This window comes from Sphingobacterium puteale (genome assembly GCF_050986225.1).
In the GTDB taxonomy this organism is placed as follows: domain Bacteria; phylum Bacteroidota; class Bacteroidia; order Sphingobacteriales; family Sphingobacteriaceae; genus Sphingobacterium; species Sphingobacterium puteale.
Map to the genome: position 1 here is coordinate 4,152,342 of NZ_CP158959.1, position 115,343 is coordinate 4,267,684.

107 protein-coding genes, 2 pseudogenes and 1 riboswitch (2 of these 110 cut by a window edge) are annotated in these 115,343 nt (G+C 39.7%); of the genes and pseudogenes, 52 read left to right on the top strand and 57 right to left on the bottom strand.

Annotated features, from left to right (window positions below; genetic code table 11):
* The 8 genes from ABTV71_RS17650 to ABTV71_RS17685 form a co-directional block, all read right to left on the bottom strand.
* Positions 1–243 carry the 5' portion of a nucleotidyl transferase AbiEii/AbiGii toxin family protein gene (locus ABTV71_RS17650; RefSeq protein ID WP_433903718.1) on the bottom strand. The gene continues 132 nt to the left of window position 1, outside the view, so only the first 243 of its 375 coding nucleotides appear in the window; it begins with the start codon at positions 241–243; its stop codon lies beyond the left edge, outside the window.
* Positions 244–354: 111 nt separating this feature from the next.
* Positions 355–1,470 (bottom strand): thioredoxin-like domain-containing protein, encoded by a 1,116-nt coding sequence (locus tag ABTV71_RS17655; RefSeq protein WP_433900502.1) that lies wholly within the window; start codon positions 1,468–1,470, stop codon positions 355–357.
* A 23-nt stretch (positions 1,471–1,493) separates the two neighbouring features.
* On the bottom strand, positions 1,494–3,035 hold the full coding sequence (locus ABTV71_RS17660) for a PKD-like family lipoprotein (RefSeq protein ID WP_433900503.1): 1,542 nt from the start codon (positions 3,033–3,035) through the stop codon (positions 1,494–1,496).
* Between the two features lie 52 nt (positions 3,036–3,087).
* A complete protein-coding gene (locus ABTV71_RS17665) occupies positions 3,088–3,942 on the bottom strand; it encodes a DUF4843 domain-containing protein (protein ID WP_433900504.1) in 855 nt (284 codons plus the stop codon).
* Positions 3,943–3,955: 13 nt separating this feature from the next.
* Positions 3,956–5,428, bottom strand: coding sequence for a RagB/SusD family nutrient uptake outer membrane protein (locus ABTV71_RS17670; protein ID WP_433900505.1), 1,473 nt, complete (start codon positions 5,426–5,428; stop codon positions 3,956–3,958).
* A gap of 18 nt (positions 5,429–5,446) precedes the next feature.
* Entirely contained in the window at positions 5,447–8,764 is a 3,318-nt protein-coding gene (locus ABTV71_RS17675; RefSeq protein ID WP_433900506.1) for a SusC/RagA family TonB-linked outer membrane protein, read from the bottom strand.
* 198 nt (positions 8,765–8,962) lie between these two features.
* Complete coding sequence (locus tag ABTV71_RS17680) at positions 8,963–10,120, bottom strand: FecR family protein (protein ID WP_433900507.1); 1,158 nt, start codon at positions 10,118–10,120, stop codon at positions 8,963–8,965.
* An 88-nt stretch (positions 10,121–10,208) separates the two neighbouring features.
* Positions 10,209–10,799 carry an RNA polymerase sigma factor gene (locus tag ABTV71_RS17685; protein ID WP_121126585.1) on the bottom strand — a complete coding sequence of 197 codons (591 nt, stop codon included), beginning with the start codon at positions 10,797–10,799 and terminating at the stop codon, positions 10,209–10,211.
* A 518-nt stretch (positions 10,800–11,317) separates the two neighbouring features.
* Between ABTV71_RS17685 and ABTV71_RS17690 the strand changes: the two genes are divergently transcribed.
* Positions 11,318–11,635 (top strand): NUDIX domain-containing protein, encoded by a 318-nt coding sequence (locus tag ABTV71_RS17690; protein ID WP_433900508.1) that lies wholly within the window; start codon positions 11,318–11,320, stop codon positions 11,633–11,635.
* 221 nt (positions 11,636–11,856) lie between these two features.
* Here ABTV71_RS17690 and ABTV71_RS17695 read toward each other — a convergent pair whose 3' ends face one another.
* Both ABTV71_RS17695 and ABTV71_RS17700 read right to left on the bottom strand, forming a co-directional pair.
* Entirely contained in the window at positions 11,857–13,404 is a 1,548-nt protein-coding gene (locus tag ABTV71_RS17695; RefSeq protein ID WP_433900509.1) for a carbohydrate-binding domain-containing protein, read from the bottom strand.
* Positions 13,405–13,718: 314 nt separating this feature from the next.
* A pseudogene (locus tag ABTV71_RS17700) lies at positions 13,719–13,787 on the bottom strand (helix-turn-helix domain-containing protein); the annotation flags it as partial.
* A gap of 167 nt (positions 13,788–13,954) precedes the next feature.
* Here ABTV71_RS17700 and ABTV71_RS17705 point away from each other — a divergent pair.
* From ABTV71_RS17705 to ABTV71_RS17715, 3 genes are all read left to right on the top strand, one after another.
* Complete coding sequence (locus ABTV71_RS17705; protein ID WP_433900510.1) at positions 13,955–14,353, top strand: hypothetical protein; 399 nt, start codon at positions 13,955–13,957, stop codon at positions 14,351–14,353.
* 346 nt (positions 14,354–14,699) lie between these two features.
* Positions 14,700–15,749, top strand: a complete 1,050-nt coding sequence (locus ABTV71_RS17710) for a sensor histidine kinase (protein ID WP_433900511.1) — start codon at positions 14,700–14,702, stop codon at positions 15,747–15,749.
* Positions 15,750–15,752: 3 nt separating this feature from the next.
* Complete coding sequence (locus tag ABTV71_RS17715; RefSeq protein ID WP_433900513.1) at positions 15,753–16,502, top strand: LytR/AlgR family response regulator transcription factor; 750 nt, start codon at positions 15,753–15,755, stop codon at positions 16,500–16,502.
* A 548-nt stretch (positions 16,503–17,050) separates the two neighbouring features.
* Here ABTV71_RS17715 and ABTV71_RS17720 read toward each other — a convergent pair.
* The 9 genes from ABTV71_RS17720 to ABTV71_RS17760 form a co-directional block, all read right to left on the bottom strand.
* Entirely contained in the window at positions 17,051–18,292 is a 1,242-nt protein-coding gene (locus ABTV71_RS17720; RefSeq protein WP_433900514.1) for a right-handed parallel beta-helix repeat-containing protein, read from the bottom strand.
* Positions 18,293–18,352: 60 nt separating this feature from the next.
* Positions 18,353–19,762: an alpha-L-fucosidase gene (locus ABTV71_RS17725; protein WP_433900515.1), complete on the bottom strand. Its 1,410-nt coding sequence runs from the start codon at positions 19,760–19,762 to the stop codon at positions 18,353–18,355.
* A 1-nt stretch (position 19,763) separates the two neighbouring features.
* On the bottom strand, positions 19,764–20,999 hold the full coding sequence (locus ABTV71_RS17730; protein WP_433903719.1) for a glycoside hydrolase family 88 protein: 1,236 nt from the start codon (positions 20,997–20,999) through the stop codon (positions 19,764–19,766).
* A gap of 116 nt (positions 21,000–21,115) precedes the next feature.
* Positions 21,116–22,042, bottom strand: a complete 927-nt coding sequence (locus ABTV71_RS17735; protein ID WP_433900517.1) for a DUF5017 domain-containing protein — start codon at positions 22,040–22,042, stop codon at positions 21,116–21,118.
* Between the two features lie 23 nt (positions 22,043–22,065).
* Positions 22,066–23,643, bottom strand: a complete 1,578-nt coding sequence (locus ABTV71_RS17740) for a RagB/SusD family nutrient uptake outer membrane protein (RefSeq protein WP_433900518.1) — start codon at positions 23,641–23,643, stop codon at positions 22,066–22,068.
* A gap of 4 nt (positions 23,644–23,647) precedes the next feature.
* On the bottom strand, positions 23,648–26,776 hold the full coding sequence (locus ABTV71_RS17745) for a SusC/RagA family TonB-linked outer membrane protein (protein WP_433900519.1): 3,129 nt from the start codon (positions 26,774–26,776) through the stop codon (positions 23,648–23,650).
* A 156-nt stretch (positions 26,777–26,932) separates the two neighbouring features.
* Positions 26,933–30,919 (bottom strand): hybrid sensor histidine kinase/response regulator transcription factor, encoded by a 3,987-nt coding sequence (locus ABTV71_RS17750; RefSeq protein ID WP_433900520.1) that lies wholly within the window; start codon positions 30,917–30,919, stop codon positions 26,933–26,935.
* 60 nt (positions 30,920–30,979) lie between these two features.
* Positions 30,980–31,135, bottom strand: a complete 156-nt coding sequence (locus ABTV71_RS17755) for a carbon starvation CstA family protein (RefSeq protein ID WP_433900521.1) — start codon at positions 31,133–31,135, stop codon at positions 30,980–30,982.
* A gap of 265 nt (positions 31,136–31,400) precedes the next feature.
* Complete coding sequence (locus ABTV71_RS17760) at positions 31,401–33,746, bottom strand: TonB-dependent receptor (protein WP_433900522.1); 2,346 nt, start codon at positions 33,744–33,746, stop codon at positions 31,401–31,403.
* A 151-nt stretch (positions 33,747–33,897) separates the two neighbouring features.
* On the opposite strand from ABTV71_RS17760, the gene ABTV71_RS17765 reads away from it, so the two are divergent.
* Positions 33,898–34,992: a hypothetical protein gene (locus ABTV71_RS17765; RefSeq protein WP_433900523.1), complete on the top strand. Its 1,095-nt coding sequence runs from the start codon at positions 33,898–33,900 to the stop codon at positions 34,990–34,992.
* Between the two features lie 441 nt (positions 34,993–35,433).
* Here the strand turns inward: ABTV71_RS17765 and ABTV71_RS17770 are convergent, their stop codons facing one another.
* On the bottom strand, positions 35,434–36,792 hold the full coding sequence (locus ABTV71_RS17770) for a hypothetical protein (protein ID WP_433900524.1): 1,359 nt from the start codon (positions 36,790–36,792) through the stop codon (positions 35,434–35,436).
* Positions 36,793–37,108: 316 nt separating this feature from the next.
* Here ABTV71_RS17770 and ABTV71_RS17775 point away from each other — a divergent pair, with 316 nt between their 5' ends.
* The 10 genes and pseudogenes from ABTV71_RS17775 to ABTV71_RS17820 all read left to right on the top strand — a co-directional run bounded on the left by ABTV71_RS17775 (position 37,109) and on the right by ABTV71_RS17820 (position 42,096).
* Complete coding sequence (locus ABTV71_RS17775) at positions 37,109–37,318, top strand: hypothetical protein (RefSeq protein ID WP_433900525.1); 210 nt, start codon at positions 37,109–37,111, stop codon at positions 37,316–37,318.
* Positions 37,319–37,457: 139 nt separating this feature from the next.
* Positions 37,458–37,559: pseudogene (locus ABTV71_RS17780) on the top strand (ATP-binding protein); the annotation flags it as partial.
* Between the two features lie 285 nt (positions 37,560–37,844).
* Positions 37,845–38,099, top strand: coding sequence for a hypothetical protein (locus tag ABTV71_RS17785; RefSeq protein WP_121126551.1), 255 nt, complete (start codon positions 37,845–37,847; stop codon positions 38,097–38,099).
* Between the two features lie 54 nt (positions 38,100–38,153).
* The gene (locus tag ABTV71_RS17790) at positions 38,154–38,531 is read left to right on the top strand and encodes a hypothetical protein (protein WP_433900526.1); all 378 of its coding nucleotides are present in this window, start codon (positions 38,154–38,156) and stop codon (positions 38,529–38,531) included.
* On the top strand, positions 38,528–39,055 hold the full coding sequence (locus ABTV71_RS17795; protein ID WP_433900527.1) for a hypothetical protein: 528 nt from the start codon (positions 38,528–38,530) through the stop codon (positions 39,053–39,055). The genes ABTV71_RS17790 and ABTV71_RS17795 overlap by 4 nt, the downstream gene beginning before the upstream one ends.
* A gap of 169 nt (positions 39,056–39,224) precedes the next feature.
* On the top strand, positions 39,225–39,764 hold the full coding sequence (locus ABTV71_RS17800) for a hypothetical protein (protein ID WP_433900528.1): 540 nt from the start codon (positions 39,225–39,227) through the stop codon (positions 39,762–39,764).
* A gap of 47 nt (positions 39,765–39,811) precedes the next feature.
* A complete protein-coding gene (locus ABTV71_RS17805; protein ID WP_433900529.1) occupies positions 39,812–40,105 on the top strand; it encodes a hypothetical protein in 294 nt (97 codons plus the stop codon).
* Positions 40,106–40,137: 32 nt separating this feature from the next.
* Complete coding sequence (locus tag ABTV71_RS17810) at positions 40,138–40,506, top strand: hypothetical protein (protein ID WP_433900530.1); 369 nt, start codon at positions 40,138–40,140, stop codon at positions 40,504–40,506.
* Positions 40,507–40,517: 11 nt separating this feature from the next.
* Positions 40,518–40,811, top strand: coding sequence for a hypothetical protein (locus ABTV71_RS17815; protein WP_433900531.1), 294 nt, complete (start codon positions 40,518–40,520; stop codon positions 40,809–40,811).
* Positions 40,812–41,319: 508 nt separating this feature from the next.
* Positions 41,320–42,096 (top strand): type 1 glutamine amidotransferase domain-containing protein, encoded by a 777-nt coding sequence (locus tag ABTV71_RS17820; RefSeq protein WP_433900532.1) that lies wholly within the window; start codon positions 41,320–41,322, stop codon positions 42,094–42,096.
* Between the two features lie 187 nt (positions 42,097–42,283).
* On the opposite strand, the gene ABTV71_RS17825 is transcribed toward ABTV71_RS17820, so the two are convergent.
* The 13 genes from ABTV71_RS17825 to dinB form a co-directional block, all read right to left on the bottom strand.
* Entirely contained in the window at positions 42,284–42,670 is a 387-nt protein-coding gene (locus tag ABTV71_RS17825) for a Rid family hydrolase (RefSeq protein ID WP_433900533.1), read from the bottom strand.
* A 375-nt stretch (positions 42,671–43,045) separates the two neighbouring features.
* Complete coding sequence (locus tag ABTV71_RS17830) at positions 43,046–43,306, bottom strand: hypothetical protein (protein WP_433900534.1); 261 nt, start codon at positions 43,304–43,306, stop codon at positions 43,046–43,048.
* A gap of 320 nt (positions 43,307–43,626) precedes the next feature.
* Positions 43,627–45,468, bottom strand: a complete 1,842-nt coding sequence (locus ABTV71_RS17835) for a carbon starvation CstA family protein (protein WP_433900535.1) — start codon at positions 45,466–45,468, stop codon at positions 43,627–43,629.
* A gap of 29 nt (positions 45,469–45,497) precedes the next feature.
* On the bottom strand, positions 45,498–47,147 hold the full coding sequence (locus ABTV71_RS17840; RefSeq protein ID WP_433900536.1) for an FAD-dependent oxidoreductase: 1,650 nt from the start codon (positions 47,145–47,147) through the stop codon (positions 45,498–45,500).
* 6 nt (positions 47,148–47,153) lie between these two features.
* Complete coding sequence (locus ABTV71_RS17845) at positions 47,154–49,157, bottom strand: FAD-dependent oxidoreductase (RefSeq protein WP_433900537.1); 2,004 nt, start codon at positions 49,155–49,157, stop codon at positions 47,154–47,156.
* Between the two features lie 8 nt (positions 49,158–49,165).
* On the bottom strand, positions 49,166–50,857 hold the full coding sequence (locus ABTV71_RS17850; protein WP_433900538.1) for a RagB/SusD family nutrient uptake outer membrane protein: 1,692 nt from the start codon (positions 50,855–50,857) through the stop codon (positions 49,166–49,168).
* Between the two features lie 11 nt (positions 50,858–50,868).
* Positions 50,869–53,910, bottom strand: a complete 3,042-nt coding sequence (locus ABTV71_RS17855) for a SusC/RagA family TonB-linked outer membrane protein (RefSeq protein WP_433900539.1) — start codon at positions 53,908–53,910, stop codon at positions 50,869–50,871.
* 68 nt (positions 53,911–53,978) lie between these two features.
* Positions 53,979–55,061: a FecR family protein gene (locus ABTV71_RS17860; RefSeq protein ID WP_433900540.1), complete on the bottom strand. Its 1,083-nt coding sequence runs from the start codon at positions 55,059–55,061 to the stop codon at positions 53,979–53,981.
* A gap of 87 nt (positions 55,062–55,148) precedes the next feature.
* A complete protein-coding gene (locus tag ABTV71_RS17865; RefSeq protein WP_433900541.1) occupies positions 55,149–55,742 on the bottom strand; it encodes an RNA polymerase sigma factor in 594 nt (197 codons plus the stop codon).
* A gap of 164 nt (positions 55,743–55,906) precedes the next feature.
* Positions 55,907–56,200: a hypothetical protein gene (locus ABTV71_RS17870; RefSeq protein WP_433900542.1), complete on the bottom strand. Its 294-nt coding sequence runs from the start codon at positions 56,198–56,200 to the stop codon at positions 55,907–55,909.
* A gap of 16 nt (positions 56,201–56,216) precedes the next feature.
* A complete protein-coding gene (locus tag ABTV71_RS17875; protein ID WP_433900543.1) occupies positions 56,217–56,807 on the bottom strand; it encodes a DMP19 family protein in 591 nt (196 codons plus the stop codon).
* 228 nt (positions 56,808–57,035) lie between these two features.
* Entirely contained in the window at positions 57,036–59,972 is a 2,937-nt protein-coding gene (locus tag ABTV71_RS17880; RefSeq protein WP_433900544.1) for a DNA polymerase III subunit alpha, read from the bottom strand.
* On the bottom strand, positions 59,953–61,134 hold the full coding sequence (dinB, locus tag ABTV71_RS17885; RefSeq protein WP_433900545.1) for a DNA polymerase IV: 1,182 nt from the start codon (positions 61,132–61,134) through the stop codon (positions 59,953–59,955). Before dinB ends, ABTV71_RS17880 begins: the two co-directional genes overlap by 20 nt.
* A gap of 452 nt (positions 61,135–61,586) precedes the next feature.
* Here dinB and ABTV71_RS17890 point away from each other — a divergent pair, with 452 nt between their 5' ends.
* The 8 genes from ABTV71_RS17890 (at position 61,587) to ABTV71_RS17925 (ending at position 67,362) form a co-directional block, all read left to right on the top strand.
* Positions 61,587–61,886 carry a transposase gene (locus ABTV71_RS17890; protein ID WP_070566721.1) on the top strand — a complete coding sequence of 100 codons (300 nt, stop codon included), beginning with the start codon at positions 61,587–61,589 and terminating at the stop codon, positions 61,884–61,886.
* 11 nt (positions 61,887–61,897) lie between these two features.
* Positions 61,898–62,764, top strand: a complete 867-nt coding sequence (locus tag ABTV71_RS17895) for an IS3 family transposase (protein ID WP_433903699.1) — start codon at positions 61,898–61,900, stop codon at positions 62,762–62,764.
* A gap of 553 nt (positions 62,765–63,317) precedes the next feature.
* Positions 63,318–64,187, top strand: coding sequence for an SMI1/KNR4 family protein (locus ABTV71_RS17900; RefSeq protein WP_433900546.1), 870 nt, complete (start codon positions 63,318–63,320; stop codon positions 64,185–64,187).
* A gap of 461 nt (positions 64,188–64,648) precedes the next feature.
* Entirely contained in the window at positions 64,649–65,185 is a 537-nt protein-coding gene (locus ABTV71_RS17905) for a hypothetical protein (RefSeq protein ID WP_433900547.1), read from the top strand.
* A 150-nt stretch (positions 65,186–65,335) separates the two neighbouring features.
* Complete coding sequence (locus ABTV71_RS17910; protein WP_433900548.1) at positions 65,336–65,860, top strand: hypothetical protein; 525 nt, start codon at positions 65,336–65,338, stop codon at positions 65,858–65,860.
* Positions 65,861–65,871: 11 nt separating this feature from the next.
* Entirely contained in the window at positions 65,872–66,369 is a 498-nt protein-coding gene (locus tag ABTV71_RS17915; protein ID WP_433900549.1) for a hypothetical protein, read from the top strand.
* Between the two features lie 36 nt (positions 66,370–66,405).
* Positions 66,406–66,636: a hypothetical protein gene (locus tag ABTV71_RS17920; RefSeq protein WP_147430570.1), complete on the top strand. Its 231-nt coding sequence runs from the start codon at positions 66,406–66,408 to the stop codon at positions 66,634–66,636.
* A gap of 315 nt (positions 66,637–66,951) precedes the next feature.
* Positions 66,952–67,362, top strand: coding sequence for a DUF6157 family protein (locus ABTV71_RS17925; RefSeq protein WP_433900550.1), 411 nt, complete (start codon positions 66,952–66,954; stop codon positions 67,360–67,362).
* A 269-nt stretch (positions 67,363–67,631) separates the two neighbouring features.
* On the opposite strand, the gene ABTV71_RS17930 is transcribed toward ABTV71_RS17925, so the two are convergent.
* The 4 genes from ABTV71_RS17930 to ABTV71_RS17945 form a co-directional block, all read right to left on the bottom strand.
* On the bottom strand, positions 67,632–68,471 hold the full coding sequence (locus ABTV71_RS17930; protein ID WP_433900551.1) for a hypothetical protein: 840 nt from the start codon (positions 68,469–68,471) through the stop codon (positions 67,632–67,634).
* 10 nt (positions 68,472–68,481) lie between these two features.
* Positions 68,482–69,009, bottom strand: a complete 528-nt coding sequence (locus tag ABTV71_RS17935; protein ID WP_433900552.1) for a hypothetical protein — start codon at positions 69,007–69,009, stop codon at positions 68,482–68,484.
* Positions 69,010–69,166: 157 nt separating this feature from the next.
* Positions 69,167–69,985: a hypothetical protein gene (locus ABTV71_RS17940; RefSeq protein ID WP_433900553.1), complete on the bottom strand. Its 819-nt coding sequence runs from the start codon at positions 69,983–69,985 to the stop codon at positions 69,167–69,169.
* Between the two features lie 14 nt (positions 69,986–69,999).
* Positions 70,000–70,818 carry a hypothetical protein gene (locus ABTV71_RS17945; protein WP_433900554.1) on the bottom strand — a complete coding sequence of 273 codons (819 nt, stop codon included), beginning with the start codon at positions 70,816–70,818 and terminating at the stop codon, positions 70,000–70,002.
* Positions 70,819–71,349: 531 nt separating this feature from the next.
* On the opposite strand from ABTV71_RS17945, the gene ABTV71_RS17950 reads away from it, so the two are divergent.
* The 4 genes from ABTV71_RS17950 (at position 71,350) to ABTV71_RS17965 (ending at position 74,512) form a co-directional block, all read left to right on the top strand.
* On the top strand, positions 71,350–71,844 hold the full coding sequence (locus tag ABTV71_RS17950; RefSeq protein WP_433900555.1) for a GNAT family N-acetyltransferase: 495 nt from the start codon (positions 71,350–71,352) through the stop codon (positions 71,842–71,844).
* Between the two features lie 105 nt (positions 71,845–71,949).
* Positions 71,950–72,044: riboswitch (TPP riboswitch) on the bottom strand.
* 263 nt (positions 72,045–72,307) lie between these two features.
* Positions 72,308–73,111: a (deoxy)nucleoside triphosphate pyrophosphohydrolase gene (locus ABTV71_RS17955; RefSeq protein ID WP_433900556.1), complete on the top strand. Its 804-nt coding sequence runs from the start codon at positions 72,308–72,310 to the stop codon at positions 73,109–73,111.
* A gap of 510 nt (positions 73,112–73,621) precedes the next feature.
* Complete coding sequence (locus ABTV71_RS17960) at positions 73,622–73,807, top strand: hypothetical protein (protein ID WP_433900557.1); 186 nt, start codon at positions 73,622–73,624, stop codon at positions 73,805–73,807.
* A 507-nt stretch (positions 73,808–74,314) separates the two neighbouring features.
* Positions 74,315–74,512, top strand: a complete 198-nt coding sequence (locus ABTV71_RS17965) for a hypothetical protein (RefSeq protein ID WP_433900558.1) — start codon at positions 74,315–74,317, stop codon at positions 74,510–74,512.
* Between the two features lie 85 nt (positions 74,513–74,597).
* Here the strand turns inward: ABTV71_RS17965 and ABTV71_RS17970 are convergent, their stop codons facing one another.
* Genes ABTV71_RS17970 through ABTV71_RS17985 form a run of 4 tightly spaced genes read right to left on the bottom strand, consistent with a single transcriptional unit; the run spans position 74,598 to position 76,200 of the window.
* Positions 74,598–74,996: a hypothetical protein gene (locus ABTV71_RS17970; RefSeq protein WP_433900559.1), complete on the bottom strand. Its 399-nt coding sequence runs from the start codon at positions 74,994–74,996 to the stop codon at positions 74,598–74,600.
* Positions 74,997–75,046: 50 nt separating this feature from the next.
* A complete protein-coding gene (gene xth, locus ABTV71_RS17975) occupies positions 75,047–75,823 on the bottom strand; it encodes an exodeoxyribonuclease III (RefSeq protein WP_433900560.1) in 777 nt (258 codons plus the stop codon).
* Positions 75,820–76,086, bottom strand: a complete 267-nt coding sequence (locus ABTV71_RS17980) for a hypothetical protein (RefSeq protein WP_121127438.1) — start codon at positions 76,084–76,086, stop codon at positions 75,820–75,822. The genes xth and ABTV71_RS17980 overlap by 4 nt, the downstream gene beginning before the upstream one ends.
* An 18-nt stretch (positions 76,087–76,104) precedes the next feature.
* Positions 76,105–76,200 (bottom strand): DUF3606 domain-containing protein, encoded by a 96-nt coding sequence (locus ABTV71_RS17985; RefSeq protein ID WP_121127452.1) that lies wholly within the window; start codon positions 76,198–76,200, stop codon positions 76,105–76,107.
* A gap of 413 nt (positions 76,201–76,613) precedes the next feature.
* Here ABTV71_RS17985 and ABTV71_RS17990 point away from each other — a divergent pair, with 413 nt between their 5' ends.
* The gene (locus ABTV71_RS17990) at positions 76,614–76,871 is read left to right on the top strand and encodes a hypothetical protein (protein WP_433900561.1); all 258 of its coding nucleotides are present in this window, start codon (positions 76,614–76,616) and stop codon (positions 76,869–76,871) included.
* A 733-nt stretch (positions 76,872–77,604) separates the two neighbouring features.
* Positions 77,605–78,162, top strand: a complete 558-nt coding sequence (locus ABTV71_RS17995; RefSeq protein ID WP_433900562.1) for a hypothetical protein — start codon at positions 77,605–77,607, stop codon at positions 78,160–78,162.
* A 276-nt stretch (positions 78,163–78,438) separates the two neighbouring features.
* Here the strand turns inward: ABTV71_RS17995 and pgl are convergent, their stop codons facing one another.
* The 5 genes from pgl to ABTV71_RS18020 all read right to left on the bottom strand — a co-directional run bounded on the left by pgl (position 78,439) and on the right by ABTV71_RS18020 (position 83,884).
* A complete protein-coding gene (pgl, locus tag ABTV71_RS18000; protein ID WP_433900563.1) occupies positions 78,439–79,149 on the bottom strand; it encodes a 6-phosphogluconolactonase in 711 nt (236 codons plus the stop codon).
* Between the two features lie 17 nt (positions 79,150–79,166).
* Positions 79,167–80,648: a glucose-6-phosphate dehydrogenase gene (gene zwf, locus ABTV71_RS18005; RefSeq protein ID WP_121127441.1), complete on the bottom strand. Its 1,482-nt coding sequence runs from the start codon at positions 80,646–80,648 to the stop codon at positions 79,167–79,169.
* A gap of 9 nt (positions 80,649–80,657) precedes the next feature.
* A complete protein-coding gene (gndA, locus tag ABTV71_RS18010) occupies positions 80,658–82,076 on the bottom strand; it encodes an NADP-dependent phosphogluconate dehydrogenase (RefSeq protein ID WP_433900564.1) in 1,419 nt (472 codons plus the stop codon).
* Between the two features lie 291 nt (positions 82,077–82,367).
* Positions 82,368–82,946 carry a helix-turn-helix domain-containing protein gene (locus ABTV71_RS18015; protein ID WP_433900565.1) on the bottom strand — a complete coding sequence of 193 codons (579 nt, stop codon included), beginning with the start codon at positions 82,944–82,946 and terminating at the stop codon, positions 82,368–82,370.
* A gap of 146 nt (positions 82,947–83,092) precedes the next feature.
* Complete coding sequence (locus ABTV71_RS18020; protein WP_121127444.1) at positions 83,093–83,884, bottom strand: CPBP family intramembrane glutamic endopeptidase; 792 nt, start codon at positions 83,882–83,884, stop codon at positions 83,093–83,095.
* A gap of 704 nt (positions 83,885–84,588) precedes the next feature.
* Here ABTV71_RS18020 and ABTV71_RS18025 point away from each other — a divergent pair.
* Together ABTV71_RS18025 and ABTV71_RS18030 are read left to right on the top strand one after the other, a co-directional pair.
* Positions 84,589–84,765, top strand: a complete 177-nt coding sequence (locus tag ABTV71_RS18025) for a DinB family protein (protein ID WP_433900566.1) — start codon at positions 84,589–84,591, stop codon at positions 84,763–84,765.
* A gap of 562 nt (positions 84,766–85,327) precedes the next feature.
* Positions 85,328–85,549, top strand: a complete 222-nt coding sequence (locus ABTV71_RS18030) for a hypothetical protein (RefSeq protein ID WP_121127446.1) — start codon at positions 85,328–85,330, stop codon at positions 85,547–85,549.
* A gap of 136 nt (positions 85,550–85,685) precedes the next feature.
* On the opposite strand, the gene ABTV71_RS18035 is transcribed toward ABTV71_RS18030, so the two are convergent.
* Positions 85,686–85,895 (bottom strand): PD-(D/E)XK nuclease family transposase, encoded by a 210-nt coding sequence (locus tag ABTV71_RS18035; protein ID WP_433900567.1) that lies wholly within the window; start codon positions 85,893–85,895, stop codon positions 85,686–85,688.
* 159 nt (positions 85,896–86,054) lie between these two features.
* Between ABTV71_RS18035 and ABTV71_RS18040 the strand changes: the two genes are divergently transcribed.
* From ABTV71_RS18040 to ABTV71_RS18050, 3 genes are all read left to right on the top strand, one after another.
* Positions 86,055–86,687 carry a hypothetical protein gene (locus ABTV71_RS18040; protein WP_121127448.1) on the top strand — a complete coding sequence of 211 codons (633 nt, stop codon included), beginning with the start codon at positions 86,055–86,057 and terminating at the stop codon, positions 86,685–86,687.
* Between the two features lie 97 nt (positions 86,688–86,784).
* On the top strand, positions 86,785–87,711 hold the full coding sequence (locus tag ABTV71_RS18045) for a hypothetical protein (RefSeq protein WP_121127449.1): 927 nt from the start codon (positions 86,785–86,787) through the stop codon (positions 87,709–87,711).
* Positions 87,712–87,789: 78 nt separating this feature from the next.
* On the top strand, positions 87,790–88,161 hold the full coding sequence (locus tag ABTV71_RS18050) for a luciferase family protein (RefSeq protein ID WP_245971506.1): 372 nt from the start codon (positions 87,790–87,792) through the stop codon (positions 88,159–88,161).
* A gap of 432 nt (positions 88,162–88,593) precedes the next feature.
* On the opposite strand, the gene ABTV71_RS18055 is transcribed toward ABTV71_RS18050, so the two are convergent.
* The 3 genes from ABTV71_RS18055 to ABTV71_RS18065 form a co-directional block, all read right to left on the bottom strand.
* Positions 88,594–88,995, bottom strand: a complete 402-nt coding sequence (locus ABTV71_RS18055; protein WP_433900568.1) for an NUDIX hydrolase — start codon at positions 88,993–88,995, stop codon at positions 88,594–88,596.
* Positions 88,996–89,178: 183 nt separating this feature from the next.
* Complete coding sequence (locus ABTV71_RS18060; protein WP_433900569.1) at positions 89,179–90,033, bottom strand: hypothetical protein; 855 nt, start codon at positions 90,031–90,033, stop codon at positions 89,179–89,181.
* Positions 90,034–90,130: 97 nt separating this feature from the next.
* The gene (locus tag ABTV71_RS18065) at positions 90,131–91,000 is read right to left on the bottom strand and encodes a helix-turn-helix domain-containing protein (protein ID WP_433900570.1); all 870 of its coding nucleotides are present in this window, start codon (positions 90,998–91,000) and stop codon (positions 90,131–90,133) included.
* A 309-nt stretch (positions 91,001–91,309) separates the two neighbouring features.
* Between ABTV71_RS18065 and ABTV71_RS18070 the strand changes: the two genes are divergently transcribed.
* From ABTV71_RS18070 to ABTV71_RS18130, 13 genes are all read left to right on the top strand, one after another.
* Positions 91,310–91,675 (top strand): hypothetical protein, encoded by a 366-nt coding sequence (locus ABTV71_RS18070; protein WP_433900571.1) that lies wholly within the window; start codon positions 91,310–91,312, stop codon positions 91,673–91,675.
* 600 nt (positions 91,676–92,275) lie between these two features.
* Positions 92,276–93,040 carry a response regulator transcription factor gene (locus ABTV71_RS18075; protein WP_433900572.1) on the top strand — a complete coding sequence of 255 codons (765 nt, stop codon included), beginning with the start codon at positions 92,276–92,278 and terminating at the stop codon, positions 93,038–93,040.
* Positions 93,041–93,176: 136 nt separating this feature from the next.
* A complete protein-coding gene (locus ABTV71_RS18080; protein WP_433900573.1) occupies positions 93,177–93,998 on the top strand; it encodes a helix-turn-helix domain-containing protein in 822 nt (273 codons plus the stop codon).
* A 44-nt stretch (positions 93,999–94,042) separates the two neighbouring features.
* Positions 94,043–94,765: an SDR family NAD(P)-dependent oxidoreductase gene (locus tag ABTV71_RS18085; RefSeq protein WP_433900574.1), complete on the top strand. Its 723-nt coding sequence runs from the start codon at positions 94,043–94,045 to the stop codon at positions 94,763–94,765.
* Positions 94,766–95,263: 498 nt separating this feature from the next.
* Positions 95,264–96,550: an epoxide hydrolase family protein gene (locus ABTV71_RS18090; protein WP_433900575.1), complete on the top strand. Its 1,287-nt coding sequence runs from the start codon at positions 95,264–95,266 to the stop codon at positions 96,548–96,550.
* A 158-nt stretch (positions 96,551–96,708) separates the two neighbouring features.
* Positions 96,709–97,170 carry a protein-disulfide reductase DsbD N-terminal domain-containing protein gene (locus ABTV71_RS18095; protein WP_121127058.1) on the top strand — a complete coding sequence of 154 codons (462 nt, stop codon included), beginning with the start codon at positions 96,709–96,711 and terminating at the stop codon, positions 97,168–97,170.
* A gap of 57 nt (positions 97,171–97,227) precedes the next feature.
* Positions 97,228–98,001, top strand: a complete 774-nt coding sequence (locus tag ABTV71_RS18100) for a DUF1223 domain-containing protein (protein WP_433900576.1) — start codon at positions 97,228–97,230, stop codon at positions 97,999–98,001.
* A gap of 126 nt (positions 98,002–98,127) precedes the next feature.
* Entirely contained in the window at positions 98,128–99,159 is a 1,032-nt protein-coding gene (locus ABTV71_RS18105) for a heme-binding domain-containing protein (protein WP_433900577.1), read from the top strand.
* Positions 99,125–99,559 carry a hypothetical protein gene (locus tag ABTV71_RS18110; protein ID WP_433900578.1) on the top strand — a complete coding sequence of 145 codons (435 nt, stop codon included), beginning with the start codon at positions 99,125–99,127 and terminating at the stop codon, positions 99,557–99,559. Before ABTV71_RS18105 ends, ABTV71_RS18110 begins: the two co-directional genes overlap by 35 nt.
* A 42-nt stretch (positions 99,560–99,601) precedes the next feature.
* Entirely contained in the window at positions 99,602–100,636 is a 1,035-nt protein-coding gene (locus ABTV71_RS18115; protein ID WP_433900579.1) for an alpha/beta fold hydrolase, read from the top strand.
* A 68-nt stretch (positions 100,637–100,704) separates the two neighbouring features.
* Complete coding sequence (locus tag ABTV71_RS18120; RefSeq protein WP_121127053.1) at positions 100,705–101,103, top strand: DoxX family protein; 399 nt, start codon at positions 100,705–100,707, stop codon at positions 101,101–101,103.
* Between the two features lie 77 nt (positions 101,104–101,180).
* Positions 101,181–102,212: a sensor histidine kinase gene (locus ABTV71_RS18125; protein WP_121127052.1), complete on the top strand. Its 1,032-nt coding sequence runs from the start codon at positions 101,181–101,183 to the stop codon at positions 102,210–102,212.
* On the top strand, positions 102,193–102,957 hold the full coding sequence (locus ABTV71_RS18130) for a LytR/AlgR family response regulator transcription factor (RefSeq protein WP_433900580.1): 765 nt from the start codon (positions 102,193–102,195) through the stop codon (positions 102,955–102,957). Before ABTV71_RS18125 ends, ABTV71_RS18130 begins: the two co-directional genes overlap by 20 nt.
* 794 nt (positions 102,958–103,751) lie before the next feature.
* On the opposite strand, the gene ABTV71_RS18135 is transcribed toward ABTV71_RS18130, so the two are convergent.
* The 7 genes from ABTV71_RS18135 to ABTV71_RS18165 all read right to left on the bottom strand — a co-directional run bounded on the left by ABTV71_RS18135 (position 103,752) and on the right by ABTV71_RS18165 (position 111,074).
* Positions 103,752–104,699, bottom strand: a complete 948-nt coding sequence (locus ABTV71_RS18135) for an alpha/beta fold hydrolase (protein WP_433900581.1) — start codon at positions 104,697–104,699, stop codon at positions 103,752–103,754.
* 145 nt (positions 104,700–104,844) lie between these two features.
* Positions 104,845–105,795, bottom strand: a complete 951-nt coding sequence (locus tag ABTV71_RS18140) for a helix-turn-helix domain-containing protein (protein ID WP_433900582.1) — start codon at positions 105,793–105,795, stop codon at positions 104,845–104,847.
* A 94-nt stretch (positions 105,796–105,889) separates the two neighbouring features.
* Entirely contained in the window at positions 105,890–106,726 is an 837-nt protein-coding gene (locus ABTV71_RS18145; RefSeq protein ID WP_433900583.1) for an SDR family NAD(P)-dependent oxidoreductase, read from the bottom strand.
* Between the two features lie 220 nt (positions 106,727–106,946).
* A complete protein-coding gene (locus ABTV71_RS18150) occupies positions 106,947–107,798 on the bottom strand; it encodes a helix-turn-helix domain-containing protein (RefSeq protein ID WP_121127047.1) in 852 nt (283 codons plus the stop codon).
* 546 nt (positions 107,799–108,344) lie between these two features.
* Positions 108,345–108,842, bottom strand: a complete 498-nt coding sequence (locus ABTV71_RS18155) for a hypothetical protein (protein ID WP_433900584.1) — start codon at positions 108,840–108,842, stop codon at positions 108,345–108,347.
* A 380-nt stretch (positions 108,843–109,222) separates the two neighbouring features.
* Positions 109,223–109,351, bottom strand: coding sequence for a hypothetical protein (locus ABTV71_RS18160; RefSeq protein WP_262707666.1), 129 nt, complete (start codon positions 109,349–109,351; stop codon positions 109,223–109,225).
* 670 nt (positions 109,352–110,021) lie between these two features.
* A complete protein-coding gene (locus ABTV71_RS18165) occupies positions 110,022–111,074 on the bottom strand; it encodes a DUF5694 domain-containing protein (RefSeq protein ID WP_433900585.1) in 1,053 nt (350 codons plus the stop codon).
* 847 nt (positions 111,075–111,921) lie between these two features.
* Here ABTV71_RS18165 and ABTV71_RS18170 point away from each other — a divergent pair.
* From ABTV71_RS18170 to lpdA, 5 genes are all read left to right on the top strand, one after another.
* Entirely contained in the window at positions 111,922–112,485 is a 564-nt protein-coding gene (locus ABTV71_RS18170; RefSeq protein ID WP_121127044.1) for a Crp/Fnr family transcriptional regulator, read from the top strand.
* Positions 112,486–112,576: 91 nt separating this feature from the next.
* The gene (locus tag ABTV71_RS18175; RefSeq protein ID WP_433900586.1) at positions 112,577–113,353 is read left to right on the top strand and encodes a type 1 glutamine amidotransferase domain-containing protein; all 777 of its coding nucleotides are present in this window, start codon (positions 112,577–112,579) and stop codon (positions 113,351–113,353) included.
* A 22-nt stretch (positions 113,354–113,375) separates the two neighbouring features.
* Complete coding sequence (locus ABTV71_RS18180) at positions 113,376–114,230, top strand: SDR family NAD(P)-dependent oxidoreductase (protein ID WP_433900587.1); 855 nt, start codon at positions 113,376–113,378, stop codon at positions 114,228–114,230.
* Between the two features lie 356 nt (positions 114,231–114,586).
* Entirely contained in the window at positions 114,587–115,183 is a 597-nt protein-coding gene (locus ABTV71_RS18185) for a TetR/AcrR family transcriptional regulator (protein ID WP_433900488.1), read from the top strand.
* 70 nt (positions 115,184–115,253) lie between these two features.
* Positions 115,254–115,343 carry the beginning of a dihydrolipoyl dehydrogenase gene (lpdA, locus tag ABTV71_RS18190; protein ID WP_433900588.1) on the top strand. It continues 1,314 nt past the right edge of the window, so 90 of the gene's 1,404 nt are visible here — the first part of the coding sequence; the start codon lies at positions 115,254–115,256; its stop codon lies beyond the right edge, outside the window.

Here is a 115,343-nt window from a genome sequence, read left to right on the forward strand (position 1 = left end):
GTGAGAAAACGGATATCGCTCTTCATGTAATGCAACCATTTGTGAAATCGAATACTTATCTAATAACTCGTGTAAATCCCAAAAATCTTTCTTGCGTCCGCCTCGCTGAATCACATCGATCTTCATGGCAATAATTTCTTCGATTGAGGCTAAACGAATATTATCTTCTTCGATGAATTCTCGAATGAACGGGTCTGTATAGAAAACGTCCAATTTAACGCTGTTGTTTTTATCATTTCCAATCGTTTAAAATGATGATATCTGTAAAAAGCTTCCTTCTGTTTAACCAAAAGGAAGCTTTTTTACTTAATTTTCTGTCAAATTGATATAAGCCGGAAATTGGCTATTGAAATGTTATTTCAAAAGACTTTGTACTTTATTGAAAAGTGTTTCACCCCGTAGGTTTGTTGCTACAATCTTCCCCTGGCTGTCAATCAGCACGTTTTGGGGAATAGCCCGAACACCATAGAGTGCTGCAGCAGGCTCTTTCCAACCTTTGAGGCTTGAGACATGGTACCAGGGCATCCCATCCTTGCTGATCGCCTCCGTCCATCGTGTCTTGTCATCGTCGAGCGAAACACTCAGCACTGTAAATCCTTGCTTTTTAAATGCCTCATAGGTATCCACAACATGCGGATTTTCTTTTCGACAAGGCCCACACCAGCTGGCCCAAAAGTCAAGCAATGTATACTTGTTTTTAACGATCACCTCTTTCAGACTCAGCTCCTGGCCGTCTGGTGTGGTAGACACAAAATCTTTATAAAGCTGCCCTGTCAGGACTCCTTTGGCCGCCGACAGACGGTCGCCAAGTTGCTTGCCCAAGGCACTATTTTTCACTCCGGGGCTAAGTTTGTCGTAATAAGGATAGGTTGTCTCATAATTAACATTTCCACCAGCTACTCGATCCAAATGGTATAAGGAAACATAGGATCCAGGATTTTCTTCAACAAACTGATGAATTGTTTCCCGCTTAAACCGTGTGTATTGGTCCAAGCCCGCGAGAAGCTCGGTAATATAAGCTTTTTTTTCCTCGCCCTCAGGCATATTTTTAAAACGCACAAATCCGTCTATCACTTTTCGGTCGGCAGGTCTTAATTTCTGGGCCAGCTTTTCGTGTGCTTCAGTTAATGCTGTTCCATATATTCGCGCATAACTTAACGAATCTTTTGTTTCGACATGGACGGTCCCCTGCGCAAGAAAAAGATCGATACGGTCACCGGATTCGATATTGTCCATGGATAAATGACCTAGGGTGGGATCGGTCAATTGGCCACGTAGGACAAAGGCACCACCTGTTACAAGCACACTATCGACGACTTTTGTCGTGTCGCGTTGATAATATAGTTTAACATACTTTCCATTGTTGGCTTTCCCTATTTTTCCTTTAACCATAAACTGACTGCTTTGTGAGAATGCGGAATAGGTTCCTAATAGCAGGGCAACTGTTGTAATGATTTTTCTTATTTTCATTTTTCTTGATATATAAATAGTTTTTAATTGACTGCACGCCAGTTAATCGATTGTACTTTGATGAGATCCGTCCAAGTGCTGTTGTCCTGCAACTGCAATTCAACGATATTTGGATTATTGCCCACTTTAAATCGACGAAGAATGCCCTTTTGATCCTTATAGCTGGCGATATAGAGACTATTGGTCAAATGGTCGATCTGGGTATCAAACTTGATCATGGTAATCGCATCTGTTCCCAGTTCGGGAAAAGTATAAATCTTTTCAAAACCGGGATTATAATCATAAGCATATAGCCTGCTGCCCACAAAGTAGCATATGATACTGCGATTTGATGAAAAGGCATATCCTTCCGCTTTATCAAAATCCGTAGCAATGGATTTGACGGTATAAGCATCCCGTTTTGCAGGATTCGTTCCATTTGCATAAAACTTGTAGATATGGTAAGTATTATCTTTGTCTTTCATCAAGGCAAATGAATTACCATTATTGGAGCCTCCATCAGTGTTCCGGGTATTTTCGGCATACACCAGTGTACGGCCCGCGGGCTGATTCCAGGGGAATGCTTCGCCATCTTTATCCGCAAGTACCATTGAGGTCGTAGACAATCCGATACCGGTATAATTCAGGAAACGCTGATAACGGGTGTCATACCACATGACATTGTTCATGCCATTGATAGGGTATAGTAAATAGGGAGCAGCGGGAATCAGTTCGTCCGGGGCCGCCGTTACCCTATTCACAGGATTGTTGTAAAAGTCACCGGCCATCAACAGGGGTACGTTTGCAAAAATATCGCCGCGCTGGGTTACCAAGGCACGATAAAGGGTACTACCGATATCACCGGTTGCTGTGCGTATCTGCGGTGCAATAACGACGGGATTTAGCGTTTTGGGATCGATAATATCTGACATAAACACGTAACGTCCCAGATGATTGTCTAAGGTAGCAGTCATGGATGCCCGGTCTAAAAAGTACGACCCTTCACGGGTCATCGCCCATAATCTGACATATGCACTTGAGCCGCCGGTATGTACCATCCCCAATGGTCCTCGAAGACGAGGTAAACCCGATCTGGATAGCATGTGCCTGACATGAATGGTATCGCTCTGCATGGATAGCATTTCTGCCTCAGCATAGCCTTCAGGATCCTCCCCCATGATTAAAAGTCCTCTGGAATAAGGCGATACGACCTTGAGCTTGACATTGCTTGCCCAGGAGACACCGGTCATTTTGTCAAGCACCCGGTAAAAAATAGCATATTCCCCTGGAGCTAAACGAACTGGATAATTGATATCTTTTGCTCTGCTGAGGGTATCAAAAACTTTATTGTCAATTCTGAGAATCCAATTATAAGTATAACGGGTGAGATCATTGCCGTCCATAGAAGCAGCAATTTTAGGGTTTATACTTAAGGTATCAAGTCCCGTCCGTAAAGTATATTCTTCGTTTATATCTTTGATGGTCAATTCGTTTATTTCCTGGTAATCGTAATTACCAAGGTCTTTGCTGCAGGCTCCTAGGATAAATAGGAAGACTGCGCCCATGATTAATTGATAGGTTTTCATTTCAATATAACTTGTTTATTCCTACTGATTTCGCTCTTCTTTTGATTTTATCTTATCCGCCAGGGACCCACGGAACGCCCAGATATGAGGTCCAGGGTACAGTGCCCATCCACATCAACCGGCCATCATCTTCGAGGACAGGTTTGCCTTCATTATAGCGCTTAACCAGAACCTTTGTCGCATCGCTGGCGATAAGCATCATCCTAGCCATTGGCATAGTCTCCGCGGCGCCAAAGTCTTCATATTTGAGTCCTAAATATTCTGCTAAAAACTCCATTTTACGTCTGGAGAAAACGCCAAACAATCCTGACTCCCTATTTCCGGGCTGCAATGAACCGGACCAGACAGCGGGCTGCACCATCACATCATTGATATGCAAAGAATGCAGGGTAGCATCAAATTGTGGCACCACAGTACCTGAATTTAATGAAGGGATAGAATGCCATTCGGGAAAGGAAAGCGCAAAGTCTTTGGTGGCTACAAGTTTTAAGCCCAGGGTTACGGGCTTTTCTTCGAGATCGGCCGTGCGCTTAAGCCGCACATTGACTTGCGCCGAAACAGCACCGGCAGGCAGAATATATTGGTCCTTCAAAGCCTCGTAATGCTGTCCCAAAATCGCGTTAGTGGAGTCTGGATTGACCTCCACCCGGTAAATCCGGTCATAAGTCTTGCTAGGACCTGTGATCATGACCTGAACCGGAAAATCAATTTCATCGGTACTCATGCGTACAAAGTCTATATCGGTAAAGGGCTGATAGGGCCATAGATTTGGAAGATACTCATTTGTACCATGACGCATCGCGAAATAGACGCCTTCCTTACCTTCATAGGACATCATTTCTTTTTTACACGCCGTAAATAGTCCAAACAGCTGAAAAAACATGATATAAAAAGTTGTTCTTTTCATAATTGTATACTAATTAATAACGTTGGGAGGTTTCACTGTCCGGTAGCGGAACAGTGTAATTCGTAAGCACCATGGTCTTCTCCGGACTGATATTGAGTGTGGACGAATTAGGTAAAGCCTGCATGGCATTCCTTTTATAATAAAAAAACTGCTGTCCTTCACCCAACATTTCACGTCTGAATTCTTTGGTGATTTCGGTTTTCAGTGCTGTCTGATCGACGGGTACAAGCGAGACACAGTTGCGCGCGGTGCGCAGGCTATTGAAATAGGCAGTCGCCTTGGCCAGTTCGGGGGAGCATTCTGCCGCAATCAGTAATACCTCGGACAGTCTGATAAGCGGGATCATATAGCGCCCGGGCCCATCGATCACATCAGCATATTTCATATTGGTCGTCGCGGTGGTCGTCCCATTGGAAGCACTTTGCCAAATCCGACGACGGAAATCATTGTTGTCATCATAAATGGCCCTTACGCGTGTATCGTTGACATCGCCGTTGGAAAAAGAAAGTTTGTTATTTGATTGCAGGCTGACATCAAATAATCTATTGTACATCTCCTTTCTGTTAATATTGTATAAGGAGAACATCACTTCGGTCGAAAACATCCGGTCTGGCTTGTCAACACTTACAGCACTTGCAAAGGTGACAAAGGGGAAAGTCATCTTATCAGCCGATTGTACTTCGGCCAAAAGCTCTTCGGCATATTTTAATGCTGCAGTCCGATTGCCCTTCCAAAGGTATGTTCTTGCCAATAATGCTTTTACAGCATAGTAATTGAGCCTATACTGCCGATAATAAAGATCATTCTCCCCTGTCGGGCTCCCTTGATTACGCACACCTTCTGTCCGTATCGGATCACTGTCTTGCAACAATAAAAGAGCTGCTTCAAGATCTGCAACAACATGCTCGGTAAATTCTTCGGATCCAAGTAATGGTGAGATGTCATAACTGATTTTGTCGATATAGGGTAATGCTGGCTTGTCCTTATTGTCTTCGGAATAGATCGGCCCAAACAACCGGAGCATATCAAGGTGGATCATCGCCCGCAAGGCCAGTGTCTCGCCTTTGATGATTCCATAATAGGGCTGCGGAAGGATCTCACTCGGAGCATTCCCACATTTGTCCAGAATGACGTTGCAATTGGCTATAAGCTCATAGGCTTTTTTCCAAATCTGCTCGAAGCCAGATTTGACACTCGCTTCTGTATAGACAAAGTTGTTATATTTGTCAAATACATGTGTGGAACCATTGATGTAGTAATGTTGCGCCAGGACATCTATAATTCCCGTACTCATATGCTGTCCGTAAAGATCCGTACTAGCCATTTCGACGTAGATGCCGTTGATCGCTTTCATAAAGCCAGCCCGATTGACAAACAGCTGTTCCTCTCCCAGCCTGTCGGCAGGCTTGACATCAATCCATTTACTGCACGAGCTTGCTACAAGGGTGAGACATGAAATCAGGATAATGTACTTTAGTATTTTCATTTTTTAGATCTTTAATTATTAAAACCGAATGCCAGCCGAAAATGAGACTGACCGTGCGAAGGGATAATCTATTCCGCGCTCATTTGTTATAGTCGAAAGATGAAAGATATCATTCATATACGCCCTAAAAGTTACTGAAGAGGCGCGGATGGATCTTAACCAGCCGGCTGTAGTAGTCTCGTAGCCAACCGAAAATGCCTCACCGACGAGCATATTGTTATCCGCGACAAACCGCGATGAAATGGGTGTCTGGTCTGTATTGGAAATCGCTTTGAATTTTGCCTCATCTCCCGGTTGCTTCCAGCGGTCGTACAATGCCCGTTTATCCTGATTAAGTGCGACATCCCTTGCCGAAATATTTTCTACCTTTTCAAAAAGTGTCTGCATAAATGATTGCCCCCCCCATCTATAGCGCAAGTTAACCGAAGCCGAAAACCCCTTATAGTAGAAGCTGGTACCTAATATTCCTTCGAGGTCGGGATCACTATTTCCCACAACAACTTCATCTCTATAATCGTGTACGAAAGTCTGTTGGTCATTTTTATTCAGGAAGATCTCCCGTCCGGTCGCGGGATCGATGCCCAAAGAACGCACGGCCCAAAGGTCGGATGGGCTGCCTCCGTCATAATAGCGGATGAGATTACGGCTTTTATTGGCCTCGTTAAAATTGCTCAGCTGATTACCAATATTTTGATATTCTGCTTTTAGCTGTCGCATATTTAGATTGACACGCCAGTTGAATTGCTCTCTTCGAAGCAAAGTATAATCACCAGCTATCGTAAAACCATGGGTAACCTGTGCGCCCATATTTTTAGCCACGGTATTTACACCTGTAGAGGTGGGTAATGACACAAGCACCAATAAGGGATCTGTACTCTTTACGAAATAATCGAAATTGAGACGAAGCCGGTTTTTAAATGTTGTAAAATCCAGACCTAAATTGCGGTCCAAAGTTGTCTGCCAACGGAGTCCGCTATTGCCCATATTGCTGATAATTGTACTCGCCCCAAAGGGATTACGGTTGTCATTATTATAACGGTAAACACGCATTGAAATATAATCGTCGAAATTCTGATTGCCAGGATTACCTATTGTAGCTCTCAAACGCAATTGATCAATCCAATGAAACTGTTTGAAAAAGCTTTCGTTATGTGCATTCCAGGCTAAACCCAAAGACCATATTGTCGAAAACTGACGTTCGGATCCAAATACCGAAGAACCGTCAGATCTTATGGTCGCATCCAACAGGTAGCGTTTGTCGTAAGAATAGCCCATATTCATAAAGAAGCTGGCGCCACGCCGCTTGGATTGCATGTAGTCTGCACGCTGTCCTTCGGGATAGCCTAAAGCGAAATTTGGGTTTGAGAACTCATCATCAATAAACCCTCGGACCTGATAACTACTACGTTTGGTAGTGGCCTGCTCCATACGTGCTCCCAGCACCGCATTGAGCATATGTTTGTCTGCGAAGAGCTTCCCATAGGTGAGACTAAAATCACCGTCATAATTCACATTCTTACCATTGTTTTCCTGATAGGATCCTTTTTGTAACTGGTCTGTACCCACAAACTCCACATTAAAGGGCGAGCGGAATATTTCATCGTGTAAATTTAAACTGCGCAGGCCAAAACGCCCCCTTGCCCGCAACTCTGGCAGCATGCGCCACTCGATCTCAAAATTATTGGTAAAGCCCTCAGACCCCTGTGTATTTATATTCAAATTGTTGAGATCGTAAAAAGGGCTATAAATTGGATCATAACCGGAGCGGGTCGCACTAAAGTCTTCCAATACCATTTTGATATTTCCATTTTCATCGTATTTGCGGTGATATGGATTGGCCCTCGAAAATGTGGAAAAAGGAGAAACTTCTTTATTCGCTACTACATGGTCAATACTCAATGAATTGGTAAATGATAAATCTCCTTTTCGGTACAAGAGACGAATATTGCCGTTAGTTGCCTTTCGGTCTGAAGCTTTCATGACGCCATTGGTAATCCCATGGTTAACAGAAACGCTATACCGTAAGCTTTGGTCGCCACCTTCTGCAAAAAGTGTATGCCGCTGGTTGATCGCAGTGCGCAAGGGTTCGTTTGCCCAATAGGTATTGACACCGCGACGCACTTCTTTTAAGCGCTCTAAATAATTTGCTTCACTGACGGGATTAGCCCCTAATATAATCTGCCCTTTGTCATCGAGCATACCATAGAAGCCAGACAACAACTCAAATTGTAATTTTTCTTCAGCATTCATGAGGTTATAGTCGGTGAGGTCTGCATAGCTAATGCTACCATTGAGCGTATAGTTGATCCGTAGCTGTCCGGGTTTAGGGCGTTTTGTTTCAACCACCACCACCCCATTGGCGGCTTTAGAGCCGTAAATGGCCGACGCGGCGGCATCCTTGAGTAAAGTGATGCTTTCGACACGGTCCATACTCAGATCTGCTATCACGGCCAAGGTACTCTCGAAACCGTCTAAAATAAAAAGTGGCTGATTGGGGTTGGAACTGTATTCGTCAGTGAGGCCAATCACACTGCTTTTGCCCCTAATCTCGATATCGGGTAAGCGATTCGGATCCGATCCAAACTGGTTATTATCCACAATGGCGAAAGAGGGATCCAAGGTCTTTAGACTCTGTAAAACATTCTGATTGCCGACCATCTTCAGTTCTTTGGCTGTATAAGTGGATGAAGAGCCCGTAAAACTTTCTTTGTCACGCTGGTAAATTCCTGTAACAACGACATCTTTGATTTCTGTAGCAGCGGCGGGCTCAAGTTTTACTTCAATAAACTTTTGACCGCTGTAAGCAACTTCTTTAGGTTTCATACCGATGTGACGAAACAGTATGACAAATTCTTCGTGTTGCATGCCTGTAGCAAGCAACTGAAATTGCCCTTTTGCATCGGTGGTAGTTACCCTATTTGTTCCTTTTATCTGTACGGTAACACTCTCAATGCGCTCACCTGACTCGGCATGGATGACTTTTCCGGTAATGCGTTGCTGTTGAGTAGAAATTGTACCGGACTGGATTTTCGAACTGTTTTTTTCTGAATTATAAAAAGAAATCGTCCGATCTTCTACCTGATACGTTAAAGGCTGATTGCGCGTCACTAGGCTGAGAAACTGATCCAGTTCCATATTTTTGACGTCTATAGTAAGAGGCACAGTACTGCTTAGGGTATGCTTGGTACTGAAAATACTGTAGCCCGTTTGCTGGCGAATGGCTTGAATCACTGCCTCCAGGGAAACATTACGGCCTTTGAAGGTAATTTGTTGTGAATAACTTTTAGCACTCACAGCGCATATTCCAGTCAATAGTAAGAATAGTGTAATTCTCATCACTTTTAATAAGTAATTTTTATTCATTAAATTTACGTGGGTTTGGTTAGTGCAAAATCTGCTAATTGTTTAGTTTGGCTTTGTTGCAACCGATAATCAAAGGAAAGGATGGCCGTCCTTTCCTTCTTTTATACGGCACTCTTCATGGTCATTAGGTCTGTTTCATCATGATCGTTGTTTAGGTAAATAGTTTGTTTTTTAATAAATAATAAGCTCTCGCTTGCGGATATCCAGTTGATAACGAACATTTGCGGCATCCAGCAACCGGAGTACAAGGTTAATTTTTTCATTACGATAGGCATCCCCCACCAATTCGACGTCTGGTATCTTGCCATTATATTTAATCGTTAAATCATACCAACGACCTATTTCAGCCATTGTCTCGTCAAAGGATTTGCCGTCGAAATTAAATTTGCCATCCTTCCAGGCAATTTCCATCTGCGCATCCACAGTTTTTATTTTTGTCAGATTACCTCGGGTGCTAGCCTGTTGCCCCGGATTCAGAATAATTTTTTGGTCAGCTACATGGATATTGACTTTGCCTTCCAACAAGGTTGTTTTCACAAATGACTGCGTGGAGTATCCGTTTACATTGAATTGTGTACCGAGGACCTCCACGGTCTGCTGTTCCGTCTTTACGAAAAAAGGAATACGCTTTCCTTTAGTGCTGAACTGTCCTTTTACCATAAAAAATGCTTCTCCATCTAGCTCCACTTCTCTCTCAGTAGATGCGAACTTTGCGGGATAACGTAATCGTGATTCGGAATTTAACCAGACCTGTGTACCGTCTGATAAGGTTATGTGATAAATCCCGCCCTTGGGAACATATAATTGTAAATCGCTCATCTTATCCAGATCGACATTACTAGCTAAGCTTCTTCCGTCTGCATAATGAATCGCACCATCCACAACAATCCCATCTTGCGCAGTATCTAGCATGAGCTTTCGCCCGTCTTCTAAGAGGAGAACTGCCCGAGGCCCACCGGGCAAAATAGCATCTGAGGAGGACTGCACTGCAAAATCCGGAGATTTAACTTGCTTATTCCTGTTAATTCCAAACCATGCCAATGATGAAAGTATCAATAACACGGCTACAGAAGCCGCCCAAAATTTCGGCTGCATCCAATATACATTGTTTTTATCTACTGGCTGGGCGATCCTGATCTTGGCGAGCAGACCGTTGAGCATACGCTCACGGATCTGTTCCTTTTGCAAAGGCTCATCAGTAACAATGGTCACTTCCTCGTCCAAATGACTGTTGTACCATTTCGTAAGCTCGGCCAATTCCTGTGGAGAAATTATACCAGTCTGAAATTTGACTATTAAATCTTCTATATATCTAAGATCGTTATGCATGAATTAAAAATTGGTAGTAAGGGTGTTTCCTATCTAAATAGACAGTAAAAAAGACGGATAGGGTGAGTCTGCCCAACAATTTTTTTTATTAGCGAAAGTAAATTGAGAAAAAAACAATGATCGTAAGAAATTCGGTATTGTTTCCTAGATCTTTTTTCGCTTTTTTAAGATGTGATTTGACCGTATTTTCTGACAAATTAAGCTTATCAGCAATCTCTTTTGTTGTGAGACCTTCATTTTTGTTCATAACAAAAACAAGCTGACACTGTGGAGGCAGGTTTTTGATGGCATTATCAATCTGTTGTTGGAGTTCCTGAATGATAAGTTTCCGCTCTGGCGAAATCGAATCGATGACATTCTCTTGTAGATTGTATCCTGCTAGTTTTTGGCGTTTCTGCTTATTCTGATAGATGATGTTGAAGGTCTGGTTGCGGACTGCCCGTGCTAGGTAACTGGATAGTTTTTCATTTTGCAAACTGAAAGTTGAGCGAAGTTTCCAAAGTTTACAAAGCACATCCTGCACACATTCCTCAGCTTCCTCTAGATTGCCCAAGCGATTAAATGCAACAGCCAACATCTTATCCCAGTATCGGTCATAAATTTCTATTAACACGCGCTCATCATTGGTATTGAAGAGAGTCAGGAGATCATAGTCGCTATATTTTTTATAATTAAGCATTTAGGCAGAATGTAAAGCAAAGCTAAAAAAAATCTTCTTATTCAAGAATAAAAGCGATAACAATGTATTAGGACTGGAGTTGTTAACTTAGTCGGCATATCAGTTTAAGAATAGGTTATTATGAAAAAATTATTTTTACATGTAGTATACTACTACTTTCGATCTTTGTTTACAGGTAAAATACGATCTGGGTCACTTATATAAACAATCACTTTTCTTTTTGTTCAAAATGTCCGTTAGAATCGGTTTGTTCAGACGGATATCTTGTTAAGTAAAAACGTATTTGATAACGAATCAGCATTCTGTAAAGATTTGATAAAGTTGTCGGGTAATTGGAGCATTATTGATTCTTTTCAAGATACTAATTACTTATGAAGATGTTTACATCCTCTATCAATACAGTTTTTGTAAGGGCTGCTATTGGTACGCGATGGAGTATAAATCTATATTGTATTTTCGAATCTCTATAGGCGCTATTGGCATACTACTAGGAGCTGCTTTGATAAGCTTAGTCACATTTGGGCAAAAAACTTTGGGTAAACCAAACCAAGGTAAATGATGCGATGAAACTGCCAACGAAATGGGAATGTTCAGGGGGAAAGATCGAAACCGGAGAATCTAAAGAATACTGCCTTCGCAGAGAGATCAAAGAGGAGATCAATATTGATATCACCATACGCAGATCGCTCACGATGGTCGAGCATCAGCATTCCGACTTCTCACTGCAACCCTTTCGTATGCAGTCTACAATCTGGAAAAGTAAAAGCGCTGGAGCATGCCCAGGCGATATGGGTAGATGCTGCCCAATTAAGGAACTACGACTGGGCCGAAGCTGACCTGCCGATTGTAGAAGAATATTTAAACAAAAAAGCTTAATGAAAAATTTGAACGAATGATTAACAGTATTACTGGAATGTCAGACGAGCTCAGGTGGCTTATAATGCTGATGGTACGGGCAAAAAATTAGCGGAATCGCTTTCTATTAAAAATCTAAATTGCAAGATCCCGTCAATTTCTTTGGACGGGATCTTGGACAGCCTTTTGAGCATCAATTTTTTTATCTACCGCCACCGCCACCTGGGCCGATACTTCCGCCCAAATTACTGACCATGGCTGATAATGTAAACGTTGAAGTAAGCGTTGGATTGCTAAATTTTCCACTCAAGTATAGTCCGTTAAACGCATTGGCATCGTCAACTGAAGATACACTTACGAGCTTGTAGGAGGCTCCTACTGAAAAACTTCCATTGGATACCAGTAACGTTGAAAAAGAAACAGGCGATTTAAATGTTAATACCTCATTATTATCCTTGTCAAGAACACTATAGATCTGGTTGGCGGTACCGCCACTCAAAATAGCCGAAGGCTGTGTAGAAACACCTGCCGTTGGAGAACTTGTGGCTCCGCCCACTCCGACCATAAGTCCGCCGGTAATCTTAAAAGTGTTGTTATCACAATCAAACCCTTCTTCTGGACTCTTTGCACCGATAGCGAAAATATGCCCTCCAGTAATAGTCATCGTTCCATTGGAATCTATACCATCGTTTGTGGTACTATAGGCTACGATTGTTCCTCCATTGATATAAATTGCTTTCCCGGCGTTGACCGCATCATCAATAGCTTTGATGTAAATTTCACCATTATTGATGCTAAGGGTCGCCTTGCTTTCAATTCCCTCCCCACCTGATCCAGTGGTTTCGATATTTATTTTTCCGCCATTTATAATTACATCGGGTATTATAGTCTCGTCACCATCCTCGTAGGAAGCAACGATCCCATCGTCAGCAACTTTTAGGGTGATTTCTCCTCCATTGACAATAATCCTTCCTTTTTCAGCTTCAATACCATCGGAGCTTGCTACAATATTTAATTTCCCGCCATCAATATAAATACCGTCGTTACTGTGTAAGCCATCCGAAATAGCATCGGAAACTTGAATATTACCCTCCACAATACGTATATAATCGTCGCTGGCTATGGCATGTTTCGTTTTGCCGGAAATAGTTAATGTCCCGTTTCCAGAAAATATCAATTGACCCTCACTGAAAATTGTGCCTTTTTGATCTTCAGTAGATGTTGCATACGTAGCCGCGTCTGTAAGCTTGTTTTCTGTCCCATCGGGAAGTACAATAAATGCTCTTTTTCCGGACTGAATATTGATTGCAGGCCCGTCGTTATTTGTAATAGAGACCCCATTTAAGGTGACCTTGAATTTCTTATCTGAATAGATCTTGAATGCCCCACTTGTTGTTGAGCCTGTAAGCTCATAGGCAACACCGCTGGCTGAAGAGTTTACAACAACATCAGCTCCAGATTGGGTAACAGTAACCCCGGAAGCTGAATTTTCTATAGTAGCGGAATTGCCATCGAAATTTATCTTTACGGTACTGTTGAAAGTAGAGTTTGCAACAAGATCCTCGTTGTCTGCTCCGGTCTCCTGGCTCCCTTCAACTGGACCACTTTTTGATGTCGAACTAATGTTTATCGCTGTACCGGTTTCGATAACCTCCCCTGACTCCGATTCTGTTTTTTCATCTTTTGAACATGAAGTTACGGAGACTCCCACCATCAGGACCATTCCATACAATATGACTTTCCTTAACATAAGTTTACTTTTTTTATCAATTCAAAGCTAACAACAACTTGTGTTAATGAATATTAAGGAGTGTAAATTAGATTAAAATTATGTTAATTAAATATTAAATCAACATGCTAACAGCCAGCAGTTGGTAATCTCACACCACCAGAATTATCAAAGAATATGAGGCCCCACAACAAACAAACCAATTAGTACCGTAATGACCTCCTCCCGAAAAACCGAAACATTTAAATACAGTTTTTGAATTTGTAAGGCTATGAAAAATAGTGAACTTTCAGATGTTCAGATCATCAAGATTTTATATGATCAAAATCAAGCCTTCAGCCCTCAATAAATCCTAAAATGTCACTAGGCTGGCATTCCAATAGTTTACAGATTGCCTCCAATGTGCTAAGACCTTACGCCAATTGAAATGATCCTTAAGCTATTTAATGTAGTAAATTACAGTGTTTATACCACGAATACCTTTATTGATGCTTAAAACTTTATACCTACTTATCTTTCCCCTAATATTGCACGAAATAAGAAATAAAATCACTCATACAGAATTAAACAAATGAAAAATTTATTGATCAAATCGGTTGCAATGATTGCCTTAGCCGCTACCTCTTGTTCTGCACCATCTTACTTTGGGAAAAGTTATGTTCCAACCCAGCATGTGGATGTTTTTTTTGATGTAAATGACATTAAAAAAGGATACGAAGTAATGGGAACAACGGATATAGGCAAAGGTTTTGGCTCCATAGAGGCCGCGCAGCAAAAGGTAATAACACTCGGCCAATCCAAAGGTGCGGATGCTGTGGTCATGAAACTCACCGAGGAAGTGACGGGATCATCAAAATCAGACTTTGGAAATCTACAGAACGGCAAAAAGAATAATACTTATACAGGTGGCTCGATTACAAATAATATCAAGGTTAAAAAAATTGTAGCCACATTTGTCAAATATAAATAAATCGCATCCCTGTAATTTTAAGCTCATTCTGCTAATGCAGCCGTCAGGTCTTCAAGTAATTTTATAGCTACTCAATTAATATCCGAGCCTGCAACCATTTAACAAACATATGATTTCCTAATGTATCAATTTCCGGTCCTTGTACTTCGGACCGGAAACTATTATATTAATATCACCATAGCACGACATCTAGCCACCTGCTGGATATCGCTTGTCCGTTTTGATGTAACCAATAGTACCGTTCATGCCTACAATCTTATTGTCAATAGATAAAATTTTCAATCATCATCCATTTCAACTAATTTTGTTTAAAAATAAGAACAGCAATAAGTTATTCAAGGTTTAAATGTCATTAGCAATCGGGATAAAGTGGAAGGAGTTTTTGGTTATTTTCCTGATTTATGGAATATGGAGTGTCGCCGTATTTCTCTTTCTGGTACAACTTCAGGGTTTTGATAAAACAGTTGATCAATTTGAAGGTGGAATTAATCTCTATGTAAGTTTTACTCATACAATCATAAAAGGCACGGTAGTTTTCTACGTGCTTATATATCATTTTGCTATTCCCGCGATTATGGATCGACGCTGGGGAAAAGTATCAGTCCAGGTCATCGCCTTCTTCACCGTGCTAACTATTTATGAATATTACTGGACATTTTTCGTGCACAGAAGCGATCGAGAAAGCGCCGGCACCCTAAGTCCGAATTCATTTTTTATCACAACAACAATACTTAATATTGCCTCCACCATTATATCCTATTTTGTGGCAGTAGCTATTTGTTCAAACGTGATTCGCAGGAGTAAAGAACAGTTGGAGCGTGAAAAATTAAAAGCGGAATTGGCGGCAATAAAATATCAGATCAATCCTCACTTCCTTTTTAATTCATTGAGCTTAATTTACACGAAAACGTATAAGAGCAATCCTGAAGCGTCACAGGCAGTTCATCTGCTATCAGAAATAATGAGTTACGCATTGGAGGACTGGGGTGAACAGGGAATTGTACCGTTAGCTTTAGAAGCTGAGCAAATAAAAAAAGTTATTCAGATGAACCAAATCCGGTTCAATAACAACATAAAAATCAGATACAGCGAAGATATTCAACTTAAGGACGCTAAAATCCCTACCTTAACTTTAGTCACGCTGGTTGAAAACGCATTTAAACATGGTGAACTTCATGATGCAAAAAATCAGGTCTCAATTGAAATTATGGCCCGAAACTCCAAAATAAACTTCTTGGTACGCAATAAAAAAAGAAATGGTCCAAAAGAATTATCAAAAGGTATCGGCGTAAATAATGTACAACAACGCCTGAATCTGATGTATGGCAGCACACACACATTTACAATTAAGGAAGACGAAAATTATTACATAACCGAAATAGTTATAAATATCTAACATATGATAAATTGTATCGTAATTGACGACGAACCCCACAATATCGAACTGCTGACACTACATATTGAACAGATTCCCTATTTAAATTTAGTGGGTACTGCAACCGATCCAATAGCCGCGTTACAGTTACTTAACAACACGGAGGTCAATCTGTTGTTTTTGGATATTCAAATGCCAGGAATAACTGGATTGGAATTTTTGAAGATGTTGAATGAAAGATATAAGGTAATTCTCACGACTGCATACAGAGAATATGCACTTGAAGGATTTGACCTGAATGTTGTGGACTACCTATTAAAACCCATATTTTTTCCACGTTTTCTCCTCGCGGTGGAGAGGGCGCAACAACAGCTTTCGATCGACGCTAAACAAGAGGAAGAATTTATACTTGTCAAAACAGAATATAAAGGGAAGCTGGTTAAAATTAAGCTTTACGAAATTGTATACATTGAAGCAAAAGCAAAATATGTATGTTTTTATACCTCTGATGATAAAAGTATTATGGTCCAGCTCAACATAAGTGCTTTAAACAATATATTACTGCCTGATCGCTTTGTGCGAATCCATAAGTCTTTTATCATTGCTATTCCATTTATTGTAATGATCAATGGGAATATGGTTCAATTAGAACATTATAAAAATGCCGTCCCTATCGGACAGACCTATCGAGATTCGTTCATGAACCGGATGACAAAAAAAGTTCTTAATAATATGGTAAAAGATCCGCTCAACTCAGCAATTTCAAAAGAATAACTTGAACCTGATAAGGGCTGCAATACTTACCCGATAGTTGCCCTTGATCTGTGTGTCAGCAAGAATGTCTTCCCAAAGCATCGGATTATAAGGGATAAAGCGTTGCTACAGACAAAAGTTGATATTTTCGATGCTGATGTTGAATATCCGCCATCGATACAACATCTATTGTTCTCTACAATTGAAACGTAAGGATCGTCCATATCTTGACTTTCGTATCTTGTGAGTGTTTGCCATTTCATTAAAAAGAGGAATTTTATTCACTCCTCGGATCGGGGTTATGGACATCTTAGCATAGGGATCGCCTCAATTGAAAGGCAACCGTTTTCGATAGCGACTTTACTTTCAACCAAATAGATTCCCGCCCCCGGATCGGAAATTTATCTCTTCCTAATTTATTAACCAATAATAACTTAGAGGAGAAATTGGGTTACGATGTTTATTGGGCCCGTCATTATGGATATATCATTACGGTCCAAAACCATTATAAAAAAATGGCACTGGCATTTCTCGTAAACTACGATGGCACAAAAATGGAACTATTAGCCTTAGTAATTACCCGATTGACTTACACCTGCCGCAAGCGAAAGAAAAGGCAGGTGTAGATCATTGTTGAATACCCCACCACCCGATAGATTAAACTGCGCGCTGCTAAAGCCATTGGATCCCGAAATACTAATTGATCCATTTGGCATCTCGTTGCCGGATATCAGAATTGACTCTTCCTGTCCGGTAACACCGCTCTGCCGCCAATAGCCGATCCCACCATACATGCCTCCGGTCAATGAATCCAGGTAAATCTTGTTGTTCTTGACCTGTACATTTTTAAGATACTGGTACGAGGAAGGTTCAATATAGATATACAGTAAAATCCCCGAAGTATGGAATTCATTGTTGAGGATAGCCAAGTTCTGCCCGTTTCGAGCTTTAATAGCACCACCGCTTCCATTCGCCGGCCAGCCTTTGATCACATTGTTCTGTATTGTCAGGCCGTTAAAACTATGTGCATAAATACCATGATCGGTATTAGCATCTTCATTATTGAAAGATACATTGCGTAAAATGGTATTTCCACTGATCAGACTATTGCTTTGAGAATTATCATTTATCGCCGTGATAAAGTAACCCGTTGTGCCAGCATTGCCAAAGGTATTGTTGATGATCTTTGAATTTGTACTGCCCGACCCGTTCCACACCCCTCTTCCACTGTTTCCCTGCCTCCTGGAGAATACACAGTTTGAAACGGTGGCTTTATCCGTGCCGATCAGGCGAATGTAAGCATCATGCAGATCATTCGATTTGTTACTGCCTGCTTTCTTAATGCCATAGTCAAAAATACACCATTTAAAAGTTACGTCAGACGCATTATTGATGTAAAAAGTCAGATTCCAAAATGTAATGCCCGAGAATGTACAGCCAGCAACATTGGCCGCACTGAAGGTCTGCCGAAGCAGCTGGCTGTCCGATGCCCGGGCATCAAAGATGGGGTTTGTATTTCCGCTTTTCATAAGTGTAATACCGGGCTTCATCAGCAGGGCACCATCAATAAGATAAGTGCCGGCTTCCACCCATACGGTATCACCGGCACTTGCCTGTGCGATTTCAGCATTGATTTCCGCCAGTGTCATCCCGGCAGAAACCAGGCCAGAGCCGGACAGACTGCTTTTTGTTACCGAACTACCGTATAAGGAAACATGGGTTGCTGTTGTGGAATCGAGTCCTTCCAATGGGCTGGAACAAGAATTTAACAGCAGACCGAGTACCGCAAAACTGAAAATGATCTTTTTCATCTGGTTATAATTTGGTTGTGAATATCCTTTCTTTCCTTTTATTGATAGTGTTGTATAGCGTTATGACTGGCCAACAAGTGTTACCTTGAAAACATAAACAGGTATCTCTCCGTCTGTCGCTGAAGGGACAGGAAGATGTAATGCTTTAGCGTCCTGTTTCCATTTGATTTTCTGCTTGCTTCCCAATAGCGTAATTTTAGCTATTTGCGCCTGACCTGCTGCCAGACTTTTTACCGCCGCAAAGTCGGTCTTTGGACTTCGTACAAACACATAAACAAAGCCATCCTTTGTCGTAAAACGGATGTCGGACACAATATCTTTTGAGGTGGCATCATTTTCGGCGTCTTTGATCGTTTGTTGCCCCGCGATCTCGGTTTCCTCCTCATGTAACTGGTTTCCTTCGCTTTGTATTTTCCATTCGCCTGACCCGTATATTGCCTCTGCATTGAGGCTCATCCAATCTCCGATACTCCGTAATCTGGCCATACTTTCCACAGGAAAGGTACCATCCCCTTTCGGGCCGATATTCAGCAGCAGATTTCCACCTCTACTAACCACTTCTACAAGATTTCTAACCAATATTTCGGGACTTTTCCAGACTGTATCATGCTTATTAAAACCCCAATTGCGACTCATTGTGATGCAGGCCTCCCATTTGCCCTTTGCTTTATTCATTAGGGATTGCTCAACGACTTCGTAGTCGCCCAGGTGATTGCCGATACGACTATTGATGATGCAATTGGGCTGTAAATCGGTAATGAACTGTTGGATTTCTGTGCTTTGTTCTTTAGTAAAGAGTTCGGGCGTATCAAACCATATTATACCAATGGGACCATACTGTGTCAATAATTCGTGTAATTGTGGTTTTACTTTTCGCTCGATATATTTTGATAAATCTTTGGCGTCTTCATTTGGATAATCCCAGAAGTTGCTTCGTCCGGCCTTGCTAGGCCAATTGGTAGGAACATCCGGATCTGCCCAGTCCCGCCCTAATGAATAGTAAAAGCAAAGTTTTAAATCATAACGTTTGCAGGCATCAGCCAGGTCCCGCATTGGGTCCCGCTGCCAGGGAGTCTGCTGGACAACATTATAATCGCTGCTGGGGGAATTAAACATGGCAAACCCATCGTGATGTTTTGCTGTAATGACAATGTATTTCATGCCGGCCCCCTTGGCGGCCTTTGCCCAGGTATCGGCATCAAATGCAGCAGGGTTAAAATCTTTGGCGATCTGCGCATACTGTTGCAGTGGGATCCTTTCATATAACATAAAATGTTCTCCGCCCCGTGTTGGCCTGCCATTCCAGTCACCGGCAGTCTGAGAATATAGGCCCCAGTGGATAAACAGTCCAAATCTGGATGCTGACCACCAGGCCATCTTATCGGAGCTGCCCATAGGCTGTTGCTGGGCGAACGACCATAGCGAACAGCCCAACAAAAAGCACGACAATAGTATCGTTTTAATCTTCATACTAGGCCCCATTTAGTTTTCTGTAACGTAGCAACGCTTCTAAAAAGTAGTAATCTGCATAGATAAGCGGAACATCAATTTCACTTTTATGTGGCATGCTTCCTGTCGAGTGTTTAAGGATGAAGCCGCCATTGGTCCCCTTTTCAGCCAAGTATTCGCTGGAGGAGAGCGATTTCAACGTGCTTTCGGCAAAGTTATAATAGCGTTTGGCATCTGCTTCGGTCATATAGGTGGATAATTCGAGCAAGGCTGCACTGACCAGTGCAGCCGCCGACGCATCCCGTGGTATATAGTTCAGCTTTCGGTTTGCATAATCCACATCCGGTCGGTATCCTTCCTGGCCAGCATTAAAATCCCAATAGGGAACATTATCCTTTGGCAGGTTGGGATGATTCATATAAAAATCTGCCGCTTTCCTGGCTGCATCCAGATATTTACTGTCCTTGGTCTCGCGGTAGAGCAGCGTATAGCCATAGATTGCCCAACCCTGCCCTCTAGACCAGGTTGAATTGTCGGCATAGCCCTGATTGGTCTGCTGATGCAGGACTGCTCCCGTATTGGGATCATAGTCCACCACATGGTAGGTGCTGTAATCGGGCCTGAAATGATTCTTCAGGGTATGGTCGGCATGACTGATGGCGGCATTTTTGTATTTGGGGTCTCCAGTTAATGTTGATACAAAAAACAACAGCTCCAGGTTCATCATATTATCGATGATCACCGGATATTTCCATACCGTTTTTCCGTCCCAGGAAGCTTTTTCATTCCAGGATTTGATCAGTCCAACTTTCGGATCAAAGCGCTTCAGGGCAGACTCTGCTGAATGTACGAGGAGCTGCTGGTATTTTTTGATCTTTGTAGAATCGTCCTCCAGCCGTAAAGCGTTGCCATACGAACAGTACATCACAAAACCAATGTCATGATGTTGGGTCAGATCCTTCGCCTTTTCCAGTTTTTCGGTCCATGCTGTGGCCTGAGCTTTGACCTGGGGATCTTTTGTATACTCATAAATATACCAAAGCGCGCCCGGGAAAAAGCCACCTGTCCAATCCCATTCATCGGTTCCCACCACATGCCCTGTTGTATCCAGCGTCCGAGGAAAGTTGCTGTTATCAAGGAGCAGGTCATATTGCGCTCTGGCTCGCGTAAAGCCGGCAGCCACAAAATCGGAACTGTTCTGCTTGGTGCGCTGCTGCGCACAGGAAAAGAGGTTTGTCAAAAGAAATAAGAATATCATTTTAAGTCCAAAAGAATAATGTGTCTGCTTCATAAGATTTTATTTACTGCGCTGTTGATTCTTGTATATTATATTTTTCGGGCAATATCGGATTATTTTTTCCGCATGCGCCGGTTTCATTCCGTCACTTCCAGTTCGACTGTTTTGACTACAGGGTATTCTCCGTACACATTGCTATTACTGCCTACGAAAGTAATTTCATAAGTCCCGGGAGCTGTGAAAGTGTAAGCATAGGTATCCATACGGGTGCTCATATTTTTGAGCGCTACCCCTTTGTCCGGTGTCACACTGGTGAGGTCCAGCGGTTTTGAGATAGCCCACACCTGATTGGAGCCTATTGTTGCTCCGCCACCCTGAAAGCGTAGCCCCGCACTGCTTAATAACCAGGAGACAGGAGAATTTTCCAGACCGATTGAGGTCCAGGCTGCACCTTGCAGATTTGCTACCGGCAAGGTGATGCCCTCTGTTGTTTCGGTATTTAGGCTGAACTGATTGATCCACCAACGGGGCTGTGTCGATCCGGTATTCCCGGTGTATTTAAAAGCAAAATAAACCATGGCATTCGCATTCAGATTAAAACCCGACGCACTTAATTTCGACAGATCAACTTGTCCCGAGGATACGTAGGTAGCGTCATTGGCCTGGATGCCAGATAACTTAAATGCGGCGGTAATATCCACCCAGTCGCTCTCCTTGATCGCATCAGGCTGATAAACTCCTGCAAATTGCTGCGATACCAGTAGGCGGAGAGAATTCGGCTGTTGCGCATCCGTACCATAACGACGGTTGGTCGAAAACTCCAGTGTTACAGCCTGTGGAATAGCTTTGGTGCGCTCGCGGTAAACGTACTTATGGCCTTCTTCACCAGAGAAGAACGTCAGCTGGTCGGGATTGCCACTGATATGGAACAACACTTGCTCACCAACTTTATAGCTATTTTTATCCGTATGGACTTCTAAGTTCAAAGGGATGGCCTCTCTTTTCTCGCATGATTGTAGGATTGGCAGTACGAGAAGCGATGCTATATAAATATATCTTTTCATAATTTTCACATTATTAGCTGGTATTACCATGCGGGATTTTGCGTCATCAGGTTATTCAGGGATAGTTCGTTGATTGGAATAGGGAAATACGTATCGCGATCACTGACATTATTGAAAGCCAATGCCATGTACCGATAATCGGCCGGCGCCAACTGGTTATACTGTTGGGCAACCAGTTTCATTTCGGCAATGAAAGTACCATAACGTACGAGATCAAATTTCCGCAACCCTTCGTAGCATAATTCCCGAAAGCGTTCCTCCCGTATAGCTATTCGCATTTCGCTTTCATTGGTTAGCTCATTATTCCGGTTTGAAGCATTTGCACGGTCACGTACTTCCTGAAGTGCATTTTTGGCACGGGCCGTGGGGCCATTCACTTCATTTTCGGCTTCAGCAAACATCAACAGGACATCAGCATAACGTAATAGCGGAAAATTAATTGGCGTATAATTCCTGTTTTTAGGCTTTAAGGTCTCGTAATCTCTTCTAAATTTGGCGGCATGCCGACGCTCAATTTCCGCTGCCGTATAGAATACAGAGTCTGTGATCAAGTTGTTGGCATGGTTGTACCGATAACTGGCGATGTTCCAGTCCCGGCGTTTGTCTGTGGGTTCGTAAGATTCAAAGAGCTTGCGCGTGGCAGCCAACAGACCATAGCTAAAGCCCTTGCCCTCATCGCTGGTCTGTATGCCACTTTGATTGCCAATGCGCCCAGCTTCAAAATCACCGCTGCGATTGCCATAGAATTCTACCTCCCAGATGGATTCGCTGATATTATACCGGTCTGCCGCCATATCTGTAAAGATCTTTTTGTAATCTGCGACAAGGCTATGTTTATAATCTCCCCCTTGTGGAAAGACCAGTTTGCTCGACCATTCCAATGCTTTTTGATACTTGGATGCGTCATTGAGCGGAGCTCCGGCCATTTTTAGGTATACCCGGGCCAAGATGCCCCGGACGGCAGATTTTGAAACGCGGCCAGCATGACCGTACGCCTGAATGTCCTTGACCATGGAATCCGCTGCTTCCATCTCCTGCACTATAAAATTATAAACTTCCGCCTGTGGCGTACGTGCGATATTGACATTACTGACCGAACTTGTAGGCGCTGTTTTCAAAGGAACGTCCCCCCAGTTGCTGACCAAAATAAAATAGTAATAGGCCCGCAAAAACCTGACTTCACCTATCACAGCCTGTTTATCAGAAGCAGCCATCTGTACGGCCTCAATTTTGCTCAGAAAAAAATTGGCCCGCTCAATACCCTCATACAGAAATCGCCAGATATCATTGATTTTTGGATTAGAAGCGTCGTAACTATAGATTTCTGGTCCAGCGAGATAAGATGAGCGAAAATAGGCCCCCTCATCACCCAGGGTCAGGTAGCTCGAATAGGTGGATCCGTAAAAGTCTTCCCTGCCTAGAATATCGTATACGCCAACAAGTCCGGTCATCACCTCCTTTTCATTCTGATAATAATTTTCCTTGACCACATCAAAGGGCTGCTTGTCCAAAAATTTAGAACATCCTGAAAAAATTGAAGTCAACACCACTAAATACAAGAAGCTTAAATGTTTATATTTTTTTGTTAATGCTAGTTTCATAAGATTACAGATTAAGGTTGATACCAAATACAAAGGTTTTGGGTCTTGGGTAAGATGAATAGTCAAAGCCGGGTGTCAGCGCCGAGTAGTACACAGCAACCTCGGGATCATATCCTGAGTAATTGGTAAGTGTCCATATATTCTGTACGGAGGCATAGATACGCAGGCTTTTGATTTTCCACTTGTCTAACAGGCCCTTATCAAAAGTATAACCTATAGATCCTGTTTTCAGACGCAGGTATGAGCCGTCTTCGATAATGCGGGTCGAATAGACATTAGGCCCCTGGCCCCCCACACGGGGCATGGTAGAAGAAGTGTTTTCCGGTGTCCAGCGGTCCGCATAGCTCGCAAATTGATTGAGATGTGCTTTACTGCCATTTTCAAACAACAGCCTATTGGCATTGACAATATCGTTTCCATAAGACCACTGGAAAAATAAGTGGAGATCAAAATTCTTGTATTTAAAGGTATTCGCAAATCCCCCCTGGTGAATGGGATATCCACGTCCGATCACTGTCCTGTCAAGATTATCCACTACCAGATCCCCATTGAGATCCTTATACTTCACGTCGCCGGGGCGAATCGAGCTACGTGTATTACCATTGGTCGCCACCGTCTGTTTTAAGAGGTAACTGCCATTGGGCTGTTGGTCAAAGTCTTCATATTGATAGACACCATCCCAGAGGTATCCATACATCTGTCCGAGTGGCTGATTGATTTTGGCAATATATAATGGAGTAGTTCTGTAATCCTGATCCCAGGCCAGTGCCGTGGTCAGGCTTTCCTGATTTTCGGTAAGTTCAACCACTTTATTTCGGTTAAAGGAAATGTTGAAGGAACTATTCCAGCTAAAATTGGCTTTTTGGATGATATCTCCCGATAAGGTCAATTCAATCCCCTTGTTGCTCGTTTCACCTATATTTTTAAAGGCATTGCTATAGCCCGTGGTGGAGGGTAATGCTGCATAGAGCAGGAGATCGTAGGTGCGCTTGTGGTAATAATCCGCCGTCAGCATCAACCTGTTTTTAAAAAGCCCCAGATCGATGCCGGCATTGCGCTGTGCCGTACTTTCCCAGCGCAGATCCGGTGTTCCGATACCAAGGTACATCCCTTGTAAAAGCTCATTTCCCCAGGAGTAGTAACCGTTGGTGCTGACACTGGTATTTTCAAAGTACACAGGCGAAAAAGAAGCATATTCACTCACCCTGTTATTTCCTGTAATTCCATAACCCAGTCTCAGTTTCGCATCCGAGAAAAGTTGCTGATTTTTCATAAAGGGTTCATTGATCAGTCGCCAGGCGAATGCAGCAGAGGGAAAGTACCCATATCTGTTATTGCCAACGAACTTGGATGAGCCGTCTGCCCGAAACGATGCGGTCAGGAGGTAGCGGCTTTTGTAATTATAGTTTACGCGGCCCAGATACGAGAGCATGGACCATTCCGATTGCAGAGAGGTGACAGGCTGGGGCACCCCTTCACTCAGGCCTGCCAGTCCCTTGATCTCGTTGGGCAGATGAATGGCTGAAAAGCCATACCTATGGTACTTGTTGCCCTGAAAAGTGATCCCAACAACCGCATTTAGGGTATGGTCTTTAAATTTTTTGTTGTAGGTCAACAGGTTTTCGTTGAGCCAAGTGTTGCTCTGCGTGTATAGAATCGAACCGTTTACGCCATTTGTGCTTCCGGCAAAACCGTACCGGGTACGTGAATTGTTGTATGTGTCCAGCCGTGTATCCGAATTGTTAATACCGCCATTAATCCGCAGTTTTAGTGCCGGAGAGAACGCGTATTCGGCATAACCGTTCACGATAAGCCGGTTGTTATAGTTTTTGCGGAGCTCATTCTGAGCAGAAAGTATCGGGTTGAACCGATAGTCGTTGGTGGGGTTAGCGAGATCGTCTGTTGGATCATTCAAAAGGTCTTCATCGGCAAAAGCAATGGGACGGTAGCCCCATACGCTGTACATCAGGTAGTTCATGGCGGAGAATGCGGATTCAGGAGCCGCGGGATTGCTGCCATCAGTAAGTGTGCCGGTATACATGGCATTGATACCGACTTTTAGTTTCTGAAAACTCTGATCGAGCGTGATCTTCCCTTGTTTACGGTCAAATCCCGAATTAATGATAATACCTTGTTGACCAAAGATATTACCTGAAACGGAATATTTTGTGTTGCTGTTGCCGCCCATGACCGAGAGGCTGTGGTTGTGCATCACGCCATCTCTAAAAATATGCTGCTGCCAGTCGTTGCTCGGTACAGACCTATAGTCTTCTAATGTCTTGCCATCGTTAAAATAAGTGAGCTGCGCGCCGATAGGATCGCGTTCTGCCTGCAAACGGACAAATTCATAGCCATTCATCAGATCCATGCTATTGATGATCTGCTGCGATCCTATATAGCCACTATAACTGATCTGTGGAGCTCCTGCTTCGCCCTTTTTTGTGGTGATCAAAATAACACCGTTTGCACCACGTGCACCGTAAATCGCAGTGGCAGATGCATCTTTCAGCACTTCGATCGAAGCGATTTCATCCGGATTAAGGACATTACTGTTCGCATTTTCTATTGGAAAACCATCGATGACATACAGGGGTGAATTATCCTGTGTCAGGGAATTGGCGCCACGGATCACAATGTTCATCTCACCGCCCGGTTTCCCGCTTTCTGATGTGACCTGTACACCGGCTACACGACCGGCCAATGCTTCCAGTGCGGAACCAACGGGAGCCTTCTTGATATCCTGCATATTGACTGATCCCACCGAACCTGTAAGATCTTTTCGTTGCACTTCACCGTACCCGATTACAACAACTTCATCTAAGGACTTATTGGTCTGTACGAGTTTTATCTGCAACACTTTAGCATCTTTTACAGCAACTTCTTGTTCATCATAACCGATAAATCTAAAGATAAGTACAGCTGAAGTGTTCGTGACCTGAAAAGAGAAGCGACCATTAAGGTCCGTGGTTCCTTTTGTACCGGAGCCCTTTTGCAAAATACTTACACCTGGCAATGGCTTTCCCGTAACTATATCGGTTACTGTTCCACTGATCTGCTGATTTTGTGCATAGAGCTGCGGAACTTGGAACAGGCAGGTCGCTCCCAATACGATTGTTTTTAGATTCGGTATCATATTTTACATTTAATAAATTAATTGGTTTTCGGGCAATCCGACATGAGGTAGTATTTGCCCATAGCTTTTTTCTGTCGTAGAAAGAAGCTTGACAAATATTTGAATCTTTATGGAAAATAAGGGGGTAAAAAATCGGAAATATAGGGGTAAAATCTCTTAGCGTAAGCTATTTTCCCTATATTGAGTGGGATTTACACCAAATTTCTTTTTAAATTCTTTACTGAAATACTTTCGATCGTTGAATCCTACAGAATAGGCAACAGATGCGACCTGATCAGACTGTATCAGGAGATTTGCAGCGACACTCAGACGGATATCTTTAATCAATTCGGCAACACTGAGGCCTGTCAGGCTTTTGACCTTCTTCAACAGCGCACTTTGGCTCTGGCCCATATTTTCCGCTAAAGTCGCAACTGAAAACTCAGCTTCGGCGATATGTGCTTCGACCATCGTTCTTAACTTATCCAAATAAGCCGCAGCAGCATTGTTTATGTTTTCATCACGTTTCGATAACAGCAAATAGCGTCGGTTACGTTCCTTAACCAACTCTAAAGCTGATATGGTGTTGAAAATCTGAAGATCTAAAACCTGTAAGTTGAATGGTTTAGTTACATAATTGATGATGCCACTTTGATAACCAATGATACTATCCTTCTCCTCTCCTTTGGCTGTCAGCATAATTACGGGAATGTGGGCTGTATCCGGATCGGCTTTGATGGATCTCACCAGTGTGTATCCATCCATCTGAGGCATCGCGATATCTGTTATAATCATATCGGGCATGCTATCGGCAATTGCCACAAGCGCCTCCTTTCCATTGGCCGCAGCACTTACGTTGTAGCATGTCTGCAGATGGTTGAGCAGAAAAGAACGGAGTTCGTCATTATCTTCTACGATCAGCAGCTGATAATCCCGGGCCGAGTCCGGAATACAGGCCGCGGTACTTTCAGTCGTACTTGTCTCCGAAATAATTTCCGTCGGTATCCCCTGATGTTGCCGGATACATGCCGGCAACAATATGGTGAATACGGTGCCCCCCTGTTGGCCCAGCTGCAGCGGATTGTCAAGATAGAGATTTCCTTGATGCAGTTCTACGAGCTCTTTGGCGAAAGACAAGCCGATTCCCCAGCCTTCTTTCCCTTTTCCCGCATCAGCTTGGTAAAAGGTATCGAATATGCGCTCCCGGTCTTCCCTTTTGATACCTTGACCATTATCCATCACATGGATAAACAGATCTTCGTTCCGCTGACGGATGACAAGTTGAACCGTTGGATTATGCTCGCGCCGAAATTTAAAGGCATTGGAAAGCAGGTTGAGCAATACTTTTTCCAGCTGCTGGGGATCAGCCATAAAAGAACCTTCAAATTGATTATCCAAGACATAGCCTATACCCGATTCTTCGGCTATCACAACAAAGGATTGATGTATATTCTCAAAATAACTTCTTGAGTCGATAGCAACTTTATTCAAGGTCAATTTTTGGGCATCCATTTTATTGAAAGACAATAATTCTTGCGTCAAATGTAGCAGCCGCTTAATATTACGTCTCACCTGCTGTAACTGCGCATCCACCTGATTGTCGAGCCTTTTATCCAGCAATATTTTCTCTATTGGGGCATGGATCAAGGTCAGTGGGGTGCGGATTTCATGGCTGATCTTGGTGAAGAAATCAAGCTTTGACTGCATCAGCGCAGCTTGATCCTGATGCAGTTTTTCCTCATAATATAACTTTGTTTTAAGCTGCTTTTTGTCCAGGTTATAGCGGTAGAAAAAATAGACAATGCCCATCAGTAGCAGTGTATACCCGGTATAGGCCCAGATAGATTTATAAAAAGGCGGAGCAATGTTGAACACCACAGATTTGCTCACGTTACTCCATAGTCCGTCATTATTGGCCGTCTTTAACCGAAGCGTATATCGTCCGGGGCTCAGATTGGTATAGGTTATGGAAGGCTGATCGGTCAGATTCCATTCTTTTTCGAGTTCTTCAATTTTATAGGCATAGCTGTTTTTTTGCGGATTGATAAGGTTGTCTGAACTAAAGTCGATCGTAAATGTATTTTGGTCATGTTTCAGTGCAATTTCCTCCGCCCGGTCCGGATTTAGGTAGCCCAACACTTTGTCGACTCTCGTCCTGGTCAGACCGTTGATAGAGAAGCCCGAGATCAACAATTTGGGCACCCCCTCATTTGACTGGTGATGAGACACGTCGAGACTGATCAAGCCTTTGTGCGAACCGACGAGCAGCTGCCCATCCCGGCAAAAAATGGCATTTGGTAAGAATTCATTTGTTGGGAAACCATCCTGAATATCCATATAGCGTTTTGCTCCCGTCAGCTTATTGTAAAACACGAGTCCATTATTTGTGGAGATAATAATTTCGTTGGCCTTGTTTTCGGCAATCCCCAATACATGGTAATAGCTACGCGTTGGAAATAACTCCACCCTGTTTACCACTCCTGTTTTCGGATTATAGTTATAAAGCCCCTTTTCTTGCGTCCCAATCCATATTTGTGAAGTCCTATCTTCAAAAAGCGTGTTGATATAATGATCTTTCATAAGATCCTCAGAACGATAGATTCCTTGTTGTTCAGCACTATTGCGGAGCTGACCAAGCCCCTGGGCCGTTCCAATAAATAGACTACCGTTTCGGCTGGCTAAAATATGCTTGATATAATTGTTGGCGGTATTTTTTGTAAATGTGCTGGTAGGTTGAATAGCAGTCGTAAACTGACTATTGATCATTTGTAAGCCTTTGTTGCCGGTCCCGATCCAAATATTCCCGAGGCTATCCCGGTTAATGCTGCTGATGTAATTCTGGAGCAGCGTAATACCATTTTCACCGGTAATATTGTAATAGCGAATATCTGTGGTATTTTGACGGCTGATGCGAGCCAGCCCTGCGCCGAACGTACCCACGTAAATATATTTATCATCTGTGAGCAGGCATTTGACCGTATTGGACCGAAGCTCTATTTTCCGATATACATCACTACCCTTTTTGCGAACGTTCAGCCCGTCCCGTTCTGTTCCCACCCAAGTATTTTCATCATCGTCAACGGCAATGGCGCTGACCAGATTTCCGCTCAGATGTTTGAAATTGCCGTCTGCGAGATCTACCTTAAAGGGATATACCGATGGATGATGATAGTTTATTCCGCCAAAATTTGTCCCCATCCAAACAATACCCTGCCGATCAATATAAATCGTCTTGATGGAATTATCATTGATACTGAAAGGATTGATGGCACTCGATTTTATCTGCTGTATCTGACTTCCGTCGGGCTGTAGCAAATTGGCCCCTTCCATTGTCCCCACCCAGATATTTTTGGCTTTATCTATCGCTATCGCTCGCACATAGTCACTTGATAGTCCCGTTTTTCCTGTATAATGCGCAGTCTGCTGAAATAAGATGTCCAATTCAAAAAGACCATGTCCATCCGTGGCAATCCAAATTTTATCTGTAGCCACTCGCTTAATATCCTTCACGGATATCGCGGAGCTATTTGTATGACTTAGTTTAATTGGTTCAATTGTTTTTTGATCCCGCCAAAGATATAATCCCCTGTTGGTCCCGATCAAGATATTTCTTCCCAGCTGTAACAAGGAGTAGATTTCCAGTCCGGGGAGAATATTCACGTTTTCTATTTTTGGATGATCGGCATTTTTAATGCACATCAGACCATTATTTGTACCGAGTAAGACGCTAGATTCAATAAAACAAATTGCTAAAACGGCAAAATGGTTGCTATTTTTAGGTTTGACATGCTCAAAGCTAATTCGCTGAAAACGGTCTTGTTTAGGCTGATAAATATTTAGGCCCTGCTGTGTTCCGATCCAAAGGGTCTTTTGGCGCGGATGTTCAGCAATGGTGTAAATATAGTTGTTCGTGGAAATGGTGTTAACATCGTTATTATCCGAACGGTACTGTTTAATGCGCTTACCATCGTATCTATTAAGTCCGTCCCTGGTACCGATCCAGAGAAAACCTGCATTGTCACGGCATATACTCAATACGGTGCTATTCGAGAGCCCTTTATCATAAGTTAAACTACCGAAATGATACTGGGCTTGGGCATGTTGTGCAAATAAACAGCAGATTAGCGTTAAATAAATAATGCATTGGACATATCTTTTTGTCATTTAGATCCTTCAACTGGTAGTAGAGACAAGTATACGATTTTCTCTGCAATGAATGAAAAATTACGTACCATTAATTGGTCTACAAATAAAAGATTTATCGCGTATATTTTGGGGTTTGCGTAGCCTTTCGTTTCCTAGCATCATAGGCGTCGTTCCGGTCGCAATAATCACATGGAGACCCGAAATTGCACCGCAAGCGATCACGATAAAGGTCAATGGAAGACCGGAAGTGTTTCTCCAATTCTATGGATAGCATTTGCGATATAAAATGGCTTAACGAATGTAGCTAACTGAAATTATCTTTCAGCCTTAAATACACATTACTCAATGGCGTTTGGGCCTTACTTGTCGGTTGGTCTTCCGAGCTCATTTCTGTAAAGAAATGCCTAGAAATTGGAAACCGAAATTACAACAATAAGATAATCGCATTGAGCGGCACGTTTGTAAATGACTTAAATGAATCGATCGTCACCTCTCTTCTTTAGAGCAATAGCTTTAATCCAATAGAAATATTACGCCCCGGTAGTGGGGCTAGATATTTGAGTATGGAATTTTGCGGACGTGCTTCAACATTCAATAGATTATTTCCGGAAATAAAATAGACAAATTCATATTTTTTTAGATTCACCTTGTAACCTAATTGACCAGATAGCAAGGAATAGGCCGGCATAGGTGGTTCAATATTGATATTTTTACCTAAATAACGCTGTCTCAGATACCGGTCGAAATTGGCGTTCCCAAAAAACTTTTTATATTGAAGTAACGCGGATATCCCATATCTACTGGTCGGTAGGTTGGGCATATAGTCCCCTTCGGCCCATTTACGCATAGTATCATCTGAGGTATTTATATTTTTGACAAGATCGGCGAACGCATTTAATGCGAGATGACAATCTGCTGCCCATGTATAGGTATAACCTCCTTCCAACTCCCAACCCTGGATCTCGGTGTCTGAAGCACGCCATTCCTTGACCAAAAAACCTCCAGATCGGGAAATGCCTGTATGGGCCAAATAGAGATAATTTTTAAAGAAGCTGCGGTAATGGGTCGCTGACAGTTTTAATCCACCATATTTTATCCCTCCGGATAACTCATAGGAATTTGAGCTTTCCTTGTTAAGTCGATCATCTCCATTTTCTTCTACCAGGATCGCGAAATGGTCGTTCCCAGCATAAAGTTCATTGATCCCGGGTGCTCGTTCTGCGTGTGAAAATGTAGCCTGTAAATAGGCAATGTCAAAAATAGAATAGTTGATATCTCCCGAAAAGTGGTTTAAGCTAAAATCCCGAGCCGAAAGCTGCCCTCCGGCCATCCCCCGGCTACGCTGGTAGGTAGGATCGCTCAAAGTACGTCGGGCAACCCAGTCATGCCGGTAGCCCATATGAAGGGCAACCGGATTAAGTTCTATTGTCTGCAACGTAAAGATCCCTCCTTCCCGGCTCAGATTATTGGGTATATACCGCCGATCCCCCTCGCCCTTTAAGGTTACAAATGAAAAATCAAATCCACTCGTCCCAGACCAAAAACGGGTAAACTGTTGCGATATCTCCGATCGAAGCGCATGACGCTCGCTATCGAACTTATTGACACGGTACCTGCCCAAGAGCTCCCGGTCGTCCGACAACTCACCTCTATAATTAAATTTAATCTCCGACATCAACGGTGTTCTCGGCTTAAAAGCAGATTCTAACTGCCAGGCATAGGAATAAGTGCGCGTATTGATCGGTTCATATATGGGTGTCCAAACTGTGCTGTGGCTATGGACAGGCTTATTGCGCTGTGCAAAACCGGGAATACCATAATAGCTTTCAAGAGCGTAAAGCCCTAGACCTACTCGGAAGTTGTCTCTGATATAGCTGGCACCTGCATTGACAGCGCCTCTCTCGGCATGACTATTGGGCATCACTCCGCGTTTGACAGGAACATAATCTGTAATTCCATGTACGACTTCGGTGTAAAGCAGTGTGTTGGGATCCTGTCCAGCAACATATTTGTCATTTTGAGGGTTTCGGACTTTTGCTCCATTGATAAATGAATAATCTTCAAAGGTATACAGATCGGCCTCTGATAAACCCCACTTTGGATCGCCCATATTATCGAGCACAAACTGACTTAAATAGGGATATAGGGTCAGATTTCGAATCGTCTCGCGATCGACATTTACCTGTGCCATTGCGGCTGTCAAATGATCGATCTTAGGATCATAAGCAATAGCTGCCTTTGTATTGCCCGGAATCTTAAGATTTCCGTGTCTGAGTCTCATTGCGCCGATATGTCCCACCCAGTATTTTCCAAGGTTTGTATTGAAGGCCAGCGACTGGCTATTGCCACTATTGGTTCCTAACTCCGCACTGGCCTGGCCTGCAATCTTCTTTGTCAGACGGGTCATAGGAATGGTGTTGTCTTTAACATTGACCGCTCCACCAATTGCCTTTCCTCCGAATAACACACTAGCAGCACCCTTGTACAATTCTATTTCGCGTAGATTGTCCATATCGAAATTGGGATTTAGGTTAGGACTGATTCCCGACAAATCATTGACCGAAAGACCATTGGAAAGCACACCTACCCTGCTACCACTGAGACTGCGTATCATGGGCATGCCAGAATTGGGACCGAAAGAAGCGTTTTGTATCCCGGAAATATGACTTAATGTTTCACCGAGCGTTTGCGCCTGAATACGATCTAGCTGATTTCGATCGAGCCTCTTCTTTTGCCCATGCCCTGGCAAAAAGCCTGTTGTCTCTGCGGTGGGAAGCGTATAGCTTCGCAGCGTATCCACTGATGGTTTGCGCTGTGCATGCGCAGTTTTTGTGCTAGTTAACATCACTAGAGATGCTAAAAAAACTTCTTTCTGATACCGTAACATAGTGTAGCCTATTCCTGTTTGAGCTGCAAAAATAAAAAAGATAATATTAAATGCAATCATGTTGCATTAATAATTTACAATTACTACCTTCGTCAAAATTTTACACCATATGAAGTACATCAACACACCAATCGCTCTAGCGGGAGCGTTGATTCTGATGCTCGGATCGGCATCATCCTGTAAGAAGGAAACAGCAGCTATTCCCAGTGAAATCTCACTTTCTTTACCATCGCAGGTCGGTATTCGCTACGGCGAAACACAGGAAATTCATCTTCCGAAAGACCTATCTGCAAGTACAGGACTGACATTCAGTTTTGACTTTTCCCAGACTGCAGACATCGATTTGGGCAACGGGAGTAAACTCAGTGACAAACTGAACCAAGCCATCAAATACGATAGCGAAAAACAAAGCATACTGATTAACAGTGCCCTACTCTATCCAAACGGAGCCCAATCGAGCAGCGCACGCATTCCCGATGATTATAAAGTCACCGTGATAGCCAAAGAATCTCATGGCACAGTGGTAGGGAAAGAAAATCTTTCAATCAAGATAACGGCTGGATCTATTGCTATCAAAGGACTAAAAAGCGGCGGCGAATTACCTTATTCGTATGTACTGTATGGCGACCAATCTACTGATTTTGAAATAGATCCTCTCGGCCTACCAATTGATGGTGCTAGCTTTCATTTGGTTAAAAAGGATGGAGAAGAAAACATTGCTTCAATAGCAGGTACGCATATCAAATTATCAAAGGATGCTGGAGATCCGGAAAAAAAAGCTGAAAAGTCTTTCGAGCTGACTCCCGAACTTAGGAAAGATGGCTTTCCTGTGGCTTCAACTACTTTCAGGGTCATTCTGATTCCACAAATTAAGTTCTTGTTTGGACAATATTATCCCGATCTAAACCTGACAATCGACTTTAGTCTGATACACATCGGTCTTTCAAATGGTTATGTCTCTGCAGCGCCCACATTGTATCCAGAAAACTATAAATCGACATTTGAACTGGTTTCGATACAGAAAGATGGCGTTGCCTTTAACGATAGCGAAAAGCTGTTTAGCGTCAATGCACAAACAGGTACAGTTTCCGTGAAAAAAAGTGATAGTTTGAAAGCCGGCAGCTATAAGGTAACCGTAAAGGCACTGACAACCACAGGGCTTGAATTTACGGCTAACCTCACTTTAGCCATGTCTGAAGGATAGCGGCTCCACCCAAGTTACCGTAACCGAACCATTATGGTAACTTAGATACTTCCTTACCCCCTTGCTACTGACAGGTAGCGCCTAAGGGGGTTCGATTGAACTTCTTAAATGCGGCGTCACGGAAAGGAAATGTATTCAATTAACTCTACTTGCTATTATTCTTACTGACATCAATAGCAACGATTACTTCGCTCTTCAAGGCACGAAAAAAAAAATATTGTCTGGTGGCTTATACTCATTCCAAACATCTACCTCATCGTGGCGCAAACAGCATTTGTCATCCTATTTTTTTTACTCGGAGGGCCTGAAAATCGTATTCGAAAGAATGCGGGGAATTCTTTTGAGACACTAAAATAGTTTACAATGGATCATATTTTGCGGTATTTATTTGTCGTAAAGTAAGGGGGTGGCTACACAGAAATAAACAGCTATGTTTCCATTTTAGCTCGACAGCGCTTCGAGTATGGCATATGTTTTAAAGATACTGAGGAGAAGCGCAAACAAGAGGCAGTACCAGAACACATCGATTTCCTTGGCCAGTTTGATCGCAAAAACAATGATGAACATCAATGGGCAAACTGCAATAAAAACGAAAATAGCTGTAGCGATCGCTTCAAAAATATCCTCATCGTAATTCATCAGTAAGAGCATGATGCCAATGTAAAACAGCCATACGACCAGTGGGGAGACAAAACATATCAGCAGCTTCCAAAGTAAGCTGAGCTGAAGGCCTGTAGGGATCGCCTTCCGCTTATTCCTGTACAATAAGAAGCACATAGCCGCTACCGCTAAAGTCAGCATCGCCAATTGCACATAGGTATTTACAATGGTGTCGGCGCGCGTGTTTACCGTCGAAGAGGATTTGAGTTTATCCCCGCTATATTGCTTTACCTGCGTTTTCTCGCCTTGGACAAATGTCTGTACCACCCTATCGTTACTGCTGCTATCCCGGAGTGTCCAGGTAGCATCTTCCAGTCCCATCTTATAAAATCCTTCTATGATCCGCTTATTTCCCTTTGTTCTTATCAATGGTCCATCGAGGCGTCCGCCATTAAATCGCAACGAATCCGTCCACTCATCCGTATGAATGGTGAGCTGGGTGATTGTTCCAGCGGGAATATGCGTTGCGCTATCCCCGATAATGCTTAACACGTCCTGATCGAGCTGTTGGATATTTTTATTTTTATTGTAATCATCATTCCGGACAGGCCTGTTGCGATATAAATAATCTATTTTAACAACAAGTAGCGAATCTTTTTTATAAAATTGAAATCCATAGTAAGGATCAAAATTCTTGAGTGTCGGATGCTTTAGTAAGATATACTGCGGTTGCTCAAAGGCTTGGATATATCGCGGCTGTGTGGTAGCACAAAAAGCGAACATAGCGACCATACCGATAAGGTAAGTACTTAGGCGCAGCATGAATGCGGGCAGAATAGCAGGCTGTGATCCGCTTTTCGTATAAAACCAGGCCAAGCCGATCATGGGTAATGCCATGAGATCGGACAGATCTACTGTTCGTCCTACACCAAAATAAGGATTCATCCATTGGATGAGCCCCGCCGAATATTCACTCTTCCAAAAGATAAATAGTACTGCTGTGGCTATAAAAATCAATGCTTTCCGTTTGGGAAAGATAGCCGACCAGAAAATAGGGAAAATAAAAAGCCCACTAAAATCGGAGAGCTTTCCCGTCAGCACATTGTGAAATGCCCCTTTTAAATAAAAATCGTTCACGAGCAGCAGGATCAGAAAAAGAATAAAAAGTGGCGAAGCGAGAATCCTTAAGCGTTGATACATAATCTAAGTTACCTTTTCTATTGATACCCATTATACCATTTGGTAACCTTTTTCATCGCGATATGGTTTAGGAGTCTTAGCTCTTTTTTACTGCTGCGGCAGAGTATAAATTGTATCGCAACTTTGTAATAACAGGTCGGATAAAGCAGGTCAGCATATTAAAGCTTGGTTGAAGCAAGTCAAAGTACAGAAGAAAATTTGCGCTATTCCGGCAATGTCGTTAAGCAGCATGGCTATCCAGGAAAATCCGTCTGTTAGGTGCAGGTGGCTCCGCAGAAAAACAAACAGAAGATACAACAGCACGATACAAGAGCTTATGGAGAAGCACTTTAATACATACGGATATCAACAGGATCAGCCGGCAAGCTCCCCTAAACGCGGTAGTTCAATCCGCTCGGGTGCACGCTGGATCTATCGTCGCTTACCTGGTCTGATCATTTATGGCAATGCCTTTCTCTACATGTACGCGGGATGGGCTAAGTTTATGAACATGGCTGCCTTTATCAAAGGTAATAGCAAGCACTAAGGTCTGTAGGTTTTATCATTGCTTGCATAATCCGAAGGATGTGCACCCAGCTTTTGGATTCGGGTATATATCCGGGACGATTCCGGAGCATGTGCCCCCAGGAAAGGAAAGAGAACCGTTGTTTTCAGCCAAGTAAACGGTGATTCCGGAGCAGACAATACCAGATGCCATACTCGATAGGATTGTGCATACGGCACACCGCTTTACTATAAAAGGAGAAAGCTTACGTAAAAAAAGGTAACTTTGTCATGCTAAACAAAAAGCACAGGAGCTAAAAACTGGGGGCATATTACTGGAATATGCAGCATATTAAAAAACACACGGAAAGCTTACAAAAAAGTTTTAAAGATCTCTCCGTGGAACAAGTCATTCAATTAAAGCTAATGGCACTGGTTCTCTATTTTAAATTACCTCGATGGAAAATAGTGGTCGAGCAGTATATAAAATCCCCTATTGACTAAGTAAAGTTGATAGCCGATATTATTAAAGAATCTACTAGCAGCTATCAGGAAATTACATTTTCATATTGGATGCTTTTGATAATGCTGTGGCTGACAACAATAAAAAGGAAAGCGTAGTTGCGCTGTTTCTTGGTATTATAGACACGTTGGACCATTACGAAAATTTCTCAGAGGAACCGGAGTATTGGAATCAACTATTGGAAGAGGAAATTGTTTTTCAATCAGAATTGTTAACGCAATTACAGTCAAAAGTTCAACTAAATACTTCGATTTATGAAGATCGATACAAAATGGTTGAATTTCCTGACCTGGAAGCATAAACCTATAGAATAGGCATATTTAAGGTTCATCACTAATTAAGCATATATATTAAAATGAAAAAGCAAAATATTCAAAACTCAGACTATTTAAAAAGAGAGAAGAATTTTCTTAGCGCCATTGCTTCTGAGGAAACTTTTCAGATAATTATTGGAAATGATGGTAGTAATATCTTGCTATTATGGCAAGATGAGTATTATATGGAAGCCTACTTAAATTCTTGTGAAACGCCAATAAGATTGAGTAAGGTCGATACCGTGGGTTTTCTGAAATGGATGAAAGAAAGTCATCCGGAAATGAATTATGCTATTCACCCGGTATTTGAACAAGCATCTCATTACTTAACTCCAACCCAATTGAGTAAAAAAATTATAGATCAAATGGAAAGTGAAGGCGATTTTGATGACACATTAAGAGCAAACAATTTACTATGAGCACGCTGGAAAATAATAAGATAACTTCAAATCTTTTTCAAGAGGATATAAGAAACAAAGATTTTAAAAAGGATTTCGAAAAAATATTTGAAATCAAAATTGAAGATTTTTTGTCTGAGTATGAATATGACGAAATTGATGAATTTCCAATTGAAATTGAGAATAGAGGTATTATGATTGGTTTTATTGCCGAAACGATTAAAGTACCGCCGCAAATAGCATATATTGATATAGACGTTTTTAACTACCCTCACAATATTGGTTATTTAGCTAAAAAAATTCCTGTTCAATCAGCTATTAAAAATCCCGCTGATATTCAAGAGCATTTAACTCCTTTCGACAATCTTCGAATTTATTATTCTCTTTATAACCAAGAACAAATAGATAGGATCATTTTTCAGTATGAAGACTTGCGGTATGAATTGTCCTTAACCAAAGATTCGGTTATTACCAGAATAAGAGTTTGTATGGCCGAAATTGAATCCAATATAAACATGAGCACATACTATCTTTTTGATAATTGATTATAAACCGTATTTTAATGTTGCAACTAACCTATTTTACAAAGAACAAACTTGAACAACATATTGATGATAGCGGCAGCCAGGCTTTGAACGATCTGGTAAATTGGTCGAGAGATACCTGCCGGACTAATTCCATTCTTAAAGAGATATTAATTCTAATGATTGAATAATGATTCACAAAGGAAATGAACAATATAAAAGATTAATGAATACTGTCCATAAAACCGATGAAAGGCTAAATAGAGACCGGTGGATTTTGGACGAGGAAATTGACATGAATGATTCAGGGTGGCGGATGCTTGCCATGCAAAAATATGACGTTTTTTTTCAGCGAAACAAATCTATTATCGTCGATTGTGCTCAGTTATTGGTTCAAGAGTTTCCCTTTATCATCGATGCCTATCGAAAGGATGTTCTCCATCAAATCCGTCAGACAGTATTCCTTAAAGACCATCTCACCTTATTAACCGACTGTGATACTGATACAGATTTCAGGAATAATATTATCCTGCACATCCTATTGGATCTGGGTCCAGATAGCAGGGACTGGATACTGTCATTAAGGGATTGTGTGGAAAAAGGATTTCAACATAAGATAGCCGTTGCAAAACATCTGAAAGATCTGTTAATCTTAGCAAACAATGTAGACCATCATGGCATGGGCTCAGCCAAGAAATTAATCGAGGATACACTAAAAAAATACGTTTAACATGAATCGGGCAAAAGCATTATAGTCAACCACACTAGATAAATATTATGAGAAGTTTTTTAGAAGGTCAAATGAAAAGTGAAAATGTACATCGGGTTACTGGCCATGCAGGGAACCAATATGGAATACGTGTTCTATTTAGAGGTGATAATCTACTATTTATGGAAAACGAAAAGGGACTGATCTGTACCATTGACGCAGCACATGGTGCTATCTTTACAAAATCTATCAAACAGGGGGACAGTACAGGCAAAAAAATGAGTCAGAAAGAACCCATAAGAGTAATTGGTTTGATCGAGAAATATTGCAAGGAATTTTACAATCATGCTGTTGTTGAATAGACGATAATTAACCCAATAACCCGCTGTAAATTATGAAAAAAGTAATTGTGAGATTAAAAACCAACTCCATAACAGATGCAGAACTATTTTATTGTAAAGAACTGGAGCTTTTTGAGTTTTACCAGGATTATGGCATGGAAACCATATCATTAATGGCCAAAGAAAATTCCAGCTTTATACTTTTGCTGACAACAGGTACCCTTACTGACACAGATGAATACTTATTTGAACTGGAAGTAAACAGCTGTACTGCTACATTCGATAAATTAAGACAAAAAGAATTTGAAACTAAAGGGAGATTATTAAGTACAGCAGTATTTGAATATCCACTGGGTAAAAGTATAGCAATTAAAGACCCTTCAAATAATAAATTCTTATTATTTGAAACATTTAACCCCTAACCTATCAAACTATGAATAAACTTGAACAATATTTTGACAGCAACGGAAGCCAAGCTTGGGATAAGTTGGTAAATTTGGCAACGGAAACTTATTGGACGAATTCAGAAAGCCAAAAACTTTTGGAGAGATCATTGAAGAACCATACCGATATAGCCAAAGTGATGTATGCAAGGTTTGGAGAAGCGAGCCTGCAATGGATACACCGCAAAGTGCCTGCGCTTGATGGCCTGACCCCTCTGGAATGTCTGGAAACACCCGAACTCATAAAAAGACTAAAAGAAGGGCTTTCTAGAATGGATATTTAATCGCAGAGTAATACACCACTTAACGTGAAGTTTTTCATTTCCAATAAAAAAGAAGTAGAAATATTATTATGCTACCTATTCTGGAAATGCCGGTACAGTAAAAAATAAGCCTTACTTTTAACGGTGTGATTTACAGACATAGTTTCACTTATTCAATTGACAGTCAATCCAATAACTCTAATCTCTAATTCGTTCTTTACCTGGATCGTACAAATCACCAACTTCTTCCCATAGGGGAGTTTTATTTGATAAAGCAGTAATTACCTACGTCGGTGTCTAGCACTATATCAAGAAATTTTAAGACGCCCATTTATACGCCATCCTCCGGTATCGGCTGGCTATAATGAGTTCCCAAGACATTAATCGCTTTTTATTTTGGCGTTTCCAGAGAGACTTTAAGCCACCTCTGTTCCCAACGTGATCTACATCACAAAAAATTTGTGACTTACTTCCTGTCTTACCCTTTCCCTAATCATCATTTTTGTACTGTAATCAAACAGTTCAAAAAATGAAAACAACATTCAAATTTATTGCAGGCAAACTGATCACCATGGCAATAGCAGTCATTATATCGGTTGGTAATTTAGCAAACGCACAATCTCAAACTTCAAATAAAATGAAGAAAATTCTCTTTGTAGTCACCAGTCATGATAAAAAAGGTAGCACAGGTGAACCAACAGGATATTATTTATCCGAAGTTGCTCATCCTTGGGAGGTATTGCATAATGCAGGATACGAAATAGATTTTGTCAGCCCGAAGGCAGGGAAAGCTCCAGTAGATGGTTTTAATCTGGAAGACAAGGTGAACAAGCTGTTCTGGAATAATACAAAATACCGGACAAAAATTGAAAATACCATGAGTCCGAAACAGATCAAACCGGAAGAATATGCTGCTATCTTTTACGCAGGCGGTCATGGAGCCATGTGGGATCTTGCTGATAACGAAGAGCTCGCGACCATTGCCCAAAACATTTACGAAAACAATGGGGTTATAGCTGCAGTTTGCCACGGGCCAGCTGCATTGGTAAATATCAAATTGAACAGTGGCAAATATCTGGTGGAAGGTAAAAAAATAAATGCATTCACCAACGAGGAAGAAAAAGCAGTGAAATTGGATAACATAGTTCCCTTTTTACTTGAGACTAAACTTATAGAACGAGGTGCCATATTCGAGAAATCAGGACTTTGGCAAGAGCATGTAACAGTAGATCAGAGGGTGGTTACCGGACAAAATCCGCAGTCTGCACATGCTGTTGGAGAAGCAATACTAACATTGCTTAAATAAACCAATATCCTTATCAATAACCTGGGGATATACCAACAAAATCTCGGGGGATTGAAGGGAAGCGGAAGCTAATTTCTTCAGAGATATCCGGCCAACCTCTTTGATACAGCGTTTCGCCAACGTCGAAGAGGTGGCTGATATCGTTGCTTATTATACTAGTACCTTAGCATCTGCGACCAATAGCTAATTATTCAGTTGCAATAATCTTTATTTCTACTAGCTGTCCTGGTAATGCAAGCCCAGAAACTCCAACCATAGTGCTGGCTACCAGTTTAGGATCAGAATAATATTCTGTTTTAAAATTCTTTCTTGCATCGAATGCTGTAGCCATATCCATAGTATAAATAACTTCTTCGACAACATTATCCATATTCATTCCGAACCTAGATAATAGCTCTTTGATATTGGCATATGTTTGTTTCATTTGCGCATCCATTCCTTCTGGTAACTCACCTTTTTCATTGTGACCAAGCTGACCGGAGATCCAAACTGTATTTCCTTTTTTTATTGCTTGTGAATAACCGTAAATTTCTTCCCAAGGCATTCCAAAGCCTTCTGCTTTTTTGTTTGACATTTTTAGATTTTTTTATGTTATATCCTTCTCCAGGTATTATTGAGCAAAAATCTTTACGTAGCTAGTTTAAGAAGCGGGCAGAAATTTTTTACCAATAATCTGTAATTGAAATTTGTGTTACAAGGGAAGCGCCAAGAAATTTAAAATTCTAAAAAACAATAATTTACAAATAAATGAACCGTAATTTAAATTACGATATTTCGTAATTTGAATATTTAAATATGCGTGGAGGAGGTATTCAATACGGCTTAATCAATATGGCTGTTACGGGCGTTATCTAATGAAAACACATGTATATGAACGGTTATGTGGGAGATACTGAAAAGTCTGATGGTTTTCCTCAAAGGGAAAAATTTCCAAATTTGCCCGTATAAATCAAAATGAGTGTAACGGTATCGAAAAGCGCGTGTGAATACATGGAAATCCATAGGTTATCGAATTTCCTATATAAAATAGTCCAATAGAGCCCGTCCCAGTAGCCGGAATAATTATCAACATCACACAGCCAAAAAGTATCAGCGCATACAGATAGCTATCGTTTACCCTTACATTATAGCGTTCTTCACCCAACGCTTCTTTGCCATAAGATTCGGTTTCAATCATCGTCCCAACAAAGAAAATGATTGCTATTATCATGTTGATCGACAATATAAGACCAATGACAATCCGACTCCGGCGTTGCAGTTCATTTAAAAAAAATTATTCATGGCTTTTTTTATTGGGTGCCCGTTAGAATGGTGCGCTATTATTTTTTTAGTAGTTCATTGTCTCCGACGACATATGGCAAAGTTCCATTTGTATAATAGTGCACAAAAGCCTTAAATTACTTTGAAGTCGTCGGAAAGTTTGTATTCAATTTTTGTCATTATATGTACGAAACAAAAGAAAGAAGTCTGCAGCGTGTCACTACCCAATATTGTAGTCTTCCCCAGTCAAAAGCCTCATAGTACCTCCGCTTAACGATCAACCAATTCCTTGACAGATTCTCCATTTTGGTCGATAAATTTAGCCTCAGATTTAAATAACTGATACCATTTCCGGAACGTACCTATAAAGACAAGCAGCATCAAAAGCATGGCCAATATAGCCAATGAAGCTAATAGCAGCTGTCCCTTGGGCAAATAAATATCCATCACCTGTAGATAGCCAGCACAAAAGGTAATCCCTGCCATAAATACGCCCGGAATTGCCGTAATTAAGGCATATTTCCCCCGATTCATCCGAATAAGCATTGTCGTACAGACAATAAGCCCACAGGCAGCCAACAGCTGGTTGCTGATTCCGAATAGCGGCCAGATACTGCTTACATTTCCTGTAAAAACAAGATAGCCCCATGAAAAAGTAAAAATAGCGCTGCATAGCCAAACTCCCGGTTTCCAATCCTTGTCTTTAAAAGCCGGAAAGATATTGCCCAGCATTTCCTGCAAAAAGAATCGTCCGACCCGCGTACCGGCATCGATGGCTGTAAGAATAAACACGGCTTCAAACATTATGGCAAAATTATACCAATAAGCCATCACATTGTCCATAAAGGGAACCTTATCAAAAATATGGGCCATCCCGACAGCCAGGGACACGGCCCCCCCCGTACGGCCGTGGAGGTCTATGCCTATCCGATCTGAAAAATGCTGCAGATCTACCGCTATCAATTCGGGATGTTTTTCCAAAAAATGTGCATAATCACCGACTGGTGTGTTGATCGCAAAATAGTCGCCTGGCAGTAAGGTACAGGCAGCGATCAATGCCATTAAAGCAACAAATCCCTCCACCAGCATTGCACCATAGCCCACAAAAAGAATCTCCCTTTCGGTTCCCAGCATCTTCGGCGTCGTTCCGGTGGCAATAATGGCATGAAAACCCGAAATTGCACCGCAAGCGATCACGATAAAGATAAATGGCAGCACCGGTCCGCCAATTACAGGTCCGCCGCCATGGATAAATTCGGTCAGCGCTGGCATCTGTATGATCGGATGCACAAACACAATGCCTACGGCCAGCATCAGGATCGTACCGATCTTGAGATAAGTGGAAAGGTAATCGCGTGGTACCAGAAGCAGCCAGATGGGTAAGACCGAAGCTAAAAATCCGTAAATAGCAATCGCGATTGAAATGGTCTTGACATCCCAATCGAACAGGTTATGTACGCCCGGAATCTCCATCAGACGATGCCCCCCAATAATGCCAATGATCAATAAAATGCCCCCCAATACACTAGCCAATGTAACAGATCCTGTTTTATACCGCATCAAAAGTCCCATAAATATCGCAATTGGCATAGTCAGAATAATAGTAAACAGGGACCATGGGGCCTCGTGCATGGCACTAATGCAGGCCAGTGACAGACCGGCCAAGGTCAAGATCAGAATAAATAGAACAGCTATACCGGCTATACCGCCGACAACGGGGCCGATCTCCTTGGACGCAATGGTAGCAAGACTCTGTCCTTTGTGCCGCACAGAAGCGAACAGGACGACCATATCATGCACACCACCACCCAGAACACAGCCGATCAAAATCCAAAGTGCCCCCGGAAGATAACCAAACTGTGCCGCCAACACCGGACCTACCAATGGCCCCGCCGCGGCTATTGCTGCAAAATGATGCCCAAACAAGACCTTACGGTCTGTCTTGACGTAGTCATGTCCATCGGCAAACTCGACCGCTGGTGTCGCTACCGCATCATTGAGCCGTAGCACTTTCTGCGCCATAAAAATTCCGTAAAAGCGGTATGCGAGCGCAAATATCAAAATCGACGCAAAAACCAGTGTGAGGGCATTCATATTAGCTAAATCCATCATATATCTAAGTCTAATTCTAGCGCAATATATTATTTTTGCTCCAATACTTGTCCTGCTTCCAACAGTTGCTTTTTTAATACCCCATAGTCGACATGCTGCACAACATGATCATTATCAATCGCTAGGACTGCTGCGGCACCAGCACTCTGCCCCAACACCATAAATACGGGTTCCATACGAATGGAACCAAAGGCAATATGTGAGCTGGATACACAGACAGGGACAATCAAATTTGTACATTCATCGCTCTTCGGGATGATTGATCCATAGGAAATGGCATAAGGCTTGGGTACGTGAACGCCAATATCGCCTTCATTCTGAACATACCCATCTTTGGTCACATAGCGTTGTACATTGTGTGAATCCAACGTGTAGGAGCCCATACCAATCGGATTGTCCACACTCCGCCTCCCAAGAATATTATGCTCGGTCGTCACATACTGACCTAACATCCGCCTGGCTTCACGTATATACAGTTGAAAAGGCCAGTTGTCATTATCCTTAAATTCGTCTTTTGCAAGTCCCCATTCGGCCATTTTTGTCCTTATTGCGATGGGAACTGTGGCGTCATTCGCCATAAAATAATATAAACCCTGCTGATATTGCCGATGGGCGTCGATAATGGATTTTCGTTCGGCATAGCTTGCTTCGGGATAGCTATAGTTCATCCCGATAAAATCTGTGCTGAACGGGCCATGGTTGTTGGCATCGGTTTTATGGTTGGGCACCAGGTCAAATTTTTGAAAGGCTTCGTCCCAGCCGGCACGGAATAAACGTTGTAGTAAAACGTAATGTTGTGGATCGTAATGAAGAGGTTTGGTGAAGGGCTTGCGATTTCGGGGATCATTGGTCAGACACATGCGAAAGCAATAGGCCTGTAACTTCCGATCTGCAGTCCCGTATTGCCCGGGGTCTTCTGCAGAAACGCCGTATACCAGACCACTGCCCGGATCGCCTTCACGTTTATAAGGGCTAATCTGTGCACTAAAGTGATGCCGGTGCTGAAAGACCCCGGTCTGCACACCGTTCCACTGCTCCCCGTAAGTATGGTTAGCCTCCCGCCCGACCGTATAGCTTACCTTGGCCAGCGCCATCAGATCGCCTTCATATGTGGCATCAATAAATACCTTCGCTTCGTAGACTGTTCCGTCCAGGGTCTTAATCGATTTGATAACTGTGGATTCTTTTTGAATAGCGCTCTCCTGCCGATCTAAATATGCTCCACGGACAACATCAATCTGATGATCCCGCACCCAGGCATCAAAAATACCCTCGGCGACATGAGGCTCAAAGATCCACATCGTCCCATGCTCACTGTCCATCGCCACAGTGCCCTGTCCCCGATTGCCAAACGAGGCCCGGGGCTGCCAATTCCAACTCGATTCTTTCGAATAATGATCGTATACGTCCTGATAGAATTTTTTGGCCAGACCACCAATAACTGCTTTATTGCCGGTATCGGTAAAACCGAGCCCGCCTGAACTCAGGCCTCCTAAATGTTGATCGGGCGATAAGACGACTACAGACTTACCGGCCTGTTTCACTTGCAATGCAGCGGTGATAGCAGCCGGTGTACCGCCGTAAACCACGACGTCTACCTTCTTGGTTGAATGCTGGGCCTCAACCCGCAGAAAAGCCAAGACAAACACTAATTTTAACCCTATTTTTATCTTTTGCATATGTACTTAATTTTGATCTGAAACCGGAACCCACAATAATGCATTTGCAGCCAGAACACCTTTTGCGGCTGGCATAATCTCCACATAAGGCTTGTTGCCTCCGTTTTCAAATTCATATTCACCGAGTGCTACCCAGGTACTGGTTGTCTGTCCGAGAATGTGGACCTCCTTGAAACTTATATTTTTTTCGATCCTTGTCTTTCCGGTATGAATAATGAATTTTCCGGCTTCCGTACTTTCGGCAGTTTTTGGAAAATAGCTATAGAGTTTATACTTCCCAGCGGCAAAATCTTTTCCAGGCGTAAAACGTGCGACAGCAGCGAGATCACTATCCACTTCCTGATAACTCATACCATACCCTTTTTTTGCGGATTTACGCCAAGTTCCTTTCAACATGACCTGATCTTTATCGTCAACATGAATGATATAATCGGCCCTACGACCATCTGCTTTCGGGTTGTCCCGCAATATTTTCTGCACGCGTTTAATATCAACATCTTGAACGGCTATTTTGTTGTCGATTGCTTCGCAAGCGACAACAGCACCAGATTGCCCCAATACCATAAATACGGGCTCCATGCGGATGGAACCAAAGGCAATGTGACTTGCCGACAGACATACGGGGACAACAAGATTGTTGATTTCTTCTTTTTTTGGCACAATAGCCCTATAGGAAATCGGAAAGGGGGAGAAACCGCCGACCTCGACATTGCCCTCGTTTTTGACCATGCCATTCACGATCACACGATCGCAGTTGTGCGAGTCCATGGTATACGCAGCATAGCCTACGCCATCGGAGACTAGCGCACGCCCCTGACAGTGGTGTTGTGTCATGACGACATCAGCAATCATCCTTCGGGCTTCGCGGATATATAATTGTGGAGACCAATGCTTATTGTCAAGATATTCATCTTTGGGGTATCCCCATTTTTGAAATTCGCTTCGGATCGCCTCTGGTACCGAACTATCGTTGGCAACAAAATATAACAGACCTTTGGTGTAATCTTCATGGGCCTGAATAATCTCTTTGCGTTCGAAATAATCGGCTTCGGGATAACGCCAGTTCATGCCAATCATATCTGTTGAAAATCCATTCCTGTTATTGATATCAGTCTTTCCATTGGGCATCAGACTCCAGATAAATACGTCCTGGATACTCTTCCAAGGCTGTATCTCCTTTTGCCTCTTTAAGAGTTCATATTTGGTTGCGTCGTAATTGTGGGGTTTGGTGATTGCGATTCTGTTTTCAGGGACATTGGTCAATGTGATCCGATAATTATAGGCTTGAACCTTGGTGTCTCCCGTTCCATTTTCTTTTAAAGGCTCCATATTGATCCCCCATAAAATACCGCTCTTAGGATCACCTTTTTTCTTATAGGGATCTACACCATCCGGAAACTGATGACCGTCAAGTAATTGCACACCATTAATTGTCTCTCCATAGGTGCTATTCGACTCCCGCCCCACGTGGTAGGATACACCAGCTTTAGCCATGAGGTCACCCTCGTAGCTGCAGTCCATAAACACTTTAGCACTGACAGTTGTCTTTTTGCCATCCCTGTGCTCACTCGGAAGCAGCGAAATGGTTTTAATTGATCGATTGTCGGTCTTTACGGCTACCAAACGATGTCCCATTAACATTGGTGTGTTAGCATGTGCAAGATAGTCCTTAAAAATAGATTCGGCCACCTTGGGTTCAAAAATCCATTGTTCAAAACTGCCATAGTGCTTGCCCATTTTGCGATAAAAATCAAGAGCGAGCCCTGTGACGACATATTTGTTTCCAATATCCGTCTGGCCTAATCCACCGGAGCTGAGCCCACCTACCCGTGTGCCGGGATCTACCAGTAAAACTGATTTTCCGGCCTGCGAAGCTGTGTAGGCGGCTATAACGCCGGCTGAAGTGGCACCATAAATACATAGATCTACTTGCTTATCCGTTTGTCCATTGACTAGCTGCAAAAACATGGTCAAAAGCCCAATAGTCATTAAAAGTGTCTTTCTCATCATCTTAATATTTAATAACCTGGATTTTGTTCCAGATTTTTATTGGTTACAATTTCAATATTCGGGATCGGCCAAAGGTAATTCTTGTTGGGGTCGAACTTGCGGAGCTCGATAACCCGCATGTCTTTCTGATTGGCGACATTTTTATAATCCACGTAGCTATCTGCATCGATCGTCGGTGCATTGGCCAATAAGCCCTTTGGAATGCGGCCATAGAGCGTCGAATTCATAAATTTATCGGCCAGTTTCCAACGTCTCAAATCGACTAGACGAAAGCCTTCATTGGATAATTCGTAAAGTCTTTCTTTCCGTACAATCTCGCGCAGCTCAGCTTGCGTTTTACTACCCGTGATTGCTGGCATATCGACGCTGGGGCGCTGCCTAATGTTGTTGATTGCATCATAGACAGTCTGGTCGATCTTATTGTTTTCGATCATCGCTTCGGCGTAAATCAACAACACTTCGGCATATCGGCTCTGAATAATATTTAACTCCGATTCCATGGTAAAGTCTTTGTCCCTAATATCGACATATTTTTTCCAGCAATAACCAGAAAAAGTCGCATAGGCATTGATGGCGTCCTGATTTTGGATGCGTGCTGCCGTAGAAGTATTGTAGGTGTAGTTCCAGCAGCTTATGCTATCCTTATGGGTCTCAAACTGAAAACCAAAAAACGTGCTGCCGGGAAGTGCAATGGTATACCCCAGACGTGGATCCCGATTGGCGAATGGTTTTTGGGGATCAAATATGGAAGATTTATCAATGGCAAATCCGTCAGTACAGAGATAGCTATCAACAACGGATTGCGATGGAATTTTGTTGGAAGTTCCCTGTGCGTTGCGCGACAGAAAACCGCGCGTAGCACTGTGGGTTTTTGTTTTTTGTAACCGTAAATATTGAAAAGCAAAAATAATCTCTTTGGAAGCCTGCCCATCATAGGTAAATAATTGGCCGAAATCGGCGTGTAAGGCATATACTTTTAAGTCCATGACATCTTTGGCAGAACGCGCAGCCTCTTCCCAAAGACCATTATTAAGTGCTGCCCGAGCGCGTATGGCCAATGCCGCTCCTTTGGTAGCACGTCCAACATCTGCTGAACCATAGCTTACTGGCAAAATCGTAGCCGCTTCATCAAGCTCTTTTAGGATGAAGCTAGCAATTTCAGCCTTAGATGTTTTCGGAACATTTGCATCAGCAAGGCTTAGGCCACTTGTTACCAAGGGCACTCCCCCAAAGTAATCTATCAGATATTGATAGACATAAGCCCGGATAAACTGTGTCTCAGCTTTATAACGCTTTTGAAGATTGGCATCCATTTTTCCATCCAACTTCTGGATATTGTCCAGTATAAAATTACATTTGCCAATGACCTTATAAGAATTGGTCCAGATATTCCGGATGTAACCATTGTTGCTGTCGTGATCACCTCTTCCGACAGCCTGTAAATCAGAGGTATTGCGGTCCCACCCAATATCGGTGGCATCATCAAGAGTGAGGTTGATGGGCATGTCGTCCGTGGGGTGAAATGCCAGGGCACTGTACAAACCATTGACAACCAATGTCAGCTCATCCTGATTTTTGAAATAATTTTCGTCCGAAGGGCCATCCAAGGGTGATCTGTCCAGGTATTTTTCGCATGCCCCCAACAAAAGGAGAACTGCAAACGACAGAAAATATAACACGAGTTTATTTAGAGTTTTCATACTTGCCAAGTTTATAATGTAATATCCAATCCAAAAGAATACACCTTTACCTGTGGGTAAAAGTTACCATAGCCTACTGGTGCTTCGACGTCATAACCGTCCCAAAATTTATCTACGCTAAATAAGTTTGAACCATTAACAAATACCCGAAGTTTATTCAGTCCGATGGACTTTAGTAGGTCAGCTTGAAAGGTATAACCAAACTGTAAATTTTTTAGGCGAAGATAGGCGGCATTTTTCATCCAGAATTGGGAGGACTGCTGGTTGTTATTCTGTCCAAAAGCCAGTCGCGGATATTTCGCTGTAGTATTGTCGGGTGTCCATCGGTCTTTATTATCCTCACGTATCGTTCCACCAATTGCCCCGGTCGTCGTAAAGGGCTGAATACCGGCCCCGTAGAGATAACCATCGGCTTTACCTACGCCTTGTAAAAGAAAACTGAGATCGAATCCCTTGAAACTGAAATTGGAGTTGAGCGAATAGGTATATCGTGGAATGGTACTCCCAATGATGACCTTATCGGACTCATTAATCACGCCGTCGTCATTTTGATCACGGTATTTGAGATCACCCGGTGCTAAGGTACCAAACTGTGTCGCATGAGCTTTTATCTCCTCTGCTGTTTGGAAATAGCTGTCGGAAACATAGCCAAAGATGGAATTAATTGGATAACCTTCCCGATTGACCGTTAGACCAGTCTGATTAATTCCCCGCATATCCAGCACTTTGTTTTTGACATCAGAGAGATTGAGTGTAAAATTATATTTAAAGTCTTTAGCTGGATCGCTTCGATAGCCCATGGAAAGCTCCCAACCTTTATTCTCAACGACGCCTGCATTTTGATAAGGCCTATTCAAACCAATGATGAGCGGGATGTCCAGCTGTAATAATATATCACTGGTTTTTCTGTTGTATAGATCTGCGGTAATAGTCCATCGCTTAAATAAGGTAAGATCAATCCCGATATTTTTCTCCTCCGTAGACTCCCATGTAATATCAGGATTGGACATATCATTTAGCGCTGCCGTATTGACGATGCCGTTGCCTAAGGTGTACGAACCTAGGTTCAAAGATGCCACGGCAGGATAAGTCCCGATATTCTGATTTCCCAGTTTACCCCATGATGCCCTGATTTTTCCTTCTGTAAGCCAGCCCTTAGCTGCGGTTAGGAACTGCTCCTCAGAAAAACGCCATCCTGCTGATGCCGATGGAAAAAAACCATAGCGTTTACCTTTGGCAAACCTGGACGAACCATCATAGCGTGCATTGAGTTCCAAAAGATAACGATCTTTGAAAACGTAATTGATCCGGGAAAATAAAGATTGTAACGCCCACTCGGAAGCACTTCCTGTCGCTGACTGATTTAGTGCCGACCCGGCATTGAGCACTTCATAGTCAGGGAGCACGTAGGTGTCTCTAAAGCCCTGGGAGTAATCAATCTTGTAGTCTTCCCGCGAACCACCAATCAATGCTTTCAACTGATGTGGACCGAAATCTTTGTTTAGCGTAAGGGTCGCCCGCATATTATTAAAAAGTTCCTGGCTATTGTATTGCGTAAGTGCTGTACGCACAGGGACCGAGAAGCTCGGCGTACCATCTGGAAAATAGGACTGCACTGCTTTTCGGAAATTCTTATTTACCTGCGTCGCATATTTAGGTGCATAATTGACTTCGGCGGTCAACCATTCTTTGGGTCTGTAGATTAATGATGCGTTGACACTGCCAAATGGACTTTTGTTGGTAGCAACACCACCATCAGCCGCGGCAGAGACGGGATTATTACCATTCCAGCCCAATCCCCATGTACCATTGGAATTTCTGAAGGATTGATTGGCAGGAATACTGCTCATCCACTGAAAAAGTTCTTCGATACTCGCTGCTGGCGAGGTGACGATCGGATTGACGTATTGAAAGTCAAATTTAACCGCGAGCTGATCTGAGAATTTAACATCCACGTTGTTGCGGATGGTATAGCGCTTAAACGAACTATTTAGTGTCAAGCCTTTCTGGTCGAAATAACCGACCGAAGTCAGCATTTTTACTTTATTTGTGCCTGCATTGACTGTCAGAAAATGGCTTTGCTGAAATCCATTCCCCTGCAAGGATTCCTTTTGCCAATCAGTATTGGGATACTCGTCCGAACTACCGTTGCCCTGACTACGGTAGGCGGCAATGATATCTTCCGGATATAATGGACTTGCACCAACATTGGTATACGCTTCATTCGTCAGCAGCATATGATCCAGGGCATTGACGATTTTGGGCATATTGGTTGCGGACTGCCAACCAAAATAATTATTGTAAGCAATAGCGACCTTATCAGAACTTCCCCTTTTCGTCGTGACCAAGATGACACCATTGGCAGCTCTCGAACCATAGATCGATGCGGATGCGGCATCTTTTAATATTGAAATATTCTCTATTAAATTGGGGTCGATATTATTGATGGAGCCTTCGATCCCATCAATCAGCACCAAAGGTGCGGCGTTGCCAAGCGTACCGATACCGCGAATACGGATATCCGCACCGTCGGCTCCCGGCTTACCAGAACGCTGGGTCACGGTTACTCCCGAGGCCATGCCCTGAAGGGCCGAGGAGGTTTGCCCAGCGGGCCTATTGTTCAGATCATCGCCCGATACGGCGGAAACAGCCCCCGTCAAATTGACCTTTTTCTGAACACCATAACCGACCACAACAACTTCGTCTATCATTCCGGTATGTGATTTCAGGCGGATAAGTACGGTATTTTTGCTGGTAGCCGTTGCCACAAAATGCTTAACAGAATCAGTATCGTAGCCGAGATGGTGGGCATAGATCGTATAATTTTCGCCAGCAACAAGTGGAGTTAAAACAAACAATCCGTTGTTATCGGCCACAAAATGGAGTTTTTTGCTGCTCTTTTCGTGGATAAGATCAATAGTAGCGCCGGGTAATGTATTACCTTCGTTGTCTACTATTTTACCATTTACTTTCAGGTTTGATTGTGCAAATCCTACAGAAAAGTATGGAAATAGCAATCCCACGAGCATTAATTTGATTAGAATATGCTTCATAATTATTTACAGTTGGTTATTCTGATTTATATATTGGTTTATTTTTTTCACTTTAGGTTTATTCTATCCTACTGTACGTCCTCCTTTCTTCCCGAATTACTGATGTTGACAATACCATTGTTCACTTGGAATGTACAACCGTTCAATTGGCAGAAGCTGGTCAAGAAATTCACTAGCGGTTCTTTGCTATTTAAACTTCCTGTAAATGAACTATTGAGTAAATCTGGATTATCGCATATAATCGATACATCATAAAGGCTTTCGATTACTCTTAAGAGTTGAATGTTTTTGGTTTGGTTAAATTTGACAGACTGATTGGTCCATTCTACATTAGCGGTAAGCTGTGGAATGAGTTTTCTTAACTCCTTATCCACACGAACAGGCTGAGATTTTGTCAATTCGGACTCAGAAAACTTAATCATCTGCTGCAGTTTTAAGTTGACCAATACTTCCTCTTTTGGTTTGAGGTATATTAAATTTCGGTGATCTGCTGTAACTAATCCGATAGAGATTTTGCCCTCCATTAATTTTATCAGTACATGATCGGCATCCTTGGGGTCTACGCTAAATATTGTTCCTAAGGCAGTGGTCAAATATCCTCTGTAATTGACTTGAAAAGGCGCATTTTTGTTTTTTTGCACCTTATAAATAACTCGACCTTGCACCTGCTGTACATCGCGGTGGCCTTGGCCATTATACTCGAATCCGATTTTTGCATGTGGATAAAGTATAACGGTCGTGCTATCAGGAAGCTGAGCATTGATCGCATAAGCATTTTTATTTTCATACCAGGTGACCTGTTCTTTTGTTGACGTTGAGAAATTTTTCAAAAAGAGAACCGACAGTACACAGAGTAGAACAGCAGCACAAGAAGCCCAGGCCCACGGCCTTATTCTCCGGACTAGCATAGGCTTGGGCGGATCTACGGCATAGATATGATCGAGCACTTTCCGATGAACGATGTTTAAATCTGGTAAGGGAATTTGTTGTAATGCCTGTCCTTCATCCTGATCCAGCATCTCAGCGATCCATAATTCCAGAATTGCAGCATCTATCTCGGCCATTTCGTCAAAAAATGACTCATAATACTGCGCATCCAAGCGGTTGTGGATATACGCCAACAATTGATCTTTAAAGGATTGCTCTTTCAAATTTTCTATAATTAGTTCAATACATTGCTGTATTTGTTACTCTATACGTTTGGCGAAGAGAAACACACTATTGCTTTTTTATTTTTTTTATAGCTTAAATAAAAAGGCTGCAAAAAGACTGATTATATACTCATCTCGGTAATTTTTTTGAATATATTCTTTGATATCTTTGAGTGCGCTCACGAGTTGATTACTCACTGTAGAGACTGAAATCCCCAATAAATCGGCAATTTCCTTATAACTTTTGTCTTCAAATTTATTGAGCAACAGAATCTCCTTTCGTTTGGGGCTCAGGGAGTCAATTGCATTAGTCAACATCTGTTGTTTATCTTTGAAAAACAGTTTTTCTTCGGTATGATAATACAGTTCTATTGCTGAAGCCCATATTTCCAATTGAAGAGCCTTATCTCTCTGCACTTTTCGAAAAAAATCCATGGCCAAATTATCCGAAATATGATTGAGAAATGAGACAAACCCTTTATTAGGGTCAATCTTTTCACGTTGGAGCCATATTTTGGTAAATACTTCCTGTAGGATTTCTTCTGCAATAGTTTGATCTTTCACCAGTTTGATCAATCTAATATAGATCTTTGGAGAATAATGGAAATAAATTTCATTAAACGAATTGAGGTCTCCATTTTTAAGTTTTTCCAGTGTAGCAGCTTCTTTCGGAGATTTCATTTGGCAAATTCTTATAATTGGTAGAACGACGAACTTAATATAATGATAAATTTACTAAATCAAAATCATTGGTACCCTAAATAAAATTTATCTTTTCTATGAATCGGCTTGCTACCTTTTATTCCATCGATTTGGAATACAGAAAGATTCCTAAAGCCCGAAACTCAGTTTTCCTCCTTGATACGATTGAGAAAGATACGGTAGCCTGATCCTGTTGCAAGCATGCTTTCGATCTTATCAGCGTCCTGCGGCAACTGCATAGCTCTTCCCTCCTTGGCCCCCAGTTGATGGGCATGCTGATCGGCGCTTTCCTTATCACCGTAAGGCGTGAGCAGGAAGCCTGCCTTATCTCTGACATCAGGCCACTCAAAGCGCTGCAGCACAAAGTCGGTATAACCGGACTCAACGAGCTTGCGAAAGGAACTTTTGGTAACTTGTTCAAAGGCATTGTACAGCATAGGCCTAACTTAAGTTTTAATCAGTAAACTCATTCTTGTTCTTTCGGATGTAGTCAACCTGAATTTTTTGCAAGTTTTTAGCCTCATTAAGTTTGTAGAATACCTCGTCAAATTTGTTTAACGGATTGTTCTCATAAGATTTACTAAAACCTTCTACCGTACCATCCTGATCTTCGGTTATTTTCGATTTCTCCTTTTCAAATGTGCTGTTTGCCCGCTCGGTCAGATCAGCAAATTGAGTAGCGCCAACTAATTTCAGCGCTTCTGGCAGCGCAGTAGCAAATTGACCGCTTGAATTAAAATAAAACTGGTTATAACCACCATTATTTACTTCGGCTTCTAACCGGCTGATCATATAAATTGCTTGTCTCGATTTGTTCCAAGAAAAGACGATTTCATATTCTTTATCATATGCCGCCGATAACTTACGAAAGAGGTTATCATAAACGACTTCCAATAACATGTCATCCGAAGTCGTATCAATAGTTTGCTCGGTCAATGGAGTCTGGATTGATAGCTTATTGTTATTTTGCTTCGTACGTTCAGAACAGCCAAACAAATTTAAAATTATTATTATAATTCCAATGGTAATAATCTGTGTTCGCATTGATTTTATCAGCTTTAAATCTTTTTTAGTACTCAAATATATATATTCAGTTATATATTTATATGGTTCGGAGTTATGCTTTTCATAATAGGTTCGTTTTACAAATTAAATAAGAGTCGGCAGATGGAGGTGGTATCATTAATTGTATTGCAGAAAACGTTACCGCTTATCTAGCAGAATGAAGACGCTAATACAATTGCAGCCGATCGTGTTGGCCTCTGGTACAGGTTATTCACTCCGTGGGTCGGGCTTTAGCGGCATCTTAGCACAGCGTATCACCTCGATCGATGGAAAAGCATATTCGACAACAACTTTACCCTCGATCAGATAGATTCCAGCTCCTCTTAGCGGATATTTTACCAGTGTCTGTGGAAAGTGCACCGTATCAAAGAAACGTCCCTCGGCATCGAGGAAAGTGCCGAATTTCATCAGGTCGCCCCGCTTGGTCTTGACAAATTTCTCGCAGACAAAATCGCCTACTAAACGTACTATTTTCCCTTCATGCAGATGGAGTTCCCGAGCTGGCATATCGCCCCGATAATCGCTCTTGGCCAGATCAAACAAGGTACCAGTCACGCAAAAGCCGATCAGCTCGATCTCATCGTAATAGTCCTCCAGGATATCCTCCTCCAAAGGCGGAAGAATAGGTCGGCGGCTCTCGGTCTCAAATAGCGCCATGCCGACAGTGGCAGGTCTGTGCTTGCTCATTAGCAGATGAGCTTCCCAGAGCAATTGCTTCTTGCCTATCCTGGTAAACCGCAGGGCACCGACACGGATCAAGATAATGACCTGCTCGAGCCCCGTCTGCGTCCGCTTGACAAAGTCCTGCAAGCTTTGATAATGACCATTGGCCTCCCGTTCTGCGATGATGCGATGGGCCAGTTTCCCTTCAAAATTGAGCAAGCAATCAAAGCCCAGATAAATATCCTTTTCCCGGATGGAGGTATTAAAGACCGACTGATTCACACAGGGCAAGCAGATATTGCCTCCCGAAATTCGGGCCTCATTGACATAGACCTTGCGGTTGTAAAACCCACCATAATTGTTGAGCACCGCAACCATAAACTCCAAGGGATAATAGGTCTTGAGAAAAAGGCTCTGGTAACTCTCTACAGCAAATGACGCGGAGTGCGCCTTGTTAAAGGAATAGCCGGCAAAGCTTTCCATCTGCCGCCAGATCTCCCTGCTGACTTGCTCGTCATAGCCCTTGGCCTTGCAGTTGGAGAAAAACTTATCCTCAATTTCAATCAGATGGTCTTTGCTGCGATATTTGCCCGACATCATGCGTCTGAGCACATCGGCATCGGCCATATCGAGTCCACCATGGGCATTGGCAATCTTCATTACATCTTCCTGATAGACCATCACGCCGTAAGTCTCTTCGAGCTGTTCCTTAAACACCGGATGGGGATAGACAACGGTTGTGGGATCATGATGCCGGCGGATGTATTCGCCCATCATACCTGAACTGGCTACGCCCGGACGGATAATGGAAGAGGCTGCCACCAGGGTCAGGTAGTCATCACAGCGCAGCTTGGTCAGCAGCTGCCGCATCGCCGGACTCTCGATATAGAAACAGCCAATGGTATTGGCCGACTTGAGCTGTGCAGCGATCTGGGGATCCTCAAAAAACCGCTTTGGATTGTCGGTATCGATAACTACACCGAGATTTTCCCGCACAATGGAACGGCAATCTTTGATATGGCCGATACCGCGCTGCGAAAGGATATCAAATTTTTCAAAGCCAATATCTTCGGCCACATACATATCAAACTGCATGGTGGGCAATCCCTTTGGCGGATTGTCCATGGCGGAATAACAGGTCAGCGGTTCCTCGGAAATCAGTACGCCACTGGCGTGGATGGTGCGCTGATTGGGGAAATCGGCCATGCGGTTGTACACGCTTAAGATGGTGTTGGTCACCTCATTTTTGTTGAGCATATGCTCGGGCTCATGCACCAGGCGGTCGATCTCGGCCTTGGGCAACCCGTATACTTTGCCCAGTTCACGCAGGATACTCCTGGAGCGAAAGGTACTCATGGCGCCCATCAAAGCGGTATGTCCTGTCTGATAGCGGTTGAAGATAAAATCATAGATCTCTTCACGCTCGTTCCAGCTAAAATCAATATCAAAGTCGGGCGGGCTTTTGCGCTTGGGGTTGAGGAAACGCTCAAAGGGCAGGTTGAGGGCAATGGGATCGACATCGGTGATGCCCAGGCAATAAGCAACGGCGGAATTGGCTCCAGATCCGCGGCCTACATAGTGGAAATTGCGCCCCCGGGCATAGCGGCAGATCTCGTCCGTAATCAGGAAATAACTCGAGAAACGCAGGTTTTCGATAATCTCGAGCTCACGCTGGATGCGTTCGGTCGCGATCCGATCATTGCGGCCATAGCGCCTGGAAAAGCCATCCATACAGTACTTATGCAGCAGCTGCTTATCGTTGTAGCGATTGCCGGTAAAGGTCGCCTTGTTTTTGACGCTGGTAAAATCAAAACCAAAGGAACACTGCCCCAGGATACGGTTTGTATTGGCGAGCAGCTGCGGCAGTTCGGAAAACAGGCGCATCAGTTTGACCCGGGGGATAAATACCTCATCCTCGGCCGCGACCTGATCCGGATTGAGCTGCGAGATCAGCAGGTTGTTGTCAATTGCCCGCAGCTGCCGATGTAAGGTATAGTCGGCTTTGCGAAAACTGACGGTAGCCAGGATCACACAGCGATCGAGCAGTTTTCGATCCATCAGCTGGGCACGCGTACGTTCGCTGGGACGGACGCCGATGTACTCGAAATCCCGCAGTGGAAAGCTATTGAGCTTGGGAAAGGGATAGATCACAAAGACCTGCTCAAAGTCTGGCGATCGCTCCGGTGTAGGGCGATTTTCCATATTGAGCTTGGTGCGGTATTCGTTGATCTCACGGAAGCCCTGTTCGTTCTTGGCAATGGCGATGAAACAGAGCTGATCGCCGCTGCGAAATTCCATGCCGGCGAGCAGGTTGAGCCCGGCTGCGCGGCCTAATTTGATAAAGTCGAGCGATCCGGAGCTGTTATTGATATCGGTGAGCACAGCGGTATCATAGCCCCCAGCGAGCATGCCCGAAATAAGATCCTGCAGGCTGAGGGTACCAAAGCGCAGGCTATAATAGCTATGTAGATTTAAGAGCATGCTCCCCTCCTTTCTCTGGCGGCGGCGCGCAGATGGCTTTCATCAGAAATTCGGCGCCATAGCGTTTGCGGATCTTGTCCATGGCCTGCATCAGGTTGACTTCCTCGGCGCTATCGTCAAAGAGATCGGTCTGATAAGAACCGTAGATCAGCCCCGAAAACTTGATCCCGATAAGGCGGATCAGCATCCTGCGGCTATAGAGTTTTTTGAACAGGGAAAGTACCACATCCGTAAGCTTTCTGTCCGAATTGGTATAAGCGATCTGCAGCTGTTGGGTATGGGTATCGAAATTGCTATACCGGATCTTGAGGGTGACGCAGCTGGTTAGTTTTTGATCTTTGCGCAGGTCAAAGGCCAGGGTGTCGACCATACCGATGAGGGTACGGCGTAGCACATCCATATCGATGGTATCCTGCTGAAAGGTATTTTCTTTGGACATGGACTTTTGCTCCCGAAACGGCAACACCAGGGAATCATCGAGCCCATTGGCTTTGCGCCAGATGTTGATCCCCTTCTCCCCGAGAACTTTCTGCATGGTGAACACCTCCATCTGCTGTAAGGTGCCGATCTTGGAGATCCCCATATTGCGGAGTAAGGTAAAGGACTTCTCGCCGACCATGGGAATCTTGCGGATGGATAGCGGAGCTAGGAAGCCTCTCTCAGTCCCATTTTGTACCTGCTTTTCGCCACAGGGTTTGGCGGTCCCGGTGGCAATCTTGGAGACAGTCTTGTTGACCGACAGGCCAAAGCTAATGGGAAGCCCAGTTTCTCTGATAATGCGCTGGCGGAGCTCCTGCATCCATTTCCAGCAGCCAAAGAAGCGGTCCATACCGGAGACATCGAGGTAGTGCTCGTCTATACTGGCTTTTTCAACGATGGGTGTCTCTTCTTCAATGATCTGTGTGACCATATTGGAATATTGGCTATAGCTATCGTGATCTCCCCGCACCACAACGGCCTCTGGACACATGCGCAGTGCCAGCCGCATGGGCATAGCGGAATGCACGCCATACTTACGGGCTTCATAGGAACAAGATGCAACTACCCCACGGTCACTACTTCCTCCTATGAGCACAGGTACTCCGATGAGCTTGCTATTCTGCAAGCGCTCGACAGATACAAAAAATGTATCGAGATCACAATGTACTATACTCCTTTCCATGTTTTTCAAATATCAAAACAGTCGTTCACGACGACTCTTGTTTCCGGTAGTTGCCGCATTTAAAATTACTAATATTATTAGTAATTTTGAATGCGGGAGATTGATTTAATTTTTATCACATTCACAGTCAGCGCTATATTTTATAGTCAGGGGTTGGCTTAAACAAGGAGGCTGTTGCTCTGTTTATTACAAGACAGGATCTATGAACGAAAAGATACTCAGTTATATGAATACGGTTATCATCCGTATGAGCAAGTAAAGAACTTCGTTTTCAAGTCAGCAGAAAAATAGTTAAATTGGATGATCCTTTATTACACAATGAAAACAATGGCATTTCTTTACATTTTATCGTAATTTTCAATAGCCGAGGTAATCAAAAATTTAAGGTTTGGAGTTGCTAACTTAGTCGGCAGATCAAGTTAAGAACAATAAAATATCTTAATTTTGAAATAATGATTAAAGTCCGTAAAAAGTACGATCGCATTTTTAAAGAGCGAGCAGTTGAATTAAGTAAAAACAGGAAAAATCTTTCTGAGCTAGCTCGTGAGTTGGGAATCTCTGCTGCCCAATTATATAAGTGGCGTAAAGAGTCAGAAGAGTTTGGATCAGGAAGTTTCCCCGGGAATGGAAATATGAAGCAAACGCCAGAACAAGAGCGGATTAGTTTCTTGGAAAAAAAACTTAAAGACTCAGAACTGGAACTAGAAATACTAAAAAAGGCCATAGGCATCTTTTCCAAGAGCGATCGGTAATATATAGTTTTATCAAGCAACATCAGGGGCTATATTCGATTGAAAAGATGTGTAAAGTTATGGGCGTTGGATCTAGAAGCTATTATGCTTGGCAAAAACGGTCCCAACAGACAAAAAGCAGGAAATGTAGCAATCTGGAGGACAAGATAAAGGCTATTTATTTCGATAAGAAACAACGGTATGGCAGTCCTAGAATAACTGCGGAGCTGTTGGATGATGGAATTAAAGTTTCTAGAAATACAGTCGCTAAGTATATGAAAAATATGGGGCTACGGAGTAAAATAGGCAAGAAATTTAAAGCTACAACCGATTCAAAACACGCACATAAAATAATGGACAATGTATTAGACCGAAATTTCAAAGCTTCAGAGCCTTCAAAAGTCTGGGTATCTGATATTACTTACATCCATACCAAAGAAGGTTTTTTATATCTAACCACCATTCTGGATTTATATGACCGCAAATGTATTGGTTGGAGTATCAGTGATGGGATGAAAACTGAAGAAACTTCATTGGCAGCTTGGAAAATGGCAATTAAGCACCGTAAACTGTCTCCTGGTCTAATTTTTCATTCGGACCGTGGCGTACAATATGCATGTGAAAAATTTAGTAACACGTTAGATTCCTATAAAATCATAACAAGAAGTATGAGTAGAAAAGGTAATTGCTGGGATAATGCAGTAGCAGAAAGCTTCTTCAAAACGCTAAAATCCGAGCAGATTTACGGTAATAAGTTGATTACCAGGGATCAGATGAAAGCAGAACTATTCGAATACATAGAAATCTGGTATAATCGAGAACGTCGTCACTCCACATTGGGAAATCTTACAATTGAGCAATTTAATAACAAAGAGCAAAAAATTAAAAAAGCTGCTTAACTAGCACTGCCGATTTTATTTGCAAGTCCAAAATTAGAAATAATATTTATCTATCATTACTGACATTTGTAGGAATACCACTATTTTGCCTAACATGGTATCTGACAATATCTTATATGATGACACTGTTACATTATTCAGAAATCTGGTAGTTTTTTCGATAATTTATCTATTTTTTACAACATTTGAATTTTTATTATTCAGAAAAAGAATCAACAAACTCCGAGCTGAATGAATAAAACTACCACTAACAATGGTTTTGCATCAGCCAAACTAATTGAGTCACATTCTTTTTAACGAATTTTAGACGATTCTCTACGAATTGTAAATGGTCTACTCTGCAAAAATTAATATTTTTACATTTGAACAATTGCCAATACATCTTAAGTTAAAGTGCTTGTATAGGTGAAAGTTTGTTTCATTTTTAATAGCGTTGGCAGAAATGTGAAAATTTAAAATCGTGCAATCTTTTATATTAGTTGAAGGTTTTCGGCTTGCCCGCCATCTCAAAGCCTGAAACGTTAGCAGCAATTTAGACATGACAATCTTACCTATGACACTTGCAGACAAAATCAAACAAACTTTTCCGACCGAAGTTCAATTTCCTGCAGAACTTAAAATATTTTGCGATTGGATTGACGAAAATGGCTACGACAATATAGTAACCGACTTTGAATTACACGGTTTCTCAAATTCAATGACACATTATTTTGACAATGGACAAAAATTAGAAAAATATATTGCAGCTTTTGGACATTCGGGTGACGGTGGAATTTTTGCAATTTGGCAAAATGGCAACGACCAAAAAATTGTTCATTTGGGTTCAGAGGGAAATGACTGGTTTATTGTTGCAAATAATTTTGTTGACTTTTTAAATATTCTTGCGATTGGATATGCAAATTTAGCTTATGACGATTTACAAAAACCGCCAACAGAAACTAAGACAGACTACAAATTCAAAAATTGGGTAGAAACAACTTTTTACTTGAAAGTTCCAAATTCGGCTAAAAAACTCACAAACAGAATTGACAAGACATTTACCAAATGGTTATTTAACAGCCTGCAACCTGGTGAAACTTTTGAACGTTTTGACCAAGACAATGAACACAACAAACAATTTAATTCAATTGAATACAGACTTGTGGTAATTCAAGTTCCTGACAATAAATCCAAATTTATTGGTGAATTACGAAAGGTTTCTACATTGTCAATTTCTGAATTATTGAAACAATTGAACTATTTACCATTAGTGGTTTACGAAAGTTCAACCTATTTCAAGGGACAACTTTCGCTAACGAATTTTCCCACACTCGATAAAGACAATTTAATATATTTGACAAGCAACTATAAATCTGAAATTATTCTTGAATATAGAAACAACGTTAGACAAAGTGAAAAAACTGATTATAGACAACTGAAATAAACTGCCGCTAACATTGGGTTTGGCAATAGTGGGGCTTGACGTGCAAAATTCAACATTAGTAATCCTATTCAACATTTGTGCTAAGGTTCGGCTCAAGTTTTTCAAATGCCCCACCATCGCCAAGCCGTGAAACGTTAGTGGTAATTTTAACCGACCGACAACTAAAAATGACGACGCTACATAATTATGGAAAAAAAATCACAAAAGATGACTTAAAATGTAATCTCACCCTAACTAACCATATCCAAAACTAAATAATTCCAATGTAAGCGGTATCGGCGAGATCCCGAAAAGTACGATTTTTTCTTCTTTAACGGATGAACCGGTTATAAAACTCATGATCATTAGCAAAGAAAGGTGAGCTTCCGCATGGGGCTTTCATAAAAACTGATCATCTAAAATCAACGGCACATTTTTCAAGGAAAAATTATTACTTTCGTTAAAGCATATTTGACCAAACGATGAAAAGCCTAGCGAAAAAGCTTCCATTATTAACCGTAAACCTTGTTGAATTGAGAAAATATGATAAGATACTCATTATTAATCTATTCATTTTGTTAGCAGTATTGTTTTCCAATAATGCATCTGCTCAAGTTGATTTAAATAACCTCAAAAATAATTGGGCACAGATTGATGTGACTAGATTAGATGGTAGTAAAATAATCGCTGTGCCGGATGTAAGGGATGTATTCCAAAGTCTAAAGATAGATGACACCAAGCTCTATTTCATTAGCTCATCTGTCTCTCCTCGCAAAGCATTTGAAATACCCTATAAACTATCTGATCATACAATGGTAACATCTGAATTTGCCGGATATGAAATTCTTCTCTTATCGAAGGATTCACTTATCTATGCAAAAAAATTCGAGGATCAGGATGACCCTGAAAAACTTAAAAAATTCACCTTCGTCCGTTCCGGCCTACTGAATGATAGTTTTAATCGCCGATATGTTGATTCCCTTGAAATACCTGCAAACCAGTTTTTCACGCCAGATTAAAATCCAGCATAGAGTTGCCGATTATGAAAAGGATTAAAAGCAATAATGATCTCCACACCGCTAATTTTTTAGGTGAAATAACGATCTATCCGAAAAAGAAGCTAGTGACTACAGAATTTAAAGAGAAGCCTTAACGAAAGAGCAACTATAATGGCAGATTACGAAATGGGATATAAAGGAAAAAAATGTCAACTAAGTATGAAAAAATTAATACTGATTGCTGTGATACTCATGTGGATTAAAACTATCGTTTACAGCCAAGATGCAAATAATCATTGTACAAAATTACAATCGAGTTTTGTTCATCACTTAAGGTATCCAAAGGATTTGGAGAAAGCCTCTATTCCATCATTTTTTACATTAAAGGTCCAGTATGATGAGAAAACAAAGCAATTTAACTTAGAATTTTCGGATAGTGCACATCCGCTTATGATTAAAGAGTTGCTAAGAATTAAAGATAAATTAGATTTTAATGTAGTATATGATGATCTTAATATGGGGAAGCGTGATATACCTATTATGATCCCCGTCGAGATTAGACTAGCACGGGTATCAAAAGAGTTTTCAGATCCTAAGAGCAAAGTATCTCAAGATCTATATAATTTTAACGGTACACAAGTTTTTGGAGATGTCTATTTTTATGCTCCCCTTGTCCTTACCGTTATAAACGATTAAATATTAAGACAATGAAATCAATCAAATTCATACTGATCATCCTCTATGCGGTGATCAATAGTGTATACGCTCAGGATAAGGGAAAAATTGATAACTTCAAGAAGTTTGAAAATTCTTTCCTTAGAAATTTCAAATACCCGCCACAACTACAGGAAAGGTGTATCCCTGTATTGACATTGATGGTAATTTCCTTTGATCAATATGGAAAAATTAACTCACTTCGCTTTTCAGACAGTGCCTATCCCCAATTTATAGCAGAAGTCCAAAGAGTACGAGAAGATATAGATTTTGAATCTCTTTATATGGACCTGAAGTCACTGGGAAAAGAGACTGAGAAAATAATTATTCCAATCCAAATTGATACAGGTGTATTTGGTGAATGTGAATCGGGCATACTTCAATTTGATCTAATTAATTTATACTTATTTGATAATAAACCGCTTAAAGGTAAATTCTTTCTATATAAAAAGATTTTATCAAAAATATTTATGGCACGTGCGATCTCTTAATTTCTCGATTGTTATTTAATGCTAATTTTTGATTCTATGATAAAAGAGGCGATTAAGAAGTATGTGGTTTTGATATGTTTAACTACTTCGGTGATATTTATAATCATAGCCGCGATTTCCTATCCTGGTAGCTCATTGCTTGATAAAAATTCCATAGGTTTCGGTTGGTCAAAAAATTTCATAAGCAATTTGTTTGAAGCAAAAGCGGTAAATGGCTCAGAAAACCCTGGTAGAATTTGGGGGAGTATTGGAATGGCATTTAATTAAATTCTGCTGTTTATTTTGCTTGTTGATTTTCTATTGCTTTTTTGCAGTATTCGGATTTGGTATTTGAGTTTGGGAATCATACTACAAAAAGTCTATTTTATGTTCGATTCTATTAGTTATAGGATTAGAATATTTTACAATATCCGAAGACTTTGTCCAGAAAGTAAATCGGCCTAAGTAATTTTTTCATATTTTAGAACCAAGCATTTATATTATTTTGAAAAAGGATAGTTCGGATATATACAAAGAGTTGCTGCGACGTAAGCAATCAAACGGCGAACAATAGACACCATAATCAAAAAAACAACAAACAAAATGAAAATACATACGACCAACTTTTTTGACACTTTTATTATAGTAGCTGAAGATACCAAAGTAAACTGCGGTACAAAACCACCTGCAAAAGACAAAAAGACCGTTGCAGAGATGCAGTATGAAATGATTGCCAAAAATCCATATAAATATACCTCCGATGACATCCTTTTTCAAGTGCTTGCCGACAGGAATGAACTTACAAAAGCTGAATATCAACAAGCAAGAGAGCAATTTTTCTCAAAAGGGCAACCATGTTTCAGAGCATCTCCCCTAACAAAAACTTATGGCTTTGGTATACACAGCGATAATAACGGCAGAGTTGCACTCTATGGAATGGAAACAGACGAATACCAAAAATTCTTGGCTGACTCGAACGTCAAAAAAGTAAAGGCTATGAAATCAAATAAATAAAAACAATCTAATTAAGAGCGATAGAGTCCTTCGAAGCAATCCCACAGCTTTGTTTAAAAGTACAATCATCTTTAATAACAAAAAAATACTTTTCAAAATTCATCCCAGTCACTGTTCAGACAGAACCGTGGCAGTAGGGCATACAGTGTTTGTGGTGAGCTCGCCGTTATCTTGGCTGTAGTAATCTATAAAAAACAAATTGATCATAAAAAAACATTGTTAAAAAGCCTACTTTTACGTCCCTTCCTTATTTACCGTCTATCAATAATCTATAAGAAAAGTGGATTATCAGGATCGTTTTTAAAATCCTTAATTTTTAGATCTCTATCATTTCCTTGTGCCGAAACAGTAAATGTTCTGTCGGGATTAAGGCGGATGAAAATATCGATCAGCCCTGCTCTTTCTCCGTTTTGCATTTTTGGCAAGACAAGTCCTTTGGTAGCAGGATATCTCTCTTTAGGCAATGTGGAGTTAAATTCAGCGTATGTCTTGAAAAAGTTTTTGTAGAGCGATGATCCCTTGTGCCCATGGATAATTTCATGTTGCCCCAGGGTGCCATCCCGTGTTGTAGCAAACTGAATAATCAATATGGAGTCAGTGACCGCTTCATTTTTGCTCAAGTAATTTTTGTTGAGCAGGTCGATGAAATCCTGCTTTCTCTGAGGATTGAGGAATGCACCTGGGCCGGAAGCAGAACTGTATGAAGATGCATCGACAATTCTAGATCCCTTGGGAGTAATTGCTATTCCAAATTCTTCCTCATGTTCAGGAGATTTAATTTTAGAGATCAATTCTTTCTGAAAAACAAAGTCATACAAAAGGTTATATTTTCTTTTTAACCAAAACTGATCGCCCTCAAAATTCAGGTAATATATTGTTAGCTTTTTTTTATTTCCCGTGTAGGCTAGTTCGGCCTCCAATGGTTCATCAACATAAAGAAGTAATGGAATATTTTTAAAAAAAACAATATCTAAGGAATCAATATTTTTATAGGTATTGAAAATTGCCTGTATCTTCTTCTCATCCGAAGAATCTTTAAAAGCAGATTGGGCACAACTATTTTCTATAAAAGAGCCAATAGTTAGTAATAGCAAAAATAAAAATTTCATCTTTTTGAACTTAGTCTCCTGTCCAATTTTGCAATTTGGATGGAAGTTTTAACTCAACCTGTCCATTAGGTTTTAACCAAGCAAAAATTTTGATACGTGTTGTTTGCGGCCTTGCGCTAGCATTTGTTGCCGCAGCCCAATTCGAATGCCCTGGCATACTGGATTTATTATTTGTATCATTCAAAACCTTACGTACAATATCAGAGAAATACGTCTCTTTGCCATAAATTAATTCGTCCATTTGTAATTTATCCTGATTACGGGACTCTCCTGCTATTACCGTAGCCCGAAAAACAATAATTGAGTCAGCCGCTATCTTACCAGCTTTTAATCCTACCCGAGTTACCATTCCCTCGTCAATATTATTTGTAGCAGGATCATCAATAAAAGTATATTCTCCACCAGTCAAAGCCCATCCCAGACAATTCGAACCTTCTGCAGCTGTAGCCGGACGTAAAGTTCCGTTTTCCTTTACGCCAACAGCCTTATAAGCGGTTACCGTTATTTTTTTAGCTGAAGTCAATTTATACTCCTCCATTAATAGTTCGTTACCATAATCATTGTAAACAAAGCGCTGGCTTCCGGTCTTTACAGCTACAATCTTCCTCGAACCGGCATCCCTCTTCCAAGGATCTACAGATTGCGTATTGCCAGGATTAATTGCTTATCAGAGTTTATAATGCTCTGTAATATTATTAAAATAGCTGCAGAGGATCGTTCGGATCTTCTTTATAATCCTTAATTCGAAGCTTTCTTTCTCTACCACTCCCACTGACGCTAAATGTCCTATCAGGATTTAAGCGTACAAAGATCTCTATAATGCTGGTAAAAGGTGTTCCTCCTGATCGATATGGCAAAAACAATCCCTTCGTATTTAGGTTAGCTTTGTTTTCTTGATTATAGTCCTGATAATTATCACATATATAACTATATAATTTGTCGTCTTCATCTCCATGCAATAGCATTTTTTTCCCAAGGCTACCATCTCTGTTTACAATAGCTTGAAGAATCAGAATAGAATCACCAGATGGAACTATGGTTTCCTTATAATTAGCATTTAGTTTTCTTTGAAATTTCAACTGAGATGAATGTCTAAATCCACAAAAGACTGACCCGTCAAAGAGAGGCTTTATAGAAATTGACTGAGCCTCCACGCTTAAAATAAAATTACTGCTCTGCCTATCAATAGAATTCACCAATTCTTTATTTTTTGTCAATTTCTCGATAAGAGAATATTTCTTTTTCAAAAAAAATAGATCGCCAGCATATTTGAGGGAATAATAAGTCTTATATTTTGAGCCTTTCAATATATTATCCTCAATTTTCCCAAGTATATAAATTGATTCGGCGGTATCATTTCGAAAGTTTATTTGAAAACCATTTACATCAGGATAATTTTCAAATATCTTTGCAATATCTTTCCGCACATGTTTATTCCTAAAATGGACCTTCTTTTGGGCTAAAGCTGTATTAAAACAAATAAAAATAACTAGAAAGCAGCAAATCAATTTCATATATAGGTGGCGTTTTAGTTCGTTTTCTTGTATGATTTAGGATTTCTGTTATAACCACATGTAGAAATTTGGGCATGTTCTCCCTTTACTTCTACAAAAATATCTATATTACTTTTCACGTGTCTACCACCTTGTGTAGCAGACTTCCATGGTTTCCCTAAATTGACTAACCACTTTTTTAATAGGTCCCCATAGATACTATTATCACCAATAATCGTTTTAACATTGCCTAGGCTCCCATCCTCTTTTACAAGACCCTGGAATAGAAATACACTTCCATTTTTAGGTATTTTACTTTTTCCCAAAGTCTCCATAAAAGCGCTAAAATCCTGCTGTAGTTTTTTACTTCCTTGGTAATAATTCGCTGAAAATGTAACCATTGTAGGTTCTCTAACAGAAGGATCACTTTCTACTTCAGTTATTATTGCCTCGTATCTAACCGAGTCACGATAGAATTTTGCATGAGTATCTACTTTTCTTTTTTTTAGGATTTCCTTTCTATACGGTGGAGGTATTAATGTTACTGTTGGACATTCAGGAATATTAAGCTTCCCGAAGGCCAAGTTCAGTAGATAACGATCGCCAGGGAAATCTAGGTAATAAAAATCTTCAACAGCGCGTTTTACACTATCTAAATAATAAAAACGCAAAGAAACAGGGAGACGGTCTTTGTATACAATAATGACACTATCTACCTGTGTGTCTTCTTTTAGAAATGTACTGTATTCGCCATTCTTTTGGTTTATATATACTCTACCTATATCTGTTATTGATTGAGCAAAACAGTATTGAAAAAAGATAACATAAAATGCAATAATGATAAACCTTTTCATATCTTTTTAAATTTTCTAACTGATATCCACAGACAAGTTACGTGGATACTGTAATGCATCAATATCTAAAGGGCGCATTTCAACATCAATAGTTCGAATTAAATTTGGATTAAATCCCATATTAAAAAGATGTAGAAATCATAATATAATTGGCTACGGAAAAAAACAAGGTGCTTAAGGAGCTAGGAATCGAAATAGACTTCACGTTGAACTAAAGCATAGCTTAATTAAGAAAACTGTTATACATATACTTTAATTCAAATAAATATATAAAAAATGAAATAAACAAAAGAATTAATTTATCTCCAAACATACCATAAAACATTGACTGAGTAATCTTTTTGTATATATTACTCTATTTACAACCGATTGCTTCAACCAAGATAATCATTAACTTTAGACCTCACTGCTGCAAGTAACCTGTGCGATAATAGAACACGCCAACAAGATACTGATCTGAATATCGTATTGGGGGAACTGAAAGAGCTTCGATCAGCAGTTATTGATAAATAAACATAAAAATTATAATCTATGGAGGTCATGAAATCGGATGGAGACCATATAAAGATCATATTGAAAGAAATGTCTGTGAAAGATGCTGAGTCATTTTATCAATTGTACTTTGGAGATGAATCAGCCGACAAGGATCGGACAACTGATGAGGAGTATATGAATCCGGTACAGTTTACAGAACATATTCTATCTCTTTGTGAGGAACTCTACAGTATACAAACTGTGGAAAATGAGAATATAGTTATTGGTGACTGCGCCTTACACCACTGGAATCAGGAAGAAAAGAAAATTGAGATTGGTGGTGCCCTGCTGCCCGAATATTGGGGAAAAGGAATAATGTCTGCAGCTTTTGAGTTGTTGATAGCAGTAGCAAAAGAAAAGTACCAGGTAAATGTATTGGTAGCAAAGACGGAAATAACGAATCTTAAAGCATTGAAATTTGCTGAAAAATTGGGTTTTCAGAAGATAAGTAATGAAGACGATATCATTATCCTTGAAAAAAGGGTTTTATAGTGGGGCAGTACTCAGCTGAAATAGTTTCGATGTAATCTGACAGTTAAAGGGCAAACAATTAAGTTTGTAATTCTAATAAACAACAAGGGTTTTGGCCGAAACCAAAACCCCAGGAAACATTTCTTCCTTCGCCAGCATTACCTGGATCAGGTTCTATGGGTATATTCTCAGATTTTTTCAAACCACCCCAAAATATTTCCAATATAAGGACAAAGGCCAATCGTATTTAGTTTTAAAAAGATTTGTTAGTTTATTACAAATAGATAGGCTAAACGAATTCGATGGGTCGATAATAATCTCATACAACCATTAAAAGTAAAGAAAAAAAGATTTACCTTAATCCAAAAAAGGTAACAGAGAAGAGTGAACTGCAACGACCGATTATTTCTAGTGCAAGATTGCCTCCGAGAAGAACAACTGTAGTTGCTGTGAGCTAAAATATCACTTTAATTACCCAAAGCTTATGGCTATCATAAAAGTTGTCTGCGGAATTATATTCAAAAATGATCTGGTCTTGATCTGCCGAAGAAAACCAGAAAAATCGTTATGCGGTTACTGGGAATTCCCGGGCGGAAAAGTGGAAGCGTCAGAATCTTATGAGGAATCATTGCGACGTGAACTGATCGAAGAATTAAATTTGACAGTAAAAATCAAACGGCACTTTAGAAATGCCATTCACCATAATGAGAAGAATCCGATCCAGCTGATCTCCCTTATCTGCACAACTGAAGACGCTGTGGTAGAATCTACTGATCATGACCTGATCGAATGGGTCAAGGTGGAAGAACTATTGAATAGGAAGCTTGCTCCTGCCGATGTATCCATAGCGCAGCAACTGCTTGATGAATATCGGATTCCGAGTGATCAGACGGCTCCAAACAAGTCCAGGAGCTTAAACTGGAAATATATTGTTAGGCATTGGAGTGGTATCTTGTTGTTAGGTTCGATATTATTTAGCCAGAATACTAAATTTGATTTAATTGGTTCGCTAGATAGTGTACAATCAATAGCCTGGTTGATATTATGCCTATATTTTAGCGCAATATATGCCGTTCCTACCTTGCTATGCTATCTGTCGGCATTCTTTATACTTAACGAGAGTACTATTCAAGTAAAGTGGATTAAATTGACCCTAACTTCGATTTCAATTGCTGGGATTGCGCTCACAGCATCGCTGACGCAGGGCAACGGGCGACTGATGCCGATATTATGTTATTCGACCGCTGCTATAATCTGCGGGCTATTTTTCAGGATTAAAAGCTCGTGATTTGACTCTTTGTATGATCATAACCTTATTGTATAGTTATCCGTGTTGATGCCTTTCAATTTGCAGCAGTGATTTGCCACCTGTGCAGTAAACCCTACAAAATATGTGGGTAGGATATTCATTGATCGCCCCCAAAATTAAGGTAATATATTGGTAGCTCTTTATTAGCAATATGTTTAGACAATTTGTTCGTTGGCTCTGATATATATAGACGTACGGACTGATTGCGAAAAAAAGCGATACTTAACGAATCAATATTTTTATAGCTATTGAAAATTGTCGCCACCTTCTTTTCATCCAAGGTTGCTTTAAAAGCGGATTGGGAACAGCCATTTAGCAAGCGCTCCATGATTCCCTCACCCCTCTTTGAGTGCTACTTTTCACAAACATTTTTTATCTGAAACAGCATGTGCTTTGATGTTGTTATCTCTTAAAGATTTATAAAATGTGGAAAGTTTGACATTCGAAGCTAATCAATAGCACGAATTACAAATACTAAAAAATATTACTATGTCATTATTTTCAAACCATTTGAGCAAAGAACCTGTATTTGACGGCATTGGCTACGAACCTTCATTTTTTTCAAGGAAGGCGATGGTTACGACCAAGACAAATTACAGCAAAAAAAAGTACAGTGATGTCAACAAGGACACCCGAAAGAAGATTCTTGTACTTTGTACAGCGTGGTCAATTTAGAAATTGTAAAAGGCCCGTTCGATCCTTCAAAACCACACCTACCACCAGTCGTTTCGGAAGAAGAACAGCTAAAGTATGAATTAGAATTATTCTATCGACTGAAAGAAGAATTGAAAGATCATATTGAAGAATAGGTTGAAAGAACGGAAAAGAGTCTATCGAATCAATAACTCATAACTATAGTTCGACGGAAATCACAATTAAATACACGGCTATTGCAGCAATGGATTTTCCGAACGGACTGAACAAAGGTGATGAAATAAATTTAAAAGGGAAATCTGTTTTTGAGTTTTCCGAGGAAGGTAAGATAATCAGGCTGACAGACATTTCTTAAAAAGTTGGAATCTCTTTGATAAATGAAATGAGCTGCTATTGAGGAAACACTGGAATTCTATAAAACCAATTGCCGATTATTGGAGCATAACACATCAAAACGAACGGCCTAATAGTGATAGGAATGATAAACTATCTGTACCAGCAAATTGTTCCATAAAAAAAGGAGGAACTATGCCTTGGTATAATGGAGACTATCCACCATCATATAAAAATCAGCCTGTTAAAATACGGGAGAAAGCGACCGAGGTTGCGAATGCGCTATTGGAAGAGGGTACTGAAGAAGGTATTGCAATAGCCACCGGGCTTAAAAGAGCGCGAGAGCATTTCAAGAAGGAAAAAGAAAACGATAAAAAGAAAAAAATCGAATAGAACCGCTTATCGCGGCCAAACCTTTTATACCGAACAGCAGGAAGTTTTCAAATAAGCTCTACTTAATCAGGTAGAAATCCTGGTTTTACTTTTTTGTACGCGCTACAACTTTCTTTTTTTGTGGTTTTGGAGGAGTTTTAATTTTTTTCTGAACCGTTTCCTGCCGTTTTCTCCATGCTAGGATCTGCGGATCTTCATAAACTGGAAGGTCTTTGTCGTTGAGAAGCCCCATTGATTTAGCCAGGCTGAGACTAAGCCGGGCAGATTTACGGTTTGCCTTCTTCCAAGTTTGTTGGTCGTCCTTTATATCTTTTTCATATGCGCCGATGGCCTGCTTAATAACTGCCAACTCTTTTTTATAATCTTTTAGCTTTCGATAAAGGATCATTAAGCGATTGTATGCCCCGGACTGTAATGGGTCTTTGCGTATAACTTGGCTGTAGCTTTTTATGGCATCTTCGGTTTTACCTTCAAGTTCCTGCAATCGTGCCTCCTTTAGCAACTCATTTTTGGATCTCCTACTAGCAGCCATATTTATTTTTTATCTTTCAATATAATCCAGACAGGCGCATGGTCACTGGCTTTTTCCCATCCCCGAACGTGTCGGTCGATCCCTCCTTCCAATAGCAACGGAGCAACGATGGGGCTTAAAAGAACATGATCCAGCCGTAGCCCAGCATTTCGACCATATGCATTCCTTAGATAATCCCAAAAGGTATAAACCTGTTGATCTTTAAAAAGCGTCCGGATTGAATCGATCCACCCTTGGCCGATAAGCTGTTTAAAAGCTTTTCGAGCTTCAATTCTAAAAAGGGCATTTTCTATATATTTTTCCGGCTTGTAGACATCCTGTTCCGTAGGGATAATATTGAAATCACCAATAAGGATAACAGGCACTTCCATTTTTAAAAGAGCTTTTGACCGTTTCATTAATCGCTTTATCCAGGCCAATTTGTACTCGAATTTAGGCCCTGGATAAGGATTACCGTTGGGCAAATAAAGACAGCATATTAACAGTTGGTTGATTATAACCTCCAGGTACCGGCTATGGCTATCCTCTTTATCACCAGGTAACTCCCTTGTCACTTCGGCAATTTCAAATTTAGAAAGGACAGCTACACCGTTCCAGCTTTTCTGGCCATGCCACACAGCGTTATAACCAGCGTCATTAATGGCTTTTAAGGGAAAGCGTTCCTGCGGGGCTTTTAGTTCCTGTAAACAAACGATATCTGGCGTCTCTTCCTTTAACCAGCGAAGCAATACGTTTAGTCTCCCATTAATACCATTGACGTTGTAGGTTGCTATTTTCATTTATCGTTATTCAAAGCGCCATCCTTGCTACGGTCAACCTGTAATAAAAAAAGCAATTTGCTGATGGCAGGTCTATGCCACTGCTCCGGCAGATCACCTTTGATATAAGCCAGGTCTTTACCTAAAATCAGCTGGCAGCCGTCCATAGTAATGCGAGCATATTGGCGGTCCTCCCCCTCCTCACCAACTTCGAAATCAAAATATTTTTCAACTCCTTCGCTATTGGTCACTGGGATTCCTGTAAATGTGGTTCTATCTGTCATATCATTTCTTATTGTTTTTTAGATATTTAGTGATTTCTTTCTGCTATTACCGATCTTCTCAATTGCCGCTTCGACTTCCTGAAGAGATACGCCAAGTTCTTTTGCGATGTAAATCTACTTCATACCATTCGCGTCCTGCAACCTGATTGCGATCTCTTGCGTCCTTTTGATTTTTATTGTCTGACATACAAAACGGTTTTTTGAATAGAACAAGCGCAAACACATACAGTTTGATTGTTTTGAGATATTAACAAAACAGTTAATATTCGACAACTAAAGGCTTGTGGTATATGTTTACCAGAAAAGTCGTGTGATGAAAAATATGCCTGCTCATTTAACCCCGATGCTTTGTACCCCGTTGGATAGTGAGGAGTAAGACGCCGACCCGAAAACAGCAGGAATTTGTCATTGGTGGCTGGGCGGAATCTGATAAAGCGAGATCATTCATAAGCCATTTATTTGGCTCTTATGAAAACGGGAAGTTTATCTGCATCGGACGTAGTGGCGGCGGATTTAAAGATAAGTAAATGCCCGGTATCCTTAGGAAGCTGCAGACCATAGAAATTGATGAGTCACCTTTTGTTAATAAAGTACTCGATACTAAAGGCGCGAAGATGCATAGATTAAAACCTCAACTTGTAGCTAATTTTGAATCTGCAACCTGGACCAAAACCGGAAGGATTCGTAAACCGGCAACATTCCCTGGATTCAGGCTGGACAAAAAACCTAAACAAGTTGTCCGGGAGGTCCCAAAGTCTACTGCTCCTATCTTCTTCTGTTTCTAAATTCCAAACTTTTTCGAGTGCTATACTAAGTTGTCGCAAACTATTGTTAGTCCTATTTTTTCGATTTAATCGATTAATATTTTCGTCGATGTAGTCGTAAAAAAAGCGGACATTATTTTCATTTCGATGCTCTTCAAAAGTTTCTTCGGTTAGTTCCTGAAAGTGTATCGGACAATATATTATACGATGACACTGTTACTTTATTCAGAAATCTGGTAGTTTTTTCGACAATTTATCTATTTTTTACAGCATTTGAATTGTTATTATTCAGAAAAAGAATCAACAAACTCCGAGCTGAATGAATAAAACCACCACTAACAATGGTTTTGCATCAGCCAAACTAATTGAATCACATTCTTTTTAACGAATTTTAGACGATCCTCTACGAATTGTAAATGGTCTACTCTGCAAAAATTAATATTTTTACATTTGAACAATTGCCAATACATCTTAAGTCAAAGTGCTTGTATAGGTGAAAGCTTGTTTCATTTTTAATAACGTTGGCAGAAATGTGAAAATTTAAAATCATGCAATCTTTTATATTAGTTGAAGGTTTCGGCTTCGGTTTCCCCGCCTTCGGCAAGCCTAAACAGAAATTTTATCCAAACACTAAAAAAATGAAAAACAATTCATATTTTATTTTTAGATTATCAATTGCCTACTAATAATTTTCGCAAGTTCATTTTCGTACGGACAGGAAATTCGCAATAACAATCAAACAGAAACAATACAATTGCCTGTAAAAAAAATTGTAAGATATTTTGATAATTTTAACCTTCATTATCTGACTGACTATGAGCTGACGGAAACTAAAATAGATTCTATCACTCACAATAATAATATTACCACACTTTATTTTACCGAAAACAAAAATTACAAATCTGCTATAATCGTAACAAATTTGAATAAATATCAGAAAACAATCAAAGAAAAATCTTTTGAGACCAACTTATTAATGCTATTCAAAGGGGAATTTAGTGCTGAGACACTTAAACATCCAATAAAACCGGTTATTAACGAGTCTTTTTCTAAGGAGGGGACACTTAGATGGAAAATTAATATTGAAACACTAGACGAAAATTCAGCAAAATTGACATTTATATTTGACTCATTTGACAAGAAACATAAACAAAAATTTATCAGCAATTTTTCCAAAGGAATTGATAAAAATTTCAACTATACAGTTCAACAGATATTTGTAACAGAAAATTTTAAACGTGATGTATTAAACTATCTCGCAAAAAGTTCCAAAGCTGATGCTAATGGTGTTCAACCGACCAAAGGCAATTAAAAAAAATCTGCCAACAAGGTATTGCCACAAGCCGGATGAACAAATTTGATTGCGCATTTTTGTCAGTTTATCTGCGAAGGTTATTTAATTGAACTTTTGCACAAAATTGAAGATTTGTGCTTCGATTGTCCGGCATCGTCAAGCCTTGAAACGTTGCCAGCAATATTTCCAAACCAATGACTGGTTACGAACCTTCTATTTTTTCAAGTAAAAGGCTCTCTTATTAATCAATAAGGGAGCCTTTTTTGACTAGAAGCCAACTAGAGTTAAATGACATTAAATTCCAGCTTCTTTATCGGTGAAAATCTGGACTCCCGCTTTCTTTTCAATTAACTGCAGCGGATATAGTTCAGGATTATAGACGCCATTAAGAACTTCATTCAAAGCGTTTTTCTTGGATTTACCAAAGGTAACAATCAGAATATTTTCGGCTTTATTGATAATAGGTTCGGTCAAAGTAATTCTGAACATTGCCTGTGGCTTTAGATAGTAGGCATCAACCCATTTTTCTTTTTCTTGTAAAATCTTTTCACCTGGAAACAGAGAAGCTGTGTGGCCATCATCTCCCATTCCTAAAAGGATGAAATCAAAAATACCGTCAGCTCCCAAAATATTTCTGATTTGAGTTTCGTATTCTTTAGCGTAATTTTCAGGCTCAACTCCCTCTTTATACATGGGGAAAATCTGATTTTTATTGACTGGTACCTTACTCAAAAGTACTTCCCAAGTCATCTTAAAATTACTTTTCTCATCTTCAAGAGGAACCCATCTTTCATCTACCCAAAAAAAATATATTTTGTTCCAAATTATTTTATCTGCGTACTCGGGCGTAGCTAATAAACTAAAAATGGCTTTCGGTGAAGAGCCTCCACTCAAGGCAACCACAAATTTATCATGCTTCTGGATTGCTTTTTTCGAAAGCTCAACAAATGTATCTGCTGCTTTTTTATATAAAGCATCCAGGTTATCAAATATCGTAATATTCATTCTCTTTTAATTAGATTTTAAACCCACTGATGTCCCTGCCGCTCTACCAGTGCATCACTGTCATCAGGTCCCCAGTTTCCCGAAGCATAATTTGGGAAAGATGGGTCTTTGGTTTTTTCCCAGGTTTCCTGAATCGTTTTTATCACATCCCAAGCTTCTTCTACCTGATCGGAGCGCATAAACAGTGTAAGGTCTCCCACGAGTGCTTCCAATAAAAGCGTTTCATAAGCTTCGGGCGTATCGGTCTGACAGGCAAAATTATCGAAAATCATTTCCACAGGTTTGAGCTCTAAAGACAAGCCTGGTTTTTTAGACATAAACTGCAATCTGATGTCCATTTGTGGCTGGATATTAATAACCAATCGGTTGGCCGACAGAAGCGAGGTGCTTTCTGAAAACGTAGAATTTGGAAGTGGCTTAAACTGGATCGTTATATAAGAATGCTTTTCTTTCATCTTCTTCCCGGTACGAACATAAAAAGGAACATCCTCCCATCTTTCATTATCCAGATAAAACTTAATAGCGACAAATGTTTCCGTATTGGAATCATGAGCAATTCCCTCTTCCTGGCGATAACCATTTACTTTTAGCCCATTTACTTTGCCTCGTCCGTACTGTCCTCTTACCGCATAATAATCTACTTTTTCGGGAGAAATCCTACGGATGGATTTTAAAACATCAACTTTACGGTCCCTGATCTCACCCGATTCAAGTGAAGCCGGAGGTTCCATAGCAACCATACAAAGAATTTGCAAAAGATGATTCTGAATCATATCGCGCAAAGCTCCTGTCTGCTCATAAAAACTGGCTCTTGTTTCCACTCCTACTTCTTCAGCGACCGTAATCTGCACCGATTCTATATGTCTGTGATTCCAAAGAGGTTCAAAAATTGAATTTCCGAACCTGAACGCTAAAATATTCTGAACGGTTTCTTTACCTAAATAATGATCGATACGATAAATCTGTTCTTCCTGGAAAGTTTGCGAAAGAAGATTATTTAGCTCAATGGCAGATTCTTTATTGTGACCAAAAGGTTTTTCGATAATAATTCGATCTGTTGCTGGATCAGATGCTATTGACGTATTTTTAAGATGATTTGAAATGACCGATACAAAGTTTGGTGCAATCGACAAATAGAACAGTCTATTTCCTCTCATTCCATACACATTATCAAAATTTTCCAGTTTCTGATATAAATTCTGATAAGAGCTTTCTTCATCAAGCTGATGCTGAAAATAGCTGATGTGGGCCTGAAAACCAGCCCACTCTTCCTTGATTACAGTCTTTCTGGAAAAACTCTCCAGATTTTCTTTAATATAAGCCCTGAATTTTTCATCCGTATTTTCGGCTCTTCCCAAAGCTAAAATATTAAACCCTTTTGGCATTCTGCCATCGATATATAAATTGTAAAAGGCAGGAAAAAGCTTTCTTTTTGCCAAATCCCCTGTTGCACCAAAAATAACGATCGTTGTGGGATGCAGGATTGTGTTGTCACTCATTGTTAGGATTTAGTTATTTGGGTTTTGCCATGACGTATGAAAGACTCCTTCTCTGTCAGTTCTTTGGTAAGTGTGTGCACCAAAATAATCACGTTGCGCCTGAAGCAAGTTTACAGGTAAAGATGCTGTGGTGTAAGCTTCGAAATACCCTAGAGCTGACTGAATTCCTAAGCTTGGAATTCCGTTTGATACAGCAAAAGCAGCTGTTTTTCTTAATGAAGAAATTTTATCTTTTACAATTTCTGAAATTTCCTGATCCAATAAAATATTAGATAAGTTCTCGTATTTTGAATAAGCCAGGTAAAATTTTTCCAATAAAACCGAACGGATGATACATCCACCCCTCCAGATTTTAACAACATCTTTTAACGGAATTTCAAACTGATATTCTTCAGAAGCTTTTACCAATAATGCCAAACCTTGAGCATAACTGATTAAAGTAGATAAATACAACGCATCCCCCACCTCTTTGATGAACAATTCTGTATTTTCAGGAGTTTTTACTTCTTCTTTAGCATATAATTGAGAAGCTTTCACTCGCTCATCTTTGTAAGCGGATAAAATTCTTGATGTTACAGCAATATCGATTGTTGGAATAGACACCCCAATTTCCATAGCCTCCTGGGAGGTCCATTTTCCGGTTCCTTTTGCTCCTGCTTTATCTAAAATCTTGTCGACAAGAAAACCGTCTGTTACATCATCTTTTTGCTGGAAAATATCTCTTGTTATTTCAATAAGGAAAGAATTCATCTCGCCTTCATTCCATCTTTGGAAAACTTCATACAATTGTTTATTGTTAAGATTAGCTCCTTTTCTCAGTAAATCGTATGCTTCACTGATTAATTGCATGATGGCATATTCAATACCGTTGTGAACCATTTTAACATAATTCCCTGCAGCTCCTTTCCCCATATAAGCGGTGCAGGGCTCCCCCTTTACTTTTGCTGAAATAACTTCCAGCATAGGCTTCACCAATTTGAAAACTTCCAAATCTCCACCTGGCATAATACTTGGTCCTCTTCTTGCGCCCTGCTCTCCTCCAGAAACTCCCATTCCCATAAAATGGAGGCTTTTAGAAGCTAAATCAGCTATACGTCTCTCGGTATCTTTGAAATAAGAATTTCCCGCATCAACGACAATATCTTTTGGGCTCAGAAGTGGTGTTATGCTTTCAAGAACAGCATCAACCGGTTTGCCTGCAGGAACCATCAAAATAACTTTTCGCGGACTGTCTAAACTCAACACAAATTCCTCTAGAGAAACAGTTCCAACAACCTTTGTACCTGAAGCCACTCCTTTACGAAGTTCTATTACCTTTTCTTCATCTAAATCGAATCCTACGACAGAGAAACCATTATCGGCAATATTGTAAAGCAGATTTCTTCCCATTACACCCAGGCCAATGACCCCGTAATTATACTTTTCCATTCTTACTTAAAGTTTATGTTATACATCAAATTTACTGAAATGCATGCCAGTAAAAAAATTATCTAAAATTTTCTTTCAATCGTGACATTAGTTATCATCAACTGAAAAATATCATTAATTAATAATACGTTGATAATGACATCATTCTAAACATAAACTAATTCAGGTCCAAATTCTCTAATTTTTAATAGTTACTATTGGCTATATGTAAATACATGCTAAAGGTTTGCATGCATTCTTTAACATGCAGTTTTACCCTTACAATACAAAATTTTGAATAGTATTGACTTGTTATCTGAGATTTATCTGTTTACGAAACTCCAGAGGACTCGTTTTTGTCTTCGTTTTGAAGAGTTTACTGAACGATTGAGAATGTTCAAATCCCAATTCGTAAGCGATTTCACTTATTGATAAGCTTGTGTTAGAGAGTTTTCCCCTGGCTTTTTCTATCAATTTATCGTGTATGTGTTGCTGTGTGCTTTGGCCGGTTACTGTTCGCGGTAAGCTACTTAAGTAGCTTGGCGAGAGATTCAGTTCTTTCGAAACATATCGAACAGATGGCAGACCTTTAATTGCCAAGTCATCGCTATTAAAATACTCTGTCAACAGGTTTTCCAAACGTTCCAAAATTTGATGATTGGCCTTTCCCCTTGTAATGAACTGACGGTTGTAAAATCGTTCCGAATAACCAAGCAAACTTTCAACATGTGAACAAATGATTTGTTTGCTAAACTTATCAACGTTGGAATGATATTCCTGTCGTATGTTTTCAATAATGCCATTAAGTGTATTTTCTTCTTTTTCTGATAACAACAAAGCCTCGTTTACCGAATAATCAAAAAATGCATACTGCTTAATGTTTTTTGCCAATGTTTTTACAATTCGGCCAGGTCTTGTACTTATTAGGTATGAACCGAGATGATAATAATCGAATCCCAAGATTCAGTTAAAATGCAGCTTTCAATAAAGGTTAAAACCTGAATTGAAAATTATTAGCCACGATTTGGCAAATTTCGCTATTTATCGTTTCTCTTTTTGAGTAGTAATGTTTGTCTGTTAATTATTAGTTTCTTATTTCTTTTCTTCTTGTACCAAATTGTAAATATTATGGCTGTTAGAATAGTTATGCCTCTGAAAACATTTGCTGTCTTACCACCTAGTGCAGAATCGTCAACCTGAAATAATTCCCAGCATAAGTTCATGAAGGTATGGGTCAAAATAGGTACCCATAAATTATAGCCCCATTCTACGAATAGCCAGGCAAAAAAGATTGCTCCTGAAAAGGTAATCATAAAAATCCCCAATAGTTCACCTATGTCCTTACTTTGGTATAAATGTCCTAAAGCGAAAATTAAAGCACCCAATATTATAGATGGTATAAAACCTAAGTTGGTCTTTCGAAATAATAGTCCAAATAAAAAGCCCCTAAAGTAAAGCTCTTCCATAAAACCAGCAACAACAGTCCCTGCTATTAAATTTTCAAAATGAATCTCTTTGTTGAATTTGAAATAAAGAAATCCGCCGATAAACATAGGACAAGCAAACAATAAACTTGTTGAGATGCCAATATAAATATTCGATAATAGGCCAAGATTTTTAAGGATACTTCTCCCCCTGTCAATTAAAAAAGTTCCCGCAAAAATCGGAATTCCGATTATAAAATATGTTAGGATATAGCTAATTAATCCCTCTTGGGTAATTTTGTCGAGTCCAACCTTAATAGGCTTGAAGTTAAAAAAAAGAATATAGTAAGTAGTAAAGCTTAAAAAAATGGTAAGAATTATTTTTAGCGGTAGTTTTGATTTCATTTTTTAATAATAACGTTTTTGAAAAATCACCAGGTAACTTCGGCAATTTTAATCCAAAGAGGCTGTATTTAAGCTAGGTCCTAAACTATAATTGCGCTTTACTTTTAAACAATTTACTGAATGATTGCGAATGTTCAAAGCCTAATTCAAACACCGCTTCGCATACGGACAATGCTATTGTAGAAAGTTTCTTTATGGCTGTTTCTATCAGTTGCTCTTGAATGTACTGTGTTAAAGTCCGCTAACATGCTTTGACAGGCTTGCTAAATATTTCGCAGAAATCTCTAGTTCAGTCGCCAAATACTGCACAATATGCTGGCTTTTCGACGATCGGATGGAAAAATTGACAAACAAAATTACACTTCGGAAAGTGCTAAATAAAAGACGTCAACTATTTTTTATGATCTGTCAATAAGATGACGATCCGGTGCACTACCCAACATCCAAAAATTTTAATACAACATCTAATTCTACAAAAGGCACAATTATCTTTGAAAAATTTGATTTTGATTTAGATGCGGCTAATTATGCACACTCCATTGAAATCTCTGCTACAGAAATATCCAGGTTATCGAGGGTGTGCTTCCTGCAACGGTAGCGCAAAAAAATGGACGATACCATTGTATTGCTGAAGCTGACCATATCCCAACTTTATAGTAGATTTGGAATAGGCAGTATTGAATTTTATTAAATTGATTTATAATATGACCAACGAATTATTTGAATTTGAAATTTTTAAAGCTAGCAGAACCAGATTGCTTCAATTAATAGAAACAGTTGACAACAAAATATTATTTAAAATCCCTGAAAACTTTAACAATAATATAGTTTGGCAAATTGGTCACTGTATCATCTCAACAGAGGCATATGTATATGCGTAGTGGGCTACCAATGCATATATCACAGGAATTTATGGAAACGTTCAAAATCGGAACTTCGCCACATACATGGAACAGTATTCCGGACGTTGATGAAATAAAGCATTTACTACTTTATACAGTAAATCAACTTAGTAAAGATCTAGAATCGGGCATATTTGTTAAATACACCGCCTTTAGCTTACCAATTGGCATCACCATAACTAATCACCTCCAAGCACTTCAGGCTGCTAACTTTCACGAAGCCGAGCACTATGGAATAATATTGAGCTATTTAAAACTTCTAAATTAAATCAGGTAAATTATGCCCTATCTCAATGTAATAATGCTTTATTAATCTCAACCACAATACCTCTAGGAGATAACTTGGACAGTCTTTACTCTGGCACTTATAATTGGGTTCCAGATGACGGTTCGGACATAGAATCTTTTTATGAAAAAGGAAAATGTACCAACAGAACCGTCTCAAAAAATGGAGTGATCAACAGTAGTACTTTTTTTAAAATGATGAAATTGAAGAGATCAGAATTCGCAGTCACATCGCTAATGGCAAACTTCATGGAATGTGACCGAAATACTTACAGATGGTAATTTTCCTCCTGTAATTTTAGCCATTTCTTGGGGGACATTATTTATCGAAATTTTGCTTGAATTGGGAATTTTGGCGGCTAAAAGAACAAAATATAAATTATTTATATTAGATGTGATTTTTCATTTTCTAATCTTTTTGATTCATGGATTAGGAAGCTTTTTCTTAGCAATGACGGGAGGTCTTTTGTTTATCTGATAAACATGAATGTTAGCAATGCTCCTGTCTTAAACTATAAAAAATTCAGCGAGAAGCTTATGCACTTTGGGCATAAAGCGCAACAGCAGAAAGGCTGCTTTAACAAAGAGTTTCAATGTCCGTAACTAAGTGTAGCCTATTCTTTAGTCAGATCAAAAATAACGGTACCGATATCCTCTATATCGCCAACATGCTCATTTTTGTTATAATATAAATCAGCAATAAACTTGCGCCCCCTGAAGAGTTCGTTTAAGAAAGCGATGAGAAGAACTTTATTGGTATCTGATCCAAAAACTTTTTTTAAGCCATAATCTGCTGTAATATCGATATATTTCGATTGTTTCACTCACAATGTAACATATTACCGTAATCAAAACAGACTACTTAGCCTATACAGTTATTCTTGGGAAAGCACGCTATTATGTGTGGAATACGGAGACACTTATCTAAATTTGATTTGTAAATAAAAACCTGTAAATTCAATGGAAATTAACCTCTTTCCATTATGCAAAGCAACAATTGGTTCAACCAGTTTAAATACATCCAGCGAAAAAGAGTATTTTTATTAATTACGCTATTAACTATTTTTCATCATACAAGCTCTGCTCAAAAAGATCCGCAGCTCAGGGAAGCACTGTCTATCATGACAAAAGCATCTATTTCCGGAGATATCGAAGGTATTATAAGTCAAACATCGCCCCGCATAATTGAAAGCATGGGGGGGATAGATCAAGCAACAAAACTGACCAAGGAACTCTATTCTTCTCTTATAAAATACGGGGTTAAAATTGATTCCATGATCAATTATGTCGATATGGATGTCTCAAAAATTGACGGGATAGCGTATTGCTTTATTCCTCAAGTATTGGTAATGTCCATGCCTGAAAAAGACAAAATGGCGATCACTTCAGCTAATTTATTAGCGCTAAAAGAAGACGAAACCAAAAAATGGACTTTTTTTAATTTCAATAAAATGGATCAGGAAAAAATTAAATTGTTTCTTCCAGAATTTAATGGCAAGATTTCTCTTCCTCCGGGGCTAGAAAAAAAGACATTGGTCGTGCAGAAAGAGGAAGTAGGTAAGGCTGTCGATCATCTAATGAAACTTATTGATGAATCTGTGAAAAGGCAGAACTAAATTTAACGAATTGATTCAGAATGCTTACCGAGTCATTTATTGAAATTCTTATTAGGGAATTACATTTATAGTATACCAAAATAAACGATCAAATAGGATGAGTTTGAATAAAAAATTATTTAAAGTGCTAAATTCCAAAATACTTCAAGGAATTTTGATAGCCAACATTTTCGCCTTCCTAATCATTGGTATTCAATCTTCATTGGCGCCTAAGGATACTGGTATACTTGTTTTTTCAGAGTTTGTGATTATTCCAATGTTAATGGGTATTATCACGGCTTGGTTTTGGAAAGACACGGGGATAAGGGGAAAACAAATAACCGGATATTCTATCCTGAATGGTCTTATCGCCATTTTAATGAGCTTTTTCTTCTTAGGTGAGGGCTTTATTTGTCTACTGATTGTTTCGCCTCTTATTTCTGGCTTTGTCATCTCTGGTGCCTTTATTGGAAGGGCTATGTTTAAAAAGAGAAATCAAAAATTGAATATAAGCATTGTAAGCTTATTAATGGGGATTTTTATTGTTGACTCCTTGAGCGACCATCATCACGAAAATATGGTTTCTGATGAGCTGTTGATTCAGGCAAGTCCAGAAGAGGTATGGCAACACGTGGTCGCCTTCGATCCAATATCCCAAAAGGAAAACTATTGGCTCTTTAAAATTGGGATGCCGAGCCCCATGGCCACAACGGTAAGTGAGCATAGACTGGGTGCAAACCGAAAATGTATTTTTAGCAATGGATATATTTTCGATGAGAAGATTGTAAAATTTGACATCAATAAAAACCTAATCTTTGATATCGTTGATCAACCCAAAGACCCTGAAATTATGGGACATATAGATATAAAAAGAGGCGAATTTATATTAAAGGACAATGGAAACGGCACCACTACTCTTATTGGGAACAGTTGGTATAACCTTCATGTCTTCCCTACCTGGTACTACGATCTATGGGCAGAAAGTATCACTAGAAATGTCCATTTTAGAGTCATGAAACATATTAAATTACTAAGCGAGAGATAGCCTATGTTTCCTTTTGTGGTAGAAAGAGCCGGTTTTTTAAAGGACATCCCTTTATTCGCCATTATATTTGATAGTCTCATGAGATTTTGGATGTTCTTAACGAAACCTGAATTACTGGATTGGATTGATGATCTGGAAGAAAATGTGACGCAGATGCCCGGAACTACCATTGGGGTACATAAATATGGTGGGATTGAGTTTAATTATATGGGAAAAGAGTTTGCACATGTACATAGTAATGGTTTATTGGACATCTTATTAAATACAGAACTAAAAAATTCGTTAATGACTGAAGGAAAAATTAAAGACCATCATGTATTTAAAAATTCAGGCTGGATAAGCTTTTACCTTAAAAATAAACAGGACGTAGGCTACGCATGTATTCTTTTAAACAAGGCCTACGACCGTGCCAAACAGAAGCAGGATTCTATGCAGCTAGATACTATATAAAAATTATTTATTCTATGCTTTTAACAAAACTTGTTGTTCTTTTTTAAGCATTCTCAATAACACATACCTATCGGACAAACACTCGTAAAATCCAAATAAACAGTGCTGCAAAAGAAGTCCATCACGTCGATGAAGTTATAAAACTCAGCCGAAATCGATTCAAATATCCTTTAAGACCCTCCCAATATCAAGCTATCCTGGAATATCAGAAAAAATATGAACTACAGGATTGGGAGATATCGCCACCTTTAACAACTGATGTCATAAAATTTACAGAAGACTCTTCAATCAAGCTAAATTTGAGACTTCCGGGAAAAGGTTACTATTTGAGGAATTTTCAGATAAGATCGATATTCAAACAAAGAGTAACCTTATATTAACGAAGGTTTTATGCTGCATATTCAGGTATTATCGGCTTCAACACATTACAAACTAATCTATTAAGCGCTGCTTTTTCAATTCTTCCAATATAAGTATGTCCACTGCAGACGTTCTATATCTATCTTCATATTTTATCCACTCAAATGACTCAACTTCATTAGAAGCCTTTAATGTTCCACTGAAATCGGAGAAATAGCATAACATTCGTACTAAAACTCCCGGCTCGTGGCCATCAGCCTGGGCTTCAAAACTTCCAAAGAATTTCACAGTGTTTTCCAATATATGAACATTAAGCTCCTCTAAAATTTCCCTTTTAAGGCATTCTATATCTGATTCGTTGTTTTCTCTTTTTCCACCTGGAAAGTAAAGCTTGTTTTTTGATTGGGAAAGGGTGCTGAGAACACAATTGTTTTTAATATGAATCAAAGCCACCTTATCGATTATTTTATTCATCACGAGTTTTTTTAATATAACACTTAAAAATAAACAAACTCAACCATTTCATTTCGTTTTTGATTGCTTAATTCCGATATCTATCGTAACTGTAGTAGTCACTTCGGAATATGATAATTACCTTAATAGAATTATTTCCAAACATGCACAGTTCAACTCATATCATAATCAACGATTTAGTTGTTAAACAGTTAATTTATTAACACAGATTAGGACCAGTAGCGTAAAAATTGGATAAAATACAAGGTTTACTGAACCGGCAAAATTATATAAAATTGCTAAACCAAAACACAACATACCAAAAGTAAATATGCTCGTTAGCATTGCGTAATTTAGCCAGTTTTTTTTAGAAGACACCTTGAATTCTAATTTAAGCAAACTAATAATCAAAAATAAAGGGACCAACATTTCAAGAAGCCCTAAACCATATATCATCAATGGAGTACCACCGGGCAAATCTGCAACAAAGCTATTTTTAAACATCTTAACATACCGTTCGATTACCATTGGACCACCAAATAATTTGGCCCAGCCAGGAAGGCCCATAGTATAAAATAATATCAGATATAAAGGTAATAACATGAATGATCTGAAAAAAGTATTTGTCTTCGGATTGTAACGCTCAATGAAGAACAGTAAAAGATATAAAAGCATATCGAAAAAAAATAACAGCGCTGCTCCCTGTTGATTTCCTACGATCCGCATTAAAGCTCCATATAGCATTCCTGAAATAATTGCGATTAAAATTCCCCATTTCAATATTACTGGATTGTGAAAATTCTTAAATTCCATTTTCACAAAAGAGCAAAAGAAAATTAATCCACTAGAAAGCAACAAAAGACCAACAAGTCTAAAGGCCAACAAAATATTTTTTGACATATAATCTATTGGTTCTTTAGACACAATATTTTGGTACTTCAAAATTTGGGATTCTTCGGAAGTTAATAATCCGAATGCATGTGTCATCACAAAAGCACATAACGAAAATATCACGATCGAAATTCCCAACGAATTCAGATCAACGTTTATTTTTTTCATTGATTTATTTAAGATAAGTTTTACATCAATCAAAATTAAAAAGGCTCGTTCTTTTAATACTTACACTTATAGGAATAAGTATGGTAAAAATCAGAAATTAAAACTGCCTGGTTTTCCTAAATTCTGACGGTGTAATACCCGTACGGGTTTTGAAGAACTTGACAAAATAAGAAGCTTCCTTAAAACCCAATAAAAATGAAATCTCATTGATTGTCTTCGATTCAAATGTAAGCAGACGTTTTATTTCTAAGCATAATCTTTCATTCAGCCATAGTTTTGGGGAAATGCCTTCGATAACTGAGAATGCCGTTTGAAGTGTACGTGAACTAACATTAAGTTTTTCCGCATAATTATCTACACTCCAATGTTCATACAAAAATTCGTTTGCTAACGATTTGAATTCAGATACAAGAACCTGTTGTCTATTTGGAATTACCTGAATTTTACGTGGTTGATAAACTAATTCGGCAACAAGGATCATATTATATAGATAATTATGTAGAATTTGAGCTTGATTAGGATGTGTGGGCCTTTTTAATTCAGCAATGATTAAATTATACAGTGTTTCTAATTCTTGATAACGTTCGCCCACTTCAAAATAAGCAAGTTGTAAGGGATCATTAAATAGTGGTGAATGGTGTAAAAAAGCACGTTCATCTTCTGTTCTGCAAAAAAACTCTTCTGTAAATACGACTGTATTGCCATCATAAGTTTCCTTTTCATCAAAATTGTGGACCTGTCCTTTGCTGATGAAAAGAATATTTTTAGGTTTAACTGACAACGGATGAAAATCTACACAATGTTTGCCATTTCCTTCCGTAAAGAGAAAAATCATATAGAAATCTGTCCGATGAGGAAGGAATAATTGATGGGGTTTTCTACTTAATCTCTCTTTAATGGTAGTGGCATTAATTTTTTGAATTGGGTTAAAAGTGTGTAGGAAGGGATATCGTATAAGCTCGTCCATAGAGGGTCTTCATAATTATATGATAAATATAATAATTGTCTGACAGCATTGTATAGTGGAGTTGCTAACTTAGTCGGCATATCAAGTAAAGAACAATAAGCGGAAGAGTTTAGATCTGGTAGTTTTCCGGAAAATGGTAATCTAAATCAGACCAGAGAACGGGAGCGAGACTGTCTACTTCGATAAAAGACAGCTGTATGGGAGTCCAAGAATGGCTGCTGAACTGTTGGATGACGGGGTTAAGATTTCCAGAGTTGGAGTATCAATAATGGGATGAAAACTGAAGAAATGTCCTTGGCAGCCTGAAAAATGGCAATCAAAAACCGTAAACTTTCTGCCGGCCAGATTTTTCATTCAGATCGGGGAACACATTATTCCTTTGACAATTTTAGTAACACGTTAGATTCCTATAAAATCGTAAAAAATGCTGCAATTTGGCAGCAGATAATGTCAGAAAAAAATGATGGATTCGAGTGGGGCGGCACAGGCTGGATCATAGAATCTATAACTGGCAATGTATTATCTTCCACTCTAGGGGCAGAAAATTTAATTTTTAATTTTATTTTGGGAGGGCTTAGTTTTAAATCAGCATCAAGTGATATCCCATCAGACACAAAAGATGGCAGCTTACCCTTTTATTTTCTTGAGTACGAAAATAATAAGATTCAACAATAGAGAAAACATGGTAAAAGTAAGGAAGTAGCCCTTTAAGGTCGTGATGGATGAACAAAAATAAATAGTTTTTGAACCGATGATAGGATAAGTTAGTAATATCTTTATAACCGCAACATCTTCAAGACAATCAAAAATTCCGACCAGGAGCGGTAAAAAAGTCGTTAAGAATAAAATCTGGGATTTAGTCTTATTTTTTTCAAGCAGCCTTACAATGAAAATTGTAAATGTGATGACATAAAATATGATAAAAGGCAAATCTCCGAAAAGCTCAAGATAAAGGTAAGTAGATCGTCCTGACTTACCCAACTGTTCCATGAGACTATTAACATCATTTAACCCGTATCCGCTAAATTTCGTGTCCAACAACTCTCCCCCGCCTATTTGTTGTTGCAGATTTGGAATGATAAAAAAAGTCATGACACTGAAGATGGATAATAACGGAATTAAATATATCCAGATATTAGTGGTTAGACAAAAGTTTACAATTTTTTGTTTCATATTTTTATTTATTAAAATTATTAATGACAAGGGATAAATTACCATAGATTTAGTAATTTTGACAAAGATAAAAAGGGCTTAAAACCTAAAAAATAGTAAAAAATGACCATTTTTTCAACAACTGATGATCAGGTTTCAGATATCCTTTTTGACCAAACGTTTAAAGGCGAACTTGATCCTAAAATGTCACTGGAAAAATACAGGCATGTTGCATTTATATTTTCAGTCCTGCAAAACTCCACGGCAGTTCTTACCGATTTAAAATCAAAAGAAAAATATGTGTATCACGGAGGATTGTCCTTATACTTTGGTGTTGCTGAAGAAAAATCAAGTTCTATTCGAAGTTCAGTTGGAACCGACAGTATTCTACCGCTTATCCATCCTGAAGATCTTAAAACAAGACACCTTATGGAGCTAAAGTTATTCCATTTTCTAAAGGATAAAAGCTCAAAAGACAGACTGGATTTCCATATAATTATCGGTATTAGAGTTTTAAATAAAAACCAACAGTATATTCCGATTGAACTGAAAATATTCTTCGCATCCTCTACTGATAGCATCCAACTCATTTTATATCAGTACAGTTTTAGCAGCGGTATAAACCGTGCTTCTGAGCCTGTAATCATTAATTCAAGTAACGGTCAAATTCTTTCTGATCATAATTTCAATACAAAAAAAATCCTTACCAAAAGAGAGATAGAAATTTTAAAAGAAATTGCAGCCGGCAGGGCCAGCAAAGAAATTTCTCAAAAACTCTTTATTAGTAAGAACACAGTTGATCGTCACAGACAGAACATTATGGAGAAACTTCGAGCAAAAAGTGCGCTTGAAGCATGTCATATTGCAAATATGATGCGGATTATTTAGAATTTCAACTTTACAAATTAAATTTCATCCTCGTTAGTACATTCAATACCTGAGCCAAATAGAAAAGTTAATTTGAGCCGAATAGAAAACCAACTATTTAAAAATCCGACTAAATTTGCTTTATAATTTTAAGGAAATGGCAACAACCGAACAGGCTCAAGTATTCTTCTACTGTACTGAACAAAATAATTCGCCAATCGAATCTTTTATGGTAGAACATAAGATATGGCATATCCAAAAAGGATTTATATTATTTTATGAAAATGGTAAAACCTACCGGGCAGATGCGGGCCAAACGATCCTACTCCGAAGAAACCAATTGGTAAAAGCTTCATTGATGGACAGTGAAAATGGGGGAAAGTTTGAGATGGTTAAAATTTTGCTTACACGCGATTTTTTAACCAGTCTTTTACTGGAAGATCCAAATGCAGCTGCTACAAATTCTGACACTTCCAAAGAATATAAGGAACGATTTCTTATCGCTAAAAATGATCTTATGTCAGGTTTTTTTGAATCGCTAAAGCCATATATTAATTCGGGACAGAATATTCCAGGTCAATTAAGTACCAACAAGACAAAGGAGATTTTTTTGTTGCTGGAAATACTGTGGCCCGGTATCAAAAAAAGTCTTTTTGATTTTACTGAACCAGTAAAACTCGAATTGGGTGAGTTTATGAGCAAGAACTATATTTACAATATCACTTTAGAACGCTTTGCTTACCTTTCCGGTCGGAGTCTGGCCACATTCAAAAGAGACTTTAAGAAGATCTTTAATCTGCCCCCGCACAAGTGGCTAATGAAAGAACGCCTTGAAGAAGCCAGACGTCTTATTTTTGACGAAAAGCAACCACCCTCTTCCATTTACTTACAAGTTGGCTTTACAAATCTTTCCCATTTTTCAACCGTATTTAAAAAATACTATGGTTTCAATGCCTCTTCTGAAAAGATTCCTATGTGAAATCAATAATCACATTTACTTTATAAATAACTAAACAAATTACAATGAGAAAAGTACTTATTACGGGTGCCAATAAGGGCCTGGGCTTTGAACTTGCCAAATATTTTCTTCAGAAAGGATATTTTGTTTACCTCGGCTGCCGGAATTTTGAAATGGGTAAAATCGCAATTAATAATTTAAAAAACTACGGTTTAGAGAACTGCATGCTGTTAGAAATCAATATTTCTGACGAAGAATCTGTAAAGAAAGCCGCAAATGAATTCGGGAAGTTCAGTGAGGTTCTGGATATTCTGATTAACAATGCCGGAATTCTTGGCAAAAGACAAAGTAAGGACAATCCTCTAAAGCTTTCCGATGTGCGAGAAGTTTTTGAAACAAATTTTTTCGGGACAATAGCAGTAACTGAAGCATTCCTACCCTATCTAAAAAAATCTTCCCTCTCTGTGATTGAAAATATTACCAGTGATCTCTCGTCTTTAACAAAACACCAAGACCCGGCATGGCTTCTTTATAACGCTAAATCTATAAGTTATGGTCCTTCTAAAACAGCTTTAAACGCCTATACGGTCGCCTTAGCATATGAATATAAAGACCTTGGATTTAAAATAAATTGTGTTACTCCGGGATGGACTTCGACAGACTTTAATGGTAACAGTGGAGGAAAATCTGCTGCAGAAAATTGTATAAACCTTGCTAAATATGCAATGCTTGACAAGAATGGACCTACTGGAAAGTTTTTTGGAGAAGAGGGGGAATTACCGTGGTAAATTACTTTTTCCACGCTATAAACACTATTAATAATTACTGTTTAGTCATAATCGGTATAAAAGCTTAACCAGGTAATTGTAGAGGTGATTAAATCAGACAATAAAAAAAGTAGTAAAAACAATATTTAACAAAACAGCTTACCACCTGGCACTTTTTCAAAGTGATTAAGCAGAAAAGGAAATTTTAGATCTTATACCCTCTATATAAACAACTTACACCTCGTAAATAAATTAGATCAAACATAAATCAGCAATGGTTGGCACAGATGCCAACCATTGCTTCCGGCAACTCCTTTTTTTCATTGTGACCAAGCTGACCCGAGATCCAAACTATATCTCCGCGGGCTATAGTACGATTGACATCTTGTTCACGGATTAAAATAACCAACTCGACAGCTATTATGCCCACTTCAACCGATTGTTTCTTTCAATAGCCTTTGGCCTGGTCTACATTTGTCTCAACAAAAAAATCAGAACAAAAATTTAAAACAAGAAACAATGAAAACAAAACTTACAACGGTTCTTTTAGCAGCATTCGCTTTAAGTATACCTACCATTGCCAGTGCTCAAAACAACAAAACAACCAGTACTGTTTCAAAAACAGATACCAGTATCCGGCCATTTAAGATCAACATTCCACAGTCAAAGCTTGACGAACTCAAACGACGTATCGCGGAAACGCGCTTTCCCGATAAAGAAACTGTGAATGATGAATCTCAAGGCATTCAATTAGCACAGTTGAAGGAACTGCTAACTTATTGGGGAAAAGGATATGACTGGCGAAAGCTTGAAAAAAAATTGAATGCTCTTCCGCAATACATAACAAAAATTGATGGTTTGGATATCCAATTTATTCATGTCCGCTCAAAAGAATCCAATGCACTTCCGGTAGTCCTTACCCATGGGTGGCCGGGCTCACCACTAGAATTCATAGATGCCATTGGCCCGCTGACTGACCCTGTAAAATATGGCGGAAAAGCGAAAGATGCGTTCGATGTGATTATCCCTGCAATTCCAGGATATGGCTTTTCTGAAATTCCCAAACAAACAGGCTGGAATCCAGACCGTGTAGCCAAAGCCTGGGATGTATTGGTAAAACGCCTTGGCTACACAAAATATGTTTCGGAAGGGGGTGACCATGGATCAGTGATCTCCGATGCACTGGCACGACAGGCTCCAGCGGGGCTTCTTGGAATACACCTTACGATGCCCGCAACAATTCCCGCTGAATTAGTAAAACCGATTAACGCTGGTGACCCAACTCCTATTGGACTTTCAGAAGACGAAGCTAAAGCATATAATGCTCTAAGTACATTCTTTGGAAGAAATGCAGCTTATGGAGGAATGATGGTTACAAGACCACAGACAACAGGTTATCTTCTGTCGGATTCTCCGAGCGCACTTGCAGCATTCTTATATGAAAAAATTGCAGAATGGACAGAAAGTGACCTACAACCAGAAAAAGTAATCCCAAGAGATGCAATACTGGATGATATTACCTTGTATTGGTTGACGAATACTGGTGCTTCCTCTTCACGATTCTATTGGGAAAATAACAACAATAATTTCAGTTCAGATCATCAAAAAACAAAGACTATAAAAGTTCCTGTGGCGATTTCCGTATTCCCACATGAAATCTACCAGGCACCTGAAAGCTGGTCAAAAGCTGCTTATCCCACAATGTATTATTATCATAAAGCTAAAAAAGGAGGACACTTTGCGGCATGGGAGCAACCTCAGATTTTTACGGAAGAGCTTAGAGCTGCATTCAAATCCCTTAGATAATATGGTTTAAGGTTTCAAAAAATTGGAAAAGGGCGTTCATTTCGCTGCTTGGGAGTAACCGGAACGCTTTACAAAAGCAATGAGAAATGTTTTCAGATCATTAAGATCAGATCTGCATAACAAAACAATTTTTTTAACAATTTAAAAGAATAAGAAAAATGAAAAAGCTAGCAATTTTAATGATCGCAGTCCTAATGATATTCTGCGGTTATTCCAAAGGCCAGACTTTCAATAGTCAGGTAACATGGGAATGTATACTCAAAAGAAAATCCACAGACGAAGGGGAAATTTCCATGAAAGCAAAAATACCCCCGGGGTGGCATATGTATGCACTGGGCAATAGCTCCAAAAGCCCCATAAAAATGAACTTTAAATTCCTGCCTGATAAATCTTATGAACTGGTAGGGGAAGTGACCCAACCCACACCACTTCGAAAGTTCGAAAAAGTATTGGGTATTCCTGTAACCTATTTCGAGAACGATGTTGAGTTTAGTCAAAGAATCAAAATAAAAGGAAAGAACGGCACGATCAGGGGGACAATTCAGTTTATGCAATGCAGCGATGAAATCTGCATTCCACCTCAAGACTTCGGTTTTGCGCTCAAAATCTTTAGTTTATAATGGACATATCAAAAATCATTATTTCATCTTTTCATCAATAAAATAAAAATCAATAGCATGAAATCCATAAAAGAGATATTATACGTCTTAAGTCTACCTTTGATCATCACACTGATCATGGCTTTCAAAGGATTTGCAGATGACCATAAATTGGAGAACATCAAAGCAAAAAATACGGATAAAAGCTTCGCCGTCGTCGAATTATTCACTTCCGAGGGTTGCTGGAGCTGTCCTCCGGCAGATGAACTGATCGCTAGGCTCGAAAAGGATAACGAAAACAAAAAACTTTTTATTCTGGCATACCACGTAGATTATTGGGATCATCAGGGATGGAAAGACCGTTTCAGCAAGGCCTGGTTCACAGAAAGACAGAAACAATATGCAACGTGGATGAACCTAAGGACGTTATACACGCCTCAGATGGTAATCAATGGCAAGACAGAAACAGTTGGCTCCGAATCCACCGAAGTATTGCGCAACATTCAATCGGCAATGCTGGAGACCCATGCGGAAAACCTGGTTGTAAAAATAGAAAAATCCGAAGGTGAATCTATTCAGATCAGCTACACGTCAAAATCAGCATCGAAAAACTCAGCAATCCTCATGGCACTTGTTCAAAAGAAAGCCTCCTCGCAGGTGTCAGCAGGTGAAAACGCAGGAAAAGCGCTATCGCATGTACAAATTGTCCGGGATCTACAGAGCCGAACACTTCGTGCCAATGACAGCTTCTCATTCAAACTTCCGGATACAAAAGAAGATTGGGAAATTATCGCTTTTGAACAGAACCAAAATACTGGAGAAATCATTGATGCGACCAGCGTAAGTTTATAGGGAAACCCTGTCCGGTCCAACGGCAGAAATGCTTTATTCAACTTTCAATATGTCCGGTTCAACGCCTTTAATCTTTTCGACTGGCTTTGTTTACTATAATTTTATCAAAACAAAAGAGAAAATATCATGAAGCACGTAAAACAAATAAGAATATTACCCATTGTCTTACTCTGTATATTAGCAGGTTTTATAGCCTTACAGTTTTTCAATGCGCCGATCGAACAAAGGCTGGTGACCGGTCCTATGAAAAATGTACCTAAAGAGGTAGCTCAGGTTTTAGAACGCTCCTGCTATGACTGTCATTCAAATGCTCAAAATCTCACTTTCTTGGATAAACTCGCTCCGATTTCCTGGATCGTCAACAAAGACATCAGGAGAGCCCGTGAAGTAATGAATTTTTCGGAATGGGACAAATTATCCGAAGCTGAGCAAAAGGGGAAATTCTACGCCATATTCAATATGGTTCGTTCCGAAAAGATGCCTCTCCCCTCCTATGCCATGACACATCCGGGAGCTAAACTCTCACAAAAAGAGATTGAGATCATTAAGCAGTTTGCTCTGTCTCTTTCAAAAAAGGACAGTTTTATTCCTGCACATTCGAGCCCTGTGGAAGCTGGTCCTAAAGTAGAACCTTTGCCCACTGCCGTACAAGCTGTAGTTCCAGTTTCTCCCAATGGGATCAGCTACAATGCCGACTTCAAAAATTGGAAAGTGATCGGCATGAGCACGCTCATTGACAACAGCATACGAGTAATCTACGGAAATGACATTGTTGTAAAAGCGATTCAGGAAGAAAATTTTCATCCCTGGCCTGATGGAAGCGCAGTAGCAAAGGTAGTTTTTAAACAGACAAAAAAAGTGAATGGTGAAATTGTACCGGGTGACTTCGTGAACATGCAATACATGGTCAAAGACGGGAAAGAATATACGGAAACTGAAGGCTGGGGATTTGCAAAATTCAATGGACAGGAATTGAAACCAACAGGAAAAACAGCATTGTTCGCACAGCAGTCATGTATCAGTTGCCACAGGCAGCTGGCTGAATCAACAGGTTATCTTTTCAATGTACCACCAAAAGTAAATTCCAGGAAATTAATTGAACAATATTTAAAAACAGCTCAAAATGAAAAAAGTCCTATACATACTTCTATTCAGTAATTTAATTTTTGGCTCATGTGCCAAAAATCCTAAACAGGAAACTGGAAAAATCCGCTTTATGTTTGATCCGGGAAGTCTGAAGTTTATTTCATCTTCATTTAATCCAAACCTACAGACCATGTCTGCACTTTATGGCAACCAAAAGGGAATTTCGGCACTGGAAACAAAACAGGGAATTGCAGGAGTAGAACTTAAGCTCGTGACCTATAAGATGCAAGATGACCCAAATTATTTTGGAAGTAAGGTCAATGGTGAATTGTTAAGTGTCGAGGCCGTTAAAACCGATCAAATGGGAAATCTCGACTATGGAATCGAATTCGGAAAGGTTTCTTCGGATGAATCCAGCAAGCAGCGCATCAGTTCGATCCTTGAATACCAGCCCCTAAAATTACCGCAGTAATTATCCAGCTTAAAAATTTAAACCCACTTAAATATTGACACCATGAATATGCAACTAAATACAATGACCAAGATGCTCACATTTTCCATCATCATGATGATGGGAGCAGGAATCTCCAGATTAAATGCACAAACGTCGGTTAATGAAAAAAAGAGCGAAACAGCAGATACGATAAATTTTGAGCAGACTAAAACTGTCCAAGCTGGGCTTCTAAACGTAGGATATGCTGAAATCGGACCAAGTAAAGGTAAGCCGGTTGTCCTTCTTCATGGATGGCCATACGACATCCACAGCTTTGAACAGTCCGCCGCTATCCTTGCCAAAAAGGGATACCGTGTACTGGTCCCTTATCTTCGGGGGTACGGAACCACAACATTTCTTTCTGCCAAAACCATGCGAAACGGGCAACAGTCTACGGTCGCACTTGATATCATCAAATTTATGGATGCACTGAAAATTGAAAAGGCGATTATCGGTGGGTTCGACTGGGGAGCCAGAACTGCGGATATTATCGCAGCATTGTGGCCTGAACGTTGTTCGGCGTTGGTCGCGGTAAGTGGATATCTTATTGGCAGCCCCAAAGCGAACGAAAACCCGCTTCCACCAAATGCCGAATTTCTATGGTGGTATCAATATTATTTCGCCACTGAACGAGGCTATAAAGGCTACAAAGCAAATACACAGGAATTCAATAAACTGATCTGGAAAACAGCTTCACCAAAATGGAACTTTGATGACCAGACCTATAAACGTTCCTCAAAATCATTCGATAACCCTGATCATACGGATATTGTTATCCATAATTACCGTTGGCGGCTGGGATTGGCCAAAGGCGAAAAACAATACGACGAACTTGAAGACAAACTGGCAAAAGCTCCAGATATTATTGTTCCTACGGTAACCCTTGAAGGAGATGCAAATGGGGCAGCCTTTCCGCCGCCAGCAACCTATGCATCAAAATATAAAGGTAAGTATAAGCATCATACTTTAAATGGTGGTGTTGGCCATAACCTACCTCAGGAAGCACCGGAGGCTTTCGCCAACGCGATAATTGAAGCCGACATAATGGCGCAGTAAACAATGATTATTCATCAAAACAGTATAAATAATTTTAATAACACGCTTAAAAGGCAAAAAAATTGATCATGCAACATTCAACTTACACAAAAATTTATCTTGGCGGACGCATCTTTATGTCATTATGGTTTGGCGCTAGTGGTTTCTTTGAGCTGACAAGGAGCCCGGTGGTCTGGGATATTACACTAAAACTTGGATATCCGGCACATTTCATTCATATACTAGGTATATTTAAAATTGTAGGAAGTATCATTTTCCTTATTCCAAATCGTTTCAATAGGATCAAGGAATGGATTTTTGCAGGGATGTTTTTTGACATCAGTTTTGCTTTCTTCTCAAAGATTGTAGTACTTGGCTTGCCTTCGGCAATCGATGCGATAATCGCCTTTATAGTCCTGGCCATTACGTACTACGCGTTTAACAAAATCCACTTTATTGATTACACGGAGAATTTGTCTCAAGACTAAAAAATGATTTTTTATGAGTTTTGATTTAAATAACCCATAAAAAACATAACTTCAAACAGAAAACAACCTTCATTAAAATGTTTAAACCCAAAAAGCAAATACCTTTTGAAATTTCGGGCCGTCTGATATGGATTAGTTCAATTTCATTAGGAATATTAACCTCAATCCCTAAAATTGTAGACCACCACTTTGTTCTTGCTGAAGGCATAGCCGATTTCGCTGTAACATCCGGTTTTGCCTTATTGATCTGGTATTATAACATCTATTCAATACCTGCTTATACAAAGAAAACAGGCAGTAAAAAAGTACTGTCAGGTCAGCTGTTTAGGGGATTGGGAGTGGGTTTAATACTGATGTTTTTCCTCTCTTCCATTCAATACTATATTCTATCTCACCTAAATTTCGGCCCCCAAATATTAATGTACGAGGTAAGAGGGATATTGATCAACCTAACGTTTTATATGTTTATCCATATATTATACCAGACTTATCTTAATCAACAATTCGTACGCGAACTGGAACGTTCGATGGCTGCAAATCTTGAAGCACAATATGAACTTTTAAAACAACAGGTAAATCCCCATTTTCTTTTTAATAGTCTCAACACCCTAAAATACATGGTAGAGAGCCATGATGAGCAATCTTCGGAATTTATTTTAAAACTTGCTGATTTCTACAGATTTACTCTTGGAAGTCTAAAGCTTAAAGTCCTAACATTAAAAGAAGAACTGGCCATTATGGAATCGTACGTATATCTATTGAAAGCCCGTTTTGAAGAAGGCCTTTTTGTGACACAAAGTCTTGGAAGTGATAGCTATGACACTTACATTCCTCCTTTTACCCTGCAGCTATTAGTTGAAAACTGCATCAAACATAATATTGTTTCGTTGGAGAAACCGCTTTACATTGCAATCTATCAGGAAGAAGATTATTTGGTCATTGAGAACAACCTGCAGGAAAGGAAAATTCCAGAGCCTTCCACCGGAATGGGACTCAAAAATATCAATCAACGGTACCTCCATCTTACCCAGAAAAATATTATCGTTACAGCAACAGACGAAAAATTCATCATAAAACTTCCCATATTATATGAACATCCTAATAATTGAAGACGAAATTAAAGCTGCGCGTTCACTTGAAAATCTGATATTACATTTGCAGCCAAATTCCCGGGTTCTGGCAAAGATCCAAAGTGTCGAGGGCGCTATAGACTATTTGTCCAATAACCCATCGCCAGAGCTTATTTTTATGGATATCCAGCTTTCCGATGGTATTAGCTTTGACATTTTTAAAGCTGTCAAAATCGTATGTCCAGTAATTTTTTGCACAGCTTTCGGTGAATATGCTATGGAAGCTATCAAAGAAAACGGGATTGATTATCTGCTCAAACCATTCTCGGAAGATGATCTTAAAAATGCTTTTGAGAAAGTGTATAATTTTAAAAATATCTTCCAGAAAACCTCTGCCAATGATCTTATAGATATAATCAGTCGGATCAACGATCAAGAAAGTAAAAAAACGAGTTTCCTGGTTTTTAAAAATAATAAATACCTGACAGTCAAAACGGATGATATCGCCTATATTTACATCAACTATACCTCCCCTTCCCTTGTAACCTTTAAAGGCGAACAATATGATGTTAACCAATCTTTGGATCATTTGGGAAGCATCCTTTCCGATAAACAGTTTTTTAGACTCAACAGACAGTATCTCATCAATTTTTCTGCCGTAAAGGAAGTTGAGCATTATTTTGGAAGAAAACTCTTTGTAAAACTGACCGTTCCAACAGAAGAAAAACTTTTGATCGGCAAAGATAAAACCGCCATGTTCCTGAATTGGCTGGAAGAACGTTAGGCTAGTTAGAACGTCAGGTGTGATTATTCTGGATACGCCAACAAACACCCCTTGATATCTTGTTGAAATAGAAAGCTTTTAAACCTAGCAGGCTCCATGGCGTCTGTTAGGTTTAAAAGCCTTTACCGTCACGATAATTTGTCCCGGCAATACATTCAAACAATGAACAAGCTCAAAAAAAGAATACCAATACCAAAATTAAAAACATCGTACCTAGTTGATCTATTTCACTGGAATAAGCCTATTAATTGATCTTGATAATAATCGCGTTAAACTTCTCACCGATCATTTCCAATAGGCATTAAAATGTCTTCTATAAATTTGAAGATCTACACGATATTATAAATAGATAAGCTCCAGGAACTCAAAATAGTGAAGTCATTACAAAATGATGTTTGCTGGTAATTCGAAAAGATACTTTATATTTTTTTGTTGAACTTTAGCCTGTTCTCTACTTTAAAAATTATATTCCCTGGTACTCTATAAAATCAAAATGGGCAGATCACCACTATAGTTGATCTGCCCAGAATTAAAAGTCTAAGCTGCCATTGTTTCCTATCAGATTGCTCATTACTTGTTTATAAAGTCTCTTTTTATTCATTCAATAAGAACTTCAGCGTTTTCCATCGGTCCAAAATGTCCTACATTGTTAAGTGTTAGGGCATAAACCGCACCGAACAGGCTAAATAGTTCATCTTAGACAATGTCCACACAGTTTATGGTTGTTGTATGTAAATGGATAAACGTTACCATAGACTTTAGGCGCATTAATAAGCTTTTTGATATTTAGTATATTATTGTGCCAAAAATGCGAGTGCTTTTGTTAAGAATGCTTCATGATTCTGATAAAAAGCCGCATGTCCAGAATCTGAAAACTCAACTAGTACAGCGTTCTCTAAATTTTGTTTCATATTATATGCATTTTGAACAGAAATTGGAAGATCCTTATCGCCATGAACGATTAGAACAGGTTTTTTAATGGTTTTAATTTCCTCAAGTGCATTTGCATCAGGTTGCGCCCATGCGAGTACTGCAGTAAATTGAGCGGTTGAAGTAGCATCATTTAGTGCCGGATCTCGATCAACAGTACGTAGATGTACACGGGCAAACGACGCTTTTCCTGCCGTAATGCTTGCTTGTGAATCAGTAAATCCGAATTTTAAGTAGGATTCTTCTGCGGTAAGCCCAGCAGTTCCCGCAACAATATTTGGAAGATTCGCAAGACCGATTGCTCCTTTAGGTCCACTATCAGCCAAAATAATCTTATTAACTATCGCTGGCTCTGTTAACACAATTCTTTGGGCGACAAATCCTCCCATTGAGAATCCCATGATATTTACGGTTCCAAGGTTCATTGCTTTGATAAAATCAATAGCGTCATTGGCCATTGCTTGGACTGAATTAGGAGTTGTCCCTTTAGACGAAGCTACTCCCTTGTTATCAAAAATGATTATTTTATATTGTTTTGCAAGTCCATTGGTCACCGCGGGATCCCAGTCATCCATAGAACCACCAGTTCCCGGCAATAATACTAGAGGTATTCCTCCGTCCTTACCCCAGCTGCGATAAGCAAACTCTACTCCTTTCACGCTGATAAAGTTAGTTTTTGCATTGTTATGATTTGCCGGCGACGACTCCTGTTCTGTCGGAAATTCGTTGTCATCACTACATGAAATTGCTACAGCGGAAAAAAGAGATACACATAATGCGCCTGCGATTGTAAATTTTCTAATTGTTTTCATTATTATCTTTTTTAGAATGATTATAAAGCAAACTTCGGTCAATCACACAAGCTAAATAAGGACAAAATAGTTAAACCGGGCAAATTAGCACCCGGATCGGACATTCCAGATGTTAAAGAAAACACTAAAACCCCTACTGTAAAAATTAATTGAATTGAGTTCTATATTGCTGTGGACTTTGGCTTGTTTTTAATTTAAACAATCTGCTAAAGGATTGAGGCTGTTCAAAACCTAATTCAAATGCAATCTCAGCAATACTGAGAGTTGTGGTAGATAACATATTCTTTGCCCGGTAAATCATTTTATCATGGATAATTTGCTGGGTATTTTGACCTGTAAAGTTTCGTAACAGATCACTTAAATAACTTGCTGACATATGAAGCTGGTCAGCTAGGTAATTAACGGTTGGGACTCCACCACTTGGCCCCCTTTCACTATTGAAATAATCCTCCAGCAACTCATCGATACGGTCTGTAAGACTAGGATAGTTTTGTTTTCTGGTCAAGAATTGCCTGTTATAAAACCGTTGTGCATAGTTTAATAACAGTTCAATCTGCGATATGATCACATTATGGCTCATGTCATCTATACGGCTGTCAAGTTCATCTTCTATATCTCTGAATAGCGACAGAATGGTTTTTTTTTCCTTGGCCGAAAGGTGCAATGCTTCATTAGCAGCATAAGAGAAAAAGTGATACTGATGGATCTTTTTTGCCAACGGGTATTGCAGCAAGAAATCAGGATCTATAAGCAGTGTGATCTGTGGACTGAGTATTTCTTGTTCCACAGTTTCCTCTTTATCATTCTCTTCTATTGATGAGAGAATTTGTTGTGGAGCTACAAAAAACAAACCTCCCTCTTTAAAATCAAATTTAGTCTGACCATACATTAATTCTCCCCCGGCATCAGGTTTAAAAGCTATTTTATAATAATTCAATACGTGCGATTTATTGGGTGCACGGCCTTTAAGCGGCTTGTCTACCCCGTTCAACAAAACGATTAAAGGGTGCTTTGGGGGCGGAAAACCAGAGGCATCCATTACTTCAGACAGCGTATGAAATCTTTTTACGGAATGATTCGATTTTTTTGAAGCCATGTTATAAAAATTCTAGATTACAAGTTAAGCAATATTCGCTTTTCCCCACACAAAGAAAAGCGAATAGTAGCTTGTCAAAAATATCTTAGATGGATTAATCTTGGGCCGCTTCTGAAATAGCTTTCCAAGTTTCCCATTCCTGAAGGCGTTCAGCGTAGATTTGTCGGATATGTGGCAGATCATTTTTACCCAGAAGTAATCTCAACGGTGGATTTTCTGCATCTACCACAGCAAATATAGCCTCGGGAGTGGCTGTAGGATTTCCTCGTTTCAGCTTTTGTAAATTTTCCATCAGCCTGCTTTTTAAAGCATCATACTCCGACAGTTTTTTGCTGGCTATTTTTAGCGAATCTGCACTGCCAAATTCAGTATTATAAGCTCCCGGTTCAATCAGCGTTACATTGATGCCAAATGCGGCAACTTCTTTAGATAAACTATCGTAAATCGCTTCAAACGCGAATTTTGAAGAACAGTAATACCCAATAAGAGGATTACTATAAATACCAACAGCGCTGGATGTCCCCAAAATATGGCCATAACCTTGGGCCCGCATTATAGGTAATGCTGCCTGAATCACATGGATAGGCCCTATTATATTGGTTTCGTACATCGCTTTTATCTCATCGGTACTGCCCTCTTCGATGGTTCCTACCAAAGAATATCCGGCATTATTGAACACTATATCTAATCTTCCAAAATATTCGTGGGCCTTGTTAATAGCATTTTGCACGTGTGAGGCATTGGTTACATCCACTTCAAGAATCAATACCTGATCGCCATACTTTTCTTTTAATGTGGAAATACTATTGGCATTACGCGCCGTAGCAGCGACTTTGTCTCCGCGTTTCAAAGCAGCTTCTGTCCATATTTTTCCAAATCCTCTTGATGATCCTGTAATGAACCAAACTTTTTCATTTTGTCTATTTTCCATTTTTTATCGTATTAATGATACTACAAAGCTGGTTCTAAATAAACGTACTTACGTTGCTAAAATGAGGATTATCATAACCAAAATGAGGAAAGTTAAATTTGTAAAGTATTACATCGCTTTATTCTTAAAATACCTAACTTATCATTTATAGTATAAGGAACCTTTTTACCGAATCTAAGATTCAGAAAAATTCAACTAAAATTTTCTTGTTGAAAATTTGTCATTCTCCCCTTGTCGTCAGTCGGTAATTCGAAGGGGAAACATGATATTTGTCGTGAAAACTTTTGGTAAAATTTGCTAGATCATTAAAACCACAATTAAAGGCGATATCCGTGACGCGTTCACCTGTAGCCAAAAGCAGTTGCGCCGCTCTTTCGAGCCTTTTGGTCTTAATATAGTTCGCCGGCGAATCGTCATAGAGTTTTTTAAATTCCCGTTTGAAAGAAGAAACACTTAGATTCGTTTTCTGGGCAAGTTCTTCGATTCCCAGCTGAAAAAATAGATTGGCTTCTATTATCTGTTTGAACGAATAGGTAGTAGAGGAAAAAAGTTGTGAAAGTATGACCTGAATATTTTCGGCATCCCGGGTCTGAGACAATAAAAGAATGATTTCCTTAAGCTTCAAAACAAGAATTTCATCATTTACCAATGACGGGTTTTCAAAGTAAAAAAGCAATCCCTCAATATACTTTTGGATCAGAAAATCGTTATTTACCGCACTTTTACTCTGATTGGTGACCTGATTACTGGGTTTAAAGATCAGCGGAATCTCCTTATCGTATACTTTTTTAAGGACATCAGGATGAAAGGTAACAATGATGATCTCGTTCGCTTTTTGCGAATCGGCATTTTGTATCTGCTGACCGGATGTCAGGCAATTAAGCAATAATGAACGTTGGCTTTCTATTTTCAGATGATCACTCTCTGACCGATATTCAATTTCACCCCGTAACATATAAAGGAAGCAAGCCTGTTCAGAAACCGGAAAAGCAAATTGAAAGGGTGGCTTAAAATCAACTTTCTGAATCAGTGTTTTTCCAAAAAGCTCAAATTTCTTATAGTCTGTAATCATGTAAAAAAAAATAAATATTAAAAGAATGTATCGGTTCTAATTCTCCCCTTCGTCTCCAAAAATAGATAGCAAAGATGACAGAAATAACTGAAAGAACAATACCAGATCCCCCTATATACCAAAGTGGGATATAATAAAATCGGATATTTTTTGAATTTCATAAGATACAGTTTAGAATTATTTACAATTTTACCTTTATTAAAATGCATTTTCAATATAGGGGAAATTCTTTAAAAGGTAATCTTAAAACCTGTTAAAAAATTAAATCGAAATTACAGGTTTGTATTAAGTCAAGCTTTGCAAAAATCGGTTCAATTGTTTGTCAACTTAGATCAAGAGTGGACTGATTTGGGTCAGCCAAAGTGAACTGTATTAAAAATAAATCTTAGTAAGCCTTATGATTGAGGAAATAGCATCATTATCCTAACCAAAGAAATCCATAAAACCAGAAGTGTAGGTTTTATGGATTTAAAATAGCCAAAATAATTATTCAATCCAAAGACATTTGGATATTTTCCTAACAATGTCATTGATTACTCAAAAATTTTAGCGCATAATATAATTATTATTTATTCTTTTTTGCTTCTTGAACTGCATTACTGAACCAATAATGAACAAAACAAAGATTATAAGGATAGTTATTCCAATGATTGGATCTTTTGGTCCCGATGCTATCGGATTTCCAACAGGCACTCTGCTAAATGTTTCATTAATGGTAGGAATTAAGGAAAGAAAAAAACTGAACGATAGAAAAAAGTTTTCTATAAACCGAAAACCATTGTTGCCCTTCTTTCTTTTATATAGAAAATAGGCAACAGATAATAAAATCACGATCAGTAATGCCAGAATATGACCTGGGTTAACCCCTTTGACACTTGATAGACCCAATGCAGTCAAGGACGAAACCAACGTGAAGTAAAAATAGATTTTTCCTGCCAGCGTATCCAGATTGATTTTACCGTTTTTTACTAGGCAAATAATTGCTGACACAATCGCTATGATTCCAATTACGGTATGAAAAATACCCAAATTTGATAAAGCCATAATTTTATGTTTTAATTTTAAATTTTCTATTGATTATTCAAAATTGCGAATCAGAAAAGATTATCTTTTTGCAGATCTGTTCAATTATTTGGCATAATGGTTCATATTCCCTGAACCATTCATCTAAATATAAAAGCTGTTCTAGAATGTTAATCCACTAATTAATTGCTACTTGCTATTTTATTGAAAATTGAAACCAATTCTACCGGTTTCGAAATCAATGAACTATGCCCTGACTCAATTTCAAAAGTATTTTTGATATTTTTTTCGGCTACCTTTGTTTCTGGAAAGAATAGCTGATGGCATTATTCTCTGTGGTATGGATGTCGTATTAATATCTCATACTGCCGATTTCATTTGCAAGTCCACTGTTCTCAAATTTACCTTCGTCCCATTTCCAACAAAACCGGATACAATTTCTCCTTTGGATCAATGAGTGCCCGCCAGGCCTCAAAACGGCTGCCGTAAGTTTCTTTAAAAATTTCGATATGCTCTTTATATGCTGTCATCGTAATATGGCATGTCCAAACTTACATAAAAACCGCTAATTACACAGATGTAACTAAGAAAGCGCACTTTTTCACGACAGATCGCTTCAAACAAGATAATCATAACTTTGAGTCACTATGCTGCAAGTAACCTGTGCGATTATTGAGCAGGCCAACAAGATACTGATCTGGCAGCGGTCGGCTTCAATGGAACTTCCGTTGAAATAGGAGTACTTTAAACAAATCCCAGTCCACTAAATCAAGGTCATCGATTATCGGAAACCGCATTTCGATAGGCAGCTGAAACAAGCGGGTGCAGTCCTCCACTTTTCTTATACTAAATAAACCGAAGGTCGTAATCACTATCGATCGACGGAAAACCCCACCTTAACTTCCAGATTCACAGGCTGAAAGTGTACATACTCTTTCGCTCGTTTCCATCTCCATTAGCTTCTTGATGGTTTATGCTCTCATTTCTTCGTGCTGCATTAACTTTTCATTAACACAAAGATCGATTGTGATGCTGAAGCCTTTTTGCGTATTAAAAATAAGAGCATAAAAACAACAGCACGTCACTTATTTTCAATCAGATACCATTCTTAAGAAAAATAAAGCTTACACATAAATATAAAAATCCGCAGATAGATTTCGTAGCGGAATTCTTATATGGCATAGAATGATAACACCGCTTTTAGTCTGCTTCATTGATGTTTCTCACTTTCACTGCATGCATTGTCTTGAAAATGTCCTGCATGTATTTTCTATGATTGGCCCCAGCTAGGACTACGACTCTTTTAGCCCCTACCATCTTAGCCCGGTTGACAACATTATGACACATTCCCTCATTTCTCATGATCCACCAATGTATTTTTGACAGCATTTCTTCTTTGGGAAACCCATTCATATTATACATATCGGGCAAGTAAAAATCTCCTGAGGCGGAAATCTGTGCGGCCTCATCAGTATTCAACCATTCGGTTATCATATTTGAAGACTTTTCGATATGAGCATATTTCTCAAAACCCTTGTCAATAGCTATCAAAGCCGTTTTCAGATGATTTTTAGAGGAATCGGCTATATCTTTCCTAAACAAGACAAATTTTGCGTCAAATGCTCCCCACGATGCTTGCCAATTCAAATCATAGTCCTGGCAATCCATAGACATCAGTTGTTCTATGCCTAGCTCCTGCATCATCGGGAAGGCTATATAGGCGTATTCAGAAGTTTTTAGCCTTTTCATACTTCGTCCGGTGGTATCTACCCTAGGGCTAAGTAATTTTTCGATATAATTTTCAAATTCGGCATTAGGTTGATGCCGCAGGAAATTATAAACTTGCCAGTATTGATAATGCCCATTTGCCACATCCTGATCAAGATAATAGGCATGCGCTAAATCGGCTTTCACATGATAATCATTTGGCTGCTGCTTTGATCGTTCCTTCAAGCTGTCAACGGTATACTGCAGTAGTACTTCTTTTATAGGTCGATTGTTCCTTAGTTTATGTAGCCGAGTGATATTTGGCTGTTTACACCAATATTCCATCAGCAACCGTTCGTCTTCTCTACTCAAAAACTCGCAAAAAAAGGCATCAGGCTTAAATTTTTTAATTTTATGATGGATGCTGGAAAAATCCTGGGTAGGATATTTACTATAATCATGGGAAACACCTATTAACAAAACCTCAATATCCTGTGCTTTGGCATTGATCGAGATTAAAAAAAATAAATAAAAGATATACTTCATATTTCGTATCCTATTATTCCGTTATTGGAGGTTCTTTATTCAGCTAAAAACTTGATATTACGGATTATAAGCTATATACCAAGCACTTATATCATCTACAGAACTAAAAATACAAATAAATCTGTACAATTTTAACCGCAACGGCCAAATGTTGCTCAATTATTCTTGCTCTATGCATAATTCTAAAGATTAATATTTTCAATTCAATACTTCCTTCAATTTCTGTCCCTCTCGCTGTTTTTCGTTCCTTTTTTACAACTTTAAAAGGAAATAAAGTTATTATTGAATTTTTTAAGAATTAGTAACCATAATTGTAATTTATTCAGGAATATGATGCAAAAACACATGATATTGATACCATGAACCATGATTAAGTGGCAAACTTCCAAAAACAGCTTGGTCATTAACAAAGAAAGGAGAGCTTTCACATGGTGCTTTGTGAACAGTATTTCTTTCCAATAATGCCTTTGCTCGAGTTGATTTAAACAATCTTAAAAATAATTTGGAACCTCGGATAGAACTGCCAGGATTGCGGTATCGTGATTTTCGATAGCGAAGGTAATTCAATTTTCAAGGCTAGCATAGATTATATTTAACGCCGCTCATGCAAAAGATCTTAAGTTTTTGTATAATAAATACTCATAAATTTAGAGGTTGGTTAATTTAATACAGTAAATGTAAGATAGTATTCTACAAAATAGTGTGCTTAGAAGTACTTCTGCATGTTTAGCATATTCCTCTTCACTTTAGCAAAGCTGATTAGATACACTTTGTAATTTTTTGTAATTTTACCCCTCAATACTGGATTTTAAAACCAGATACCTTCTTTAAGAAAGATACAGATATAATGAGCAAGCTATTACGAGAACATTTTGAGAAAATAACAGCTTTAACCGATCAGGAGTTCGATTATATCCTTTCTCATTTCACGACGAAAAAACTTAAAAAGCACCAATTCCTTGTACAGGCCGGGGACCAAGTGAAATACGACTATTTTGTTGTTAAGGGTTTGCTTAAAGCTTCCTTCACCAATAATGATGGCAAAGAACATATTCTCCAGTTTGCTATGGAAGACTGGTGGGTTTCGGATTTCCAGGCTTATTTTAACCAGACCGAAGCAATCCTAGATATTGACTGCATTGAAGCCGTCGAAGTACTATGCCTTTCACTTACTAATCGCGAGAAGCTTTGCTCGGAGATGCATAAAATTGAACATTTCTTTCGCCGTAAATCTAATTTCGGATATATTGCGCTTCAAAGTAGAATCCTTTCCTTACTTAACAGCAGTGCAAAAGAACGCTATGAAGAGCTGCTACAGCGCTCTCCAATCTTATTTCAGCGAGTTCCCAAGACATTAATCGCTTCTTATCTCGGTGTTTCCAGAGAGACTTTAAGCCGCCTCTCTTCCTAACGTGATCTACATCACAAAAATTTTGTGACTTACTTCCTGTCCCACCCTTTCTACAATCATCACTTTTGTACTGTAATCAAACAGTTCAAAAATGAAAATAACATTTAAATATCTTGCCGGAAAACTTATCGCTATGGCACTTGCACTATTTATAGGGGTTGTTAACTCGGCAAACGCACAAGCTCCAAAATCAAATAAAATGAAAAAAATTCTCTTTGTGGTCACCAGTCACGATAAAAAAGGAAGCACTAACGAACCAACAGGATATTATCTATCCGAAGTTGCCCATCCGTGGGAGGTATTGCATAACGCAGGGTACGAAATAGATTTTGTCAGCCCAAAAGGTGGTAAAGCTCCGATAGATGGATTTAATCTGGAAGACAAGGTAAATTATCTGTTCTGGAATAATACGAGATATCGGACAAAAGTCGAAAATACCATGAGTCCTAAACAAATCAAGCCAGAAGAATATGCTGCTATATTTTATGCAGGTGGTCATGGAGCAATGTGGGATCTTGCTGATAACGAAGAGCTCGCTACCATTGCCAAAAACATCTACGAAAACAACGGCATTATAGGCGCAGTTTGCCACGGACCAGCCGCATTGGTTAATATTAAACTGAGCAGTGGCAATTATCTAGTGGACGGAAAAAAAATAAATGCTTTTACCAACGAGGAAGAAAAAGCAGTGAAATTGGATAACATAGTTCCATTCTTACTTGAGACTAAACTGATAGAACAAGGTGCGATATTTGAAAAGTCAGGACTTTGGCAAGAGCACGTAACAGTAGATCAGAGAGTAGTCACCGGACAAAATCCCCAGTCTGCACATGCTGTAGGAGAAGCAATACTATCATTACTTAAATAAACATTTACATTTTAAAAAAATTATGGACTTACAACTAAACGGAAAGACAGCATTTATAAGTGGATCAACTGCAGGAATCGGTTATGCAATCGCCCAAAGGTTAGCGTCAGAAGGTGCAGATGTAATTATCAACGGTAGAACGCAGGAGGCTGTAGATAAAGCTGTTTCCAATTTAAAAAATACGTCGGGCAACATTAATATATCCGGAATCGGAGCAGATTTCGGTAAAGTTGATGATATTAATGCGCTCATCCAAAAATTACCGCACATAGATATCCTTATTAATAACGCGGGAATATTTGAACCTAAACCATTTGCTGAAATCCCGGATGAAGACTGGTTTCGCTTTTTTGATATCAATGTTATGAGTGGCGTGCGCCTTAGCCGCACCTTACGCCCAAAAATGCAAGAAAAAAATTGGGGTCGTGTTATTTTCATTTCGAGCGAAACCGCTGTTTCGCAGGCAGAGGAAATGATTCATTATGGAATGACAAAAACAGCACAGATTTCCATCAGCCGGGGAATGGCCGAAATGACTAAAGGTACAGGAGTTACAGTAAACGCTATTTTACCGGGGCCAACAAAATCGCGCGGGATCGAAGGTTTCGTAAATGATATGGCTGCCGCAGGCAATATATCTCCAGCTGAAGCGGAAGCTAATTTCTTCAAAGATATCCGCCCAACTTCCTTAATACAGCGTTTCGCCAAAGTCGAAGAAGTCGCCGATAATCCCCAATGCATATTGGATTTTTATAAACTCAAAATGAATTTTTTCCCTCTCATCCTTGTGAATAAGGGACTTTCTTATTCCACCTTTCCCAATACGATGCTCAAAGTGCCGCAAACAGGTAATTATCCACAAAATTTGTTTAAATAATTATTTTATTTCGCATCCGATACCTTTTCCTTTTTGTTATTCTTACATATCCTCAGAATACCGGTGGAATGCTTACGCATGTATCCTTTATTAAGTATCTTGTAGTAAGACATGGTAAAATCGAAAATGGTAATATTCTGCCTTAGGAGCCTTATTACCAGAAGAGTTTTCCGGAAAAATCAATAAAAATATTGCAGCTTAACCTGGTATCCATTTTATTGTTACAAATTCAAATGTTCGTAAAACCCATTTATCTTCTCAATCAGCTAATAGTCACATTAATTATTTTTCTCAAAAAAAAAGACCGATCGTTTTATTTTTTTCATATTTTTATACCGTATTAAAATTCATGCTTGATGAAAACGATTAAATCTGAAAATACCAAACGTTTAATTATCGAAAAAACAGCATCGGTTTTTAATGTGAATGGCTATGCTGGCACATCCATAAATGATGTCATGAGCGCTACCGGCCTTTCCAAAGGTTGCATCTATGGCAATTTTGAGAATAAGGATGAGATTGCATTAAGTGTATTTGATTACAATTTTGGTAAGGTAACCCAGCATATGAAAGATCGTATTTTAGCAACTGAAGATTCTATCGAAAGATTGCTGGTTTATCCCCATACCTACAAAAACTATTTCAGGTATCCCTATTTACAGGCGGGCTGCCCTATTTTAAATACTGCTACTGAGGCTGATGATACACATCCGGCACTCCGGAAACGTGTACAAAAAGCCCTTGATTTTTGGAAGACTTCCATAGAAAATCAAATCAAACGCGGTATCGATAGAAACGAAATAAAAGCAGATACCGATCCGGCCGAAATTGCAATAGTGATGATTTCAATGATCGAAGGTGCGTTTATGCAGGCAAAGGTCAACAATCATATGACAGAGCTGAATATAGCGATGTCTTTTTTAGAAAAACTGATCAGGAATTTGAAAGCATAATTTTTTTTGACCACAAAAAGACCAATCGGTTTATTTTTTTTTAGACAATTAAAAATATATAAACAATAAAATGGAAACATTTGATATTACCGTAATAGGCTCAGGTCCCGGCGGATATGTGGCAGCCATCAGAAGCGCTCAATTAGGTTATAAAACAGCC

Coding starts and splice junctions, on each gene's coding strand:
- ABTV71_RS17655 (WP_433900502.1), bottom strand. CDS start 1,470: ATGAAAATAAGAAAAATCATTACAACAGTTGCCCTGCTATTAGGAACC.
- ABTV71_RS17660 (WP_433900503.1), bottom strand. CDS start 3,035: ATGAAAACCTATCAATTAATCATGGGCGCAGTCTTCCTATTTATCCTA.
- ABTV71_RS17665 (WP_433900504.1), bottom strand. CDS start 3,942: ATGAAAAGAACAACTTTTTATATCATGTTTTTTCAGCTGTTTGGACTA.
- ABTV71_RS17670 (WP_433900505.1), bottom strand. CDS start 5,428: ATGAAAATACTAAAGTACATTATCCTGATTTCATGTCTCACCCTTGTA.
- ABTV71_RS17675 (WP_433900506.1), bottom strand. CDS start 8,764: ATGAGAATTACACTATTCTTACTATTGACTGGAATATGCGCTGTGAGT.
- ABTV71_RS17680 (WP_433900507.1), bottom strand. CDS start 10,120: ATGCATAACGATCTTAGATATATAGAAGATTTAATAGTCAAATTTCAG.
- ABTV71_RS17685 (WP_121126585.1), bottom strand. CDS start 10,799: ATGCTTAATTATAAAAAATATAGCGACTATGATCTCCTGACTCTCTTC.
- ABTV71_RS17695 (WP_433900509.1), bottom strand. CDS start 13,404: ATGTTAAGGAAAGTCATATTGTATGGAATGGTCCTGATGGTGGGAGTC.
- ABTV71_RS17705 (WP_433900510.1), top strand. CDS start 13,955: ATGAAAAATTTATTGATCAAATCGGTTGCAATGATTGCCTTAGCCGCT.
- ABTV71_RS17710 (WP_433900511.1), top strand. CDS start 14,700: ATGTCATTAGCAATCGGGATAAAGTGGAAGGAGTTTTTGGTTATTTTC.
- ABTV71_RS17715 (WP_433900513.1), top strand. CDS start 15,753: ATGATAAATTGTATCGTAATTGACGACGAACCCCACAATATCGAACTG.
- ABTV71_RS17720 (WP_433900514.1), bottom strand. CDS start 18,292: ATGAAAAAGATCATTTTCAGTTTTGCGGTACTCGGTCTGCTGTTAAAT.
- ABTV71_RS17725 (WP_433900515.1), bottom strand. CDS start 19,762: ATGAAGATTAAAACGATACTATTGTCGTGCTTTTTGTTGGGCTGTTCG.
- ABTV71_RS17730 (WP_433903719.1), bottom strand. CDS start 20,999: ATGATATTCTTATTTCTTTTGACAAACCTCTTTTCCTGTGCGCAGCAG.
- ABTV71_RS17735 (WP_433900517.1), bottom strand. CDS start 22,042: ATGAAAAGATATATTTATATAGCATCGCTTCTCGTACTGCCAATCCTA.
- ABTV71_RS17740 (WP_433900518.1), bottom strand. CDS start 23,643: ATGAAACTAGCATTAACAAAAAAATATAAACATTTAAGCTTCTTGTAT.
- ABTV71_RS17745 (WP_433900519.1), bottom strand. CDS start 26,776: ATGATACCGAATCTAAAAACAATCGTATTGGGAGCGACCTGCCTGTTC.
- ABTV71_RS17750 (WP_433900520.1), bottom strand. CDS start 30,919: ATGACAAAAAGATATGTCCAATGCATTATTTATTTAACGCTAATCTGC.
- ABTV71_RS17760 (WP_433900522.1), bottom strand. CDS start 33,746: ATGTTAACTAGCACAAAAACTGCGCATGCACAGCGCAAACCATCAGTG.
- ABTV71_RS17765 (WP_433900523.1), top strand. CDS start 33,898: ATGAAGTACATCAACACACCAATCGCTCTAGCGGGAGCGTTGATTCTG.
- ABTV71_RS17770 (WP_433900524.1), bottom strand. CDS start 36,792: ATGTATCAACGCTTAAGGATTCTCGCTTCGCCACTTTTTATTCTTTTT.
- ABTV71_RS17775 (WP_433900525.1), top strand. CDS start 37,109: ATGGAGAAGCACTTTAATACATACGGATATCAACAGGATCAGCCGGCA.
- ABTV71_RS17790 (WP_433900526.1), top strand. CDS start 38,154: ATGAAAAAGCAAAATATTCAAAACTCAGACTATTTAAAAAGAGAGAAG.
- ABTV71_RS17795 (WP_433900527.1), top strand. CDS start 38,528: ATGAGCACGCTGGAAAATAATAAGATAACTTCAAATCTTTTTCAAGAG.
- ABTV71_RS17800 (WP_433900528.1), top strand. CDS start 39,225: ATGATTCACAAAGGAAATGAACAATATAAAAGATTAATGAATACTGTC.
- ABTV71_RS17805 (WP_433900529.1), top strand. CDS start 39,812: ATGAGAAGTTTTTTAGAAGGTCAAATGAAAAGTGAAAATGTACATCGG.
- ABTV71_RS17810 (WP_433900530.1), top strand. CDS start 40,138: ATGAAAAAAGTAATTGTGAGATTAAAAACCAACTCCATAACAGATGCA.
- ABTV71_RS17815 (WP_433900531.1), top strand. CDS start 40,518: ATGAATAAACTTGAACAATATTTTGACAGCAACGGAAGCCAAGCTTGG.
- ABTV71_RS17820 (WP_433900532.1), top strand. CDS start 41,320: ATGAAAACAACATTCAAATTTATTGCAGGCAAACTGATCACCATGGCA.
- ABTV71_RS17825 (WP_433900533.1), bottom strand. CDS start 42,670: ATGTCAAACAAAAAAGCAGAAGGCTTTGGAATGCCTTGGGAAGAAATT.
- ABTV71_RS17830 (WP_433900534.1), bottom strand. CDS start 43,306: ATGATAATAGCAATCATTTTCTTTGTTGGGACGATGATTGAAACCGAA.
- ABTV71_RS17835 (WP_433900535.1), bottom strand. CDS start 45,468: ATGATGGATTTAGCTAATATGAATGCCCTCACACTGGTTTTTGCGTCG.
- ABTV71_RS17840 (WP_433900536.1), bottom strand. CDS start 47,147: ATGCAAAAGATAAAAATAGGGTTAAAATTAGTGTTTGTCTTGGCTTTT.
- ABTV71_RS17845 (WP_433900537.1), bottom strand. CDS start 49,157: ATGATGAGAAAGACACTTTTAATGACTATTGGGCTTTTGACCATGTTT.
- ABTV71_RS17850 (WP_433900538.1), bottom strand. CDS start 50,857: ATGAAAACTCTAAATAAACTCGTGTTATATTTTCTGTCGTTTGCAGTT.
- ABTV71_RS17855 (WP_433900539.1), bottom strand. CDS start 53,910: ATGAAGCATATTCTAATCAAATTAATGCTCGTGGGATTGCTATTTCCA.
- ABTV71_RS17865 (WP_433900541.1), bottom strand. CDS start 55,742: ATGAAATCTCCGAAAGAAGCTGCTACACTGGAAAAACTTAAAAATGGA.
- ABTV71_RS17870 (WP_433900542.1), bottom strand. CDS start 56,200: ATGCTGTACAATGCCTTTGAACAAGTTACCAAAAGTTCCTTTCGCAAG.
- ABTV71_RS17875 (WP_433900543.1), bottom strand. CDS start 56,807: ATGCGAACACAGATTATTACCATTGGAATTATAATAATAATTTTAAAT.
- ABTV71_RS17880 (WP_433900544.1), bottom strand. CDS start 59,972: ATGCTCTTAAATCTACATAGCTATTATAGCCTGCGCTTTGGTACCCTC.
- dinB (WP_433900545.1), bottom strand. CDS start 61,134: ATGGAAAGGAGTATAGTACATTGTGATCTCGATACATTTTTTGTATCT.
- ABTV71_RS17890 (WP_070566721.1), top strand. CDS start 61,587: ATGATTAAAGTCCGTAAAAAGTACGATCGCATTTTTAAAGAGCGAGCA.
- ABTV71_RS17900 (WP_433900546.1), top strand. CDS start 63,318: ATGACACTTGCAGACAAAATCAAACAAACTTTTCCGACCGAAGTTCAA.
- ABTV71_RS17905 (WP_433900547.1), top strand. CDS start 64,649: ATGAAAAGCCTAGCGAAAAAGCTTCCATTATTAACCGTAAACCTTGTT.
- ABTV71_RS17910 (WP_433900548.1), top strand. CDS start 65,336: ATGGCAGATTACGAAATGGGATATAAAGGAAAAAAATGTCAACTAAGT.
- ABTV71_RS17915 (WP_433900549.1), top strand. CDS start 65,872: ATGAAATCAATCAAATTCATACTGATCATCCTCTATGCGGTGATCAAT.
- ABTV71_RS17920 (WP_147430570.1), top strand. CDS start 66,406: ATGATAAAAGAGGCGATTAAGAAGTATGTGGTTTTGATATGTTTAACT.
- ABTV71_RS17925 (WP_433900550.1), top strand. CDS start 66,952: ATGAAAATACATACGACCAACTTTTTTGACACTTTTATTATAGTAGCT.
- ABTV71_RS17930 (WP_433900551.1), bottom strand. CDS start 68,471: ATGAAATTTTTATTTTTGCTATTACTAACTATTGGCTCTTTTATAGAA.
- ABTV71_RS17935 (WP_433900552.1), bottom strand. CDS start 69,009: ATGGAGGAGTATAAATTGACTTCAGCTAAAAAAATAACGGTAACCGCT.
- ABTV71_RS17940 (WP_433900553.1), bottom strand. CDS start 69,985: ATGAAATTGATTTGCTGCTTTCTAGTTATTTTTATTTGTTTTAATACA.
- ABTV71_RS17945 (WP_433900554.1), bottom strand. CDS start 70,818: ATGAAAAGGTTTATCATTATTGCATTTTATGTTATCTTTTTTCAATAC.
- ABTV71_RS17950 (WP_433900555.1), top strand. CDS start 71,350: ATGGAGGTCATGAAATCGGATGGAGACCATATAAAGATCATATTGAAA.
- ABTV71_RS17955 (WP_433900556.1), top strand. CDS start 72,308: ATGGCTATCATAAAAGTTGTCTGCGGAATTATATTCAAAAATGATCTG.
- ABTV71_RS17960 (WP_433900557.1), top strand. CDS start 73,622: ATGTCATTATTTTCAAACCATTTGAGCAAAGAACCTGTATTTGACGGC.
- ABTV71_RS17965 (WP_433900558.1), top strand. CDS start 74,315: ATGCCTTGGTATAATGGAGACTATCCACCATCATATAAAAATCAGCCT.
- xth (WP_433900560.1), bottom strand. CDS start 75,823: ATGAAAATAGCAACCTACAACGTCAATGGTATTAATGGGAGACTAAAC.
- ABTV71_RS17980 (WP_121127438.1), bottom strand. CDS start 76,086: ATGACAGATAGAACCACATTTACAGGAATCCCAGTGACCAATAGCGAA.
- ABTV71_RS17990 (WP_433900561.1), top strand. CDS start 76,614: ATGCCCGGTATCCTTAGGAAGCTGCAGACCATAGAAATTGATGAGTCA.
- pgl (WP_433900563.1), bottom strand. CDS start 79,149: ATGAATATTACGATATTTGATAACCTGGATGCTTTATATAAAAAAGCA.
- zwf (WP_121127441.1), bottom strand. CDS start 80,648: ATGAGTGACAACACAATCCTGCATCCCACAACGATCGTTATTTTTGGT.
- gndA (WP_433900564.1), bottom strand. CDS start 82,076: ATGGAAAAGTATAATTACGGGGTCATTGGCCTGGGTGTAATGGGAAGA.
- ABTV71_RS18020 (WP_121127444.1), bottom strand. CDS start 83,884: ATGAAATCAAAACTACCGCTAAAAATAATTCTTACCATTTTTTTAAGC.
- ABTV71_RS18025 (WP_433900566.1), top strand. CDS start 84,589: ATGACCAACGAATTATTTGAATTTGAAATTTTTAAAGCTAGCAGAACC.
- ABTV71_RS18040 (WP_121127448.1), top strand. CDS start 86,055: ATGCAAAGCAACAATTGGTTCAACCAGTTTAAATACATCCAGCGAAAA.
- ABTV71_RS18045 (WP_121127449.1), top strand. CDS start 86,785: ATGAGTTTGAATAAAAAATTATTTAAAGTGCTAAATTCCAAAATACTT.
- ABTV71_RS18050 (WP_245971506.1), top strand. CDS start 87,790: ATGAGATTTTGGATGTTCTTAACGAAACCTGAATTACTGGATTGGATT.
- ABTV71_RS18055 (WP_433900568.1), bottom strand. CDS start 88,995: ATGAATAAAATAATCGATAAGGTGGCTTTGATTCATATTAAAAACAAT.
- ABTV71_RS18060 (WP_433900569.1), bottom strand. CDS start 90,033: ATGAAAAAAATAAACGTTGATCTGAATTCGTTGGGAATTTCGATCGTG.
- ABTV71_RS18065 (WP_433900570.1), bottom strand. CDS start 91,000: ATGGACGAGCTTATACGATATCCCTTCCTACACACTTTTAACCCAATT.
- ABTV71_RS18070 (WP_433900571.1), top strand. CDS start 91,310: ATGGCAATCAAAAACCGTAAACTTTCTGCCGGCCAGATTTTTCATTCA.
- ABTV71_RS18075 (WP_433900572.1), top strand. CDS start 92,276: ATGACCATTTTTTCAACAACTGATGATCAGGTTTCAGATATCCTTTTT.
- ABTV71_RS18080 (WP_433900573.1), top strand. CDS start 93,177: ATGGCAACAACCGAACAGGCTCAAGTATTCTTCTACTGTACTGAACAA.
- ABTV71_RS18085 (WP_433900574.1), top strand. CDS start 94,043: ATGAGAAAAGTACTTATTACGGGTGCCAATAAGGGCCTGGGCTTTGAA.
- ABTV71_RS18090 (WP_433900575.1), top strand. CDS start 95,264: ATGAAAACAAAACTTACAACGGTTCTTTTAGCAGCATTCGCTTTAAGT.
- ABTV71_RS18095 (WP_121127058.1), top strand. CDS start 96,709: ATGAAAAAGCTAGCAATTTTAATGATCGCAGTCCTAATGATATTCTGC.
- ABTV71_RS18100 (WP_433900576.1), top strand. CDS start 97,228: ATGAAATCCATAAAAGAGATATTATACGTCTTAAGTCTACCTTTGATC.
- ABTV71_RS18105 (WP_433900577.1), top strand. CDS start 98,128: ATGAAGCACGTAAAACAAATAAGAATATTACCCATTGTCTTACTCTGT.
- ABTV71_RS18110 (WP_433900578.1), top strand. CDS start 99,125: ATGAAAAAAGTCCTATACATACTTCTATTCAGTAATTTAATTTTTGGC.
- ABTV71_RS18115 (WP_433900579.1), top strand. CDS start 99,602: ATGAATATGCAACTAAATACAATGACCAAGATGCTCACATTTTCCATC.
- ABTV71_RS18120 (WP_121127053.1), top strand. CDS start 100,705: ATGCAACATTCAACTTACACAAAAATTTATCTTGGCGGACGCATCTTT.
- ABTV71_RS18125 (WP_121127052.1), top strand. CDS start 101,181: ATGTTTAAACCCAAAAAGCAAATACCTTTTGAAATTTCGGGCCGTCTG.
- ABTV71_RS18130 (WP_433900580.1), top strand. CDS start 102,193: ATGAACATCCTAATAATTGAAGACGAAATTAAAGCTGCGCGTTCACTT.
- ABTV71_RS18135 (WP_433900581.1), bottom strand. CDS start 104,699: ATGAAAACAATTAGAAAATTTACAATCGCAGGCGCATTATGTGTATCT.
- ABTV71_RS18140 (WP_433900582.1), bottom strand. CDS start 105,795: ATGGCTTCAAAAAAATCGAATCATTCCGTAAAAAGATTTCATACGCTG.
- ABTV71_RS18145 (WP_433900583.1), bottom strand. CDS start 106,726: ATGGAAAATAGACAAAATGAAAAAGTTTGGTTCATTACAGGATCATCA.
- ABTV71_RS18150 (WP_121127047.1), bottom strand. CDS start 107,798: ATGATTACAGACTATAAGAAATTTGAGCTTTTTGGAAAAACACTGATT.
- ABTV71_RS18155 (WP_433900584.1), bottom strand. CDS start 108,842: ATGGCTTTATCAAATTTGGGTATTTTTCATACCGTAATTGGAATCATA.
- ABTV71_RS18160 (WP_262707666.1), bottom strand. CDS start 109,351: ATGACAGCATATAAAGAGCATATCGAAATTTTTAAAGAAACTTACGGC.
- ABTV71_RS18165 (WP_433900585.1), bottom strand. CDS start 111,074: ATGAAGTATATCTTTTATTTATTTTTTTTAATCTCGATCAATGCCAAA.
- ABTV71_RS18170 (WP_121127044.1), top strand. CDS start 111,922: ATGAGCAAGCTATTACGAGAACATTTTGAGAAAATAACAGCTTTAACC.
- ABTV71_RS18175 (WP_433900586.1), top strand. CDS start 112,577: ATGAAAATAACATTTAAATATCTTGCCGGAAAACTTATCGCTATGGCA.
- ABTV71_RS18180 (WP_433900587.1), top strand. CDS start 113,376: ATGGACTTACAACTAAACGGAAAGACAGCATTTATAAGTGGATCAACT.
- ABTV71_RS18185 (WP_433900488.1), top strand. CDS start 114,587: ATGAAAACGATTAAATCTGAAAATACCAAACGTTTAATTATCGAAAAA.